The 115,343-nt window shown below is 61.6% G+C and carries 94 protein-coding genes and 2 tRNA genes (2 of these 96 cut by a window edge); 35 read left to right on the plus strand and 61 right to left on the minus strand.

What is annotated here, in order from left to right; genetic code table 11:
* Both rhlB and ppx read left to right on the plus strand, forming a co-directional pair.
* Positions 1 to 1,136, plus strand: partial view of an ATP-dependent RNA helicase RhlB gene (gene rhlB, locus ACMGGK_RS23290; RefSeq protein WP_015376249.1) — the 3' portion only. 151 nt of this gene lie to the left of the window's left edge; 1,136 of the gene's 1,287 nt are visible here — the last part of the coding sequence; the start codon falls outside the window, past its left edge; it ends in the stop codon at positions 1,134 to 1,136.
* A 5-nt stretch (positions 1,137 to 1,141) separates the two neighbouring features.
* A complete protein-coding gene (ppx, locus tag ACMGGK_RS23295) occupies positions 1,142 to 2,638 on the plus strand; it encodes an exopolyphosphatase (protein ID WP_016929512.1) in 1,497 nt (498 codons plus the stop codon).
* Positions 2,639 to 2,670: 32 nt separating this feature from the next.
* Here the strand turns inward: ppx and rep are convergent, their stop codons facing one another.
* The gene (gene rep / locus ACMGGK_RS23300) at positions 2,671 to 4,695 is read right to left on the minus strand and encodes a DNA helicase Rep (RefSeq protein ID WP_004934177.1); all 2,025 of its coding nucleotides are present in this window, start codon (positions 4,693 to 4,695) and stop codon (positions 2,671 to 2,673) included.
* Positions 4,696 to 4,804: 109 nt separating this feature from the next.
* Between rep and ppiC the strand changes: the two genes are divergently transcribed.
* Positions 4,805 to 5,086, plus strand: a complete 282-nt coding sequence (ppiC, locus tag ACMGGK_RS23305) for a peptidylprolyl isomerase PpiC (RefSeq protein WP_004934175.1) — start codon at positions 4,805 to 4,807, stop codon at positions 5,084 to 5,086.
* Between the two features lie 26 nt (positions 5,087 to 5,112).
* Here the strand turns inward: ppiC and ACMGGK_RS23310 are convergent, their stop codons facing one another.
* The 9 genes from ACMGGK_RS23310 to bcsR all read right to left on the minus strand — a co-directional run bounded on the left by ACMGGK_RS23310 (position 5,113) and on the right by bcsR (position 21,150).
* Positions 5,113 to 6,615 (minus strand): M16 family metallopeptidase, encoded by a 1,503-nt coding sequence (locus tag ACMGGK_RS23310; protein ID WP_116403981.1) that lies wholly within the window; start codon positions 6,613 to 6,615, stop codon positions 5,113 to 5,115.
* A gap of 260 nt (positions 6,616 to 6,875) precedes the next feature.
* Positions 6,876 to 8,162 (minus strand): dicarboxylate/amino acid:cation symporter, encoded by a 1,287-nt coding sequence (locus ACMGGK_RS23315; protein WP_016929514.1) that lies wholly within the window; start codon positions 8,160 to 8,162, stop codon positions 6,876 to 6,878.
* A gap of 273 nt (positions 8,163 to 8,435) precedes the next feature.
* Complete coding sequence (hmsP, locus tag ACMGGK_RS23320) at positions 8,436 to 10,442, minus strand: biofilm formation regulator HmsP (protein ID WP_028127370.1); 2,007 nt, start codon at positions 10,440 to 10,442, stop codon at positions 8,436 to 8,438.
* Between the two features lie 230 nt (positions 10,443 to 10,672).
* Positions 10,673 to 14,146: a cellulose synthase complex outer membrane protein BcsC gene (bcsC, locus tag ACMGGK_RS23325; RefSeq protein ID WP_420277325.1), complete on the minus strand. Its 3,474-nt coding sequence runs from the start codon at positions 14,144 to 14,146 to the stop codon at positions 10,673 to 10,675.
* The gene (bcsZ, locus tag ACMGGK_RS23330) at positions 14,128 to 15,240 is read right to left on the minus strand and encodes a cellulose synthase complex periplasmic endoglucanase BcsZ (RefSeq protein ID WP_028127821.1); all 1,113 of its coding nucleotides are present in this window, start codon (positions 15,238 to 15,240) and stop codon (positions 14,128 to 14,130) included. The genes bcsC and bcsZ overlap by 19 nt, the downstream gene beginning before the upstream one ends.
* A gap of 5 nt (positions 15,241 to 15,245) precedes the next feature.
* Positions 15,246 to 17,552, minus strand: coding sequence for a cellulose biosynthesis cyclic di-GMP-binding regulatory protein BcsB (gene bcsB / locus ACMGGK_RS23335; RefSeq protein ID WP_420277326.1), 2,307 nt, complete (start codon positions 17,550 to 17,552; stop codon positions 15,246 to 15,248).
* Between the two features lie 62 nt (positions 17,553 to 17,614).
* Complete coding sequence (gene bcsA, locus ACMGGK_RS23340; protein ID WP_016929519.1) at positions 17,615 to 20,218, minus strand: UDP-forming cellulose synthase catalytic subunit; 2,604 nt, start codon at positions 20,216 to 20,218, stop codon at positions 17,615 to 17,617.
* The gene (gene bcsQ / locus ACMGGK_RS23345; protein WP_049300321.1) at positions 20,215 to 20,955 is read right to left on the minus strand and encodes a cellulose biosynthesis protein BcsQ; all 741 of its coding nucleotides are present in this window, start codon (positions 20,953 to 20,955) and stop codon (positions 20,215 to 20,217) included. Before bcsQ ends, bcsA begins: the two co-directional genes overlap by 4 nt.
* A gap of 3 nt (positions 20,956 to 20,958) precedes the next feature.
* Positions 20,959 to 21,150 carry a cellulose biosynthesis protein BcsR gene (bcsR, locus tag ACMGGK_RS23350; RefSeq protein WP_016929521.1) on the minus strand — a complete coding sequence of 64 codons (192 nt, stop codon included), beginning with the start codon at positions 21,148 to 21,150 and terminating at the stop codon, positions 20,959 to 20,961.
* 189 nt (positions 21,151 to 21,339) lie between these two features.
* On the opposite strand from bcsR, the gene bcsE reads away from it, so the two are divergent.
* The 3 genes from bcsE to bcsG are packed head-to-tail and all read left to right on the plus strand — an operon-like array spanning position 21,340 to position 24,750.
* The gene (gene bcsE, locus ACMGGK_RS23355) at positions 21,340 to 22,908 is read left to right on the plus strand and encodes a cellulose biosynthesis protein BcsE (protein ID WP_143778376.1); all 1,569 of its coding nucleotides are present in this window, start codon (positions 21,340 to 21,342) and stop codon (positions 22,906 to 22,908) included.
* Positions 22,895 to 23,098 (plus strand): cellulose biosynthesis protein BcsF, encoded by a 204-nt coding sequence (gene bcsF / locus ACMGGK_RS23360; protein ID WP_004934139.1) that lies wholly within the window; start codon positions 22,895 to 22,897, stop codon positions 23,096 to 23,098. The genes bcsE and bcsF overlap by 14 nt, the downstream gene beginning before the upstream one ends.
* Positions 23,095 to 24,750 (plus strand): cellulose biosynthesis protein BcsG, encoded by a 1,656-nt coding sequence (gene bcsG / locus ACMGGK_RS23365; RefSeq protein ID WP_143778375.1) that lies wholly within the window; start codon positions 23,095 to 23,097, stop codon positions 24,748 to 24,750. The genes bcsF and bcsG overlap by 4 nt, the downstream gene beginning before the upstream one ends.
* A 298-nt stretch (positions 24,751 to 25,048) precedes the next feature.
* On the opposite strand, the gene dppF is transcribed toward bcsG, so the two are convergent.
* The 6 genes from dppF to ACMGGK_RS23395 form a co-directional block, all read right to left on the minus strand.
* Positions 25,049 to 26,038, minus strand: a complete 990-nt coding sequence (dppF, locus tag ACMGGK_RS23370) for a dipeptide ABC transporter ATP-binding subunit DppF (RefSeq protein WP_016929525.1) — start codon at positions 26,036 to 26,038, stop codon at positions 25,049 to 25,051.
* A complete protein-coding gene (gene dppD / locus ACMGGK_RS23375; RefSeq protein ID WP_004934132.1) occupies positions 26,035 to 27,015 on the minus strand; it encodes a dipeptide ABC transporter ATP-binding protein in 981 nt (326 codons plus the stop codon). Before dppD ends, dppF begins: the two co-directional genes overlap by 4 nt.
* A 15-nt stretch (positions 27,016 to 27,030) precedes the next feature.
* Positions 27,031 to 27,933, minus strand: coding sequence for a dipeptide ABC transporter permease DppC (gene dppC, locus ACMGGK_RS23380; RefSeq protein ID WP_025304838.1), 903 nt, complete (start codon positions 27,931 to 27,933; stop codon positions 27,031 to 27,033).
* 11 nt (positions 27,934 to 27,944) lie between these two features.
* On the minus strand, positions 27,945 to 28,964 hold the full coding sequence (dppB, locus tag ACMGGK_RS23385; protein WP_033634229.1) for a dipeptide ABC transporter permease DppB: 1,020 nt from the start codon (positions 28,962 to 28,964) through the stop codon (positions 27,945 to 27,947).
* 170 nt (positions 28,965 to 29,134) lie between these two features.
* The gene (dppA, locus tag ACMGGK_RS23390; RefSeq protein ID WP_004934126.1) at positions 29,135 to 30,742 is read right to left on the minus strand and encodes a dipeptide ABC transporter periplasmic-binding protein DppA; all 1,608 of its coding nucleotides are present in this window, start codon (positions 30,740 to 30,742) and stop codon (positions 29,135 to 29,137) included.
* A gap of 601 nt (positions 30,743 to 31,343) precedes the next feature.
* Complete coding sequence (locus ACMGGK_RS23395) at positions 31,344 to 33,035, minus strand: glycosyl hydrolase family 18 protein (protein WP_049300325.1); 1,692 nt, start codon at positions 33,033 to 33,035, stop codon at positions 31,344 to 31,346.
* A gap of 397 nt (positions 33,036 to 33,432) precedes the next feature.
* Here ACMGGK_RS23395 and ACMGGK_RS23400 point away from each other — a divergent pair, with 397 nt between their 5' ends.
* Both ACMGGK_RS23400 and ACMGGK_RS23405 read left to right on the plus strand, forming a co-directional pair.
* Entirely contained in the window at positions 33,433 to 33,720 is a 288-nt protein-coding gene (locus ACMGGK_RS23400; protein ID WP_048796360.1) for a toxin-antitoxin system TumE family protein, read from the plus strand.
* The gene (locus ACMGGK_RS23405) at positions 33,720 to 34,067 is read left to right on the plus strand and encodes a glycosyl transferase family 1 (protein ID WP_028127802.1); all 348 of its coding nucleotides are present in this window, start codon (positions 33,720 to 33,722) and stop codon (positions 34,065 to 34,067) included. The genes ACMGGK_RS23400 and ACMGGK_RS23405 overlap by 1 nt, the downstream gene beginning before the upstream one ends.
* Positions 34,068 to 34,115: 48 nt before the next feature.
* Here ACMGGK_RS23405 and ACMGGK_RS23410 read toward each other — a convergent pair.
* From ACMGGK_RS23410 to ACMGGK_RS23440, 7 genes are all read right to left on the minus strand, one after another.
* Positions 34,116 to 34,192: transfer RNA gene (locus ACMGGK_RS23410), tRNA-Pro, on the minus strand.
* A 120-nt stretch (positions 34,193 to 34,312) separates the two neighbouring features.
* Entirely contained in the window at positions 34,313 to 35,644 is a 1,332-nt protein-coding gene (locus ACMGGK_RS23415; RefSeq protein ID WP_004934121.1) for an MFS transporter, read from the minus strand.
* A gap of 96 nt (positions 35,645 to 35,740) precedes the next feature.
* Positions 35,741 to 37,285: a signal transduction histidine-protein kinase/phosphatase UhpB gene (gene uhpB / locus ACMGGK_RS23420; protein ID WP_049299603.1), complete on the minus strand. Its 1,545-nt coding sequence runs from the start codon at positions 37,283 to 37,285 to the stop codon at positions 35,741 to 35,743.
* A complete protein-coding gene (gene uhpA, locus ACMGGK_RS23425) occupies positions 37,282 to 37,872 on the minus strand; it encodes a transcriptional regulator UhpA (protein ID WP_004934117.1) in 591 nt (196 codons plus the stop codon). Before uhpA ends, uhpB begins: the two co-directional genes overlap by 4 nt.
* 123 nt (positions 37,873 to 37,995) lie before the next feature.
* Positions 37,996 to 39,690, minus strand: coding sequence for a kdo(2)-lipid A phosphoethanolamine 7''-transferase (gene eptB / locus ACMGGK_RS23430; RefSeq protein ID WP_016929532.1), 1,695 nt, complete (start codon positions 39,688 to 39,690; stop codon positions 37,996 to 37,998).
* A 225-nt stretch (positions 39,691 to 39,915) separates the two neighbouring features.
* Positions 39,916 to 40,341 carry an organic hydroperoxide resistance protein gene (locus ACMGGK_RS23435; RefSeq protein WP_004934114.1) on the minus strand — a complete coding sequence of 142 codons (426 nt, stop codon included), beginning with the start codon at positions 40,339 to 40,341 and terminating at the stop codon, positions 39,916 to 39,918.
* A gap of 160 nt (positions 40,342 to 40,501) precedes the next feature.
* The gene (locus ACMGGK_RS23440) at positions 40,502 to 40,966 is read right to left on the minus strand and encodes a MarR family winged helix-turn-helix transcriptional regulator (protein WP_016929534.1); all 465 of its coding nucleotides are present in this window, start codon (positions 40,964 to 40,966) and stop codon (positions 40,502 to 40,504) included.
* Positions 40,967 to 41,063: 97 nt separating this feature from the next.
* Between ACMGGK_RS23440 and ACMGGK_RS23445 the strand changes: the two genes are divergently transcribed.
* On the plus strand, positions 41,064 to 41,663 hold the full coding sequence (locus tag ACMGGK_RS23445) for an HD domain-containing protein (protein ID WP_016929535.1): 600 nt from the start codon (positions 41,064 to 41,066) through the stop codon (positions 41,661 to 41,663).
* Here ACMGGK_RS23445 and ACMGGK_RS23450 read toward each other — a convergent pair whose 3' ends face one another.
* The 3 genes from ACMGGK_RS23450 to bglF all read right to left on the minus strand — a co-directional run bounded on the left by ACMGGK_RS23450 (position 41,664) and on the right by bglF (position 46,468).
* Positions 41,664 to 43,034, minus strand: a complete 1,371-nt coding sequence (locus tag ACMGGK_RS23450; RefSeq protein ID WP_369803993.1) for a carbohydrate porin — start codon at positions 43,032 to 43,034, stop codon at positions 41,664 to 41,666.
* Positions 43,035 to 43,184: 150 nt separating this feature from the next.
* The gene (locus tag ACMGGK_RS23455) at positions 43,185 to 44,588 is read right to left on the minus strand and encodes a glycoside hydrolase family 1 protein (RefSeq protein WP_420277332.1); all 1,404 of its coding nucleotides are present in this window, start codon (positions 44,586 to 44,588) and stop codon (positions 43,185 to 43,187) included.
* A gap of 14 nt (positions 44,589 to 44,602) precedes the next feature.
* The gene (bglF, locus tag ACMGGK_RS23460) at positions 44,603 to 46,468 is read right to left on the minus strand and encodes a PTS beta-glucoside transporter subunit IIABC (protein ID WP_420277334.1); all 1,866 of its coding nucleotides are present in this window, start codon (positions 46,466 to 46,468) and stop codon (positions 44,603 to 44,605) included.
* A gap of 658 nt (positions 46,469 to 47,126) precedes the next feature.
* On the opposite strand from bglF, the gene ACMGGK_RS23465 reads away from it, so the two are divergent.
* Positions 47,127 to 47,876 carry an NAD-dependent epimerase/dehydratase family protein gene (locus tag ACMGGK_RS23465; RefSeq protein WP_151254309.1) on the plus strand — a complete coding sequence of 250 codons (750 nt, stop codon included), beginning with the start codon at positions 47,127 to 47,129 and terminating at the stop codon, positions 47,874 to 47,876.
* A gap of 32 nt (positions 47,877 to 47,908) precedes the next feature.
* On the opposite strand, the gene ACMGGK_RS23470 is transcribed toward ACMGGK_RS23465, so the two are convergent.
* Complete coding sequence (locus tag ACMGGK_RS23470; protein WP_004934092.1) at positions 47,909 to 49,075, minus strand: MFS transporter; 1,167 nt, start codon at positions 49,073 to 49,075, stop codon at positions 47,909 to 47,911.
* Between the two features lie 380 nt (positions 49,076 to 49,455).
* Here ACMGGK_RS23470 and ACMGGK_RS23475 point away from each other — a divergent pair, with 380 nt between their 5' ends.
* Positions 49,456 to 50,556, plus strand: a complete 1,101-nt coding sequence (locus tag ACMGGK_RS23475; protein WP_004934091.1) for an alkene reductase — start codon at positions 49,456 to 49,458, stop codon at positions 50,554 to 50,556.
* 20 nt (positions 50,557 to 50,576) lie between these two features.
* On the opposite strand, the gene ACMGGK_RS23480 is transcribed toward ACMGGK_RS23475, so the two are convergent.
* The 5 genes from ACMGGK_RS23480 to ACMGGK_RS23500 form a co-directional block, all read right to left on the minus strand.
* Positions 50,577 to 51,332 carry a nucleotidyltransferase domain-containing protein gene (locus ACMGGK_RS23480; protein WP_240430175.1) on the minus strand — a complete coding sequence of 252 codons (756 nt, stop codon included), beginning with the start codon at positions 51,330 to 51,332 and terminating at the stop codon, positions 50,577 to 50,579.
* 1 nt (position 51,333) lies between these two features.
* Complete coding sequence (locus tag ACMGGK_RS23485; RefSeq protein ID WP_143778371.1) at positions 51,334 to 51,846, minus strand: DUF962 domain-containing protein; 513 nt, start codon at positions 51,844 to 51,846, stop codon at positions 51,334 to 51,336.
* Positions 51,847 to 51,933: 87 nt separating this feature from the next.
* Positions 51,934 to 52,028 (minus strand) — tRNA-Sec (locus ACMGGK_RS23490).
* A gap of 97 nt (positions 52,029 to 52,125) precedes the next feature.
* Positions 52,126 to 53,469 carry an esterase-like activity of phytase family protein gene (locus ACMGGK_RS23495; protein ID WP_420277337.1) on the minus strand — a complete coding sequence of 448 codons (1,344 nt, stop codon included), beginning with the start codon at positions 53,467 to 53,469 and terminating at the stop codon, positions 52,126 to 52,128.
* Positions 53,470 to 53,544: 75 nt separating this feature from the next.
* Entirely contained in the window at positions 53,545 to 54,744 is a 1,200-nt protein-coding gene (locus ACMGGK_RS23500; RefSeq protein WP_049299607.1) for a cyanate transporter, read from the minus strand.
* Positions 54,745 to 54,870: 126 nt separating this feature from the next.
* Between ACMGGK_RS23500 and ACMGGK_RS23505 the strand changes: the two genes are divergently transcribed.
* Positions 54,871 to 55,725: a LysR family transcriptional regulator gene (locus ACMGGK_RS23505; protein ID WP_033639068.1), complete on the plus strand. Its 855-nt coding sequence runs from the start codon at positions 54,871 to 54,873 to the stop codon at positions 55,723 to 55,725.
* 6 nt (positions 55,726 to 55,731) lie between these two features.
* Here ACMGGK_RS23505 and ACMGGK_RS23510 read toward each other — a convergent pair whose 3' ends face one another.
* Together ACMGGK_RS23510 and ACMGGK_RS23515 are read right to left on the minus strand one after the other, a co-directional pair.
* On the minus strand, positions 55,732 to 56,172 hold the full coding sequence (locus ACMGGK_RS23510) for a hypothetical protein (RefSeq protein ID WP_033639069.1): 441 nt from the start codon (positions 56,170 to 56,172) through the stop codon (positions 55,732 to 55,734).
* The gene (locus ACMGGK_RS23515) at positions 56,123 to 56,743 is read right to left on the minus strand and encodes a nucleotidyltransferase domain-containing protein (RefSeq protein WP_016929554.1); all 621 of its coding nucleotides are present in this window, start codon (positions 56,741 to 56,743) and stop codon (positions 56,123 to 56,125) included. Before ACMGGK_RS23515 ends, ACMGGK_RS23510 begins: the two co-directional genes overlap by 50 nt.
* Positions 56,744 to 56,948: 205 nt before the next feature.
* Here ACMGGK_RS23515 and ACMGGK_RS23520 point away from each other — a divergent pair, with 205 nt between their 5' ends.
* The 3 genes from ACMGGK_RS23520 to ACMGGK_RS23530 all read left to right on the plus strand — a co-directional run bounded on the left by ACMGGK_RS23520 (position 56,949) and on the right by ACMGGK_RS23530 (position 59,915).
* Positions 56,949 to 58,337, plus strand: a complete 1,389-nt coding sequence (locus tag ACMGGK_RS23520) for an amidohydrolase family protein (protein ID WP_097103023.1) — start codon at positions 56,949 to 56,951, stop codon at positions 58,335 to 58,337.
* A gap of 100 nt (positions 58,338 to 58,437) precedes the next feature.
* Positions 58,438 to 58,989 carry a cysteine hydrolase family protein gene (locus tag ACMGGK_RS23525; RefSeq protein WP_420277339.1) on the plus strand — a complete coding sequence of 184 codons (552 nt, stop codon included), beginning with the start codon at positions 58,438 to 58,440 and terminating at the stop codon, positions 58,987 to 58,989.
* 2 nt (positions 58,990 to 58,991) lie between these two features.
* The gene (locus ACMGGK_RS23530) at positions 58,992 to 59,915 is read left to right on the plus strand and encodes a GlxA family transcriptional regulator (RefSeq protein WP_049299609.1); all 924 of its coding nucleotides are present in this window, start codon (positions 58,992 to 58,994) and stop codon (positions 59,913 to 59,915) included.
* Here the strand turns inward: ACMGGK_RS23530 and ACMGGK_RS23535 are convergent.
* On the minus strand, positions 59,910 to 60,902 hold the full coding sequence (locus ACMGGK_RS23535) for an acyltransferase (protein WP_197759014.1): 993 nt from the start codon (positions 60,900 to 60,902) through the stop codon (positions 59,910 to 59,912). The genes ACMGGK_RS23530 and ACMGGK_RS23535 overlap by 6 nt on opposite strands.
* A 217-nt stretch (positions 60,903 to 61,119) precedes the next feature.
* On the opposite strand from ACMGGK_RS23535, the gene ACMGGK_RS23540 reads away from it, so the two are divergent.
* The gene (locus tag ACMGGK_RS23540; protein ID WP_004934040.1) at positions 61,120 to 62,367 is read left to right on the plus strand and encodes an MFS transporter; all 1,248 of its coding nucleotides are present in this window, start codon (positions 61,120 to 61,122) and stop codon (positions 62,365 to 62,367) included.
* Positions 62,368 to 62,420: 53 nt separating this feature from the next.
* Here ACMGGK_RS23540 and ACMGGK_RS23545 read toward each other — a convergent pair whose 3' ends face one another.
* Positions 62,421 to 63,047, minus strand: a complete 627-nt coding sequence (locus ACMGGK_RS23545) for a LysE family translocator (protein WP_164052294.1) — start codon at positions 63,045 to 63,047, stop codon at positions 62,421 to 62,423.
* Positions 63,048 to 63,168: 121 nt separating this feature from the next.
* On the opposite strand from ACMGGK_RS23545, the gene ACMGGK_RS23550 reads away from it, so the two are divergent.
* A complete protein-coding gene (locus tag ACMGGK_RS23550; RefSeq protein WP_049299611.1) occupies positions 63,169 to 64,080 on the plus strand; it encodes a LysR family transcriptional regulator in 912 nt (303 codons plus the stop codon).
* Here the strand turns inward: ACMGGK_RS23550 and selB are convergent.
* The 8 genes from selB to fdnG all read right to left on the minus strand — a co-directional run bounded on the left by selB (position 64,070) and on the right by fdnG (position 74,315).
* Entirely contained in the window at positions 64,070 to 65,926 is a 1,857-nt protein-coding gene (gene selB / locus ACMGGK_RS23555; protein ID WP_420277342.1) for a selenocysteine-specific translation elongation factor, read from the minus strand. The two genes, ACMGGK_RS23550 and selB, sit on opposite strands and share 11 nt — an antisense overlap.
* Entirely contained in the window at positions 65,923 to 67,317 is a 1,395-nt protein-coding gene (selA, locus tag ACMGGK_RS23560; RefSeq protein ID WP_420277343.1) for an L-seryl-tRNA(Sec) selenium transferase, read from the minus strand. The genes selB and selA overlap by 4 nt, the downstream gene beginning before the upstream one ends.
* Positions 67,318 to 67,384: 67 nt before the next feature.
* Complete coding sequence (locus ACMGGK_RS23565; protein WP_004934025.1) at positions 67,385 to 67,990, minus strand: glutathione S-transferase; 606 nt, start codon at positions 67,988 to 67,990, stop codon at positions 67,385 to 67,387.
* Positions 67,991 to 68,026: 36 nt separating this feature from the next.
* Complete coding sequence (locus tag ACMGGK_RS23570; protein ID WP_117287571.1) at positions 68,027 to 68,677, minus strand: DcrB-related protein; 651 nt, start codon at positions 68,675 to 68,677, stop codon at positions 68,027 to 68,029.
* 114 nt (positions 68,678 to 68,791) lie between these two features.
* Positions 68,792 to 69,721, minus strand: a complete 930-nt coding sequence (gene fdhE / locus ACMGGK_RS23575) for a formate dehydrogenase accessory protein FdhE (RefSeq protein ID WP_033639080.1) — start codon at positions 69,719 to 69,721, stop codon at positions 68,792 to 68,794.
* Positions 69,721 to 70,356: a formate dehydrogenase cytochrome b556 subunit gene (fdoI, locus tag ACMGGK_RS23580; RefSeq protein ID WP_004934017.1), complete on the minus strand. Its 636-nt coding sequence runs from the start codon at positions 70,354 to 70,356 to the stop codon at positions 69,721 to 69,723. Before fdoI ends, fdhE begins: the two co-directional genes overlap by 1 nt.
* Positions 70,353 to 71,255, minus strand: coding sequence for a formate dehydrogenase subunit beta (gene fdxH / locus ACMGGK_RS23585; RefSeq protein ID WP_004934014.1), 903 nt, complete (start codon positions 71,253 to 71,255; stop codon positions 70,353 to 70,355). Before fdxH ends, fdoI begins: the two co-directional genes overlap by 4 nt.
* A 12-nt stretch (positions 71,256 to 71,267) precedes the next feature.
* Positions 71,268 to 74,315, minus strand: a complete 3,048-nt coding sequence (fdnG, locus tag ACMGGK_RS23590) for a formate dehydrogenase-N subunit alpha (RefSeq protein ID WP_154871863.1) — start codon at positions 74,313 to 74,315, stop codon at positions 71,268 to 71,270.
* A gap of 416 nt (positions 74,316 to 74,731) precedes the next feature.
* Here fdnG and sodA point away from each other — a divergent pair, with 416 nt between their 5' ends.
* Positions 74,732 to 75,352 carry a superoxide dismutase [Mn] gene (gene sodA / locus ACMGGK_RS23595; RefSeq protein ID WP_004934003.1) on the plus strand — a complete coding sequence of 207 codons (621 nt, stop codon included), beginning with the start codon at positions 74,732 to 74,734 and terminating at the stop codon, positions 75,350 to 75,352.
* Between the two features lie 125 nt (positions 75,353 to 75,477).
* The gene (locus tag ACMGGK_RS23600) at positions 75,478 to 77,406 is read left to right on the plus strand and encodes a methyl-accepting chemotaxis protein (protein ID WP_016929569.1); all 1,929 of its coding nucleotides are present in this window, start codon (positions 75,478 to 75,480) and stop codon (positions 77,404 to 77,406) included.
* A 32-nt stretch (positions 77,407 to 77,438) separates the two neighbouring features.
* On the opposite strand, the gene ACMGGK_RS23605 is transcribed toward ACMGGK_RS23600, so the two are convergent.
* Entirely contained in the window at positions 77,439 to 78,053 is a 615-nt protein-coding gene (locus tag ACMGGK_RS23605; RefSeq protein WP_028128060.1) for a histidine phosphatase family protein, read from the minus strand.
* Between the two features lie 131 nt (positions 78,054 to 78,184).
* Between ACMGGK_RS23605 and yiiM the strand changes: the two genes are divergently transcribed.
* Both yiiM and ACMGGK_RS23615 read left to right on the plus strand, forming a co-directional pair.
* The gene (gene yiiM / locus ACMGGK_RS23610; RefSeq protein WP_049299614.1) at positions 78,185 to 78,856 is read left to right on the plus strand and encodes a 6-hydroxyaminopurine reductase; all 672 of its coding nucleotides are present in this window, start codon (positions 78,185 to 78,187) and stop codon (positions 78,854 to 78,856) included.
* Between the two features lie 102 nt (positions 78,857 to 78,958).
* Complete coding sequence (locus ACMGGK_RS23615; RefSeq protein WP_049299615.1) at positions 78,959 to 79,738, plus strand: class I SAM-dependent methyltransferase; 780 nt, start codon at positions 78,959 to 78,961, stop codon at positions 79,736 to 79,738.
* Positions 79,739 to 79,749: 11 nt separating this feature from the next.
* Here ACMGGK_RS23615 and ACMGGK_RS23620 read toward each other — a convergent pair whose 3' ends face one another.
* Together ACMGGK_RS23620 and ACMGGK_RS23625 are read right to left on the minus strand one after the other, a co-directional pair.
* Entirely contained in the window at positions 79,750 to 80,112 is a 363-nt protein-coding gene (locus tag ACMGGK_RS23620; protein WP_004933989.1) for a YibL family ribosome-associated protein, read from the minus strand.
* Between the two features lie 73 nt (positions 80,113 to 80,185).
* Positions 80,186 to 81,652, minus strand: coding sequence for a PLP-dependent aminotransferase family protein (locus ACMGGK_RS23625; RefSeq protein WP_033639085.1), 1,467 nt, complete (start codon positions 81,650 to 81,652; stop codon positions 80,186 to 80,188).
* A gap of 141 nt (positions 81,653 to 81,793) precedes the next feature.
* Between ACMGGK_RS23625 and ACMGGK_RS23630 the strand changes: the two genes are divergently transcribed.
* The gene (locus ACMGGK_RS23630) at positions 81,794 to 82,402 is read left to right on the plus strand and encodes a LysE family translocator (RefSeq protein ID WP_016929574.1); all 609 of its coding nucleotides are present in this window, start codon (positions 81,794 to 81,796) and stop codon (positions 82,400 to 82,402) included.
* Here ACMGGK_RS23630 and ACMGGK_RS23635 read toward each other — a convergent pair.
* The 7 genes from ACMGGK_RS23635 to ACMGGK_RS23665 all read right to left on the minus strand — a co-directional run bounded on the left by ACMGGK_RS23635 (position 82,399) and on the right by ACMGGK_RS23665 (position 93,438).
* On the minus strand, positions 82,399 to 82,950 hold the full coding sequence (locus ACMGGK_RS23635; protein WP_420277491.1) for an MltR family transcriptional regulator: 552 nt from the start codon (positions 82,948 to 82,950) through the stop codon (positions 82,399 to 82,401). The genes ACMGGK_RS23630 and ACMGGK_RS23635 overlap by 4 nt on opposite strands.
* Before the next feature lie 94 nt (positions 82,951 to 83,044).
* Entirely contained in the window at positions 83,045 to 84,190 is a 1,146-nt protein-coding gene (locus tag ACMGGK_RS23640) for a mannitol-1-phosphate 5-dehydrogenase (RefSeq protein ID WP_060444905.1), read from the minus strand.
* A gap of 58 nt (positions 84,191 to 84,248) precedes the next feature.
* Positions 84,249 to 86,159, minus strand: coding sequence for a PTS mannitol transporter subunit IICBA (locus ACMGGK_RS23645; protein ID WP_016929577.1), 1,911 nt, complete (start codon positions 86,157 to 86,159; stop codon positions 84,249 to 84,251).
* 541 nt (positions 86,160 to 86,700) lie between these two features.
* On the minus strand, positions 86,701 to 87,420 hold the full coding sequence (locus ACMGGK_RS23650; RefSeq protein WP_016929578.1) for a DUF3053 domain-containing protein: 720 nt from the start codon (positions 87,418 to 87,420) through the stop codon (positions 86,701 to 86,703).
* A 309-nt stretch (positions 87,421 to 87,729) separates the two neighbouring features.
* A complete protein-coding gene (glyS, locus tag ACMGGK_RS23655) occupies positions 87,730 to 89,799 on the minus strand; it encodes a glycine--tRNA ligase subunit beta (protein WP_016929579.1) in 2,070 nt (689 codons plus the stop codon).
* 9 nt (positions 89,800 to 89,808) lie between these two features.
* A complete protein-coding gene (gene glyQ, locus ACMGGK_RS23660) occupies positions 89,809 to 90,726 on the minus strand; it encodes a glycine--tRNA ligase subunit alpha (protein WP_004933966.1) in 918 nt (305 codons plus the stop codon).
* A 723-nt stretch (positions 90,727 to 91,449) separates the two neighbouring features.
* Positions 91,450 to 93,438 (minus strand): autotransporter outer membrane beta-barrel domain-containing protein, encoded by a 1,989-nt coding sequence (locus ACMGGK_RS23665; RefSeq protein WP_143778361.1) that lies wholly within the window; start codon positions 93,436 to 93,438, stop codon positions 91,450 to 91,452.
* Positions 93,439 to 93,634: 196 nt separating this feature from the next.
* Between ACMGGK_RS23665 and ACMGGK_RS23670 the strand changes: the two genes are divergently transcribed.
* The 8 genes from ACMGGK_RS23670 (at position 93,635) to ghrB (ending at position 101,070) form a co-directional block, all read left to right on the plus strand.
* Positions 93,635 to 94,201, plus strand: a complete 567-nt coding sequence (locus tag ACMGGK_RS23670; RefSeq protein WP_016929581.1) for a DNA-3-methyladenine glycosylase I — start codon at positions 93,635 to 93,637, stop codon at positions 94,199 to 94,201.
* Positions 94,198 to 94,650, plus strand: coding sequence for an N-acetyltransferase (locus tag ACMGGK_RS23675; RefSeq protein ID WP_028128062.1), 453 nt, complete (start codon positions 94,198 to 94,200; stop codon positions 94,648 to 94,650). Before ACMGGK_RS23670 ends, ACMGGK_RS23675 begins: the two co-directional genes overlap by 4 nt.
* A gap of 246 nt (positions 94,651 to 94,896) precedes the next feature.
* Positions 94,897 to 95,559, plus strand: coding sequence for an OmpA family lipoprotein (locus ACMGGK_RS23680; RefSeq protein ID WP_016929583.1), 663 nt, complete (start codon positions 94,897 to 94,899; stop codon positions 95,557 to 95,559).
* A 124-nt stretch (positions 95,560 to 95,683) separates the two neighbouring features.
* The gene (locus tag ACMGGK_RS23685) at positions 95,684 to 96,718 is read left to right on the plus strand and encodes a LacI family DNA-binding transcriptional regulator (protein WP_016929584.1); all 1,035 of its coding nucleotides are present in this window, start codon (positions 95,684 to 95,686) and stop codon (positions 96,716 to 96,718) included.
* A 166-nt stretch (positions 96,719 to 96,884) separates the two neighbouring features.
* Positions 96,885 to 97,637 (plus strand): sugar phosphate isomerase/epimerase family protein, encoded by a 753-nt coding sequence (locus ACMGGK_RS23690; protein WP_016929585.1) that lies wholly within the window; start codon positions 96,885 to 96,887, stop codon positions 97,635 to 97,637.
* A 7-nt stretch (positions 97,638 to 97,644) separates the two neighbouring features.
* Positions 97,645 to 98,610 carry a sugar kinase gene (locus ACMGGK_RS23695; protein WP_049299634.1) on the plus strand — a complete coding sequence of 322 codons (966 nt, stop codon included), beginning with the start codon at positions 97,645 to 97,647 and terminating at the stop codon, positions 98,608 to 98,610.
* 140 nt (positions 98,611 to 98,750) lie between these two features.
* Positions 98,751 to 100,019 carry an MFS transporter gene (locus ACMGGK_RS23700; protein ID WP_049278444.1) on the plus strand — a complete coding sequence of 423 codons (1,269 nt, stop codon included), beginning with the start codon at positions 98,751 to 98,753 and terminating at the stop codon, positions 100,017 to 100,019.
* A 73-nt stretch (positions 100,020 to 100,092) separates the two neighbouring features.
* Positions 100,093 to 101,070: a glyoxylate/hydroxypyruvate reductase GhrB gene (gene ghrB / locus ACMGGK_RS23705; RefSeq protein WP_016929588.1), complete on the plus strand. Its 978-nt coding sequence runs from the start codon at positions 100,093 to 100,095 to the stop codon at positions 101,068 to 101,070.
* 1 nt (position 101,071) lies between these two features.
* Here the strand turns inward: ghrB and ACMGGK_RS23710 are convergent, their stop codons facing one another.
* On the minus strand, positions 101,072 to 101,224 hold the full coding sequence (locus tag ACMGGK_RS23710) for a hypothetical protein (RefSeq protein ID WP_019455508.1): 153 nt from the start codon (positions 101,222 to 101,224) through the stop codon (positions 101,072 to 101,074).
* 195 nt (positions 101,225 to 101,419) lie between these two features.
* On the opposite strand from ACMGGK_RS23710, the gene ACMGGK_RS23715 reads away from it, so the two are divergent.
* Together ACMGGK_RS23715 and ACMGGK_RS23720 are read left to right on the plus strand one after the other, a co-directional pair.
* On the plus strand, positions 101,420 to 103,483 hold the full coding sequence (locus ACMGGK_RS23715) for an alpha-amylase (RefSeq protein ID WP_049299619.1): 2,064 nt from the start codon (positions 101,420 to 101,422) through the stop codon (positions 103,481 to 103,483).
* Between the two features lie 135 nt (positions 103,484 to 103,618).
* Complete coding sequence (locus ACMGGK_RS23720; protein WP_016929591.1) at positions 103,619 to 104,872, plus strand: valine--pyruvate transaminase; 1,254 nt, start codon at positions 103,619 to 103,621, stop codon at positions 104,870 to 104,872.
* 41 nt (positions 104,873 to 104,913) lie between these two features.
* On the opposite strand, the gene ACMGGK_RS23725 is transcribed toward ACMGGK_RS23720, so the two are convergent.
* The 3 genes from ACMGGK_RS23725 to ibpA all read right to left on the minus strand — a co-directional run bounded on the left by ACMGGK_RS23725 (position 104,914) and on the right by ibpA (position 107,692).
* Complete coding sequence (locus ACMGGK_RS23725) at positions 104,914 to 106,572, minus strand: putative transporter (protein WP_016929592.1); 1,659 nt, start codon at positions 106,570 to 106,572, stop codon at positions 104,914 to 104,916.
* 170 nt (positions 106,573 to 106,742) lie between these two features.
* A complete protein-coding gene (ibpB, locus tag ACMGGK_RS23730) occupies positions 106,743 to 107,171 on the minus strand; it encodes a small heat shock chaperone IbpB (RefSeq protein WP_004933922.1) in 429 nt (142 codons plus the stop codon).
* Positions 107,172 to 107,278: 107 nt separating this feature from the next.
* Complete coding sequence (gene ibpA / locus ACMGGK_RS23735; protein ID WP_004933919.1) at positions 107,279 to 107,692, minus strand: small heat shock chaperone IbpA; 414 nt, start codon at positions 107,690 to 107,692, stop codon at positions 107,279 to 107,281.
* A 310-nt stretch (positions 107,693 to 108,002) separates the two neighbouring features.
* Here ibpA and ACMGGK_RS23740 point away from each other — a divergent pair, with 310 nt between their 5' ends.
* Positions 108,003 to 108,350 carry a YceK/YidQ family lipoprotein gene (locus ACMGGK_RS23740; RefSeq protein WP_049299620.1) on the plus strand — a complete coding sequence of 116 codons (348 nt, stop codon included), beginning with the start codon at positions 108,003 to 108,005 and terminating at the stop codon, positions 108,348 to 108,350.
* Between the two features lie 30 nt (positions 108,351 to 108,380).
* On the opposite strand, the gene ACMGGK_RS23745 is transcribed toward ACMGGK_RS23740, so the two are convergent.
* Complete coding sequence (locus tag ACMGGK_RS23745; RefSeq protein WP_420277351.1) at positions 108,381 to 109,661, minus strand: DUF3748 domain-containing protein; 1,281 nt, start codon at positions 109,659 to 109,661, stop codon at positions 108,381 to 108,383.
* A 489-nt stretch (positions 109,662 to 110,150) separates the two neighbouring features.
* On the opposite strand from ACMGGK_RS23745, the gene ACMGGK_RS23750 reads away from it, so the two are divergent.
* Entirely contained in the window at positions 110,151 to 111,119 is a 969-nt protein-coding gene (locus ACMGGK_RS23750) for a threonine/serine dehydratase (RefSeq protein WP_016929596.1), read from the plus strand.
* Complete coding sequence (locus tag ACMGGK_RS23755; protein ID WP_420277353.1) at positions 111,106 to 112,047, plus strand: ornithine cyclodeaminase family protein; 942 nt, start codon at positions 111,106 to 111,108, stop codon at positions 112,045 to 112,047. The genes ACMGGK_RS23750 and ACMGGK_RS23755 overlap by 14 nt, the downstream gene beginning before the upstream one ends.
* A gap of 25 nt (positions 112,048 to 112,072) precedes the next feature.
* Here ACMGGK_RS23755 and yidA read toward each other — a convergent pair whose 3' ends face one another.
* Entirely contained in the window at positions 112,073 to 112,888 is an 816-nt protein-coding gene (yidA, locus tag ACMGGK_RS23760; RefSeq protein WP_016929598.1) for a sugar-phosphatase, read from the minus strand.
* Between the two features lie 125 nt (positions 112,889 to 113,013).
* A protein-coding gene (gyrB, locus tag ACMGGK_RS23765; RefSeq protein WP_019455494.1) for a DNA topoisomerase (ATP-hydrolyzing) subunit B crosses the window boundary here: on the minus strand, positions 113,014 to 115,343 show its 3' portion. Its footprint extends 85 nt past the window's final position; the window shows 2,330 of its 2,415 coding nt (coding positions 86–2,415); the start codon falls outside the window, past its right edge; the stop codon is at positions 113,014 to 113,016.

The raw sequence follows: 115,343 nt of genomic DNA on the forward strand, positions 1-115,343 counted from the left end.
GTCAGGCGCAAACCGGTACCGGAAAGACGCTGGCGTTTTTGGCGTCTACTTTTCACTATTTGCTGACCCACCCGGCGAAACAGGATCGCCAGACCAATCAGCCGCGCGCCTTGATCATGGCGCCTACGCGTGAACTGGCGGTGCAAATCCACTCCGATGCGGAAGCCCTCTCCCAGAGCACCGGCCTGAAGCTGGGCCTGGCCTACGGCGGCGACGGCTACGACAAACAGCTGAAAGTGCTGGAAAGCGGCGTGGACATTCTGATTGGCACCACCGGCCGTTTAATCGATTACACCAAGCAGAACTATGTCGATCTCGGCGCGATGCAGGTCGTCGTGCTGGATGAAGCCGATCGCATGTACGATCTCGGCTTTATCAAAGACATCCGCTGGCTGTTCCGCCGCATGCCTGCGGCCGATCAACGCCTGAACATGCTGTTCTCCGCTACCCTGTCCTATCGCGTACGCGAACTGGCCTTCGAGCAGATGAACAACGCCGAATATGTTGAAGTGGAACCGGAACAGAAAACCGGCCACCGCATTAAAGAAGAGCTGTTCTACCCGTCCAACGAAGAAAAAATGCGTCTGCTGCAGACGCTGATCGAAGAAGAGTGGCCGGATCGCGCCATCATCTTCGCCAACACCAAGCACCGCTGCGAAGACATCTGGGGCCATCTGGCCGCCGACGGTCACCGCGTCGGCCTGCTGACCGGCGACGTGGCGCAGAAAAAACGCCTGCGCATCCTCGACGACTTCACCAAAGGCAACCTCGATATTCTGGTCGCCACCGACGTCGCCGCGCGCGGTCTGCACATCCCTTCCGTCACGCACGTCTTCAACTACGATCTGCCTGACGACTGCGAAGACTACGTGCACCGCATCGGCCGTACCGGCCGCGCAGGCGCCAGCGGCCACTCCATCAGCCTGGCGTGTGAAGAGTATGCGCTCAACCTGCCGGCGATCGAGACCTATATCGACCACAGCATTCCGGTGAGCAAGTACAACAGCGATGCGCTGCTGACCGATTTGCCGGCGCCGAAGCGCCTGTCGCGCCCGCGCGGCGGCAACGGCCCACGTCGCAACTCCGCGCCTCGTCGCGGCGGCGCGCCGCGCAACAACCGTAAACGTTCGAGCTGATCGCCATGCTCAGTTCCAGCACGCTTTATGCTGCCATCGATCTCGGCTCCAACAGCTTCCACATGTTGGTAGTGCGCGAGGTGGCCGGCAGCATTCAGACTCTGGCGCGGATCAAGCGCAAAGTGCGCCTGGCGGCCGGGCTGGATCAGAACAATCACCTGTCGCATGAAGCCATGCAACGCGGCTGGCAGTGTCTGCGGCTGTTCTCCGAACGCCTGCAGGACATACCGCGCGAGCAGATCCGCGTCGTCGCCACCGCCACGCTGCGTCTGGCGTCCAACGCCGATGAGTTCCTGCAGGCCGCCGAGCAAATCCTCGGCTGCCCGGTACAGGTGATCAGCGGCGAAGAAGAGGCACGGCTGATCTATCACGGCGTCGCGCACACCACCGGCGGGCCGGATCGCCGGCTGGTCGTCGACATCGGCGGCGGCAGCACCGAACTGGTCACCGGCACCGGCGCACAGGCAACGCAGCTGTATAGCCTGTCGATGGGCTGCGTCACCTGGCTGGAACGCTACTTCAGCGATCGCAACCTCGGGCAAGAAAACTTCGAGCGCGCCGAACAGGCCGCGCGCGACATGGTGCGGCCGATCGCACCGCAATTGCGCCAGCAAGGTTGGCAGATCTGCGTCGGCGCTTCCGGCACCGTGCAAGCGCTGCAGGAAATCATGGTGGCGCAGGGCATGGATGAGCGCATCACCCTGCCCAAACTGCGCCAGCTGAAACAGCGCGCCATTCAGTGCGGCAAGCTGGAAGAGCTGGAGATCGAAGGGTTGACGCTGGAGCGCGCGCTGGTGTTCCCGAGCGGCCTGTCCATTCTGTTGGCCATTTTCCAGGAGCTGGGCATCGAGAGCATGATGCTGGCCGGCGGGGCGCTGCGTGAAGGCCTGGTTTACGGCATGCTGCATCTGCCGGTGGAGCAGGATATTCGCATCCGCACCATCCGCAACCTGCAGCGCCGTTACCTGATCGATACCGAGCAGGCCGAACGCGTCAGCCAGCTCGCCGCCAACTTCTCGCAGCAAGTCGCCAACGAGTGGCAGTTGGATGCGCGATGTCGCGAGCTGTTGCACAGCGCCAGTCTGATTCACGAACTCGGCCTTAGCGTCGATTTCAAACAGGCGCCGCAACACGCCGCTTACCTGATCCGCCACCTGGACTTACCCGGCTTTACCCCGGCGCAGAAAAAACTGCTGGCCACCCTGCTGCAAAACCAGAGCAACACCCTCGACCTGTCGCTGTTGAACCAGCAAAACGCCCTGCCGCCGCGCACTGCGCAGCGTCTGTGCCGCATTTTGCGCCTGGCGATCATCTTCGCCAGCCGCCGTCGCGACGACACGCTGCCGGCGGTGCGATTACGCGCCAATCAGGACGATGAACTGACGGTGATCTTGCCGCCGGGTTGGCTGGAACAGCATCCGCTGCGCGCCGAGGCGCTGGAGCAGGAAAGCCACTGGCAGAGCTACGTCCACTGGACGCTGCGGTTGGAAGAACAACGTTGACATGACAAGGGCGCGATGAGCGCCCTTTCTTTTTAATTCCCGCCTTTGGCCTTGGCCAGCTGGGCGCGAATATTGGCCAGATGGCTCTGCCCCTTCTGCATCCGCTCTTGCGGGCTCACCACTTTGCGCTCGGTTTCCCACGCCAAATCGTCCTGCGGCAGCTCCAGCAGGAACCGGCTCGGCTCCGGCCGCACCAGCTCGCCGTACTGACGGCGCTCGCGGCACAGGGTGAAAATCAGCTCTTTTTGCGCGCGGGTGATCCCCACATAGGCCAGACGCCGCTCTTCATCGACATTGTCTTCGTCGATGCTGCTCTGGTGCGGCAGCAGACCCTCTTCCATGCCCACCAGGAACACGTAAGGGAACTCCAGCCCCTTTGAGGCGTGCAGCGTCATCAGCTGTACCTGATCCAGCTCCTCTTCACTTTCGCCGCGTTCCATCATGTCGCGCAGAGTGAAGCGCGTCACAACCTGGGTCAGCGTCATCGGCTCGTCCAGATCGTTGCCTTCCAGCATTTCCGTCATCCAACCGAACAGCGTGTTGACGTTTTTCATCCGCATTTCGGCGGCCTTCGGGCTGGTCGAGGTTTCAAACAGCCAGCTCTCATAATCCACGCCGCGGATCAGATCGCGCACCGCCGCCACCGGCTCACGCTCCGCCTGCTGGGCGATGCCGCCCAGCCAGTGGGTGAAACGCTGCAGCGATTCCAACCCGCGCCCGGTCAGATGCTGGCTCAGCCCCAGATCGAAGCTGGCATGGAACAAACTCTTGTTGCGCTGGTTGGCCCACTCGCCAAGCTTCTGCAGCGTCGCCGGGCCGATCTCGCGCTTGGGGGTATTGACGATGCGCAGGAAGGCGCTGTCGTCTTCCGGGTTGGTCAGCACGCGCAGGTAAGCCAGCAGATCCTTGATCTCGGGGCGAGAGAAGAACGACGTACCGCCGGAAATCTTGTACGGGATGCGGTTCTGCATCAGCATCTTTTCAAACACCCGCGACTGGTGGTTGCCGCGGTACAGGATCGCATAGTCGCCGTAATTGGTCTTTTTCACGAAGTGGTGGGCGATCAACTCCCCCACCACCCGCTCGGCTTCGTGATCCTCATTGTTGGCGGTCACCACCTTCAGCTCTTCGCCATACCCCAGTTCAGAAAACAGCCGCTTTTCAAACACGTGCGGGTTATTGGCGATCAGAATGTTGGCCGCCTTCAGAATGCGCTCGCTGGAACGGTAGTTTTGTTCCAGCTTGATCACCTGCAGCGCCGGGAAATCTTCCTTCAGCAGCACCAGGTTCTGCGGCCGCGCGCCGCGCCAGGAGTAGATCGACTGGTCGTCGTCGCCCACCACGGTAAAGCGCGCGCGGTTGCCCACCAGCAGCTTCACCAGCTCGTACTGACTGGTGTTGGTATCCTGGTACTCATCCACCAGCAGATAGCGGATGCGCTGCTGCCAGCGTTCGCGCACCTCTTCGTTGCGTTGCAACAGCAGCGTCGGCAGCAGGATCAAGTCATCGAAGTCCAGCACGTTGCACGCCCGCATATGGGCGTGGTAAAGGCCGTAGCAGTGGGCGAACAGCTTGTCGCGCTCCGAGCGCGCCAGCTCCGCCGCGCGCTGGGGATCGATCAGGTCGTTTTTCCAGTTGGAGATGGTCGAAATCAGCTGCGCCACCAGCGTTTTATCGCTTTCCAGCCACTTTTCGGTCAGCTCTTTCAACAGCGCCAGCTGATCCTGGTCGTCGAACAGCGAGAAGTTGGACTTCATGCCCAGCGCCACATATTCCCGCTTGATGATTTCCAGCCCCAGGGTGTGGAAGGTGGAAATCATCAGCCCGCGCGCCTCTTTGCGCCCCAGGGTTTGCGACACGCGCTCTTTCATCTCGCGCGCGGCTTTGTTGGTAAAGGTCACGGCGGCGATGTGCCGCGCCTGATAGCCGCAATGATGGATCAGGTGGGCTATCTTGTTGGTGATAACGCGCGTCTTGCCGGAACCGGCACCGGCCAACACCAGGCAGGGCCCGGTAACGAATTCGACGGCTTGTTGTTGGCTGGGGTTTAATCGCATGGTGCTGGCTTGCTCGACTGTAAAACGTGGAAGGGAATTGTAGCAGAAAGCGCCGATGAGATTTAGCGGGTATAATCAGCGCAATTTTCGCATCGACAAAGGCAATACCATGGCAAAAACGGCGTGCGCCCTGCACATTCTGGTAGACAATGAAAAGCTGGCCAACGAGCTGCTGGCCAAGCTGAAGCGCGGCGTCAGCTTCGACACGCTGGCGCGCAAATATTCGAGCTGCCCGTCAAAACGCAACGGCGGCTCGCTGGGCGAATTCAACAAGGGCGCGATGGTGCCTGCGTTCGATAAAGCGGTGTTCAGCATACCGCTGCTCAAACCTTACGGCCCGGTCAAAACCCAGTTCGGTTACCACATCATCAAGGTGCTGTATCGCAACTGAGGGGGCCTGAGCCCCCTGTCGCGATATTACTGCGCGCCGGCGTCCGTCGCCGGCGCAGCCACCGCAGCGTCGGCCGGCTTGGCTTCTTCCGTCACCACCGCCGGCGCCGGCATCATGATGCCGTCATAGGTTTCCTGCAGCTGCTTCATGCTCATTTCCGGCTCGCCCTTCGGCTGCATCAGCACCAGCGTCGCCTCCTGAGAAAGCTGCAGCTTCAGCGCCTGATTCAGCGTCTCCAGCGTCAGGCTGGACAGGAATTCCTGGCGCAGTTTCTGATACAGCTCCGGCGCAATATCCACCACCCCGCTCTGCTGCGAGCGTAGGCGCTGGCTCATCAGCACATCGGTGTCGGTGCGGGCGTAGGTCGCGAACAGCTTGCTCAGCTGATCGTTTTTCTGCGCCAGCAGCGCATCGAATTCCTCTTTCGACAGGCCGTTGTCACGCACGTTGGCCAGCTCGCGAGCGATAAAGCCCAGGCTGCCGTTCAGGTTGTTGTTCGGCGTATCCAGATGGATGGCGCACTGCCCGCGCTGGTACTGCACGCGGCAGTCAAAGCCCAGATGCAGGCTCTTCTGGTCGCTTTTTTCCAGCGTCTGCTGAAGATGCCAGAACAGCGCCTCGCGGGCGAGATCGCCACGCCAGTAACGAAGCAGGCTCTGCGAATCGCGAATCGGGTGCCACGGCGAATCCCACATGATCGACAGCGTATCCTGTTTCACCTGCTCGCTGATCAGGCTCACCGGCTGCTGCGGCAGCGGTGTCAGCGTCGGCATCGGGGCCGGGGTTTCACGTTTGCCTTGCAGCGGTGAGAACGCCTTGTTGATCTGCTCGCCCAGGCTGCGGCTGTCAACCTTGCCGACCACGAACAGCGTCATGGCGTCCGGGGTATACCACTGCTGATAAAATTTCTTCAACTGCTCGAGGTTGACCGGCCGTTTCGCCGGCTGAGCCGGATCGTGCGCCAGCAGCGTCGAACCTTTCAGGCGGTAACGCCACCAGACATCTTGGGTATTGGGCGGGAAAGTGCCGACCGGATTGATGGTGGAATTCATCACCGCATGCACCGTATGCTCGTCGATCGCCAGTTTGCCGGTGGTGTCCGCCAGCCAGGCCAGCGCTTCTTTCAGCAGGTCGGGCCGGTTGTTCGGCAGGCTGAGGTTATACATGGTGAAATCATACGAGATGATAGCCGGCGGCAGCGGCCGCTCGTTATCCACGCTCTGTTGCCACAGGGCGCGCAGCTGCGGCGCGGTAAAGCTTTCGCTGCGCGCCAACGCCAGCCGCGGCAGCAGGTGGGCGAAACCGGTCTGCTGCGAAGACTCCACCAAAGAGCCGGTATTGACGATCAGCCGCAGTTCCACGCGGTCGCTTGGCCGCTGCGGCGTATCGAGAATCTGCCATGAAAACCCGTTGGCCAGCGCCCCCTGCTGCCAGGCAGGATCGGGTTGTAGTGCTTCAGCCTGCACGCTGCTACTGGCTGCAGCCAATAGCAGCCCACCAACTATAAGATGAATTCTGGTGCCCTGCATGTGAACCCCTACTTAATGACTATCCAATTTCTTATGCAAATGCGTGTATTCCATTCAATGGAATCATAAAAATACGCCCTGAGTTTCACGGTGGGGCGGAAAGCAGAAAGTGTACCATCGTGTTAGACCGCGCGCCTTTGCGGATGTCACTCATTAGAGTGAAAAATAATGGATTGCGGGGTTTTTAATGCAAAAAATCGTTACGAGGCAGGGGAAGAAGCTCACCGGCCGCGGATGCGGCCGGTGATTTACCGCCGATATCAGGCGGAAGGCAGCGTTTTGTCCGCGCCGGTGTTTTTGTTGTTCAGCGTGTCTTTCAGCTGTTTTTCATCCAGCTGGTTACACCATTTGGCCACCACCACGGTCGCCACCCCGTTGCCCACCAGGTTGGTCAACGCGCGGGCTTCCGACATGAAGCGGTCGATGCCGAGGATCAGCGCCAGGCCGGCCAACGGCAGGTGGCCGACGGCGGAGATGGTGGCGGCCAACACGATAAAGCCGCTGCCGGTCACGCCCGCCGCCCCTTTGGAGGAGAGCAGCAACACCACCAGCAGGGTAATCTGATGCATGATATCCATGTGGGTGTTGGTCGCCTGAGCGATAAACACCGCGGCCATGGTCAGGTAGATAGAGGTGCCGTCCAGGTTGAAGGAGTACCCGGTCGGAATAACCAGACCCACCACCGATTTCTTGCAGCCCAGCTTCTCCATTTTATCCAGCATGCGCGGCAGCGCGGATTCGGACGACGAGGTCCCCAGCACGATCAGCAGCTCTTCTTTGATGTAGTTGACGAATTTGAAGATGCTGAAGCCGTTGGCGCGGGCGATGCTGCCCAACACCACCACCACGAACAGGATGCAGGTGATATAGAAGCACACGATCAGCTGGCCGAGTTGCACCAGGGTGCCGACGCCGTATTTACCGATGGTAAACGCCATGGCGCCGAAGGCCCCCAGCGGCGCCAGGCGCATGATCATGTTGATGATGCCGAAAATCACCCGCGAGAAGCTGTCGATCACGTTGTAGATCAGCTGCCCTTTGTCGCCCAGACGATGCAGGGCGAAGCCGAACAGCACCGCGAACAGCAGCACCTGAAGAATGTTGCCGCTGGCGAACGCGCCGATCACGCTGCCGGGGATGATGTCCAGCAGGAACGGGATGATGCCCTGCTGCTGCGCCTGCTCGGCGTAGACCGCTACCGCTTTGGCGTCCAGCGTGCCGGGATCGACGTTCATGCCGGCGCCCGGTTGCACCAGGTTGACGATCACCAGGCCGATAATCAGCGCGATGGTGCTGACGATTTCAAAATACAGCAGCGCGATGGCGCCGGTGCGCCCTACCGCCTTCATGCTTTCCATGCCGGCGATGCCGGTCACCACGGTGCAGAAGATCACCGGCGCGATGATCATCTTGATCAGTTTGACGAAGCCATCGCCCAGAGGTTTCATCTCGGCGCCGAGGTCAGGGTAGAAATGGCCAAGCAGGATACCCAGCGTGATCGCCGTCAGCACCTGAAAATAGAGGCTCTTAAAGATCGTTGTTTTCATATGAACATCCTATGGGGGGAAGACACGCATCAGGCAGCAGTCTAAAAATCCAGCCTGTTCATCGCTTGCGCGGAAAATAACACCCACTTAACAACATGGAAATAATTTGTTGCACCCACCGTGTGGGGTTGATGTGAATTTAAGAGCTGAAACGCGTCAGTCGGGGTGCAAAGCTGAAAATTGCGTAAGCCTTTGTTTGCACTAACGCAAAAGAGGTAGATAAAGAATGGCGATTTTCGGACGAGGAAAAGTACCGGAAAGGTATCGCGACGCTCACCGCGCCGCGCGGCAAAACTCGGCTTCGAATGCTTCGCGCGGCAGCGGCCGGGCGAACAGGAATCCCTGCCCACTGCGAATGCCGTGCTGCAACAGCCAGTCGCGCTGTTCGGCGTTTTCCACGCCTTCGGCCATTACCGGCAACGCCAGCACTTCGGAGATCGAACTGACGATGCGCACCATCGCATCGTCGGCCGGCAGCCCCTGAATGAAACTGCGGTCGATCTTAATCAAATCGATCGGCAGGGATTTCAAGCGGTTGAGGTACTCCAGGCTGGAGTAGCCCATGCCGAAGTCGTCCAGCGCGATCGACAGCCCCAGGTCGTGCAGCTCGCGCAGCAGCGCCAGGGCGCGATCGAGATCGTCGATGCGTACCGTCTCGGTGATCTCCAGCAGCAGCTTGCGCGGATCGATCCGATACTGCGCCAGCAGGTTTTTCAGATGCGGGACGAACGCTTCATCCTGCATCTGAATTCCGGAAACGTTAACCGCCAGCGGCAGCGCAATGCCGCGTTGTTGCCAGTCCGCCAGGATGCGGCAAGACTCTTCCAGCACCCAGTTGCCGAGAGGCACGATCACGCCCAGCTCTTCCGCGAGCGGGATAACGTCGGCCGGCAGGGTATAGCTGCCGTCATACTGCTGCCAACGCAGCAGCGCTTCGGCGCCGATCACCTCGTTGGACTGCATGTCGATCTGCGGCTGCAGGAACAGCGTGAAATGCCGCTGCTCGATGCCGTGCAGGATCTCGCTCTCCTGCGTCAGCCGCTTCTGCGTGCGTTCCGTCAGGCTGGGTTCGAAGAACAGGATCTGATTTTTTCCTTCGCGGTGCGCGGACATCATCGCCGAGGTGGCGCTGCGCAGCAGCTGTTCCGCACTCTCCCCCTGATTGAGGTAGTGCGCGATGCCGATGCTGGCGTTGGGCCGCAGCGCCAGACCTTCCAGCGTCAACGGCGCATTGATCTCCGCCATGATGCGCCGCGCCAGCTGCATGGCGTGGAACGGCCGCTCGATACCCTTGGCCAGAATGGCGAATTCGGTATTGCTCAGCTGCGCCAACACGCCGTTTTCGTCGATGCAGCCGCGCAGCTTCTTCGCCAGCGCCAGCAGCAGCGCTTCGCGCATCGCCGGGCTCATCACGCCAGACGCTTCATGCAGCGTCTCGATGCCGATCACCAGCAGGTTAAAACGCTCAGGGCGCAGACTGGAGGCGATATGCTGTTCCAGCAACGCGTTCAGCAATGCAGGATTCGGCAGTTCGGTCACCGGGTGGCGGGTGCTCAGGCGGCTCATGTCGGCATGCGCCTTGGCCAGCGTCTGTTGATTGCGGTTGTAATTGCGCACCAGCAGGCCGAGCTCATCGTCCTGGTGCAGCGCCGGCAGCATCAGCTGGTGATAGGGCGCTTCGTCCTGCGAGATGTTCTCCAGCTCTTTGGCCATCGCGCGCAGCGGATGCACCATCAACCGGTTCATGCACCAGGTGATGGCCACCGACAGGATCAGCGCCAGCAACAGATAGGTCGACAGCATGGTCGACAAAATGCTGAGGATAAACTGGTACATGCGGAACGAATCGGCTTGCAGCACCAGATAGGCCAGCGGCTGCTGGTTGGCCGGCACCCGTTCCAGCGAATAGAGCGGCACGGAAATTTGGATAGGCAGCTCAAACAACCGGGCGATCAGCGTCGGCACCGGCCGCTCCGGCGGGAAATTGGCGTGCAGCGCCTGAAACTCGTTCGGCAAGACGATATCCGCCCGGCTGAGAATGCCGACCGGCAACAGCGTGTTCAGCACCCTTTTGGCTTCCGGCACGTCCATGCGCAGCACCGCCTCCGCCAGCGGCTGGCGCACGGAGTGGGCGATATTCTCCAGTTGCTGGGCGTAGTCATCCCTGCGCTGCTGCACAAAGTGGAATAACTGGATCACGATAAAGATGCAGATCGTAACCAGCGCCACGCCGGACACTGTCGCCATCTGCTTAATCGTTAACGAACGCCTGACCCGCAAACCTGCTCTCCGTGAAATCGGGCTGAAACAAAAAAGGGGGCTGACTCTCACCCGCCCCCTCGAACCGGGCTGAGTATACTCGATCATCGGCTGTTTTTATCTGGCTATGCCGCAGGCAAAACCAAGAAAATCGCGGGTTTCAGTCTTTTCCTAAAGCGAACAAACGCGACCCGCACACAGGGTAACAAAACTCCCCGGCGTCCGACACTCTGAATCTTTCCCCCTTCCGGCTACTTGAAGTCGGCGTAAGGCGTCAGCGGCTGCGGCGGCAAATCGAGATCCCCTTGCCAGCCGGCCAGGGAATAACGCAGATAAATCAGCGCGTGGCTCGGCGTATAGTCCTTCGCCTGTTGAATGTCGATGCCGGCGCCGAGCGTCCAGTGCGAACTGAGACGGCGTTCGACGATCGCCCGCAGGGTATAACCGACGCCGCTCGAGGAGCTGCCGTCCTCGACGGCGAACTTATCGGGCAACGAATCCGGGATCAGTCCCTGCAGCGGATAACGGCGCTGGCTGTCGGTTTTGGAATGGGACAGTGAAACCGAACCGCCCAGCTCCCACGACCAGTTCTCGGTGCGCTGACGGTAGTTGACCGGCAGCGACAGCGACAGATATTGCTGCGGGCTGTAATAGCCGCCCTGCCCCAGCGAATAGCCGCTCAAATCCTTCTGGTAGTGCCACAGCATGGTATTGAGCCCGACGCTCAGGCGGCGATTGTCTTCGTTGATCAGCTTGTAGTAGTAACCGGCCATCAACCGTTGCCGCTGGTTGTCCGCCACGTTCTTGCCGGTAATCTGATGCGCGCTGAGATCGGCCCAGACGCCGTTCGCCTCGCCGCGATCGTAGCTGGCGCTCAGGCTGACGCCGGTGGCGCGCACGCCGCCCCAGGTGATGCCGGTATTCGGGTCTTTGGCGCCGCCGAACGCCAGCAGCGAACTGGAAATCGGCCGCCGCGAGGCCGCCAGCGTCCAGCCAATGTGGTTCCAGTCGCCGCTGTAGGCCAGGCCGCCGGTCCAGTCGACCACCTCAAAGCCCATCGGCGTCGTGCCGATGTCGGCGGCCCAGCGATCGTTTTTCCAGCCGGCCGCCACGCTGGTGCCGGTGGTTTTCTGGTGTTCATCGCCGCGGCACCCTTGCGTGTGGCAGGTGCCGAAGGTTTCGTAGTACTTGCCGCTGCCGTCGGTCGAGAAGCGGCCGGCATCCAGCTGCACGGTGTCGGTCCGCAAGAAGGTGCGCCCGTCATACAGCGGCATGTCCACCTGCAGCATGGTGTCGTGCGCGTTGAAGTCGGAAATGCCGCCGGTGCCGCTCGAACGCCAGTAATCGTGATCGAGCGTGACGTTCACGTCTTGCTGTCGATACAGATCCGCGGCGTCGGAGCGGATGCCGCGTTTCAGCCAGTCGTCGTTCGGATTATTGCGCGTCAAATAGGTGTAGCCGTCATTATCCTGCGGCAGCGTCGGCGTGATGCCGCCGGCCACCATCGCCTGGCGGTAATCCTGCTGCGCCCGCTCAGGCTGTTGCTGAGCCCGTTCCAGCCGGGCGGCGTCACGATAAACAAGCGCCTTGGTCTGCCCGGCGGGCTCCGAAGCCGCCGCCGTTTTCAGCCGGCTGAAGAGCGCGTCGGCCTGCTGCGGATCGCCGACCGCGCCCCAGGCGTTGGCGACCCGCCGTTGGCTGTTGAGCGAAGCGTCTTGCGGCTGCGGTTCGGTTTTCAGCCGCTGACGCGCCGCGTCCAGATCCCCCTGCGCCACATAGGCTTCGATCTCGCCCAGCTGCGCATCCGGGTTGTTCGGTTCACGCCGTTTCACCCGCTGATAGTCGTCCAGCGCCGCCGCATACTCCCCGCGCGCCAGCGCCCAGTCGGCGAGCAGCAAATCGATGCGGGTGTCCGCCGGCTGCCGACGCAGATAGGCTTCCGCCGCCGCTTCGTCACCGGCGGCCCGCAGCCGTTCGGCATGCTCGATTACCGCCTGCATTTTCAGCCGCTGCGCCAGTTCGCGCATGTTGTCGTTCCATTGCGCCGCAGGCAGCGTATTGAGCTGCGCCAGCGCCTGCCTGTCGCGATCGCTGCCGGAAAGATAGAGTGCATAGGCGTAGGTCAGCTGCGGATTGGCATGTTGGCGCAGCGCCAGCTGCCGGAACAGAGCGTCCGCCTGCTGCGGCTGCCCGGCCTGACGCAGCGCCTGCGCATAGCGATAGGTCAGCCAGACGTCGTCGGGCGCCATCGGCTGGGCGCGACGATAGATTTCCGCCGCCTGCTGCCACTGCTGCTGTGCCGCCAGCGTCTCCGCCTGCTGCTTCAACATATCGAGCCGCAGTCCGTCGAGGGTGCTGCGCAGCTTGGCCTGTTGGCTGCGCGGCAGGCCGTTGAGGTAGGCCAGCGCTTTTTCCGGCGACTGGCGTTGATAGATATTCACCAGGCCGCGCAGCGCGCTGCCGTTGCCGGGATCGCGCCGCAACGCCTGCTGATAAAACCCTTCCGCCGCGGCGTCATCCTTGCTCGCCACCGCCACATCGCCCAGGCCGATAAACGCATCGCCGTCGCCGTCGTCGAGCTGGCGCGCCTGTTGATATTTCTGCCGAGCCAGCGCGAGATTGCCGGCCTTGAGCGCTTTGTCGCCCTCGTCGATCGCCAGCCAGTAGCCGGTGCTCTTGATCAGACTCTGCCATTTGCCGCTGCCGTAGCCGCTCTTGTCGGCGGCCAGCGCCTGGCGAAACAGCTTCAGCGCCTGCGGGCGGTTGCCGGCGCGCGAGTAGGCCTGGCCGAGCGCGCCCAGCACCTCGGCGTCGTTCGGCGCCGCCGCCAGCGCCTTTTGCAACTCTGGAATGGCTGCCCGGCTGCCGCCTTTATCCACCTGCGCCAGACCGCGCACCCGCGCCTGATAAGCCGGATCGGCCAACAGCTTCTGCTGTCTGGCCAGTTCTTCGCGGGCGCTGGTCGCCTGATCGCCGGTGTCGAATACGCCGAGGAAACGGTTGAGCGCCGCTACGCTCTGCGCGCTGACCGGCATCGCTTTGACCTTGTCCAGCCACAGATCGGCGGCGTCACCGCGCCCGGCCGGATCGGCGGCGATCTTCTGCAGCAGTTCAAAGGCCTGCGCGTCCTGGTTCTGACTGAACAGCATACGCGCCAGCGACATGCGCAGCGCCACATTGCCTGAATATTGCTGATCCAGCGCCTGCAGCTGCTTTAACGCCTTCGCCTCCTGCCCCGGCAAACGCGCCACCAGCCGCCAGTATTCTACCGCCAGATCGAGCGTCGGCGGCTCGCCGTGAAACAGCGCATCGTACTGCGCTTTGGCTTCCGGCAACCGGCCGGCGGTCGCCATCAGGCGCGCCTGCTGCAGCTTTTGCCGGGTTTCCGGCTGGGTCAGCAGCATGTTCATTTGCGCCTGGCGATAGGCGCTGGACTGCGGCGCGAGGGTTTTCAGCTTGTCCAACTGCTGCTGCGCCAGCGCCATGTTGCCCTGCCGCAGCGCCAAACGCATGCGCGCGGCGATCACGTCCGGGTTGTTCGGATCCATCAGCTCGAGCCGGTACAGCGACTGGCGCACCAGATCGTCCTTGTTGCCGGCCTCGCCAATGCGCACCTGTTCCAGCAGCCACTGTTCCGGGGCCACGGCCTCCGCAGCGCGCGCCTGCGGCAGCATCGCCAGGCTCAGCGGAATCAAATTCAGCCAGTTTATTTTGAAGTTGTGCATTGGCCGTCCCACGAGGGTTGCAATTCACCCTGACGATTAAAGCGATAACGTTGTTGATCCCATCCCTGACCGAACAGGGTCAGCGAGGCGCTGAAATAGGCGTCATCACCCGGCGGATGCTCGCTGATGCGCTGCCGCTGCACCGCCAGCGCTTCAGCCTGCGTCGCCAGCATCGGCAGCATAGAAGCGGAGAAACCGACCGGGCCGTCGCCGGTAGTTTTGCCGCTGGCGGTATCGGTTTTCTCCGGCGGAACGCCCTGTTTGGCAGTGAGCTGCGCCATCGGCTGGAAGCGTTCAAGCAGCGCCGCCTTGTGTTCATCGTCGTCCGCCAGCATGCCGGCCCACAGATAAACCCGAATGGCGTCGTAGCTGCCGACGTTTGGCTTGACGGTGTCCGGCTGCCAACCGGCGCCGACCCGCCACACCACCCAATCCGGCGAGAAGCCGTGCGGCGCGGTGTCCAGCCACAGTCGCTGATTGATCTCGCGCATCGCACGCCATGGGCCGTTCAGCGCCGCAAAACGCGCCAACAGCTGCGGCGGCAGGTAGCTGGGATTCAGCCGCCAGCGATCTTCCGCCACGAACCCGACTTTGCCCGGCAGCAGCATCAGGCCCAGGCCGGGAATGTCGGCCACTTCCTCGCGGCCGATGCGTTGCAGCAGCAGCGTTCCCAGGGTTTGATAACGCCGGCTTTTCCACAGGCGGCCGGCTTCGAGCAGGTTGTAAGCAATCCACAGGTCGGCGTCCGACGCCGAGTTGGCGTCCAGCACCTTCCACTGCTTATCGTCGCTCTCTCCCCACAGCCAGGCGGGCAAGCGGGCGCTGAGATCGCCCGCCGCCAGATTGTTCTCCGTCCAGGTCAACAACAGGTCGAAGGTCGGCCGGTCGTTGGCCACCAGGGCGAAAAACAGGCCGTAACTCTGTCCCTCGGAGGTGGTGATTTTGTTCGGGCTGCTTGGGTCGATCACCCGCCCCTGCGGGCTGATGTAGAATTGCTTGTACTGTTGCCAACCCGGCCACTCGCAGGCCGCGGCGGCGCTGAAGGCACACAGCAGCAGCATGCCGAGCGACAGGCGTTGCAGCATCGCGTTCACCGCCGTCAATCCCGATCTTCAGGCGCCAGACGACGCCGGCTGAAGGCCTTCAGGCCGCGCCACAGCATCAGCCCCAGGATCACCACCAGCACCACCGCGATCACCGCCAGCAGTACCGGATGGGTGGAAAGGGCATACCACAGCCGCTCCCACCACGGCAGGTGGCCGACATAGTAAACATCGCCGACGCGCAAGCTGTTGACCCCCGATTCGCGGATCACCGCCACCGAGCCGAACACCGCGGCGCGCTTGCCGCTGTCCAGCAGGGCATTGTTCAGCAACTCATAGCCGCGCGGGCTGTCCGCCAGCAGCGCCACGATGCTGCGCTGATCGTTGAACGGCGATTGCACGCCGATGATCGCCGACATCGCGCCCTCGGAACTGACGGTGGTCTTGCTGTCCGGCTTGGCGTCCTCCGCCAGCAATTCCGCGCTCGGCAGCGGCGGCTGTCGCGTCGGCTGCTTCACCCAGCTTTGGGTGGCGTCCACCAGCAGGCTGATTTTCTTGTCGTCGCGCAGCGCCGGCGGAATGGTGCCGACCATCAGAATATCGTCGTCACGATCCTTGGCCTGCGACCAGTCGTCGCTCAGCGTAAAGGCCAGCGCCGGGTAGCCGGTTTGCGCGCCGATCACGCCAAGCGCGTTCAGCAGCGCGCTGACCTGCGCCGGCTGCGGTTTCTGGTTCACCAACACCAGCGTTTGCGACAGATCCGCCAGGCGGCTGAACGGGAAGCCGGCGTTGGCGAAGGCGCGCAAGTCCGGCATCGCCATAAAGTGGCGATAACCGGAGAAATCGATGGTAGACGCGCCGTCGATCACCGCGTGGTTTTGCGTGAAGGAGTAGGTTTCGCAGCGCCCTTCCGCGCCGCTGGCCAGCAGCGTGGTGTAGTCAAAGTCAAAGCGCAGCTGGTTGGTGGCGCCCAGCCGCAGCGCCGGGATACTGACGTTCTTGTCGGAGTCGAGCAGCCCCTGCGTCAACGGCAGGCGCAGCAGCTGCGCGCCCTGCTCGTGTTCCGGCATCAGCGAGTAAGCCTGCACGAACTGGTTGTTCAGGCTGACGCTCAGCCGCGAACCATCCTGAATGCGCGGCGCGGTATAGCGGTATTTCAGGTGCATATCGATACCGGTGCTGCGGATCAGGAACAGGTCCGGCGGCAGGTTCATGGTCAGCGAAATCGGGCCGGGCTCGATGCCGCTGGTTTGCAGCTGTTCGGCATATTGCTGCAGCTCGGCGAAGGTCATCGGCCGATCGGTGCGCACCCAGTTCGGCGCGTCGTAAGGCTGGCGCGGCGCGAGCTGTTCCACCTTGTCCACCGTCACGTTCTGGCCGCGGAACAGGATGTTACCCTGCGCGATGCCCTTCACCGCGGTGATCAAATCGTTGTCGTCACGCCCCTGAATCAACAGCAGTTTGACGTACGGATTGTCGGGGTGGCTGATCATCTCCACCGTCGGGCCGTTGACCGCCGGATAATCGCGCAGGAAATCCGGGCGCTGCGAGTTGGTGGCGAACACCACCGCGTGCTGCGTCGGCAGCGCATTGTACAGCGTCGGGAAGGATTGCCCGCGCCACTGCGCCTTGCTGCCGAACCACGAGGCCAGAATGCCCGCCGCGCGCTGCTGGGCGAGATCAGGCTGGCCGGCGAATACCATCGGCAGCGTCAGCGGCCGATTATCGCGGCTGTCGAAGAACGGCTCAGGGAAGTGCGACAGCTCGTTTTTCACCGGCAGCGTCTGGAAACGCAGCTTCAGCGCGCTGGACTTGCTGACGTCGAGCCACAGCGAAGTGCTGGCCGGGTTTTCGCAGATGTTCTGATAATGGCCGACAAACACCAGCCTGACGCGGTTAAAATCGGTGATATAGCGCGGATCGATCGCCATTTGGATGCGATTGGGCTTGCCCAGCTGCTCTTTGGCGAGGGTGGTCACGCCCATCAGTTCGTCGTTCAGATAGACCTTGACGTGCGACTCCACCGGGATCAGCGCCGGCGACGGCGTAAACTCCATATCGAGCATCGCCTGCGAGACCACCTCATCGCTGCGCACGCCGAATTCGATCTGTCCATCCGGCCGGGTGCCGCGCAGAACAAAGGTGCCCGGCGGCGGCGCTATCTGCGCAAACGGCAGCGATACGTCGCGCACCGGCGCATTCGGATCCTGCGGCGCGGCGGCCGGCGGCGGCGCGGTCGCCGTATCGGCCGCCGCGGCGATCGGCGGCTGAGCCGCCACGGTCGGCGCAGTGGCGGTTTCGGCCTGCGACAGGGTACTGATGCCTAAGGCCAGAGCAGTTAACCAGGTTATTTTTCGCGTCATCGTATCATCATCAATGTTGGAGCCTGTTCACCGGGCGAGTGAGCGGGCGGTTGAACTCGCAGCTAACCCACTGTTTCTTGTTGATCCAAGGTCGGATCCCTGCCGACGCCGCGCGGAATAAACGACACGACCCAGGCGGTCAGCGACGTGACCCCGACCAGCAGACCGCGCACCAGCGGCGGCGCGTAGTCCGCCATGCGCACATAGCCCCGGAAGCCCAACGCCAGCACGTCGCGCAGGCTTTCGATCGGCCGGTCTTCAGGGAACCCGTCCTGCCACAGCGCCCAGGTATCGGCGCGGGCGAAGGTGCACTGAATGAAATCGATGTGTTCACGGGTGGAGAGACTGACCAGACGCACCCCCACCTTGTTGCCGAAGGCGCGCGTCACCACACAGGGGAAGCTGTACTCCTGCTGGCCGCGCTTGAGCAGCAGCGAGGCCTTGTCGCCGTCTTTCAACGCGTTTTCCACTCGCATCTCAATGCCCACGCCGCCGTCGGAGTAATCGCGCAGCGTGCAGGGGTAGAGGTGGCCATCGGCACGCGCGATCGCCGCCGGCATGGCGATCTCCACGCGGTGCGCCTGACGCACCTGCTTGGCCTCCACCGCCACCGCCACCGCGCCGCCGAGAATGGTCATGTTGTACAGCACCCACACCAGGCTGATGATCACCGTCATCACCTCGTCCGTCGGGCCATAGGCCAGCCGCCAGGCGCCGAACGCCAGCCCGGCCAGGTTCAGGACCACCAGGAACATGTAAGGACGGGTGATCACCCAGTCGACGTGCTCCTCCTCCACCAGCCCGCCCTTGGCGGTCACGTTGAATTTGCCCTTGTGCGGATTGAACAGCGCCACCGTCGTCGGCCGCGCGATATACCAGGCCAGCACCGTTTCATAGATTTCGCTCCAGAACGAATGGCGGTATTTCCCCTGGATGCGCGAGTTGGTCAGGCTGGCGTGGATCATGTGCGGCAGCACATAAAGCGCGATCGCCAGCGCCGGCGCGAAGATGATGTAGGCATGCAGCAGTAAAAACGCCAGCGGCGCGGTGAGGAAGATCAGCCGCGGAATGCCCGACAGAAAGTGCAGCATGGCGTTGGCGTAGCACAGGCGCTGCGCCAGTTTCAGCCCCTTGCCCAGCAGCGGGTTGTCGAGCCGGAAGATCTGCACCATGCCGCGCGCCCAGCGAATGCGCTGGCCGATGTGCGCCGACAGGCTTTCGGTCGCCAGCCCGGCGGCCTGCGGAATGCGGATATAGGCCGAGGTGTGTCCGCGCCGGTGCAAGCGCAGCGAGGTGTGGGCGTCTTCGGTGACGGTTTCCACCGCGATGCCGCCGATCTCATCCAGCGCGCTGCGGCGCAGGATGGCGCAAGAGCCGCAGAAGAAGGTCGCGTCCCACATGTCGTTGCCGTCCTGCACCAGCCCGTAGAACAAGGTGCCCTCGTTGGGCGTCTGGCGGAAGCGGCCGAGGTTGCGCTCGAACGGATCCGGCGAGAAAAAGTGGTGCGGGGTCTGCAGCATCGCCAGCTTTTTGTCTTTGAAGAACCAGCCCATGGTCAGTTGCAGGAAGGAGCGCGTCGGCACGTGGTCGCAGTCGAAAATCGCCACGAACTCGCCGGTGGCCTGCTTCAGCGCATTGTTGATGTTGCCGGCCTTGGCGTGTTCGTGGGTCGGCCTGGCGATGTATTTCACCCCCACTTCGGCGGCGAACGCCCGGAATTCAGGGCGATTGCCGTCGTCGAGGATATAGATGTTCACTTTCTCTTTCGGCCAGTCGATGCCCAACGCCGCATAGATGGTGGGCTTCACCACCCCGAGATCTTCGTTGTAGGTCGGCACCATCAGATCGATGGTCGGCCAGGTGGCGCTGTCAGCGGGCAACGGCACCGGCTGGCGGTTAAGCGGCCAGACGGTCTGGAAATAGCCCAGCACCAGCACCACCCAGGCGTAGGTTTCCGCCACCAGCAGCAACAGGCCGCACACCAGGCTGAGCGGGTCGTCCCAGTTCAGCGTGGCGGTATAACGCCACCACAGGTAACGACAGGAAACGGTCAGCGACAGCACGATCAGCATCAGCGCAGGCAAACGCCCCGGCACCCGGCGCACCACCATCGCGATCCCCCACAGCAGCACGACGAACACGAACTGCGCCGACAGATCGAACGGTTGCGAGATGCACAGCATGGCGAGGATCGCCGCCAACACGCCGACCAGAATAAACAGCGCGCGTCGCATGCCGCGGTTCATGCGGCCGAGGCGCTCTACCGAACGCTGTTCCACGCCGGCGTTTTTCAGCCGTTGCGGCAGGCTCTGCAGCCAATCGGCGTAGCGCTGCTGCAGCCGCCGCCACCCGGCGAAATAGTCGCGCGGCACCGGCGCGCGGCCGCTGCGAAACAGCAGCAGCCACAGACCCTGCAGCAGATAGCGCAGCGCATCCGCCGGGCGCGGGCGTTCGGCGGACAGATGCGGGAACCAGTAAGCGCGGCCGACGCGCACGCGCTGCCAGGCCGGTGACTCGAAGCGCAGCAGCATCCACCCCAGCGCCACCAGCAGCGTGGCGAAAAAGGCGGTCAGCGCCGACGCGCCGTTGCGGCGATAGCCGCGGTAGCGCGCCTGTACCGCCTGACGCACCGGCGGCACCAGCAGCAGGCTCAGCACCCGGCTCATGGCGCAACGCCCCGTTTGAGGTTGATCAGGCACCAGTTGGCCAGCGTCAGCACTTCATCCGCCGCCAGGCTCTCGGGGCGATACTCGCCCAACGGCTGTTTGACCGCCAGCGCTTCCGCCAACGCTTCGTCGCGGTGGATCACCACCGGCAGCAGGCCGCTCAGGGTTTGCAGCCACAGCTGATGCAGATCCTGCTGCAGCTGGCTGGCGGAGGAGTAGTGATTGACCAGGAAACGGCAGTCGTTCGGCAGCGTCTGTTGATGGAGCCGCACCTGACAGTTGGCGTCGGGGTTCAACAGCACGAACACGCTGTCGGCAAGCTGCAGCGCCTGCTGCGCCAACACGCCGTCCCCGACCGGGACATCCAGCAGGATCCAGCGCTGCGGATCGCCGGCGATCAGTTGGCGCAGGTTCTCGCGCCAGCGTTCCGGCTGTTGACGACACTGGCGCTGCACTTCCAGCCTTTCCGCCCCATTCAGGCGGCCAAAAGGCAGAAAGTCGAGGTTTTCACAATAACGCAGCGCACCTTCCTGCCAAGCGCCGCCATCCTGCTCTGCGCGGGCCCAGCCGCGCGCCAGCTCGAACGGCGTGTTGAAATGCAAGCGCAGCAGATTATCCGGCGTGAAGTCGATCGCCAGCACCGACTCGCCCAGTTGCTGCAACGCCCAGGCGAGCGCCGCCGTGACCGAGGTCGTCCCCATTCCACCCCGCAACCCTTGCAGCGCGAGCACCGGCATAGATCAGTGGCTCCCCGTGGTCTGCGCCAATTCGGCCAACAGTGGCCAGCGCGTCATCATTTGCGTTAACCGCTCCTGCCGTGAAATATCGACATAGCGTAATTTCGGCAATGAAAAAGCCTGGCTGAGCGCCTGCAGGTCATCCTGGCTCTCCCCAGGCGCCGCTGCACGAAAATGGATGGATGCGTTATTCATTCTTCCGCCTTGGCGAAAATAGGCTATGTTAATTAACTATAGCAACGATACAAAAAGAGAGAGGCAATAAGATGATTCTCAACAAATATTGTTGAAGAGCGTCGGAGATTTATTATTGCCAGCGTAAAAATGGCTATCTTTAAATATAAACGCCTTTAGTCGGCTTTCAACGAAAGTAGAACACATCCTATGGCGCACTCTTTTTCTCTAGGCATTCGGCAGATTTGGGAAGAGCTGTCGGTGATGCAGGCCCCCGGGCTTTATTGGATCAATATCGACAGGCAAAGCGACGCCGCGCTGCTGTGTCGCCAGGCCATCGCCGCTCAACCGGCCACCCACAAAGTCGCCCTGATCTGCAGCGGAGACAAACCCGAGCGCCTGCTGGCCGAGCTGGCTGCGCCCGCGTTGCAGAAGCTGCCGCTGTATCAATTACCGGAGAAAAAAGCTGCGCTGACACAGTTGAACGACGATCTGATGCGCGCCCTGCGGCCGCAAAATCGCTTACTTATCCTGCTGGCCCACGCCAGCCTGTGGCAAACCTTCACCACCGAAGAGCTGCGCGAGTGGACGCGCACCCTCGCCGCCTGGCTGCGGCGGCAGGGCTGTACTCTGTTGATCCTCAGCCACGGCGGCGGCATCAATAAGCTCAAAGGGCAGCTCAGCGCACAGCACCGCATCCTGAACGGCCTGTCCAGCCTGCAATGGCAGCAGGACAGCGCGCAATACCTGGTGAACTGGTGGAGCACCGAAAACGGCATCAACGCCAATCAGCTGCTGACCTTGTATGCGGCGGAAGGTGGCTGGCAGGGCGAGGATGAAAATAGCCAACCCTCCCCCACCGCCTTGCGCAGCGACGAAAGCCAGTATCTGGCCGAGCGCAGCATCCTCGAAGGCGCGCCGCCGCTGTCCGCCAACTGGCAGTTGCTGGAGAGCAACGATGAACTGGCGCAGCACGGCATGCTGAGACTCTCGGCGACGTTGATTTTCGCGTTGTATCAAAGCGACCAAATCGATCATCTGGCGCACCAGATCCACACCCTGCGCCGCAGCCGCGGCAACGGCCTGAAAATCGCGGTGCGCGAGATGAGCGCCAGCCTGCGCTACAGCGACGAACGACTGCTGCTGGCCTGCGGCGCCAACCTGATCGTGCCACACGTTGCGCCGCTGTCGCGTTTTCTGACCATGCTCGAGGGCATCCAGGGGCAGCGCTTCTCACGGCATGTGCCCGCCGACATCGATGCGCTGCTGGCCGGGCTGCGTCCGCTGCAGCTCAAAGGCTACATGCGGCCGGAAGCGTTCAGCCAAGCGGTGCTTTCGCTGATGGGCAACACGCTGCTGCCCGAGGACGGCAAAGGCGTGATGGTGGCGCTGCGCCCGGCCACCGGTCTGCGCGCCGAACAGGCGATGACCCTGTGCCACCTGCGGCGGTTCGGCGACGTGATGACCGTGGTGCAGGGGCGGCTGGTGCTGTTCCTTTCCACCTGCCGCATCAACGATCTGGATACCGCGCTGAAGTTCATCTTCCGCCTGCCGGTGGATGAAGCCTTCAGCAACCGGGTGGTGTGGCACCAGGACGTCGATATCATTTCGGAAATCAAACGCATGGCCCAGGGGCGCTGGCAGATTTCGGCCACCGGCCCCGCCGGTGCCGCGCCGCGCCCCCGCGTGGCGGCGGCCGAGGTGCCCGCGGAACGGCGGCAGCCGGTCGCCTTCACGCTGCCGCTTGGCCCGCAGGAGGAACCGCATGCTGAACCTTAACGACATCGTGCAACTGATCCTGCTGTGCGCGCTGATCTTCATTCCGCTGGGCTACGCCTTTCACCGGCGTTTTCCGCATTTGCGTCAATACTGGCAAAACCTGTTGTTATCGCCGCGCTATTTGAAATCCGCCGGTTTATGGGTGCGCACAGGCTCCTCATCTCAGATTAAACGTAAGAAGCAGCCATGAATCCAAACTCGAAGACGCAATCCGATAACGCTCTGTGGCGCTACTGGCGCGGGCTGGGCGGCTGGAACCTCTACTTTCTGGCCAAATTCGCCCTGCTGTGGTTCGGCTACCTGAATTTCCACGCGCTGCCGAACCTGGTGTTCATGGCATTTCTGCTGATGCCGATCCCTTCGCAACGCCTGCATCGCTGGCGCCATTACCTCGCTATCCCGATCGGCATCGCGCTGTTCTACCACGACACCTGGCTGCCGGGCATCAACAGCATCCTCAGCCAGGGCTCGCAGCTGGCCGGTTTCAGCGCCCAGTATCTGTTGGAGCTGATCAACCGCTTTATCAACTGGCAGATGATCGGCGCGGCCTTCGTGCTGTTTATCGCCTACCTGTTCGTCGCACAGTGGGTGCGCGTCACGGTGTTCACCGTGGCGGCGCTGGCGTGGCTCAATATCGTCAACATCGCCGGGCCGGCGGTTTCACTGCTGCCCGCCACTTCCACGGCTGCCGCCGGCGGCGCCAATACCCCGGCCACATCAGCGCCGGCGGCGGGGGGCGCTGCGCCGGCAGACAGCCTGCCGCCGACCAGCGCCAACCTGACGGCCTACCTGAACCAGTTCTACGAGCGGGAAAAAGGCCGCGCCACCGCGTTCCCGGCCACTTTGCCCGCCGACGCCCAACCGTTCGATCTGCTGGTGATCAACATCTGTTCGCTGGCCTGGGCCGATATGGAGGCAGTCAACCTGCAGAATCATCCGCTGTGGTCGAAGATGGACATCATGTTCGACAGCTTCAACTCGGCCACCGCCTACAGCGGCCCGGCCTCGATACGGTTGCTGCGCGCCAGCTGCGGCCAGCTTTCGCATCATGATTTGTACCAGCCGGTGAACCAGCAGTGTTACCTGTTCGACAACCTGGCGAAGCTCGGCTTCAAGCAACAGCTGATGCTCGATCACTCCGGAGTGTTCGGCAACTACCTGAAAGAGCTGCGTGAACAGGGCGACATGCAGGCGCCGTTAATGTCGCAGGCCGGCATCGGCAACGAGCTGACGTCGTTCGACGGTGAGCCGATTTATAACGATCTGGAATTGCTGACCCGCTGGCTGGATCAGCAGCAAAAAGCCGGAGACGCCCGCACCGCCACCTTCCTCAACGTCATCCCGCTGCACGACGGCAACCGCTTCGTCGGCTCCAACAAGAGCGCCGACTATCAGCCGCGCGCGCAGAAGCTGTTCGATCAGCTGAACACCTTCCTCGATCAGCTGGAAAAATCCGGCCGCAAAGTGGTGGTGGTGATCGTGCCGGAGCACGGCGCGGCGTTGGTGGGTGACAAGATGCAGATGTCCGGTCTGCGCGATATTCCCAGCCCGAACATCACCCATACGCCGGTCGGCATCAAACTGGTGGGCATGAAGGCGCCGCATCAGGGTGGCCCGCTGCAAATCAAAACGCCGAGCAGCTATCTGGCGCTGTCTGAACTGGTGTCGCGCCTGGTGGACGGCAAGGTCTTCAGCGAATCCAGCGTCGATTGGCAGACACTGACACAGGGGCTGCCGCAGACCCCGGCCATCTCTGAAAACGACAACGCCATCGTGATGCAATATCAGGGGAAACCTTACATTCGCCTGAACGGCGGCGACTGGGTGCCTTATCCGCAATAAGCGCGGCCTCATCAACCTAAAGCGCGCCGCCGGCGCGCTTTTTTATTAGGGCTTTTATAATAGATATAGCGAAGCTTATCGGCCAACCTCACGTTATTAATAACAATTCGTTAAATTCAATTATTCGACAACCATTAACATACGAAGATTCTTAGAAAAATAACTCTTATAAGAATTTAATTAGTGAGGTAATTAAAATGGCGGACTGTGGTAGTTTTCTAATTATTAACCCTTTGATTGAGTAATAAAAAACGCCGGCGTGATGCCGGCGTGAATTTAAGCGATGACGTTCGACGCTTTACGCCCCCGGATGTTCGTCCTGATCGACCGCAAAGCAGGCCACCATCTGCTCACCGTACTGTTTGAGCTGCGGCTGCAGCTGCACGCAGGTGCCGAAAGCGCGGCGGCAGCGGGCATTGAACGCACAGCCCGGCGGCGGATTCATCGGGCTGGGCAGTTCGCCGGTCAGCTTGATACGCTCGCGGCGCATATCCGGGTTCAACCGCGGCGTCGCCGACAGCAGCGCCTGGGTGTACGGATGACGCGGGTTGTTGAAGATCGCCTCTTTGCTGCCCTTTTCCACGCAGCGGCCGAGGTACATCACCATCACCTCGTCGGCGATGTGTTCCACCACCGACAGATCGTGCGAGATGAACACATAGGACAGCCCCAGCTCCTGCTGCAGATCCATCATCAGGTTCAGCACCTGAGCGCGCACCGACACGTCCAATGCCGACACCGGTTCATCGGCGATCACCACGTCCGGATTCAACATCAGCCCGCGGGCGATGGCGATACGCTGGCGCTGGCCGCCGGAGAACATGTGCGGGTAGCGGTCGTAATGCTCGGTCTTCAGGCCGACCTTCGCCATCATCTCCAGCGCTTTTTCCCGCCGTTCGGCGGCGCTGAACGACGTGTTGATCAACAGCGGCTCCTCGAGGATCTGCCCGACCTTCTTGCGGGGGTTGAGCGATCCGTAAGGATTCTGGAACACGATTTGGATCTTCTGCCGCCGCAGCTTCTCGGCCGAGACGTCCGGCTTCAGCAGATCCTGCCCCTGGTAATACAACTCGCCGCCGGTCGGCACTTCAATCATCGTCAGCAGGCGGCCGAGCGTTGATTTGCCGCAGCCCGACTCACCGACCACCGCCAGCGTTTTGCCGCGCTCCAGGGTGAAGGACACGCCGTCGAGCGCCTTGACCAGCCGCTCCGGCGCGAACAGACCCTTTTTCACCGGGTAATGCTTCTTCAGGTCAATCGCCTGCAATAAAGGTTGATTCTGGCTCATACGGTCGGCCTCCCCGCATCATCCAGCGGTGTGTGACATTTAACCTGACGGCCGGGAATGCTGCGCAGTTCCGGCTCCTCGTTACGGCAGCGCTCGTTGGCGTACGGACAACGCGGGTTGAGCAGGCAACCGGTCGGGCGATCGTATTTGCCCGGCACCACGCCCGGCAGCGAAGCCAGCCGCGCCTTGTCGGCGGCGAACTCCGGCAGCGCGCGCAGCAGCGCCTGAGTGTACGGGTGGCGCGGCGCGCGGAAAATCTCCGCCGCCTTGCCGGATTCCACCACCTGGCCGGCGTACATCACGATGATGTGATGCGCCGCTTCCGCCACCAGCGCCAGATCGTGAGTGATCAGCAGCAGCGCCATGTTTTCGCGCTGTTGCAGGTCCAGCAGCAGTTCGATGATCTGCGCCTGGATAGTCACGTCGAGCGCGGTCGTCGGCTCGTCGGCGATCAGCAGCTTCGGCCGACAGGCGATGGCCATGGCGATCATCACGCGCTGGCTCATGCCGCCGGAAAGCTGGTGCGGGTATACGTCCAGCCGCGAAGCCGGATCGGGGATGCCCACCTGGGTCAGCAGGTCGATAGCGCGCTGGCGGCGAGTGCGGCGATTGCCGCCCTGATGCACCTTCAGCGCCTCCATGATTTGGTAACCGACGGTATAGCACGGGTTCAGGCTGGTCATCGGATCCTGGAAGATCATCGCCACTTCGGAGCCCACCAGCTGGCGGCGCTCTTTTTCGGAGATCTTGCGCAGATCCTGGCCGTTGAACTCCAGCTTGTCGGCCATCACCTTGCCGGGGAAATCGATCAGGCCCATGATCGCCAGCGAGCTGACGGATTTGCCGGAGCCGGATTCACCGACGATGCCGACCACCTGACCTTGCTCCACGCTGTAACTGATGCGGTCTACCGCGCGGAACGGGGTGCCTTCGTCACCGAAGTGCACCGAAAGCTTGTCTACATTCAATAACGCCATCTCTCTCGTCCTCTGTTACTGCTTGAGTTTGGGGTCGAGAGCGTCACGCAAACCGTCCCCCATCAGGTTGAATGCCAGCACCGTCAGCAGGATCGCCACGCCGGGGAAGGTCACCACCCACCAGGCGCTTTGCGCGAACTGCAGCACGTCGGAGAGCATGGTGCCCCACTCCGGCGTCGGCGGCTGCGCGCCCATGCCCAGAAAGCCGAGAGCGGCCATATCCAGAATGGCGTTCGAGAAACCGAGAGAAGCCTGCACGATCAAAGGCGCCAGGCAGTTAGGCAGAATATTGACGAACATCTGGCGCAGCGCGCCGGCGCCCGCCACCCGCGAAGCGGTGACGTAGTCGCGGTTGACCTCCACCAGCACCGCCGCGCGCGTCAGACGCACATAGTGCGGCAGGGCGACGAAGGTCAGCGCCAGCGAGGCGTTGACGATCGACGGCCCGAATACCGCCACCAGCACCAGCGCCAGCAACAGGCTCGGCAAAGCCAGCATGATGTCGACGACGCGCATGATAATCGCGTCCACCACGCCGCCGAAATAACCGGCCAGCAGGCCGAATATCACGCCCATGATCAGCGACAGCACCACCACCAGGCAGCCGACCAACAGCGACAGCCGTGCGCCGTACATCAGGCGCGACAGCACGTCGCGGCCCACGTCGTCGGTGCCGAGGATATATTGCCAGCTGCCGCCTTCTTGCCACACCGGCGGCTTGAGCAGCGCGTCGCGGAACTGGTCCGCCGGCGCATGCGGCGCCAGCACGCCGGCGCCGAGCGCTATCACCAGCATCAGAACGATATACACCAGGCCGACCACGGCCCCTTTATTGCGCTTGAAATAGTGCCAAAACTCCTGAAACGGGGTCATCGGCTTCGGCGCACCTTTAACTGCAGACTCAGTGATTTGAGACATGAGAGCGCCCCTTATTTCTTGTGGCGAATACGCGGGTTGACCACGCCGTAGAGCACGTCTACCAGCAGGTTAACCAGAATGATCATACAGGCGACCAGCAACACCCCGCCCTGCACCACCGGGTAATCGCGGCGCTGCAGCGCGTCGATCAGCCAGCGGCCCAGCCCCGGCCAGGAGAAGATGGTTTCGGTCAGAATGGCGCCGGCCAGCATGGTGCCAACCTGCAGCCCGATCACCGTCACCACCGGCAGCAGCGCGTTGCGCAGCGCGTGGACGACGATCACTCGCATGCGGCTCACGCCCTTGGCGCGCGCGGTGCGGATATAGTCTTCGCCCAACACTTCCAGCATCGAGGAACGGGTCATGCGCACGATCACCGCCAGCGGGATGGTGCCCAGTACGATGGCCGGCAGGATCATGTGCATCACCGCGTCGACGAAGTCGCCAGGCTCGCCCCAGATCAGGGTGTCTATCAGCATGAAGCCGGTCAGCGGCTGGCTGTCGTCGAGGAATACCGTGTCGCTGATGCGCCCCGACACCGGCGTCAGGTTAAGCTGCACCGACACCAGCATGATCAGCATCATGCCCCACCAGAAAATCGGCATCGAATAGCCGGTCAGCGAGATGCCCACCGCGGTGTGGTCGAAGATCGAGCCGCGTTTGACCGCCGCCAGCACCCCGACCGGGATGCCCACCAGCACCGCGAAGATCATCGCGCAAATGCCCAGCTCCAGCGTAGCCTGAAAGCGCGGAACGAACTCGCTCCAGACGGAGATGCGGCTTTTAAGCGAGGTGCCCAGATCGCCGTGCAGCACGTTGGACACGTAGGAGAAATATTGTTGATAGAGCGGCTTGTCCAGCCCCATTTCCGCCATCAGCTGCGCGTGGCGCTCGGCGGAGATACCGCGTTCCCCGGCCATGATGGTCACCGGGTCGCCGGGGATCATATGGACGAATGCAAAAGTCAGCAATGTAATGCCGATAAACGTTGGGATAACTAACCCCAAACGTCGGAGTATGAACTGCAACATATCCCGAACTCTCTGTATCAATGCCCGGCAGCTCATCGTCCGCCAGGCTTATTAACGCTCACATGCCTTTGAACGATTCGACGGCCATACGCCGGAGACTGGTCAGCAGGGGCGCAAACCTGTTGCGCCCCTGCAAGTCCATTCGTGCGTCTCCGGTAAAGCGGTCGAAATCAGTCTACAGAGACATTCTCGAAGTGATGCTTACCGAGCGGATCCACGACGTAGCCTTTCACTTCCTTACGCACAGGCTCGTACACGGTGGAGTGTGCGACAATCAGCGCCGGAGCCTGATCGTGCATCACCACCTGCGCCTGCTTGTACAGTTCGATGCGCTTGTCGTGGTTGGATTCGGCGCGCGCCGGTTGAATCAGATCTTCAAACGGCTTGTAGCACCAGCGGGAGTAGTTGGAGCCGTCTTTCGCCGCCGCGCAGCTGAACAGCGTGGCGAAGAAGTTGTCCGGATCCCCGTTGTCGCCGGTCCAGCCCATCATCACCGTCTGGTGCTCGCCCGCTTTGGCGCGCTTGAGGTATTCACCCCACTCATAAGTGACGATTTTGGCTTTCACGCCGATCTTGGCCCAGTCGGCCTGGATCATTTCCGCCATGCGGCGCGCGTTCGGGTTGTAAGGACGCTGTACCGGCATCGCCCACAGATCGATGCTGAAACCGTCGGCCATGCCCGCTTCTTTCAGCAGCTCTTTCGCCTTGGCCGGATCGTAAGCGTAATCCTGCACCGCGTCGTTATAGCCCCACATGGTCGGCGGGATCAGGTTCTTGGCCGCCTGGCCCGCGCCCTGATAAACCGCGTCAATGATCGCCTGCTTGTTGACCGCCATGGTCAACGCCTGACGCACCTTCAGGTTATCCAGCGGCTTTTTCTCGACGTTGAACGACAGATAGCCCACGTTCAGGCCCGGCTGTTCCATCAGGTTGATGGACTTGTCCTGCTTCATGCGGGCGATATCGGCCGGGTTCGGATACGGCATCACCTGGCATTCGTTTTTCTGCAGTTTGGCGTAGCGCACGGAGGCGTCAGGCGTGATGGAAAACACCAGGCGATCGATCTTCGGCTTGGTGCCCCAGAAACCGTCGAACGCCTTGTACAGGATCTTGGAGTCTTTCTGGTATTGCAGCAGCTGGAATGGGCCGGTGCCGATCGGGTTCAGATCGACTTTCTCCGGCGTGCCGGCTTTCATCATCACGTCAGCGTATTCGGCGGACAGAATGGACGCGAAGTCCATGCCCAGGTCAGCCAGGAACGGCGCCTCCGGGCGGTTCAGCACGAAGCGCACGGTGTTGTCGTCCACTTTTTCGATCTTGGCGATCAGCTTCGGCATGTCCATGCCTTCAAAGTATTCGTAACTGCCGCCGGACACTTTGTGATAGGCGTTGTTCGCATCCAACTGGCGTTCAAAGGAGAACACCACGTCGTCGGCGTTGAAATCGCGCGTCGGTTTGAAGTCCTTGCTGCTCTGCCACTTCACGCCTTTGCGCAGGTGGAAGGTGTAGGTTTTGCCGTCTTCGCTGACGTCCCACTTCTCAGCCAGGCCCGGCTGCAGCTCGGTGGTGCCGGTCTTGAATTCGACCAGCCGGTTGTAGATTGGTACCGAGCTGGCGTCATAGGTGGTGCCGGAGGTAAACAGCTGCGGGTTGAACCCTTCCGGGGAACCTTCAGAACAGTAAACCAACGTCTTGGCCTGTACGCTGGCCGCCACGGTCAGCGCGATCAGCCCAATACCGAATTTCAGAATCCCCGATTTACCCAAGGAACGTGTCATCGTTAGTGCTCCATTGTGTGATGTGATGTGTGTAATTGCCGCCAGGCCTGTATTTTTTATTGCGTGGCCTGTGCGATCGGCGCCCGAAGGCAGAAGGCGTACGAGGAGAGAATGCCGGATGGAACGCATCGCGGCGGGGACGTCTGAGCGCGTGGAATTCACTCAAACAACTCTCGCTCTTACCCCTGAGGCTATCAAGTTGCCAACTGTTTGGGGTGTCGTCAATATAACCAGTGGGGATTTACGCAGACTGTGAGAAACAGCAAACAAACATAAAAAAAACCTTTTGTTAACAGTTCCAGCATGAAAATTTATGCTAAGCGGACATTTTTAGCGCATTGGTCTGACCCTCACAAACTTACTGGTTTTTAACTCCGTTAAAAAACGCCAAAACTTTGTTGCTGAATGATGAATATCTGAACGGTTATTTTTGTGATCGCCGTTAAAGACAGGAGGAAATGCTGAAGGATTACCCAAAAGGGTGAGTCCGATGAGCGCGTTTTGCTCCGGGCAGGCCCACAATCTGTGCGGCGTAAAAAAACTTTCGGCGGCGAAAAAGCCGGGGGCGAAAGGATATCCCCCGGCAACGCACTGCAACCGATTATTGAACGCCGGCGCTGTTGCCCAGGCTGGCGTTCATGCTGTTGAGAATATCGCCGTTATCCGCGTCGATCTCCCAGGAGAACAGGCCGCCCAGCTGCTTATCCAACACGTACTTGCCTTTGGCCTGCACCGAGCGGGCATCGTCGAAGGTGATCAGATCGCCGGTGGAAGGTTTGAACACGTAAGGCGCTTCCGCCGTGGCGTCGTAGGTATACTGCCACTCGCCGCTCATGAACTGGCCGGCGATTTGGCGGTAGTCCACGATACCGTTCTCCCAGGTGCCTTTAACCGGCCCGGTGGCGGTGCCGGTGAACGGAATATTGTTCTGGTAGCCGTTCACCCCGGTCCAGCCGCGGCCATACATGGCGGTGCCGACCACGATTTTGCCCGGCTTGACGCCCTGCGCCAGCAGCGCATTGACGCCGTTCACCGTGGTGTAGGCGGTGTCCGGTTTCCAGGCCGGCGCATTCAGCGCGGTCTGATGCCCCAGGTTCTTCAGATCGAAGGCGCCATAGAAGTCGTAGCTCATCAGGAAGATGTGATCCATCGAGTTCTGCGCAACGTTGTAAGCCACCTTGTCGATCTTGTCCTTACCGGCGCTGATGGCGGAGGTCAGCTCATACTTGCGGCCGGTTTCCGCCGACAGCTGATCCAGCATCGCCCGCAGCTCCTTCATCAGCAGCACATAGGTTTCCCCGTCTTGCGGGCTGCCCAGGTTAGGGTTGGCGCCTTTGCCGCCCGGGAACTCCCAGTCGATATCCACGCCGTCGAAGAACTTCCAGGTCTGCAGGAACTCTTTCACCGAACCGACGAAGCGATCGCGCTTCACCTTGTCGCCCATGAAGAAGAACGGGTCGGACAGCGTCCAGCCGCCGATCGACGGCAGGATTTTCAGGTCAGGATGCGCCTGCTTCAGCGCCATCAGCTGGCCGAAGTTGCCCTTGTAGGGGTCATCCCAGGCGGTCACGCCCTTCTGCGCTTTTTGCAGCGCGGCGAACGGATCGTGGATCGAGACTTTGAAGTCCTCGCGGCCCTGGCAGGAGCGCTGTAACGCCTGGAAGCTGCCTTCAATCTCTTTCAGGCTGTCGTTGATGCCATTGCCGCCGCAGATCGGGATAAAGCCGTACAGCAGGTGGGTCAGGTTTTGCGCCGGGATCTTGTCGACGGTGAAATTGCGCCCGTAAACGCCCCACTCGACGAAATAAGAACCGACCACTTTGCCGGAGTTCTGTTTATACGGTTTATTCTTTTCCAGCAGCGGCTCTTTCAACGGCGCCAAATGGCTGCCGTCGGTGTCGGCCACCACAATTTCGGTGGCGTCACTGGCGGTGCAGCCGTCGGCATTGCACAATGCCACCTGCATTTGATAACGGCCGCCTTTATTCACTTTAAAATTCGCCGTACCGGAAGATCCGGTTGAAGGACCACTCCACGCCTCTTTGCCATTTAATAAAACTTTTGCCGTCGTGCCGGTGTCGCCATTCCATAAATTCCAGGAGACCGAAACATCGGCGGCATTTTTTACCTTCACCAAATTATTATAAGCGGTAGCCGCCTGGTCAACTTCAACAATGGCGAACTTGGTGTTGCCCCAGGCGATGGTCGGCTTGCCCGGCGCGGCGGCCTGCGCCGCGGAACACAGCGTGCTGCCGATCAACAACGCCAACAGCGGTTTATTAAATTTGCGCATAACTGATTCCTTTATTCCGAGAGGATAAACATAAAAGAGTTAATCGTCGCGATGCATTGCCGAAGCGAAAAAATTCCGCAATAATCCGCGAAGGTTAAAATCAATGAATAACAACAGCGTCTTTCCACGTGGCAAAATAATCATTCCCACCGCGTACATTCAGACTATAAATAAAAAAGGCGCAAAAACAAGAGCGCTATCAACTGGGTTTTATTCAGCAAGCGTGAATTTATTTTAATATAAATAAAAGAAAGCATGACAAATAAGGATAGTGAATTTTCTATTAAGGAAAGATAAATATTTATCAGTATTGCACCACACTCTTCAGTCAGGGCGTTGTCATTATTGACAACACCCTGACTGTGTTGGTAATGTGAACAACACTTAAGGAAAGGGCATGCCTTCGCAGCTAATCTACCAAGACAGGATACCTCTGGCACCTGCAGCATTTGCGCAGCTCGTCATTTGGCGGGTGGTGCCGCCCGTCAGGGCCAGCGGCCACTGTTATAAATACCGATTTGCTTATGTAAAAGACGGCATTTGTCGACTGCGCTATGACAATGAAGCGGGTAAAGGCGATCACAAACATATCGATGGAAAAGAAGAGCCGCTTAATTTCACGACCATTGATGCCTTGCTCGACAGTTTCTGGCGCGAGGTTATGCAGCTTACAGAGGAGTCATGATGAACACAGTCACTATTCGGGTCGCTTCAGTCGAAGAAATGAAACTTGCACTGAAGGAAGCCACAACAGGTCATCAAAGCGCTCAAGGGCAATACATCACATTCCTGGATTGGGAGAGTCTGTGGAAAACCTTATCACCCAAGAAAATGCATATCTTGCATACCATGACCGGCGCCGGCGAACTTTCCATTCGGGAAATCGCGCGCCGAGTGAAGCGCGATGTGAAAGCGGTGCATACCGATCTGCAGTCGCTGTTAGGCTGTGGCATCGTCGATAGAGGTGAACAAGGCGTGATTTTCCCCTATGACGAAATCCATTTTGACTTCGTCGTAGGCAAAGCCGCCTAAACGGCGGGCGAAAAAAAACCTGCTTTAAAAAGCAGGTTTTTCGAATGGTGGTCGGCGAGAGAGGATTCGAACCTCCGACCCACTGGTCCCAAACCAGTTGCGCTACCAAGCTGCGCTACTCGCCGATGCGGGGCGCATCTTACTGCTGGCGGTTATAGGCGTCAATCACTTTTTTGCCCCTGCACTTCAAGTGGTGATAAAAGCGCCATAATGCGCTGCGCCGGGGGCTGCGCAGCGTATTTTACTCAGGCGTTGGCCGGTTTCAGCGCCGGCGTCTGCGCGCGCAGGAATGGCAGCAGGAACAGCGCCGACAGGCAGGCGGCGATGGAAATCACCACGAAGAAGCCGTTCCAGTGCCAGATCTCCATCACCCGCGCGATCGGGTAGCCGGACAGCGCCGCGCCCAGGTAGGCGAACAGGCCGACGAAACCGGTCGCGGCGCCCGCCGCATCCTTGTGCGAGCACTCCGCCGCCGCCATGCCGATCAGCATCTGCGGGCCGAAGATAAAGAAGCCGATGGCGAAGAAACAGCAGGCCTGCAGCAGGTAGGTCACGCCCGGCATCAGCCACAGCGCCGCCACCGACAGGAAGATACCGATGGCGAAAATCAGGTTCATCGGGCCGCGGTTGCCGCGGAACAGCTTGTCGGAGCCCCAACCGGCCACCAGTGAACCGATGAAGCCGCCCACTTCAAACAGCGAAATGGCCGAGTTGGCGGTCATAAGCGAATAGCCCTTTTCCTGCGTCAGATAGAGGTTGCCCCAGTCGTTGATCGCGGTGCGCACGATGTACACCAGCACGTAAGAGACCGCCAACAGCCAGATGTACTTGTTGGTCAGCACGTAGCGTTTGATGATCTCGCGGTTGCTCAGCCCCTGGCCTTCCGATTCCTGCACCAGCTCCATGGCGTCGTTGCGCCATTTGCCGACGCTCGGCAGCCCCAGGGTAGATGGCTTGTCACGCAGGCGCCAGCACATCAGCAGGCCGAGCACCACGCCGATGATGCCGGGAATGATCATGCCGTAACGCCAGCTGAAGTGCAGCGAGATAAAGCCGACCAACAACGGGATCAGCGCGCCGCCGACGTTGTGCGAGGTGTTCCAGATCGCCCACCAGCTGCCGCGCTCGGAGCGCGAATACCAGCTGGTGAGGATTTTGGAGCACGGCGGCCAGCCCCAGCCCTGGAAGAAGGCGTTGAGGATCCACAGCGTGCCCAGCATCAGCAACGATGAGCTGAGACCGAAGAAGATATTCAGCACCCCGGTCATGATCAGGCCCAGCCCCATAAAGTAACGCGGGTTGGAGCGATCGCTGATCATGCCGGAAATGAATTTCGAGCAGCCGTAGGTGATGTAGAACAGCGTGCCGAGGATGCCGACGTCGGACATCGTCAGACCCAGATCGCTCAGCATCGCCGGCATGATGAAGTTGAAGCTTTTGCGCGTGAAGTAAAACGCGGCATAACCGATGTACATGGTGCACATCAGCTGAATGCGCCAGTATTTGTAGCTGGCGTCGATCTGCCGTTGATCGGTGACCTGCGGCGCATCCGGGCGGCTTTTAAGGAAAGACCACATGTGGAACCTCAGAGGATTGAATTAAAGTGCCGCTATGATGCTCCTCGCGCGCGCAGGGGGCTTACGCCGGATTCCCGACGCGGTTAGGAGTTTTTCCTAGTTTTGCGTTTGCGCCGGTGAAACTGTGGGCAAGATCACACTCAAACAGGCGCCCCGCTCAGCGGTGAACCGCAGGCTGCCGCCGAGGGCGCTGATGCGCTCCTGCATGCCGCGCAGGCCGTATCCCGGCTGATGGTTTTCCGCATCGAAGCCCACGCCGTTGTCGCGGATGGTCAGGGCGATCTGCGGCGCGGCGCCTTTGCGCGGCTGCAGGCGCGCATCCAGCTCCAGGCGGCTGGCGCCGGCGTGGCGGCACACATTGGTCACCCCTTCCTGACACACCCGGTACAGCGTAATTTTCAGCGTTTCATCCAGCAGCTCGTCCGGCACCTGCCACTGCAGGCTGCTCACCAGCGACGCGTCCTGCGGCAGCGACTCCCGCAGCATCGCCGCCACCGCCGCCGACAGCGGCAGGTTGTTCAGCGCCGCCGGCCACAGCTGGGTCAGCACATCGTGTACCCCGTCATAAACCCGCAGCGCCAACGCATCAATGGCGTCGGCGCAGCCGATCACCGCCGGTTCCGGCGCCAGACGTTTGACGATGCTGGCCTGGGTGCGGATCACGGTGATGGTCTGCCCCACTTCATCGTGCAGCTCGCGCGCCACCTCGCGCCGGGTTTGCTCCTCCGCCGTCACCAGCGCCCGCGCCAGCTGCCGATTCTCCGCCAGCCGCAGCCGCAGCTGTTGATTCAGTTCGCGCTGGCGCTGAATGCCGGCGCCCAGCAGCAGCCCGGTCAGGCTTTGGGCCAGCAGCGACAGCAGCAGATCGCGGTGCGACTCCGGCTGCGGCGGCTCGTTGACCATCAGCGCCACGCCGTTGAGCAGCGTCGCCAACAGCGCGCCCTGCCAGCCATAGCGATAAGACATGAACACGATGGGGATCGCCAGGCAGAACGGCGCGAAACGGCGCAGCTCGGCGGCGTTAACCTGCTGCTGCAGCCAGATGCTGAACGCAAACAGCAACAGATAGCTGGCCAGGTGGCCCAGACGCAGCTCCACCGGCTTGTGGATCAGCCCCGGCTCCAGCGGCACCCAGATTTGGCGCGCCAGATAGTGCCACAACAGCAGGCAGGTTGGCGCGATGGTGAAACCGCCGGTCAGGCCGAGCAACAGCGCGCGGGCGCCTTCGCCGCTCACCAGCTGCCATACCAGCGCCTGCAGCAAGGCGGCAATGGCGACCACCGCGCCCTGCAACAGCGGCCAGCGCCATTCGCTGTCGCTCTGCTGATGGCGCAACAGCCACGGCGAGGCCAGCAGGCTGAGCAACACCGTCAACACCAGCACCGCCACCGACGCCCACAGCGCCGGGCCGTAGCCGAACTGATCCGCCAGCAATGCCATCAGCAGCAGGTCGGCCAGCAGGATCCCCGGCCAGAAACGGTACGGGCTCTGCAGCAAAATGCCCATGCGCAGGCCGAACGGAAACAGCAGCAGCGCCTGCCAGGGGGGGGCGATCAGCGCGGTGCCGATGCCCCACAGGCAAAACGCGCTGGCGGCGTAGATGAAAAACAGCGCCAGCTGGGTGATCAGGCGCTGCGTCACAGGTTCAGCATCCGTCTGGCCAGCTCGACGTTGTTGTTGATGCCCAGCTTGGCGAACAGGTTGGCGCGGTGCACATGCACCGTTTTCGGCGACAGCCCCAAGGCGGCGGCGATCTCACGCACCTCCTGGCCCTGCGCCAGCAATAGCGCGATCTCGCGCTCGCGGCGGGTCAACGGATCGACCCTCACCCGCGCCAGCTGCTGCGCGATTTCCGGCATCAGGTAGACGCCGCCGCCGGCGACGGTGCGCACCGCGGTGATCAGATCTTCCGGCTTGCAGCGCTTGGAGAGAAAGCCGCTGGCGCCGCGTTCCAGCGCCATTTCCACCAGCGCCGGGTTATCGTGCATCGACAGCATCACCACGCGGATGCCGGAAGGAATGTCCGCCAGCAGATCCAGCCCGCTGCCGTCCGGCATCGAAATGTCGCAAATACAGATTTCCGCTTCCAGCCCCGGCAGGCCGGCGCGCGCCTGCGCCGCGCTGCTGAACTCACCCACCACCTGAATATCGGCCTCCAGCGACAGCAGTTGCACAAAGCCCGAACGCACAATGTCATGATCGTCGATAAACGCCACGCGCAGGGTCATGGAAATCTCCGGTTAGCAGGGGAAGTGCGCAAGTATACCGTATGCGCATACCGGAATAATTGATGAAGAGAATGTATTGGGTGAAATTACCGGGTGCGCAAGGCAGGCACCCGGCGGGAGAGGTTACAGGCGGGCAGGCGCCGTTTTATCCTGCGGCAGATGGCACCAGTTGTTTTTGTCCACGATGCCGCCATCGGGAGACGTGTATCCGAGGCAGCCAAGGAGGGTGTCAAACAGCTCGACGTGGCGATGCGTTTTGCCGATGCGCTGCTGCGCCTGCAACTGCTCAAAGGCACTGAGGTGTTGCGGGTTTTCGAGGAACTTGTCCGACGCCCACACGATCATCGGCACGCGGAATTGCTCCGGCGGCGCCATTTCGCGCGGCGTGCCGTGCAGGTGCGTATTCTCGCCGATCGATTCGCCGTGATCGGCGGCATAGAACACGATGGCCTTCTTGTCGCGCACCTGATCGATCACATTACTGATAAAGCTGTCGGTATACAGCACCGTATTGTCGAAGGCGTTGATCAACTGCGCCTTGGTGCACGAGTCATCCACCCCCATGCACTCCGGCTGATAGCGCGCATAGCTGCGCGGATAACGCTGCGAGTACAGGTAGTGTGAGCCTTTGGTATGCAGGATCACCAGGTGCTTACCCTTCGGATAACGCGCCAGCGACTCCTTCATTTCGTCCACCAGCAGCATATCGTCGACCGCCTTGCCGTCGTTGCGCTTCTCGGACGCGATCATCTCGCGGAACGAATAGTTGTTCACCTCGGTGTTGTTGTAGAACCACACCTCGCTCTGCATGGCGAACAGCTCGGATGAGAAGCCCAGATCCTTCAGCACCGCGAACACGTTCTGCTCTTTCAGCGTGCGCTGCGGATTGTCCTCGGTGCCGCCTTCGCGCACGAACATGCAGCGCAGCGACAGCTTGGTGGCGGTATCGCACGACTCGCCGCGGAACGCCACCAGATTCTTCTCTTTAGACAGCCGCGGCGTGGTATCGCGCTCGTAGCCCAGCATGCCCATGTGATCCCAGCGCGTGGTCTCACCGATGATAAACACCACGTAGGTGTCGTCGATGTCCGCCGGCGGTACATAAGTGAAGTGTTTGCCCGGATCGAACATCGTGCTCTGGTCCTGGCTTTCGTCATAGCGGGTATAGGCGAACAGCCCCAGCGCCGACAGCCAGTTGGACGGCAGATACGAGTGCGCCACCACGCCGCCGTAGCTCGGCAAATCGACGTTGGAAAGCTTCTCTTGCACGCTCTGCTCGTCGTCCAGCATGCGCAGCGGCAGCCAGACCAGCGCCACCACCGCCAGCAACACCAGCAGCGGCTTGATGCGATGACCAGGGGTTTTCAGCTGTTCTATCAGGGTATAGCGCAGGTTGTTTTTCCAGATCAGCAGCAGCGGCAAGGCGCTGAGCGCCACCATCCACAGCACGAAGTGCAGGCCGACCACCTCTTTCGACAGATCGATGTCGGTGGTCATCACCGACACCACGATGCCGTAGCCGATCACCACGTTGAAAAACGTCATGTAGTAGCTGGCGGCAACCGAAATCAACACCAGCAGCGAGGCGACGATGCGATAAAACAGCCGGCCGCCGAGCGATACCAGCCGCATGATGAAGAACGTAAACAGGACGATAGCGATGACTTCCGTCACCGCCGAAATAAGCTTAATTCCCTGAATGCCGTGCGCCAGCGAATCAAAACGGCGATAGAAAACGGACAAGTTTAGAAAGATGCCGATATAGATCGCTAACAATAACGATAAATTCTGCTGTGATAGCGATTTAACTTTGTTCATGTAACGCGGTGGCTCCGGGGACGGTGTAGCGGTTCTGACTCAGTCAGACACTGATTGCGGCTTCTGGTTCAGCCAACCGGCAATAAGCGTTATTTTGCGGGTAATAATCAAGAGAATTCTCACAAAACGGACAAAATTTACCGTTTTTTTGAGCGATTTTCAGGCAGGGCACGCAAGAAAATGGAGGGATAAACCCTCCATTTTTTCCAGATTTCGGCAAAAATCTTACTTAACGTTCAGAGTCACATCGATATTTCCACGGGTGGCATTGGAGTATGGGCACACCACGTGCGCCTTTTTCACCAAATCTTCCGCCACGCTGCGCTCGATGCCCGGCAGCGAGATATCCAGCTGCACTTCGATGCCGAAACCGTTGGGGATTTCACCGATGCCGACGGTGCCGTCGATCTTGGCTTCGGCCGGGATTTTGACCTTTTCTTTCGCCGCGACAAACTTCAACGCGCCGAGGAAGCAGGCCGAGTAACCGGCGGCGAACAGCTGCTCGGGGTTGGTGACTTCGCCGCCGGCGCCGCCCATCTCTTTCGGCACGCCCAGTTTCACGTCCAACACGCCGTCGGAGGAGGTCGCACGGCCGTCGCGGCCGCCGGTTGCGGTGGCGTGAGCGCGGTAAACCACTTTCTCAATAGACATCGTTCATTCCTTCTTGCTGGTTGGCGAGATGACTACGGCTTCCACGAAGTAAAGCCGGTCACATATTTATCTTTTGCGATTAAATCGTGCACTACTTATTTTTGACGCTTATTAACCAGTGTAGACCACCCCTGCCGTTCTTGCGTCCGGCGGCGGCGGGTCAAATCTGATCGATCAGGCTGCCGCGCAGCTTTTCCAACTGCTGTTTGAGCGAGACGATCTCGTCCAGGCTGCAGTCGGTGGCGCACATCACCGCCTCGGGCACCGATTGCGCCCGCTCACGCAGCGCGCGGCCGGCTTCGGTGAGAGCAATGATCACCTGCCGCTCGTCGGCGGTGGCGCGATAGCGCACCAGCAGACCGGCGGTTTCCAGCCGCTTCAGCAGCGGCGTCAGCGTGGCGGAATCGAGGAACAGCCGCTCGCCGATGTCCGATACCGTCACCCGATCGCGCTCCCACAGCACCATCATCACCAGGTATTGCGGGTAGGTGAGTTCGAGCTGATTCAACAGCTTGCGGTAGACTTTGTGCAGCGCCAGGTTGGCGGAGTACAGCGCGAAACAGAGCTGCTGATCGAGCTGCAGCAGGTTCTTCGCGTTGGGTTGTGCGGTATCGGTGCTTTTCATGTTTGTGAATATAGATAGTGCACGATGTAATCGCAAGCTATTTCTTGTGAGATATGCTACCTTTTTTTTATGCAGAGGATGCTCGGAGGGAAAGGAAATGACGAATACGCTTGCAGAACGCGCGCGCCGCTACGCCACCAAGGCGCATGCGGCCATCGATCAGCGCCGCAAATACACCGACGATCCATACATCGTCCACCCGCAGGCGGTCATGGAGCTGGTGCGCAGCGTGCCGCACACCGAAGAGATGCTGGCGGCCGCCTGGCTGCATGACACGGTGGAAGACACGCCCACCACCCTCGGCGATATCGACAGCCACTTTGGGCCAAAAGTGGCGGAACTGGTGCGGATGTTGACCAACGTCAGCCGCGCCGAGGACGGCAACCGCTTCGAGCGCAAAAACCGCGATCGGCGCCACAGCGCCGGCGCGTCGCCGCAGGCCAAAACCATCAAGCTGGCGGATCTTATCGATAACACCCGCTCGCTGCTGGACTACGACAGCCACTTCGCCCAGACCTACCTGATCGAGAAACAGCGCCTGCTGGAGGTGCTGACCGAAGGCGACCCGACGCTGTGGCGCCAGGCCAGCCATATCGTTGAACAAGGGCTGCTCAGGTTGCAGCAGCCGCCGCACAACGTGCCCGCCAGCTGGTTTGAGCACGCCCGCCGGCGCTACCGCGAGAGCGACGCGGCCTGATCAGAAGGTCACCACCGTTTTCAACGCCGTCACCCAGGCGTCCTGCGTCTCGCTGACGCCCGCCGGGTGATGCCAGTATTGCAGGCCCGGCTGCAGCTGCAGCCACGGCGTGACGTTAACGCGATAATAGAGCTCCGCCGTCACCGAGTGGCCCGGCACCGGCCGGTAATTCGGATCGTGATAATCGCTGATGCCGCTCATCTGGTTGAGATAACGCTGATTGTCTTTGTAGCGGTCGCTCAGTTTCACCACCGAGACGCCGAGCCCCAGCCAGTCGTCCGGCCGCGCATCGAACAGACCGCGATAGCGGATGCCGGTCGAGGTTGACCAGTGCAGGTAGTTGCTGCGCTGATCTCCCAGCCCCAGGCTGTAAAACACGCTCAGACCGCGGTTGACGTCGTCCGCATGGCGCGTCACCTGCTGGTTGAAACCGGTATACAGGAACCAGGTGCGATCGTGGCTGCGATAGCCCTGCGGATCGCTGGCGCCCGGCCCGCCGGACACCCCTTCATAAAGATCGCTCTGGCGCGCGTTGGTGAACAGCACGCCCAGGTTATACACCCCCGGCAGCTGGTTGACGGCGTGGGTTTTCAGCTCCAGCTCCATCGGCAACAGGAAGCCTTTGCTGCCCTTGGTGGACCAGCTCCAGGCGTGGCTGCGGCTGGGGGCGCTCGGGTTCTGTTCCATCACGCCGCCCTTGAGCGTCAGGCCGTCGGTCAGTTTGTATTGCAGCGTCGTGCCCCAGTAATGCACGTTCCAGTTGTACCAGGTCAACGAGTTGGCGGACTTGCCGCCGCACAGCGTCAGCGTCTGAAAATCGCAGGGGATGATCTGATCGAAATCCTGCACCTTGTTCATCATGCCGATGCGCCACTGCAGCCGGCGATCGAGGAAGGAGCGGCTGAAGGTCAACCAGCCCAGCCGGGTGATCGACTGCCCGCCAAAGCTCTCCTGCGACAGATCGGTCAGGCCGACGCGCGGATCCTGCAGCCGATCGCGGGTCAGGTTGTTGTCATGGTTGCGGTTGACGATATTGCCTTCGATTGCCGCGTCCGGAATGCCGGTCAGCGCCTGCAAATCCTGGCTGAAGGTCAGCGAAAACTGGTCGATATACGACGCCTGTTTATCGTGGTTGTAACCGCCGCCGGCGTTATACGACAGCTGGCTGAGGTAGCCGAGGTTATAGTGGAAGCCATGATCCTCCAGGATCGGCCTGATCCCCAGCATATCCCCCAACAGCCCGGGCTGCGGCGGTTCAAAGCCGAGCGCCACCCCTTCCCATTTGGCGGTGGGGGCTTCGACGTCCTTGCCGGTTTGCAGCGTTTCCGCCTGCGCCTGGCTACAGAGCAACGCCAGCGCCGCCAGGGTCATGGAACGAGGTAATAAGCTTTTCATCATTATTATATTTCTCCGCATAACGGCTGACTGCGGGCAACAGCATTCCCTGGGAGAGAATTTCCCATCATGAACAGCAGCGAATAACGTTAGTTAACGCCCGGCGCTTGCCGCCGGGCTGAAGGGTTAGCGTCGGTCTTTCAGGCTGGCGCCGTTGCTGTGGATCACATCGCGGTACCAGTAGAAACTCTTCTTGCGGCGGCGCTCGAGGCTGCCGTTGCCGGCATCGTCCCTGTCGACGTGAATGAAGCCGTAGCGCTTCGACATTTCGGCCTTCGAAGCGCTGACCAGATCGATCGGCCCCCAGCTGGTGTAACCCATCACCTCGACGCCGTCGTCGATCGCTTCCGCCACCTGCACCAGGTGGTCATTGAGGTAGTTGATGCGGTAGTCGTCGTTGATGCTGCCGTCGGCCTCGACGCGATCTTTGGCGCCCAGCCCGTTCTCGACGATGAACAGCGGCTTCTGATAGCGGTCGTACAGCACGTTGAGCAGGTAGCGCAGCCCGATCGGGTCGATTTGCCATCCCCATTCCGAGCTGGCCAGATGCGGGTTCGGCACCATATCGAGAATGTTGCCGCGCGCCGTCTCATGCTGCTCCGGGTCGGCGGTGACGCAGCCGCTCATGTAGTAGCTGAACGAGATGAAATCGATGGTTTCGCGCAGCGTTCGCCGATCTTCCTCGGTGATCGCCACCTGAATGCCGTTTTCACGGAAGAAGCGCTGCATATAGGCCGGGTAATAGCCGCGCGCCTGCACATCGCCGAAGAACAGCCAGTCGCGGTTTTGCCGCTGGGTTTCCAGCAGATCTTCCGGCTTGCAGCTCAGCGGATACAGAATGCCGCCCAGCAGCATGTTGCCGATTTTGCCCTCCGGCACGATCTCGTGGCAGGCCTTCACCGCTTTGGCGCTGGCCACCAACTGATGGTGGATCGCCTGATAGATGGCGCTCTTGTCGCTCTCCGGCGGCAGGCCGACGCCGGTGAAAGGCGCGTGCAGCGACATGTTGATCTCGTTGAAGGTCAGCCAGTGTTTGACCTTGTGCTTGTAGCGTTCAAACACGGTGCGCGCGTAGCGCTCGAAGAAATCGATGGTGCGCCGATCGCCCCAGCCGCCGTAGCGCTTCACCAGGCCGTAAGGCATTTCATAGTGCGACAGCGTGATCAGCGGCTGAATGCCGTATTTCGCCATCTCATCGAACAGCCGATCGTAAAACGCCAGCCCGGCTTCGTTCGGCGTCTCTTCGTCGCCCTGCGGGAAAATGCGCGTCCAGGCGATCGAGGTGCGCAGGCAGGTGAAGCCCATCTCGGTGAACAGCGCGATGTCCTCCGGGTAACGATGATAGAAATCGATCGCCACGTCCTTGATGCCGCTGTCGCCCGCCGCGCGCGGCGTGATGGCGCCGAAGATGCCCTGCGGCTGCAGATCGGAGGTCGACAGCCCCTTGCCGTCGGCCTGATACGCGCCTTCTACCTGGTTCGCCGCTACCGCGCCGCCCCACAGAAAATGTTGCGGAAACTTGCCGTTCATCGCTTGCTCCTCAATTAACGTAATAAAGTCAGCAGCGGCGCCTGTTCCTGCACCGGAGACAGGCCGCTGGTCAACACGTCCACGTAGTCATCGCTGTTGCTGATGATGATCGGCGTGGTGGTGTCATAGCCGGCAGCATGGATCGCCGCCTGGTCGAACTCGATCAGCAGATCGCCCGGGGCGACCCGCTCGCCTTCCCGAACGTGGGCGGTGAAATACGCCCCGTCGAGCTTCACGGTATCGATGCCGACGTGGATGAGAATCTCCGCGCCGTCGTCCGATTCGATGCCGATGGCGTGTTTGGTTTTGAACAGCGACGCCACGCTGCCGCTCACCGGCGCCACTACGCGCCCCTGCTGCGGCGCGATCGCCACCCCTTTCCCCAGCAGGCCGCTGGCGAAGGTCGCGTCGTTCACCTGATCCAGCGGCACGATGTCGCCGGCGATCGGGCTGAGGATGGTCTGTTTGCGGTTAAGCGGCGCGGCGGCTTCAGGCTGCGCCGTCTCTTCCGCCGGCGCGACGCCGAACAGGTAGCTGGCCAGCGCGGCGAACACGAACGACAGCAGGGTGCCGCCGATCGCGCCCCATACCGTGGCGTCGATGCCGCCGTTGGGAATGATTTGCGCGAAGGTGAATACGCTCACCAGGCCGAACGAGTAGACCGAGGTATGAAAGTAGCCGATCACCGCACCGCCCAGCGCGCCGCCGATGCAGCCGAAGATGAATGGGCGTTTGTTCGGCAGCGTGACGCCGTACACCGCCGGCTCGGTGATGCCGAAAATCCCGGCGCCGATGGCCGAAGCGGACAGCGCCCGCAGTTTGGCGTCGCGAGTGCGCAGCATCACGCCCAGCGTGGCGCCGACCTGCCCCATCACCGCCGGCAACAGCAGCGGCACCATGGTGTCGCGCCCCAGCACGCTCAGGTTGTTGATCATCAACGGCACCAATCCCCAATGCAGGCCGAAGATCACGCACACCTGCCACATCGCCCCCATAAAGGCGCCGGCGATGATCGGGTTAAAGGCGTAAATGCTCTGATAGCCGTTGGCCAGCAGGTGGCTGAGCCAGGTTGCCGCCGGGCCGATCAGCAGGAAGGTCAACGGCACGGTGATCGCCAGGCACAGCAGCGGCGTGATGAAATTGCGCAACGCACTGTGGATCACCCGGTTAAACAGCGGCTCCAGGCGGCAGGACACCCAGGCCGCAAAGATGATCGGGATCACCGACGAGCTGTAGTTGATGAAGGTCAGCGGAATGCCGAAGAAATACTCGCGCACCGCGCCCGGCTGCTGCGCCGCTTCGAAGGCCGCCATCATCAGCGGGTGCGTCAGCGCGCCGCCGATCGCCATGGTGACGAACGGGTTGCCGCCAAATTTTTTCCCGGCGGTATAGCCGAGCATGATCGGGAAGAAGTAGAACAGCGCGTCGCTGGCGGCGAACAGCATTTTGAAGGTGCCGCCGCTTTCCAGCAGCCAGCCGCAGGCCAGGCTCAGCGCCAGGAAGCCTTTCAGGATCCCCGAAGCGGCCATCACCCCGAGCAGCGGGGTAAAAATGCCGGACACCAGATCGATAAAGCGGCTGAGCAGGTTGTCTTTTTTATCGTCCGCATCGCTGCCGTTCGACGCACCGTCAGCCAATCCGCCGACCCGATTGACCGCGTCGAACACCTCCGCCACGTGGTTGCCCACCACCACCTGGAACTGGCCGCCGCTCTCCACCACCATGATGACGCCCGGATTTTTCTTCAGCGCTGCCGCGTTGGCGCGATTGTCGTCGCGCAGCTTGAAACGCAGGCGGGTAGCGCAATGCACCAGGCTTTTCACATTGTCGCGGCCACCGACGCCGGCCAAAATCTCACTGGCTAATGTGTCATATTTCATACGGTTATCCTTAGACTTCGCGTTCTGCCGCTCCCCGCCCCGCACTGGCCTGGCGCAGGAGCGAAATTCGGCGCAAAAAAAAACCTAAACCTCGCGGCCTCTGCCCCATCGGGGAACAGAAACGCGAGGTTTAGGTTTTGCCTGCCGTAGCAGTAACAACCCTAAATCGGTTGAGTTATGACGTTAACACCGCGGATTTTGCCGGGGCAAGGCCTTGCGTCGGCAAATTGCCGAACTGTGATCGGGCGGGCAAAACCGATCTGAGGTATCAAATAAGGGCTGTCGCCCTCTATCGGCTTCAGCGCAGCAGTGATATATCGCGCAGGCGGAATAGAGAGGGGCGGAATATCGCCCGCCTCAGGCAAAAACATAAGATTAACTAACCTAATAATTCACTGTCAGGCGAAAGCAAAGCGCTCGTCCATCCACTGTCAATCCCCACTTTTTAGTCACAACCGGCAATCCATAAGGCAAATAGATCGCCAAACTTGATTGCACATCGTTAACATTCCACGATATTCACCCGCGCAAAAATCACCATGCGCAATTGACGATGGTGAAAGAAACATCAGAATGACTAATTAAAACGACTGGACAAAAGTCACGCGGGCGATTATTACTGGTCAACGCGTAATCGATTGTAAGGATGACAGCGACCATGACGTTGCGGACTGAGTTGGGACGGATTCTGATCACCGGCGCCGGCGGCCGGGTAGCCACGGCGTTTCGCCAGGCGATGGGCGATCGCTACGCGCTGCGGTTGGCGGAAAGGGATGTCAGCCTGCTGCGCGATCTGCAGCCCGGCGACGAAGTCATCAGCTTCAACATCGCCGATCTCGACGCCTGCCGCGCGGCCTGCGCCAATATCGACACCGTGTTGCATCTGGCCGCCGATCCCTCCCCCGATGCCGACTTTTGCGGTTCGTTGATGGACAACAACATTCTCGGCACTTTCAATATTTTCCGCGCGGCGAAAGACGCCGGCTGCCGCCGGGTGGTGTTCGCCAGCAGCGCACAGGCAGTGGAAGGCTATCCGCTCGATTACCAAATCCGCCCGGATGACGCGCCGAAACCGAAAAACCTGTACGGCGCCAGCAAGGCGTTCGGCGAAGGCATCGCCGCCTACTTCGCCCATCAGGAAGGGCTTTCCGCCCTGTCGGTGCGCATCGCCAACTTCACCACTCTGAGCCGGGGCGAACAGCTTAGCGCCCGCGACATGAGCGCGTTTCTCAGCCATCGCGACGCCGCCGATCTGCTGGAGCGCTGCATTCGTGTCGACGGGGTGCAATATGCGGTGGTGCACGGGGTTTCCAATAACCGCTATACGCGTTTGTCGCTGGAAGAGACCCGTCGCCTGCTCGGCTACGCCCCGCAGGACGATGCGTTCAGCCTGCTCGGCTTTGAGTGAGCGCGGCGGGGAACCCCGCCGCACGTTATCGTTTAACCGTTGGCGTAGGCCACTTTTTCGGCCTGACGGTGGGTGAACAGCACCAGCAACAGCGCCAATCCGGCAATAATCGCCCCCATCACCGGCACGAAGCTGTATCCCAGCCCGGCGGAGACTACCGCGCCACCGGCGGCGGCGCCCAGCGCATTGCCCAGGTTAAAGGCGCCGATGTTGACCGAGGACGACAGGCCCGGCGCTTCGCTGGCGACACGCATCACGCGCATCTGCAGCGGCGGCACCACGGCAAAGGTCGCCGCGCCCCAAATCACCATGCTGACCGCGGCGCCGATTTCACTGCGCGCCAGGAACGGGATCACCAGCATAATGACCACCAGCAGCAACAGGAAACCTTTCAGCGTCGCGCTTTCGGAGCGGTCGGCGAACTTGCCGCCGAGGTAGTTGCCGATGGAGAAACCGACGCCGATCAACACCAGCATGGACGTCACGAACAGCGGTGTCGCATCGGTGATGTGCTGCAACACCGGCGAGATATAGGTATAGAGCGTGAACATCGCGCCCGCGCCCAGCACGGTCGTCAGCAAGGCGGACAGCACCTGCGGGCGCACCAATACCGACAGCTCGCGTTTCACATCAGGGCGCGCGCCGGCGCTGCCTTGCGGCAACGAGAACCACAGCCCCAGCATGGCGATCACGCCCAGCCCGGCCGTCGCCAGGAACGACATGCGCCAGCCGATGGTTTCACCCAGCCAGGTCGCGGCGGGCACCCCGCCGATATTGGCGATGGTCAGGCCCATAAACATGGTCGCCACGGCGCTGGCCTGTTTCTCCTTCGGCACCACGCTGGCGGCCACCACCGATCCGAGGCCAAAGAACGCGCCGTGGTTCAGGCTGGTGATGATGCGCGACAGCATCAGGGTGGTGTAGTCAGGCGCAACCGCCGACAGCACGTTACCCAGAGTAAAGATCGCCATCAGGAAGATCAGCGCGCTTCTGCGTGCCCGGTGAGAAAGCAGCAACGTCATCAGCGGTGCGCCGACCATCACGCCGACGGCGTAGGCGCTGATCAACATGCCGGCCATCGGGATGGAGACGTCCACCCCTTTGGCGATGGTCGGCAGCAACCCCATCGGGGAAAACTCGGTCGTGCCGATGCCGAACGCCCCCACCGCCAGGGCTAATAAGGGAAAGTTAATTTTCATTCAACAACTCCGGTTAACCGCTGCCGAAGCGCGGGAAAGTTAAGATGCCAAAAGTATGACATTGATCACACCAAAGATAAGCAGGCGGGAGGCTAAAAGACTTTTGCGATTTTGTTAAAAATCGTGGGGGAAAACAGCAGCCGACTCTATCTTAACCACGCACCGACAGGCAATAGCCGCCGTCGCCCGAGCGCACATCGGGTTCATTCTCGCCACCTGCGGCAAGCCGCCATATCGGCCCGCCGGCGGCTACCGCAACTATTGAACACAGAGCAAAAGTGTTTTGTTATTGTGCGCGTTTTTAGAATTAAACGACGAAATATAATGGCCTCAGTAAAACATCAAGGCCCTACGGCCCAATACACACAGAGGGAAGCGCCATGCTTTTTGACTCGTATTCTTTAAACGGTTTATCGCTGAACAATCGCATCGTCATGCCGCCCATGACCCGCTCTCGAGCCGGCGCCGGCGACGTCGCCACCGACATGATGGCTGAATATTATGCCCAGCGCGCCAGCGCCGGGCTGATCGTCAGCGAAGGCACGCAGATTAGCCAGCAAGGCCAGGGTTATGCCTGGACGCCCGGCATTTACACCCCGGAACACATCGCCGGTTGGAAAAAAGTCACCGACGCCGTACATCAGGCCGGCGGCAAGATCTTCGCGCAGCTTTGGCACGTCGGCCGCGTGTCGCATACCATTCTACAGCCTGGCCACGCCGCGCCGGTCTCCTCCTCCGCCATCCAGGCCGATGGGGTCAAGGTATTTGTGGATGTCGAAGGCCGCGGACCGGAACATGGCGTGGGTGAAATGGTGCAACACTCTGCACCGCGCGCCTTAACGCGGGAAGAAATTCCGGCGATCGTCAATGACTACGCTCAGGCGGCCCGCAACGCCATCGCCGCCGGTTTCGACGGCGTAGAGCTGCACGGCGCGAATGGCTATCTGATCAATCAGTTTATCGACTCGCGGGAGAATCAGCGCGACGACGAATACGGCGGTTCACTGCAAAACCGCCTGCGTTTCCTGCGTGAAGTGGCGCAGGCGGTAGCGGACGCCATCGGCAAAGAGAAACTGGGCGTGCGCCTGGCGCCGCTGACCACCCTGATGGGCTCGCAGGACGACACCCCGGAAGCCACCTATCTGGCGGCGGCCAGCGTGCTGAACGATATCGGCGCCGCTTACATTCACATCGCCGAAGCGGACTGGGATGACGCCCCGGTGATGCCGGCGGCGTTCAAAGAATCACTGCGCCTGATTTTCCGCGGCACGCTGATTTACTCGGGCAAATACACGCGTGAACGCGCTGAAGAAGCGCTGGCCAAAGGCTGGGCGGATCTGATCGGCTTCGGCCGTCCGTTCATCGCCAACCCGGATCTGCCTCACCGTTTGCAACACGGGCTGGCGCTGAATGCCCCCATCAAAGAGAAATTCTTCGGCGGCAGCCGGGAAGGCTACACCGATTACCCGGCGATCGGGTAACGATCGCCGACAACGCCGGCTCAAGCCGGCGTTATTTTTTTCTGTGTTTCGATCCAGTCAAGAAATTGCATCATTTTGTCGCTAAAATCCGCGTCATTCGCCTCCCCTGCCGCGTGCGCTAACCAATAGTCCATTTCATCGCGCTGCTCTGCATAAAGCGCCAACAGCTGATCGGCATAGTCGGTTAGCGTTATCGGCCAGAACGGGCTCCCCTCGGCGCGCAACATATTGGTGGCGCGGATCAGCTTCCTGGCCGCTTCGCGCTTTAAGCGCCTCTCATCCGATACCGTCCTTGCCTGCAGCAGTTGCTCCCGATAGCGCGCCAACGCGGGCCGTAAATCAGCATTGACCGCCAGCGCGATGCGCCGATCGGGACGAAACAGCGAAAAAGCGGCGGACACGTCTTCGCCCCACAGGCATCGGCAGTGATGCTTCAGCCAAAATCCCCAGGAATCGTGATGCTCCGGCGCCAACGCTTCATCAACGCTGCCGATGTCAAAGTCGACCTTGCTCACGATCCGCTGCTCCAGCTGAAAGGCTTGCCGCCACGCTTCAAGGCGCTGCAACGCCCCGCTATCGGCCGGCTTGATGAGCAGCAGCGTGATGTCCAGATCGGACACGCCGGGAAGGGCTTCGCCGCGCGCGACGCTGCCGTAGAGGTAAATGCTGTGGATGAGCGCCGGGAATTGGCGCGGCAGCCCCGCCGTCAGCGCCTCCAGCAGCGGGATAAAAGCCTGCTGCAGCGGAAATGCCGTCACCGTGGGAATCAACGCCACCTCATCCCCTCCCATTGCGCACTTTGCCCGCGCGCAGTTCGATGTTCCGCTGCAGTTCGCGCAGCCCGCCGGCCAGGAAGCAGGCTTCCGCCAGCACGAACAGCGGGCCGATGATAAGGCCCGTCACGTCGTCCATAAACGCCGGTTTTCGCCCCTCCCAAAAGTGCCCGACAAACTGAAACAGCCAGCCGATGACGAAGCCGCCGATGCCGACGCTCAGCCACGCCGCCGTCGACAGCGACGCCACCCAGGCGCCGAACACGAGGCACAGCAGCAGCAACGCCAGCATCAGAATGCCAAGGCGCAGATTCAACCGCAGGTAATAAAGGGCCGAAACGATAACCGCCGCGCAAGCCGGCGAAAACGGCAGCCACCCCGCGCCCCATACCGGCCGGGAGAGCAGCGCCAGCAGGCTGACGACGATCAGGGGGATGCCGATAAAATGCGTGGCGATATTGCGCGCATCGCGGTGATAGGCGGCATAAGCGGCAAGGTGATCTTCCAGACTTCGCATGTTGACCTCCGAATGACGCGCACGGCCGAGCTTGCTCATTGCATTAAAGATAGCCGTATCGTTCAGCATAGGAAAATGGTCAGGGATTGGCGGAAGATCACAGGAGTCGAACCTGCCCAGGACCGCTGGCGGCCCCAACCGGATTTGAAGTCCGGCCGCCCCACCGGGGACGAGGATCTTCCTTGGAGAAGAGGGAAGCAAGGCGCTGATTATAGCGCAGTTTGTTCGCTGCGCTAAGCGGGAAATGGGGGCCGCCGGCGATTCGGCGGCCGGGGAGCGCTACTTCAGAAAATCCTTCACGTCCAGCAGGATGAACTCGTTGTCATCCGCCATATTGGGCTGGCGGCTGGAGGAGAAAGGGAAGTTGTTGTCGTTGCCGACGATGATGTGGTTGGCGTCCACCACGTCCACGTTCTCGATGGTGAAGAACGGGAAGGTCAGCACGCCGTCGTTCAGCGGCTTGCGCGCCAGCTTGTTCGGATCCTGAATGTTCATCAGGTCGATATAACCCAGTTTCTCGACCGATTTGCCGACGTTGGCGTCCGAGAAGGCGATTTTATACACCCGCTTGAACTTGGCCACCTGGCTGAAGCAGTTGTCGGTTGGCGCGCCGGCGGCGCAGGCTTTATCCGGCGTGCCTTCGCCGTTGTCGCGCTCAATCACCAGCCCGTGGGTGGCGTCGATCATGTTGAAATCGCCGATGGCGTTCTGGTTGTCTTCCAGCACGTACTGCCAGCTGCGGCCGGTCCAGGCCTGCCGTTTGACGTCGAACTCCAGCACCCGCAGGTAGCGTTTGCCGCCGACGTTCTCGAACTGCTCGCCGTCCCACAACGCCCCTTCCAGCAGCGGGTACAGCTTGCTGCCGTCCGGCGAGGCGGCCATGCCTTCAAAGCCCTTGGAACGCGCCACCTGGAAGTTTTGCTTGCCGTCCGGCGCGCCCGGCAGGGTCAGCGTCGGGTTGTCCGGCGATTTCACTACTTTGCCATCCACCAGGGTGTCGAACACCGCCAGCACTTTGCCGTTCAGGTCGGCCTTGATCAGGTAAGGCCCAAACTCTTCACCGATCCACAAGGCATCGTCGGCAAACTGGAAGCTTTCCGGATCGAAATCGCTGCCGGTCAGATAGCGCTGCTCGGTGCTCTCGTTGATGATGTGGAACGGCACCTTTTTATCCGGATCGTGCAGGAACACCGTCTTCAGCGGCGCAACCGTGCCGTCTTTGAAATCGATCTTGTAGTGGTTGAGGTACAGCATAGCGTCCGGGGAGTTGGCCTTGCTGCCGAAACCGTTGTCGGTCAGCACCCAGTAGGTGCCGTCGGGCATGTGTTTGATGCCGGAGTGGCCCTGCAGCGGCTGGCCGTTGATCGGCAGGCCGATCCCGGTCAGGCGATCGGCGGATTTGCCCGCCACGCTGCCCAGCTCGGTGACGCGTTTGCCGCTGGTGTATTTGCCGCTCTGCTGCAGATCGCTCGGCGCGTCCTTCGGTGTGGCAACGGCGGATTTTACCGGCAGCAGCGCATGCCCGGCCAGCGTCGCCTGCACCGGCTGCGCCTCGGCCCACAGGTTGGCGCTCAGCGCCATGCAGCCGACCAGCAGCGCCAGCCGGGTTTTGGTGTTGTGCATGTCATTGTCCCTTTTCGTTGTTATCGCCCAGAAGTAAAAGCAACGTCACTATAGGGAGCGGCAATGACAGAAATATTATTCGGCGAACGCCCGCCGGTAGCTGTGCGGGTGGAAGCGCCAGGTAATAGCGATCAGCACCACCACCAGCAGCGCATGGATTTGCCAGTCCAGCACGAAGCCGCCGCTGTAGTCGCGCAGCAGGCCGGAGAGGTAGGGCGTGACGCCCGCCAGCAGAAAACCGACGCCCTGCATAAAGGCCACCAGCCGCCCTGCCGCCGCCGGCTGGTGCAGGTGATCGAGCGCCAGCACCAGGCACAGCGGGAACGCGCCGCCCAGCCCCAGCCCGGAAACCAACACCCACAGCCACGGCAGCGTTTGCGGCAGGTAAATCAGGCCGATAAAGCCGATCAGCTGCATCATCAGCGCCAGCAACAGCAGCGGCCGCCGGTCATGATTGCGCGCCAGCGCCGGCAGCAGCAACGCGCCCAATACCTGGCCGAAGGTCATCAGCGCCAGCAGCGAACCGCTGGCCTGCGGCTGCCAGCCAAGCTGCATGTAATACGGCGGCAGCCAGGCGATCAGGCTGGTATAGCCGCCGTTGATCAGGCCGAAATAGGCGCCGAGCAGCCAGGCGCGCCGGTTGCGCAGCAGGCTTGGGCCGCGGTGTTCTCCCGCCGCGCCCAGGCGAGACAGCCCCCGACTGACCGGCCACCAGGCCACTAGCGCCACCAGGGCCGGCAACGCCCACCAGGCCAGCGCGCTGTGCCAGTCGTGCCCCGCGCTCATCAGCCACGGGGTGATCGCCGCCCCCAGCCCGCCGCCGCCCATCAGCGCCGCCGACCACAGCCCGGCCACCAGCGCCATGCTTTTCAGGAAGTGATGCTTGATGATGCCGGGCATCACCGCCTGGATCACCCCGATACCAAGCCCGCCCAGCACCGCGCTCATCAGCAGTTGCACGCTGCCGGGGGCCAGTTCGCGCCAAAGCGCGCCCAGCCCGATCGCCAGCAGGCTCAACGTCACGGCGCTGCGTTCGCTGAACAGCCGATTGATGGCGCCGCCCGCCAGCGCCATCAGCCCCATCATCAGCACCGGCAGCGTGGTCAGCAGCGCCGCGCCGCCAAAGCTCAGCCCGGTGGCCTGACGCAGCGTCGGCAGCAACGGGCCGATCGAGGTCAACAGCGGCCGCATGTTCAGGCCGATCAACACCAGCGCCAGCAACAAAGGGTTGAGCCAGCGGCGCGGGGAAGGTGAATTAACAGAATGATTTAACACGGCATATTCCTGGTACTGCGAAATGAAGAGTGCGGCGTCACAGCGCGATCGCCGCAGCGTTGCGTTACTGTAGGCAACGCCGCTAGTATTGGGAAATTAAATAATAAAATAGCCAACAGTGGGAAAATGAATCGCTACCCGATGTTCAATCCGCAGCTGCTGCTCAGCTTCGTCGCCGTGTGCGACAGCAACAGCTTCACCCGCGCCGCAGAGCGGGTGTTTTTGTCGCAGTCCACCGTCAGCCAGCAGGTGCGCCGGCTGGAAGAGATGCTGGGCAAGCCGCTGTTTGAGCGTTCCTCGCACCAGGTGCTGCTGACCGAAGAAGGCGTCAAGCTGTTGAGCTACGCGCGCCGCATTATCGCGCTGAATGAAGAAGCCCATGACGCGCTGACCGGCATCTGGCGCGACGGCGTGCTGCGGATCGGCATGCCGGAGGATTTCGCCGTGCCCACCACCGAACTGCTGGCCGACTTCAGCCGCGAGCACCCGCACCTGCGGCTGGACGTCGCCAGCGGCCTGAGCGCCGATCTGCACAGCGCCTACGCGCGTGAAGAGCTGGATCTGATCCTGGTGAAACAGCGCCGCCGGCAACCGCCGCGCGCCGCGCGGCCGGAACCGCTGCTGTGGCTGGACAGCCTGGCCTTCCCGGCCATCGAGCAATCGCCGGTGCCGCTGGCGGTATTTCCACTGAACGGCCTGTACCGCGACGAGCTGTGCCAGGCGCTCGACAACCTCGGCAAACGCTGGCGCATCGGCTACAGCAGCGCCAGCCTGGCGGCGCTGACCGCCGCTTCGGCCGCCGGGCTGGGCGTCACCCTGCTGCCGGCCGGCTGCCGTTTGCCGACGCACCGGGTGCTGGGCGGAGCCGAAGGATTGCCGCCGATAGACAGCTTCGAACTGGCGCTCTACTACCGCGACGGCGCCCCTGCCGCCACGCTGGCGCTGGCCCAGCGGCTAACGGTGTTTTGCGGGCTGAAGTAAGGCAGCTTACGCCACTATCTGCGGATGTTCGTGCTGCAGCCAGTCGATAATCCGTACCCACAGCGCTTCTGTCTGCTCAAGGCAAGCCTGTACCGCCGCGTCCGTCACCAAGTCGCCGGAATAATCCGCCACGTTGCGCTGTTTTCGCAATGCATCCAGGCAGATCATTTCCTCTCGCGGCAGCCCTACGGTGAGCGGCAACGATTGGATCATGATCTGGTGATGGCCGGGTTTGCTGGTCAGCGTGCGGTATCCTTTGGCTTGCAAAGCGGCATTCGCCATTTGCATGACCGCTTTATATGCCGTGTCGAAACGGCTCTCATTGCTGAGCTGAGTGATACCCGCATCGCGTCGATTGCGAGCGGCGGCGGCCAGTAATTTTTTAATCGCCCCCGCGTCAGGCGTTATCACCTCCAGTCCCAGCCCGACCAGATTGTCCAGCGTCATCCTTGTCTCCCGCAATCCAAAGTTGGGGTTTCTGCATAATGTCCTGTATAAACGCGGAGTTCTCGGCCAAAGCCGCTCGCCACTCTTCTGGCGAGTACAGTTTGGGGTTAATTTCCCGACCCAGCGTTGCCTGCAGCGGGTAAACCGCCTGAATCACCTCCGCAAAAGACAGTTTGCCGACAATCAGAACATCGATATCACTGGCCGCCGTCGCTTTGCCACTGGCGACAGAACCAAAAATAAAAGCGCGTTCAATAGCTTCGCCAAACGCTGCCAATGTCTGCCTTAAGCACTCCGCCGGCCCGCAAACCTTGCGGAAAATCGCCGCCAGCTCAGGGAAAATCAGGCAATCGGCGTTGGCCTGATAGCAAATTTGGTTGCCCTGCCGCTGCCTGAGCAAGATGCCGCTCTCCGCCAACCTGCTCAACTCTTTATGTAAAGTGCCGGCCTGAGTTGCGGTGCGCCGCGCAATTTCTCGCACATGAAACGCACGCCCGGCTTCAATAAACAGCAGGCTTAGCACTTTTCTACGGTATTCGCTGAACAGCAACTCGAGCATCGGATCGTGCATAACGCTAACCTCATGTAGCTTTAATGGCTACAAATGTAGCCATTAAAGCTACGAAAGAGCAAGCCAGGAAAATCCTTGCCCCGGCGCACGCCGGTCATTACCAAATCGAATAGTCACCAGTGGCAAATGTCGCTGCCAACCGGCCGGTTCCTCTCCTAAATTGGAGGATGTTTTCACCCCTCACCTCTGGATTAAGGAACCGAACGTGGAAAACCCTCAGCAACCGGGCCGCAGAGCCTTCCTCAGCCAAACCGGCAAACTCACCACCGCCTGCGCGGTGATCGGCCTGACAGGCGGCATGGCGCAGGCCGCTTCGCCTGGCGGCGAGCCGTGTGCGCCAACGCCGATGACCCTGACCGATCGCCACTACTGCCTGAGTGAGGTGCGGCTGGAAGACGGCTTTGAATACGACGGCGAAACGGTGATCGGCACCCGCACCGCGCTGTACACGCTTGAGATCAAAGACGGCAAGATCGCCGCCATTCACGCCGCCAACGCCGCGTTGCCCGCCGGCGTGCCCCGCTATAAGGCGCAGGGCCAGCTGCTGCTGCCGGCGTTCCGCGATATGCACATCCACCTGGACAAAACCTTCTACAGCGGCCCGTGGCAGGCGCCGCGCCCGCGCCAGGGCAAAACCATCATGGACATGATCGCGCTGGAGCAGACGCTGATCCCGAAACTGCTGCCCACCTCGCAGCAGCGGGCGGAAAACCTGATTGCCCTGCTGCAGTCCAAAGGCAGCACCGTGGCGCGCAGCCACTGCAATATCGATCCGGTCAGCGGCCTGAAAAGCCTGGAGCACCTGCAGCGCGCGCTGGAAAACCACCGGGCGGACTTCAGCTGTGAAATCGTCGCCTTCCCGCAGCACGGCCTGTTGCACTCCAGGGTCGACGCGCTGATGCGCGAAGCGATGCAGATGGGCGTGCAGTACGTCGGCGGGCTGGATCCGACCAACGTCGACGGCGCGATGGAGAAATCGCTCGACGCCATGTTCCAGATCGCCCTCGATACCGGCAAAGGCGTGGATATCCACCTGCATGAAACCAGCCCGGCCGGGGTCGCCGCCATCAACTACATGATCGCCACCGTGGAGAAAAACCCGGCGCTGCGCGGCAAGGTCACCATCAGCCACGCTTTCGCCCTGACCACGCTGACGCCGGGCGAACTGGCGGAAACCGCCACCCGGCTGGCGGCGCAGCAGATCACCATCGCCTCCACGGTGCCGATCGGCGGCCTGATGATGCCGTTGCCGCAGCTCAGCGAGAAAGGGGTGTTCGTGATGACCGGCACCGACAGCGTAATCGATCACTGGTCGCCGTTCGGCACCGGCGACATCCTGGAGAAGGCCAACCTGTACGCCCAGCTGTACCGCGGCTCCGACGAGTATCACCTGTCGCGCGCCATGGCCATCTCCACCGGCGGCGTGCTGCCGCTGGACGATAAGGGGCAGCGCGCCTGGCCGAAAGCCGGCGACGCCGCCGAGTTCGTGCTGGTCAACGCCAGCTGTTCCGCCGAGGCGGTCGCCCGTCTGCCGGCGCGCAGCGCCACCTTCCATCGGGGGCGCCTGGTGGCCGGTCAGGTGAGCAAAGCCTAAGGTCGGTCCGCTGTTGTCATCATGATGGCCGTTTTTGGCCTTCTGTCCGAGTAAGGCGCGGCGCAAGATGGTCGCTACACACACTGGCAGAGGGCCGAAAATGTCACAGAGCGCGTTATTGATCATCGATGTCCAGCAATCATTCCAGCACCGTCCATTCTGGCAGGGGGACGATCTGCCGGCGTTTCAACAGGCTCTGACCCGCCTGATCGCGGGCTGCCGACAACGCGGCGCGGCGCTGGTCGACGTGCTGCACGTCTCGCCGCAGGGGCCGTTCTCACTGGCTTCAGGCCACGTGCAGCGTCTGCCGTTCCTCACCCACCAGGCGGATGTCACCGTGCATAAGCATGTGCACAATGCGCTGACCGAATCCGGCCTCGACGCCTGGCTGCGCGAGCGGGACATCACCCACCTGATCGTCTCCGGCATCCGCACCGAACAGTGCTGCGAAACCACCACCCGGGTGGCGTCCGATCTCGGTTATCGGGTGACTTTCGTCACCGAGGCGACGCTGACCTTCCCGATGCGCCATCCCGACGGCGAAGTCTTTACCCCCGCGCAGTTGAAGCGGCATACTGAAACCGTACTGGTCGATCGTTTCGCCCGCATCGCCAGCGTGGATGAGGCGCTGGCGCAACTCGCACAGGAGTAATCATGTCGCAGGCCGTCTATTTTCTGCTGTTGCCCAACGTGCTGTCGCTGGACGTCAGCGGCCCGGCGGAAACCCTGCGCCTCGCCGGGCAGTTCAGCCTGCGTTATCTCAGCCCGGCGCCGCAGATCGTCTGTTCCATCGGCATGACACTGAGCGGCCTGCAGCCGTTGCCCGAACGCCTGGACGACGGCGCTATCCTGGTGCTGCCGGGGGTCGGCGATTCGCAGCGCTATTTCGCCGGGGAAGAGGCCGAGCAGGCGCGTCGCTGGCTGGCGACGCTGCGGCCCGATCTGCAGCGGCAGCGCATCACCCTGGTGTGCATCTGTTCCGGCGCGCTGCTGGCGGCGCAGGCCGGGTTGCTCGACGGCTATCAGTGCACCACCCACCACGACGTTATCGAGCGTATCCGCCGGCAGGCGCCGGCGGCGCAGGTGAAAGAGAACCGCATCTTCGTTGAAGACCGCGGCGTCTACACCAGCGCGGGCATCACCACCGGCATCGATTTGGCGCTGCACCTGGTCCACCGCCACTGCGGCTCCGGCCGGGCGCGCGACGTCGCCCGCGACATGGTGGTCTATTTCCGCCGCGCCGGCGACGATCCGCAGCTGTCGCCCTGGCTGCGTTACCGCAACCACCTGCACCCGGCGGTGCACCGCGCGCAGGACGTGATGGCCGCCGAGCCGGAGGCCGACTGGTCGGTGCCGCAGATAGCGGAGAAGGCGCACGTCAGCAGCCGCCATCTGGCGCGGCTGTTTCGCAGCCACGTCGGCATCAGCGTACGGGAATATCATGAACAGCTGCGGTTGGCGGTGGCGCAACAGCGCCTGCAGCAAGGATATGGCTTGGAGAAGGCCGCACTGGCGGCCGGTTTTTCCTCCGGGCGGCAGCTGCGCCGCGCCCAGCAGCGCCAGCGCTCGCCGCTATGACACCAGCCGGCGGGTATCCAGCCGCTGCAGGCCGACAGACAGCAGCAGGCTGAGCCCCAGCGCCACGCCGAACACCCAGAAGATATCCAGCAGCGGGTGGCCGGTGAAATCCAGGTGCCGATTGCGCATCACGTTGACGATCAGGGCGTGAAAACCGTAAATCGCCAGCGAATGGCGGGAAAACGCGCTCAGCCAGCCGATCGGCTGCGGCAGACAGTGTTTCACCCACACCAGCAGCGCCACCGCCGCCATAAACACCAGCGGGCCGCTGTAGATGTAGTAGGTATCGGCGAAGTTGCCGTTGATGAACAGCTGATGTTTGGTGCCACGTGCGATCAGCGCCACGCACAGCGCAAATCCCAACGCCGCCAGCCAACCCACGGCGCGCCCGCGCGTCTCCATCATGCCAATCGCCCGCCCGGCCAACGCATACAGCAGGTAGTAGAAGGTATCGCCGTAGATATACAGGTTAACCGGCAGCAGATGCGCGTTGCCGAAGGTCAGCTTGTCGGTATTCGGGTTGGCGATCGCCGCCAACACCACCAGCGCGGCGGCCAGGTAGCGGCGCGACACCGGTTTGACGCTGATCAGCGGCGACAGCAGGTAAATCACTGCAATGGCGTAGAAAAACCACAGATGATAGAACACCGGCTTTTGCAAAATGCCGCGCAGCGACGGCCAGAAACCGATCTTGGTGAAGGCCGCGATGTAGATCAGCGCGATGGCGCTGTAGAACAGAATGCAGCAGGCGATGCGGGTGAAATGCCGCCGGCCGGCGTTCTTTTCGCCGAAGAACAGGTAGCCGGAAATCATAAAGAACAGCGGCACCGACACGCGCGACAGCGAGTTCAGCACGTTGGCTATATCCCAGTTGTGCAGCCCTATCGCCGCGCCGTTGGTGACGTAATAGGTGGTGGCGTGGATCATCACCACCATCATGCACGCCATCGCCCGCAGGTTGTCTATCCAGCCGATTTTCTCGCTCAAACGCTCGCCCGATCTTGTGTCATATTGATATGTTAAGAAGAGGTTATCGGGCACGGCGTTCGGCGACAACCCAAAAGCGAAATATCAGAATGCACTTAAACAACACCTTATGATTGCGAAGGTGAACAATTGGCGGCAAAATAGCCGCCACAACTCGCTCAGTTTGCGCTTCCCGCCCTGGCAGTTCCTTTTTCTCTTTTACTATCAGTACAATAATATGAAAACGACATTACCACCTGCGGCACGTTTGGGCCGACAGGCGCTTTTATTCCCTCTTTGTCTGGTGCTGTTCGAGTTCGCCACCTATATCGGCAACGATATGATTCAGCCGGGCATGCTGGCCGTCGTGGCGGATTTCAACGCCGGCGAAGAGTGGGTGCCTACCTCGATGACCGCCTATCTGGCCGGCGGCATCTTCCTGCAGTGGCTGCTCGGGCCGCTGTCGGATCGCCGCGGCCGTCGTCCGGTGATGCTGGCCGGGGTGGCGTTCTTTATCGTCTCCTGCCTGGCGATCCTGCTGGTCACCACCATCGAGCAGTTTATCGCCATGCGTTTCCTGCAGGGCATCGGCCTGTGCTTTATCGGCGCGGTCGGCTACGCCACGATCCAGGAGTCGTTCGAGGAGGCGGTGTGCATCAAGATCACCGCCCTGATGGCCAACGTGGCGCTGATCGCCCCGCTGCTGGGGCCGCTGGCCGGCGCGGCGCTGATCCACGTCGCGCCGTGGCAAAGCATGTTCGTGCTGTTTGCGGCGCTGGCGGCCATCGCCTTCTACGGCCTGTGGAAAGCGATGCCGGAAACCGCCACGCTGCAGGGCGAGGCGTTTTCCGCCGCCAACCTATGGCGCGACTACCGCCAGGTATTGGGCAACCGCCGCTTCCTGTGCGGCGCCCTGGCGATCGGTTTCGCCAGCCTGCCGCTGCTGGCCTGGATCGCCCAGTCGCCGGTGATCCTGATCAGCGGCGAGTCGCTGTCGACGCTGGACTACGGCCTGCTGCAGATCCCGGTGTTCGGCGCGCTGATCCTCGGCAACCTGACGCTGGCACGCCTGACCGGCAAAAACAGCGTGGAGCGCCTGATCAAGCTGGGCGCAGGCCCGATGCTGCTGGGGCTGCTGATCGCCGCGCTGGCGACCCAGTTCTCCAGCCACGCCTACCTGTGGATGACCGCCGGCCTGAGCCTGTACGCCTTCGGCATTGGCCTGGCCAACGCCGGGCTGTACCGCCTGACGCTGTTCTCCAGCAACGTCAGCAAAGGTACGGTGTCCGCCACCATGGGCATGCTGAGCATGATGGTGTTCACCGTCGGCATCGAGCTGGCCAAGGTCGCCTACGTCTGGGGCGGCAGCGGGCTGTTCAACCTGTTCAACCTCATCAGCGGCCTGTGCTGGCTGACGCTGGTGGCGCTGTTCCTCGGCAAACGCCGTAACGGCGACCCCACGCCGCAGCCGAACGGCGCGGCGTAAACGCGACGATAAAACGCCGGTCCGGTTTCCCGACCGGCGTTTTTTATGCGGCTTCAGCCGAGCAACCCCCACAGTGCATACCCCGCTCCCACCACCGCCACCGCCAACAACAGCAACGCAGACAGGACAGAGATCGCCCGCCGCGCGCGCTGCAGCGCCGTTCCCGACAGCAGGGTGATATAGGTCAGCAAAATGGCGAAGTCCGCCAGCACCCACAGCGCGGTCAGCAGCGTCAGGCTGGCGCCGATCGAGGGGGTGACGGCGATGAACTGCGGGAAAAAGGCGACGAAGAAGATAATGTCTTTGGGGTTGGCGATGCCCACCAGAAAACCGTTCAGGATCGCCGAGCGTTTTTGCGGCGGCGCAACGGGCTGCGCATCGGGGGCTCGCGCGGATAAATCCTCATACAGCGAGACGATCGCCATACGGCCAATAAACAGGCAACCCAGCAGGCCTATCCACTGCAGCAAGCGTATATCCACGGCGAACAGCCCGGTGATAATCAGCGCGGCGACGCCGATCAGCAACAAGGAGGCTCCGTTGCTGCCCAGCGCGGTCAACAGCGCACGCCGGGCGCCAAAGCGCGCCGCGGTGTTGGCCACCACCATCACCACCGGCCCCGGCGTGGCGATCAGCAACAAAATGGCGGCGAAATACGCCGCCAGCAACGACAGGTTCATCTTTATTTCACTCACATTCAGTCAGTTGGCGTCGCGCCATTATCATGCCGCCGCCCCCGCCTTGAAAAAGGAGTAATCCTGTCGTTTACTGTGAATCAGACTCATTATTAGAGACGCCGCGATGGCCAGTTCCCTTCCGCCGCTTTACGCCCTGCGCGCCTTCGAAAGCGCCGCCCGCACCGGCTCGTTCACGCTGGCCGCCGAGGAGCTGCATCTCACCCCGAGCGCCGTCAGCAAGCACATCAAAACGCTGGAGCAGCACTTCGGCTGCCGGCTGTTCCAGCGCAACGGCCCGCGTATCGAGGTCACGCCGCAGGGGAAAATCTTCGCCGCCGAGCTGCAGCAAGGGTTTGGCCGCATCGAGCAAGCCTGCGAGCTGTTCAGAAGCCACCGCGATCTGCTGCGGCTGAAGGCGCCCTCCACCCTGACCCTGCGCTGGCTGCTGGACTGCCTGAGCCGGTTCCGGCAAACGGCGCAGGCGTTCGAGGTGCAGGCAGCCAGCGTCTGGATGGACATCGACAGCGTGGATTTTTTCAGCGAACCCTACGACTGCGCCATCCTGCTCGGCAACGGCCATTTTGGCGCCAATACCGCCGCCGCCAAGCTGTTCGACGAATGGCTGATCCCGATTTGCGCCCCCGCGCTGCTCGCCGACGGGCAGCGGGATCTCGCCGCCTGCCCGCTGATCCACCCGTCGCCCGATCGGCGCGACTGGCGGCGCTGGCTGCAGAAAAGCGGCATCGCGGCCCCGATCGATCTCATGCGCGGCCAGGTATTTGATTCGCTGGAACAGGGCAACGCGGCGGCCATCGCCGGGCACGGCGTCTCGATCGGCGATCTGGCGCTGAGCCTGCGGACGATTGAGGAGGGATTATTGGCGCTGCCTTGTGACGTCGCCGTGCGCACCGGCGACGGTTACTATCTGGTTTGGCCGGAAGAATCGGCAAAACGGCCGCTGATCGAACGCTTACAGGCATTTCTCGCCGCCCAAACGCCCGACGTCAGCCGGGCCGCCGTCAGGTTTATCGGGTAGGGGACTCGCTACCGAACAGCCCGCCGTCGCGCAGCAGATGCTCGTTGCCCTTGCGGCGGGTAAAGCCGCTGCGATCGAAGAACTCCAGCACCTGGATCGCCAGCTTGCGCCCGACGCCGAGCCGATCGCGGAAATCGGCGGCGTTGGCGCCGCCGCGCTCCGCATCCAGCTCGCGGATCAGCGCCGCGAACTGATCGATGTGTCGGCTGAGGTAGTAGCGATCCACCACCACCGCCGTCACATGGCCCAACTGGGCCGCCTTGCGCAGCAGCGCGCGCACCCGGCTCTCTTCCTCGCCCAGTTCGCTCGCCAAATCGCGCACCCACCACGGCTCGTCGCCGAACAGCGGTTCGATGCGCGCCCACAGCGGCGCCTCTTCGGCACTGAACGCCAGGCCGTGTTCCGGCAGGTGCAGCCAGCCGCGCGTATTGCGCAGCGCGCCGGCCTTCAGCAACCGATCGATCATCATAAACACCAACGCCTCCGGCTGCTGAGGCAGAGCCATGCGCCGCAGGCGGGCGCGCCCTAAGCCCAGCTGATCGGCGTGCTGTTGGTGGTACTCCGCCAGCACCTGCAGCAGGCGGCTTTCCGCCTGTTGCACCTGATCCTGCGCCAGCGCCCGGTCACCGACGATCAGCAGATCGCGGTTCGCCAGCAGCTCGTCCAGGCCATCGTCCGTCAATTGACGCGCCCAGGCGAACGCTGCCAGTGACAGCGCGCCGTGCGGCAATTCAAGCGCCAGCGTCTGCGCATCGTCCTGCGCCAGCGCCAGGGCCTGCAGCCATGCCAGATAGTCCGGCTGACGCTTGCCGCGCTTGGGCGCATTCAGCCTGAGCACCCGGGCCGCGCCCAGCGTTTGCCGCGCGCCGATATCGCGCAGCACCAGCCGATCGTTCTGTGCCAACCACAGCGGGCGATCGAGGATCAGTTCCGCCAGCCCGTCGTTCAGCAACGAAATACGCCCGGTGATGTGGCTGGCGGCATGGTGCAGATGCAGCGGCTGCCAATGGCGGATCGGCCGATCCGTTTCCAGCGCCACCAGAATGCGTTCCGCCGCTTCGGGCGGGCGCTGCGCCAGCAGCCAATCGCCGCGCGCGATCCGCTCTTTATCGACATCGCCGCTGATGTTAAGCGCGATGCGCTGCCCGGCCTGCGCGTGTTCCACGGTCTGATTCTGGGCATGCAGGCCGCGCACCCGCACCGGTGCATCGGCGCCGGTCAGCCACAGCGTATCCCCCACCTTCACCCGGCCGCCGAGCGCGGTGCCGGTCACCACCAGCCCCGCCCCTTTGACGCTGAACGCGCGGTCTACCGCCAGGCGAAAACGGCGCGTCAGCGCATGCTCGCCGGGCGACAACGCCAGCAAATGCGCGCGCAGCGCCTCGATGCCCACTCCCGCCGCCGCTGCGGTCACGAACAGCGGCGCATCGGGCCAGCCCTGACGCGCCAGCTCGTCACGCACCTGAACTCGCACCTCATCGATACGCGCCGCCTCCACCCGGTCGGCCTTGGTCAGCGCCACCGTCAGCGCAGGGCGCCCGCTCAGGCGCAGGATCGCCAAATGCTCGCGGGTCTGCGCCATCACGCCGTCGTCGCAGGCCACCACCAGCAGCGCATGGTCGATGCCGCCGACGCCCGCCAGCATATTGGCGAGGAATTTCTCGTGGCCGGGCACGTCGATAAAGCCCAGCACCCGGCCGTCCGGCTGCGGCCAGTAGGCGTAGCCCAGATCGATGGTCATGCCGCGGCGCTTTTCTTCCGGCAGGCGATCCGCGTTGATCCCGGAGATCGCCTGCAGCAGGGTGGTTTTGCCATGATCGACATGGCCGGCGGTGGCGATGATCATGATGCGCTCAGCGCGTCGATCAGCGCCCCTTCCTGTTCCAGACAGCGCAGATCCAGCCACAGCCGGCCGTCGCCGAGGCGGCCGATCACCGGCTGCGGCAGACGGCGCCAACGTTCAGCCAGTGCTTCCAGCGTGGCGCCGCGGCCGTCGCGCGGCGTGAAGGTCAGCGCATAGCTGGGCAGGCGATCCACCGGCAGCGAACCGCTGCCAATCTGCGACCAGCAAGGTTCGGCGCGCAGCTCGAAATCGGCGGTGAACCGCGGCGTCAGCGCCGCCAGCAGCCGCTCGGCCGCCTGTTGCATCTCCTGCTGCGGGCGGGTCAGCAACCGCAGCGTCGGCAGTTGCTCTGCCAGTTTTTCCGGCTGCAGATAGAGCCGCAGCGTGGCCTCCAGAGCCGCCAGCGTCAGCTTGCCGACGCGCAGCGCGCGTTTGAGCGGGTGCTGCTGCAAACGGGCGATCAGCGCCTTTTTGCCGACGATGATGCCGGCCTGCGGGCCACCCAGCAGCTTATCGCCGGAGAATGTCACCAGATCGACGCCGGCGGCCAGCAGCCGCTGCGGCATCGGCTCGGCGGGCAGGCCGTACTGCGCCATATCGATCAGCGAACCGCTGCCCAGATCGCTGGCGGTCGGCACGCCCTGTTCGGCTCCGAGCTGCGCCAGTTCGGCCTCGTCGACCGCCGCGGTAAAGCCCTGAATGCTGTAGTTGCTGGTGTGCACTTTCATTAACAGGCCAGTCTGCTCATTGATGGCCTGGCGGTAATCCTTCAGATGGGTGCGGTTGGTGGTGCCGACCTCCACCAATTGACAGCCGGCCTGGCGCATCACGTCGGGAATGCGGAACGCGCCGCCGATTTCCACCAGCTCGCCGCGCGACACCACCACCTCTTTGCCGGGGGCGATCGCCGCCAGCATCAGCAGCACCGCCGCCGCGTTGTTATTGACAATGCAGGCGTCCTCCGCGCCGGTCAGCCGGCACAGCAGATCCGCCACCGCCCGATCGCGATGGCCGCGCCCGGCGCCGTCCAGATCGTACTCCAGCGTCACCGCCTCCCCCATCACCGCGCTCACCGCATCTTTCACCGGCTGCGCCAGCAGGGCGCGCCCGAGATTGGTGTGCAGCACGGTGCCGCTGAGGTTGAACACCGGCAATAACGCCGGGCGTTGCTGCCGGGCCAGCTCGGCCCGCAGCGCCTGCGGCCAGTCGCCGCACCAGGCCGGCAAGCGTTGCTGTTGCGTGATCGCGTCGCGCGCCTGGGCCTGCAGCCGGCGCAACAGTTCACCGATCAGCGTCTGGCCATGCTGCGCCACCAGCGGTTCAATCGCGGGTTCACGCAGCAGACGGTCAATGGCGGGCAGTTGACTGTAAAGAAGGTGGGATTCAGTGCTCATGGTCGCTCGGTTTTCAATTTAGACGTATCGGCATAGCAAAACCCCGCCGCGGCGGGGAGAAAAAAACTCAAGGTGGCGCAGTGCGGGCGAAACTTTCGCGGGCGAACAGGCGTTCGGCCAGCTTGACCAGCGTCGGGCGCTCGACGCACCAGTTGGGCAGGATGCGGCGGAAATTGAGGTAGCCCAGCGCGCAGCCGGTGGCGATATCCGCCAGCGTCAGCCGCTCGGCATTGAGCCACGTTTTTTCCCGCGCCAGCGCCTCCAGTGCGTCCAGGCCCTGCGTCAGCTTGTCACGCTGGCGCAGCATCCAGTTTTCGTCCTGTTTTTCCGGCGCGCGCCGGCTTTCGCGAAACAGGGTCGCCGCCGCTTCGGTCACGCCGTCCGCCAACGCCGCCACCTGCCGAACGCGCAACGCGGCGGCGCGTTCGGCCGGCAAAAACGCCGGCTCCACCGCCAGCAGCTCGAGGTATTCGGCCACCACCGGCGAGTCGTAAAACACCTCGCCGTCATCGGCGATCAGCACCGGCACCTTGGCGAGCGGGTTCAGCTCCTTCACCCGGCTGCCGGGCTCATACGGCGGATCGTTGACGAATTCGAACGCAATCCCCTTCTCCAGCAGCATCACGGAAATCTTGCGCACAAAGGGGCTGGTGTAACTGCCGATAAGCTTCATCCGGTCTCCTCCGCTTCGTCCTGGCCGCGGCGTCCTTTACTTCACCGCCAGGGTATCGATAATCCGCTGCACCAGCGCCTGATGCACTTCCGGCGTTTTGGCCGGCGACAGCATTTGCAACGTTACCACCCGCTTGTTGAACACCGTCAACACCAGGGTGGAGACCACCTTTTGCCCGTTGACGGTCTGTTCGGTATCCACCCGGCGAAACTTCTGTTTGCCGACGCTGAAGTTCTCTTCTTTGGTGGTCTGGATATTCTGATAGCGCTCGGCCAGCACCGTGATGGCGCTCTGCGTCAGCTCTTTCAGCATTTTGTCGCTGGTATTGATCTTCATGCCGTCAGGCGGGATCACTTCGGACGAAACCGCGCTCTGGCGCGACTTGCCGTCAAGAAAGCGCTGAATGGTGGAGGTGCTGTCGTTGATGATGCCGCTGTTCAGCGTTTGATCGCTAAAGCCCGGCGGCAGCTCGAAGGTGATCTTGCCCTTCTGCAGCGACACGTTCAGCCCCGGCGGCGCGGGCGGGGTTTCTACCGGCGCAGGCGGCGGCGGTGGCGCGGGCTGCGTCACGGTCGGTTTGGTGTCGGGTGGCGGCACCGCCGGTTTAGTGTCGTCCTTGTTGTCGCAGGCCGCCAGTCCGATCGCCAACACGGCGACCGCGGTCAGTTTTGCCAGGGTGTTTAACATCGTGGTTCCTTTCGCTTGGCGCGTTATGGCCTAAACGTAGCAACTCGCCCGGGCGATTGCCAGAAGCCCGTGCTGAAATTGCTGGTCCGGCCCCGCGCGAACGGGGCCGGGCGGTTACTCCGCCGGGAACAGGAACGGATTGATGCTGCTGCGGCCGAAGCCTTCTTCTTCCATGCGGGCGTCCAGCACCAGCGAAGCCAGATCGTCGGCCACCGCTTCGACCTGCGGGTCTTTTTCCTGATAGAGGATTTTCAGGTAAGTGCCGCAGTCGCCGCAGCTTTCCGCCTTCACCGCCGCCTGTTCGCTGTCCAGCGACCAGTAGTTGAGATCGCGGGTCTGCTCGCAGTTGCTGCACTTCACCCGCACCACGTGCCATTCGCTTTCGCACAGGTTGCAGTGCAGATAGCGCAGGCCGTTGACGGTGCCGATGTGCACCATGCTGGAGACCGGGATGCTGCCGCACACCGGGCAGAACTGACGCTGCTCGCCGTATTCGGCGCGCGCCTTGCCGGGGATCAGGCTGGCCATCTGCGCCCAATAGAGCGACAGCGCGGCCCAGAGGAACGGCGCCTTTTCGCTGCCCACCTTGCCAAACTCGCGGTTGAGCAAGGCGTCGGCCATCAGCTCCAGCTCGTGCGCCGAGGCCTTCTCCAGGTTGTCCAGCACCGCCAGAATGTGCTCCGGCGCCTGCGGGCGCAGCTCGGCGATCAGCGACGTCAGCAGCTTGCGCCAGTGCTCGCTGCGCGGGAACACGCTCAGATCGAGCGGCGGTTTGCCGCTGGCGGCGCCCTGCGCCAGCGCTTCGCTCAGATCGAGCTGCAGCGGGTTATCGTGCAGCGCATGCTGCTGCGCCTGCGCCAGCTCGGCGGCGAAGTTCAGGTAGTCGCCCAGCGGATTGTCGACCGCCAGCTGACGCAGACGATCGGCGCGGCGGCTGTACAGGCTTTTCAGGTTGGCGAAAAGTAACGGCGGGATGTTCTCCGCCGTTGTGGACTTCTCACGCTGTGCCCCTAACTGCTCTTTAGGAACGATGCGGATACTCATCAGGGTTTATCTTCCTGTCGTTTCTCGCGGACCTCACGGTACCAGCGCGGATGATGTTTCTTGGCCCAGGCCGCCGGCACCCAGCCTTCCACCATCGCGGTAATGGTGCCTTTTACCCACAATGCGGCGTAAATGTGCACCATAATCACGATGATAAGGCCGACCGCGGCCAGCGAATGCACCAGCAGCGCGATGCGGATCAGCGGGATGGAGAACGACGGCGCAAAATACGGCCGCCAGATCACCACGCCGCTGGCCAGCAGCAGCACCAGGCTGATAATCGCCGCCCAGAACACGCACTTCTGGCCGAAATTATAGCGCCCGGTATCACCCACTTCCTCGTTCATGGCGATTTTGTGGATGTTCTTGGCCCAGACGATATCTTCCCGGTTGATCAGGTTATGCTTCCAGTAGCGCAGGAACATCAGCAGGAACGCGGCAAACATGATCACCCCGACAAACGGGTGCAGAATGCGCGCCAGCTGCGGCGTCCCGAAGATGTTCATCAGCCAGTTGAAGGAGGGGAAGAAGAACCCCAGCCCGCTGATGGCGGCGAACACGAAACAGAACGCCACGATCCAGTGGTTGATGCGCTCCGGCGCGCTGTAACGCTGAATGGGCTTTTCCTTTCTCATTTGCGCGTCTCCTCGTCGTGCGACTCGTCGTGCTCGTCCTCATCCTCGACGCGGTTAGGCCCGACGCCGACATAGTGGAACACGCTGGCCGCGAAGGTGGCGGCAAAACCGATGGCCGCCAGGGGTTTCCACACGCCCTTCCAGAAGGTCACCGCCGGGCTGATGCTCGGGTTGTCCGGCAAACCGTGGTACAGCTGCGGTTTGTCGGCGTGGTGCAACACGTACATCACGTGCGTGCCGCCCACCCCCGCCGGATCGTACAGACCGGCGTTCTGGTAGCCGCGGGTGTTCAGCTCGCTGACGCGATCCGCCGCCACCTGCTTCATCGCTTCCTTGGTGCCGAAGTGAATCGCGCCGGTCGGGCAGGTTTTCACGCAGGCCGGTTCCTGGCCGACGTCCACGCGGTCGACGCACAGGGTGCACTTGTACACCCGGTTGTCGTCCTTGTTCATGCGCGGCACGTCGAACGGGCAGCCGGCGATGCAGTAGCCGCAGCCGATGCAGTGCTCGGACTGGAAGTCGACGATGCCGTTGGCGTACTGAATGATCGCGCCTTCCGACGGGCAGGCCTTCAGGCAGCCCGGATCGGCGCAGTGCATGCAGCCATCCTTGCGGATCAGCCATTCCAGCTTGCCGTTTTCCTCCACCTCGGAGAAGCGCATCACCGTCCACGACTTGGCGGTCAGATCGGCGGGGTTATCGTACACCCCGACGTTGTGCCCCACTTCGTCGCGGATGTCGTTCCATTCGGAACAGGCCACCTGACAGGCCTTGCAGCCGATACAGGTGGTGACATCGATCAGTTTGGCCACTTCTTCCTGGTGGTCACGGGCGCGCGGCGCCGGCGTGAAACCATTGGTGGCGGATTTACGAATGATGTCTTGAGATTGCATGGCCATAATTCGTCTCCGTTACACCTTTTCCACGTTGACCAGGAACGCCTTGAACTCCGGCGTTTGCGTATTGGCGTCGCCGACGAACGGCGTCAGCGTGTTGGCGATAAAGCCTTTCTTCGCCACCCCTTCGTAACCCCAGTGGATCGGGATGCCGATGGTGTCGACTTCCTGGCCGTGCACCTGCAGCGTGCGAATACGCTTGGTCACCACCGCCTTGGCCTTGATGTAGCCACGGTTGGAGCTGACTTTCACGGTATCGCCCTGCTTGATGCCTTTCTTCTCCGCCAGCTTCTCGCCGATTTCCACGAACTGTTCCGGCTGGGCGATGGCGTTCAGCCGCGCGTGCTTGGTCCAGTAGTGGAAGTGCTCGGTCAGACGATAGGTGGTGCCGACGTAAGGGAACTTGTCGGATTTGCCCATCGCCGCCAGATCGTCCTTGAACACGCGCGCCGCCGGGTTGGACACCACGTTCGGGTGCAGCGGGTTGGTGCCGAGCGGCGTTTCGAACGGCTCGTAGTGTTCAGGGAACGGCCCTTCCGCCATCTTGTCGGTGGCGAACAGGCGGCCCATGCCTTCCGGCTGCATGATGAACGGCCCGACGTCGCTGCCCGGCGCGGCGGTGCTGTAGTCCGGGATATCGGCCCCAACCCACTTGGCGCCGTCCCACTCCAGCAGTTGGCGTTTCGGATCCCACGGTTTGCCCTGCGGATCCGCCGAGGCGCGGTTGTACAGAATGCGGCGGTTGAGCGGCCATGCCCAGGCCCAGCCCAGCGTATTGCCGAGGCCGGACGGATCGGCGTTGTCGCGCCGCGCCATCTGGTTGCCGGCCGGCGTCCAGCTGCCGGCGAAGATCCAGCAACCGCTGGCGGTGGTGCCGTCGTCGCGCAACTGCGCGAACGAGCTGAGCAGCTCGCCTTTTTTCACCAGCACTTTGCCGTCGGCATCCAGCAGATCCGCCAGCGCCTTGCCGTTGTTCTCCTGCGCCACCTCTTCCGGCGCCGGGTTGTCCGGCGTCAGGTAGTCCCAGGTCATGTTCAGCACCTGCTCAGGCACCGCGCCGCCGTCGCGCGCATACATCTCGCGCAGGCGGCTGAAGATGCCCGCCAGGATCTCGCCGTCGTTCAGCGCTTCGCCCGGGGCGTCCGCGCCTTTCCAGTGCCACTGCAGCCAGCGGCCGGAGTTGACGATCGAGCCGTTCTCTTCGGCGAAGCAGGTGGACGGCAGGCGGAACACTTCGGTCTGGATCTGCGAAGGATCCACCTCGTTGAACTCGCCGTGGTTCTGCCAGAAGTTGGAAGTCTCGGTGTTCAACGGATCGATGGTCACCAGGAACTTCAGCTTGGACAGCGAAGCCACCACCTTGTTTTTGTTCGGGAACGACGCCACCGGGTTAAAGCCCTGGCAGAAGTAGCCGTTGACCTTGCCCTGCGCCATCATCTCGAAGTACTGCAGCACGTCGTAGCCTTTGTCCCACTTCGGCAGCCAGTCAAAGCCCCAGCTGTTGTCCTTCTGCGCCTTGTCGCCGTAGAAGGTCTTCATCATGCTGACGAAGAATTTCGGGTAGTTGCCCCAGTAGTTCACCTGGCCCGGCAGCAGCGCCTTCGGCGTGTTGGCCTTCAGGTAGGTGTCGAGATCGGTCTGTTTCTCCGACGGCAGCGTCAAGTAGCCCGGCAGGCTCTGCGACAGCAGGCCGAGATCGGTCAGACCCTGGATGTTGGAGTGGCCGCGCAGCGCGTTGACGCCGCCGCCCGCCATGCCCATGTTGCCGAGCAGCAGCTGGATCATCGCCATGGTGCGGATGTTCTGTGCGCCGACCGAGTGCTGAGTCCAGCCCAGGGCGTACAGGAACGAAGCGGTCTTATCCGCCACGCAGGTTTCGGCGATGTATTCGCACACCTTGAGGAAATCGTCCTTCGGCGTGCCGCAGATGTTGCTCACCACGTCAGGCGTGTAGCGGCTCACGTGCTGCTTCAGCAGGTTCCACACGCAGCGCGGATCCTGCAGCGTGACGTCGCGCTTGGCGAAGCCGTTCTCGTCGAACTGGTAGTTCCAGGTGGTTTTGTCGTACTTGCGGTTTTCCGCGTCGTAGCCGCTGAACAACCCGTCTTCGAAGGCAAAGTCTTCCCGCACCAGCAGGCTGGCGTTGGTGTAGGCCTCGACGTATTCGCGGTTGAACTTGTTGTTGGTCATCAGATACAGCAACACGCCCGACAGGAAAGCGATGTCGGTCCCGGAGCGGATCGGCGTGTAGAAGTCCGCCACCGACGCGGTTCGGGTAAAGCGCGGATCGATCACGATCAGCTTGGCATTGTTGTGTATTTTGGCTTCCATCGCCCAGCGGAACCCCACCGGATGCGCTTCCGCCGCATTACCGCCCATGACGATAATCAAATTCGCGTTCTTGATATCAACCCAGTGGTTGGTCATCGCACCGCGACCAAATGTTGGAGCAAGACTTGCTACCGTTGGTCCGTGTCAGACACGCGCCTGGTTGTCTACGGCAAGCATGCCGAGAGCGCGACTAAATTTTTGCGACAGAAAACCGGTTTCGTTGCTGGCGGCCGAAGCACACAGCATGCCGGTGGTCAGCCAACGGTTGACGGTAACGCCCTGATCGTTGGTTTTGATGAAGTTGGCGTCACGGTCTTCTTTCACCAGCTTGGCGATGCGGGTAAAGGCGTCGTCCCAGCTGATGCGCTGCCATTTGTCCGACCCCGGCGCCCGGTATTCCGGGTACTTGAGGCGGCTTTCGCTGTGGATGAAGTCAACCAGGCCGGCGCCTTTCGGGCAAAGCGCGCCGCGGTTTACCGGGTGATCCGGATCCCCTTCGATATGGAAAATGCTTTCTTTGGCGTTTTTGGCGCCATCACCAAGGCTGTACATCAACAGCCCACAGCCGACGGAACAATACGTACAGGTATTACGGGTCTCGCGGGCGCGCAGCAGTTTGTACTGCCGGGTTTCCGCCAACGCCACTTCGGGGGCAAAGCCCAGCGCGGCCACCGTCGTTCCTGCCATACCGCCAGCGCAGATCTTAAAGAACTGCCTTCTGCTGACCTGCATGGGGGTCTCCTTTACTCTCGATTGTCACATTGTTCAAATGCGCCTGCCCGCTAGCGCGGCAAACGCGAATGTCACTGTTGTTATGCTTGCTACGAACGCCGGCCATATTACCACAGCGTGCTTGTGGTTGTTACACACTCGTGCTCATTCAGTGAACGCATTGGCACATTTCGATACATTTCGACGTTGGCGCTCCCTACAGTATAGAGAGTAACCAACGCGCCGGGGCGACGGTTTGAACCGGCCACCCAGCGCCCTCTTCTATCAACATGTTAACGCAACGATTTGTTCATTAACCACACAATTCACAGGGCATTGATAATCATTTTCAATATCATTTAATTAACTATAATGATCCGACTGCTTACGCGGTGCTCGCCCTTTGCGCCGCCCATACACCACTGGAGATGATGATTATGAGTTATTCACTGCCATCCCTGCCGTACGCTTACGACGCACTGGAACCGCATTTTGACAAGCAGACGATGGAAATCCATCACACCAAACACCACCAGACCTACGTCAACAACGCCAACACCGTGCTGGAAGCCTACCCTGAGCTGGCCAAATACAGCGTTGAAGAACTGATCCAGGATCTGGACAAAGTGCCTGCCGACAAACGCACCTTCATGCGCAACAACGCCGGCGGTCACGCCAACCACAGCTTCTTCTGGAAAAACCTGAAAACCGGCACCACGCTGGGCGGCGATCTGAAAGCGGCCATCGAGCGCGATTTCGGCAGCGTTGAGAAATTCCAGGAAGAGTTCGAGAAAGCCGCAGCCACCCGCTTCGGTTCCGGTTGGGCCTGGCTGGTGCTGAAAGACGGCAAGCTGGCCGTAGTGTCTACCGCCAACCAGGACAGCCCGCTGATGGGCGAAGCCGTCGCCGGCGCTTCCGGTTTCCCAATCATCGGCCTGGACGTGTGGGAACACGCTTACTACCTGAAATATCAGAACAAACGCCCTGACTACATCAAGGCGTTCTGGAACGTGGTCAACTGGGATGAAGCCGCCGCACGCTTCGCCGCGAAGAAGTAACTCGCCCCCGTTGATAAAGATGCCCGCCACCGGCGGGTATTTTTTTGCCTGAAATCCGCTAAAGTTTGACCACTTCTTGCCGATGGTTTGTTCAATTGACGTTCGCCCGGAGAAGGAAAAACGCTATGGCGGCATTGCAAGCATTGGCAGGAAAGTTCACTCATCTCACCGTAGGTAAAAAGCTCGGTCTCGGCTTCGCGCTGTTGTTGCTGTTGGCGGTCGTCATCGCCGGCACCGGGGCGCAATATCTGCATATCATCGAATCCCGCGCCGATCGCATCGACTTCAGCAACCGGCTGAACGAGGAGATCAACCAGGCCAAATACAACCGCGCCATGTACGGCCAGACCTACCAGCCGGAGTATCTGCAGAACAACCGCGCCAATATTGAAAACGCCGTCAAGCTGATAGACCAGGGGCAGGCGCTGGACTGGGACGCCCAAAGCCGCAAGGATCTGCAGCGTCTGGTGACGCTGATCGGGGAATATCAACAGCAGCAAAAAGTCTTTGAGCAGGCGGTCACGGCAAAAGACGCGGTGCGCCAGAGCTGGAACATGTCGGAAGTGCAGGCCAGCCTGAGCCAGGTGGAGCGTCAGCTCACCAACGGCGATCTGCAGCTGGCCTTCATCCAGCTTAACCAGAAGCTGACCCAGGTGCGCTACGGCGCGCGCGGTCTGCTGCTGAGCCTGAACAAGGAAACCGAAGCGCCGCTGATGGCGGCCATCGACGACGCGCGCGACGCGGCCAACGCCCTGAGCCGCCGGGTCAGCGACGCGCAGCGCCCGCAGCTGCAACCGCTGCTGGCCGCGCTGGACGATTACAAAAACCGCATCGCAGCCTACCTGCCGGCCTATGAGCACGAACAGCAAATCAGCCGGCAGCTCGGCGAACGCGCGCAAGCGATCGGCACGCTGGTGAACGCCTTTATGCAGGACGAACTGGTGCAGACGCGCAACAACATCAATCTGGCGCAGCTGCAGATGGGCGTCACCACCCTGATCGCCATCATCGCCGGGGTGCTTATCGCCTGGCGCATCACCCTGCAGATCACCCGTCCGCTGCACAGCACGCTGGCCATGGCGGAACGCATCGCCGGCGGCGACCTGCGCCAGGCGCAGACCAGCACCCGCCGCGACGAGCTGGGGCAACTGCTGAACGCGGTGGCGGCGATGAGCCAAAACCTGCGCACCATGATTGAGAAGATCCAGATGGGGGTCAGCCAGGTCTCCACCGCCTCGGCGGAAATCGCCGCCGGCAACACCGATCTCTCCTCCCGCACCGAACAGCAGGCGGCGGCGGTCGAGGAAACCGCGGCCAGCATGGAACAGCTGACCGCCACGGTGAAACAAAACGCCGACAATGCTCATCACGCCAACCAGCTGGCCACCGACGCCTCGCAGACCGCACAACAGGGCGGTAAGCTGGTGGAAAACGTGGTCAGCACCATGCGCGATATCTCCAGCAGTTCGCAGCGTATCGCCGAAATTACCACCCTAATTAACGGCATTGCCTTCCAGACCAACATCCTGGCGCTCAACGCCGCGGTGGAAGCGGCGCGCGCCGGCGAACAGGGCCGCGGCTTCTCGGTGGTCGCCAGTGAAGTGCGCAGCCTGGCGAGCCGCAGCGCCCAGGCGGCCAAGGAAATAGAAGGGCTGATCGCCGAATCGGTCAGCCGGGTGAAAACCGGCACTGAGTTGGTGGAAAGCACCGGCAATACCATGGAACAGATCGTCCGTTCGGTCACCCACGTGCGCGACATCATGGCCGAGATCGCCGCCGCCTCCGATGAGCAGACGCGCGGCATCGCCCAGATTGGCCAGGCGATCGTCGAAATGGACCACACCACCCAGCAGAACGCCGCGCTGGTGGAAGAGTCCGCCGCCGCCGCCGATTCGCTGGAAGAACAGGCCGATATGCTGCTGCAGAGCGTCTCGGTGTTCCGTTTGGCGGAGCAGACCGAGCCCCTCGCCGCCAAAGCCGCCGCGCCGAAAGCGCCGGCCGTCAAACCCGCGGCCGCCAACGCCGCAGCGGAAGAGAACTGGACCACCTTCTGACGCCCTCAGGCGAGGAATATCCGTTCCTCGCCCTATCTTTTTGGCAACAGGTGGGTCGCGACTCCCCAATTCAACAAATTAAAACCAGAGGCGGTCACATCAAGCATTGCATAGCCGCAATTGCGATGACCGTATCTGCGAAGGTCCTCCTGCGGGTCGGCCCCTTTAAGCCACCAAATCAGTGCCTGCAGAGCATGGCCGTGCGTAACAACACCAAGCGTTTGATTTTGTCCATCGACAGCCAGATCGGACAGACAAGCCATCAGGCGCCAGGCAACCTCATAAGCATTCTCCCCTCCCGGCGCCGACGCCTCTGCCTTACCGGCAAAGAGGCACTGCGTCGCTTCAGGATAATCGCGCATGGCCTGCGCATAAGATAATCCTTCCAGTCGGCCAAAATCTTGCTCCTGCAAACGCTCATCCATTTGCACAGTGCAGCCACATCGCTCAGCCAACGTCTCCGCTGTCGTAAAAGCCCGACCAGTCGGTGAACTGATCAACGAAGTGACCGATAACATTTGCAAGCGAGCGCCAAGCCCAGCGATTTGACGTCGCCCCTCTTCTGTCAGCGGACTGTCACTTCGCCCCTGAATAATCCCCGAGCGGTTCCATTCTGACTCCGCATGCCTCAATACAATGAAACGCATGGTTTTTTCTCGACGATAAAAGCCTAAATATAGACAGGAAAAACACATCCTTCCGTACAGGTAAACGCCGGGTAGTGTACGAGAACAACTCAGGCTATGCTGAGCCCTCGACGCGAGACACGGAGGCGCACATGCATCACCCAGACGTTTACATCGGCAGCATTCAACCCTATGAGGGCGGGCGCCCCAGCGCCATCGCCAAACGCCAGGTGGATGGCGCTGTCCGGCTCACGCCGCTCGGGCTGGAAGGCGACGAACAGGCGGAGAAAAGCTATCACGGCGGGCCGGATCGCGCGCTGTGCCACTACCCGCGCGAGCATTACGCCCATTGGCGCGAGCAGTTTCCGGCGCAGGCGGAGCAGTTTTGCGCCCCGGCCTTCGGCGAGAATATCTCCACCGAAGGGCTGACCGAACACAACGTGTTTATGGGCGACATCTTCCGCTGGGGCGAGGCGCTGATCCAGGTCACCCAGCCGCGCTCGCCGTGCTTCAAGCTCAATTATCACTTCGCCATCGAGGACATTTCAGTGCTGATGCAGCAAAGCGGCCGCTGCGGCTGGCTGTATCGGGTGGTGTCGCCGGGCGCGGTCAGCGGCGATCGTCCGCTGGCGCTGGCGGCGCGCAACAGCGACGTGTCGGTCGCCGAAGCCATCGCCATCGCCTGGCACATGCCGTTCGACGCGGAACAGTATCGCCGTCTGTTGGCGGTGGCCGGCCTCTCCGCCAGCTGGAGCAAGACCATGCTCACGCGGCTTGCCGAAGGGCGCCTCGAAGATTTCAACCGCCGCCTGCTCGGCCGTTGAAAACGGCGGCGGAAAGATGAAAAACGTGCGCCGGGTGCCGCGTTAACCCTATTCTTCCGCCTATACTGTAGCCGCACGTTTTTTCAGCCAGGAGCCAGGTATATGACCACCCCGACCCATTCGATTCATCACGCCGCCGCCGAAGGCTATCAGGCCAATGCCGATCGCTATGTGAAAGGCCGGCCGGATTACCCGCCGGAAATCGCCGTCTGGCTGCGTGACGTCATCGGCCTGCACGCCGGCATGACGGTCATCGATCTCGGCGCCGGCACCGGCAAGTTCACCCCGCGCCTGCTGGAAACCGGCGCGCAGGTGATCGCCGTCGAACCGGTGCCGCAAATGCTGGAAAAACTGTCGGCGGCGCTGCCGCAGGTGAAAACGCTGGCGGGCACCGCCGACGCGATCCCGTTGCCGGACGAGTCGGTCGATGCCGTGGTCTGTGCCCAGTCCTTCCATTGGTTCGCCACGCCGCAGGCGCTGGCGGAAATCCAGCGCATTCTCAAGCCCGGCGGCAAACTCGGTCTGGTGTGGAACATGCGCGATGCGCGCGTCGGCTGGGTGCGCAAACTGAATCAGATCGTCGATAGCCACGAAGGCGATGCGCCGCGTTTCTATACCGGCGAATGGCGCAAGTTCTTCCCGTTCAAAGGCTTTGAACCGCTGCAGGAGCAGGTGTTTATGCTGGGCCACCGCGGCGCGGTGGAGGACGTGATCTACAACCGCGTGCGTTCAACCAGCTTTATCGCCGCGCTGCCGCAGCCGCAACAGGAGCAGGTTATCGATCGGTTGCGCCAACTGGTGGCGGAAGAAGAGGAGCTGCGGGGCCAGGACACGGTCACCGTGCCCTATCAGACCAAGGCGTATTACACCACCAAGGTCTGACGCCCAGGGGTTCAGAACGCTTTCTTGGCGTAGCCGGTGACCGCTTTCAGGCCCATCTCGCGGCCCAGCGCGGTCATCGGGTGCACCACGATCAACCCGCGCGCGCTTTTCTTCAGCGCGCCCATATCGGCCTGCTCTTTCTTGGTGATCTCGCGGCTGAACGGCAGCTTGCTCAGCTTCTGCGCTTCGGCGCTCAGCTTCTCGCCGCGCACGTTTTTCAGGCGCTCGATCTCCGTCGCCAGTTTCTCTTTCTCTTTGGTGTGTTGCGCGATCAACTCAGGGTTGCCCTGTTGGATCACGGTGGCGTCTTTGTGGTTCAAGGCGTCCAGCAGGTCGCTCAGGCGCTTGATCTCTGCCTTTTCTTTCTCTTTCATGGTCTCTGGCCCGTTGTGCCCAAAATGGCACGCTAATCAATGATACCGGCATTGTAGCAAAAGGCGCGCGCCGTTACCCGTCCTGCGCAATGCCGGGCGGCAAGCCGCTCATCTCGCAGGCCCTGGCGCCGAGCCGGGCCAACGCCTGGGTGTAGCGCGCGTTGAACGGGTAGCAGCAGGAGAGCCGCAGTGCGTTGCGGTAACGCCCGCTGGGCGAATACAGGGTGCCCGGCGTTAAACAGATCTGCTCCTCCAGCAGCTGATGGAACAGCGCCACACTGTCCACGCCAGGGGGGAATTCGACCCAGAACACGAAGCCGCCCGCCGGCTGCGTGGCCAGCGTGCCGCGCGGGAAATGCCGGGCGATCAGCGCCCGCGCCTCGTCGACCTGCGCCGCATAGCGCTTGCGCAGGTTGCGCAAATGGTGATCGTAACCGCCGCTCTCCAGGAAGGTCGCCAGCGTTTCCGACAGCAGCTGCGACTCTGACATCGACGACACCGCCTTCAGCTTGCGCAACGCCTCGTGGAAGCGGCCGCCGCAGACCCAGCCGACGCGAAAATCCGGCGCCAGCGTTTTGGTAAAGCTGGAGCAAAACAGCACCCAGCCGTCGCGATCGAACGCCTTCACCGCCGGCGACAGCGCGCCGCCGAACTGAATCTCGGCATACAGCCCATCTTCAATCAACGGCACCTGATGATCGTTCATCAGCCGCGCCAGCCGCTTTTTCGCCGCCAGCGGCATGGTGCAGCCCAGCGGGTTTTGCACCGTCGGCATGGCGATCACCGCATTCAGCCGCTTCTCGTTCAACAGCAGCTCCAGCGCGTCCAACGACAGTCCCAACTGCGGATCGGTAGGGATTTCCAACGCTTTCAGCCCCAGGCTGGCCAGCAGCGGCAGCAGGTAGAAATAGGTCGGCGACTCCAGCCCGACGCAGTCGCCCGGTTTGGTGGTGACGCGCAGCGCCAGCTGCAGCGCTTCCATGCAGCCGTGGGTCAGCACCACGTCGCCCGGCTCCAGCAGCATGCCCAGCGTCATCGAGCGGCGGGCGATCTGCTGACGCAGCCGCAGGCTGCCGGGCGGCAACGGATACTGCCCGATCAGATCCGGCTGGCGGCGCAGCTGAGAGGACAGCATGCGCCCCAACTTGCCGCCGGGATAAAAGTCGCTGGTCTGCGGGCAAGCCAACGCAATGTTGGTGAAGGCCGGGTTTTGCTGGGCGGCAAACACGGTGTCGATCAGCGCCAGCACGTCGTCCGCCGGCGGTTCGATGCGCCCGCAGGGCGCCGAGGCCATCTTCAGCGCCGGCAGCGTGCTGCGGACATAAAACCCCGACTGCGGTCGCGCCTCGATCAACCCGCGATCCTCCAGCGTGCGGTAAGCCGACACCACGGTATTGATACTGACACGATGGGTTTGCGCACAGCGCCGCACCGAAGGCAAGCGGTCGCCGGGCTGCAGCGTGCCGCGGCGAATGGCTTCGGCCAACGTGTCCGCCAGCTGCAGGTAACGGGTATCCGGGGTTTCATCGAGCAGGGTCACAGTTTCTCTCCAGGCAATGGGTACAGTTTACATTCTGTACAACTGTAACCATGACAATATCCGATTTGTGGTTCTGTCACCATCCCATTGCAGCGATTATGCTGATCTCTCGTCATCACCGTCATTTTCAAGGAACCTGCCATGCTGGACTCTGCCTTTGTCAGCTACGTCACCGTCATGTCGATCACCCCCGGCCCCAACAACCTGCTGCTAGCCTCGTCGGGCGTCAACTTCGGCCTGCGCCGCACCCTGCCGATGCTGTTTGGCATCTGCGTCGGTTGTGCGGTACAGCTGGCGATCATTATCCCGCTGCTGGCGCTGGCGCTGAGCTGGGCCGGCGTCATCCGCCTGCCGCTGGCGGTGATCGGCTGCGCTTATCTGCTGTGGCTGTCATGGAAACTGTTCCAGGCGGCCTCGCCGGACGCCAAAGAGCAGGCGCAGCCGATGAGCCTGCTCAACGGCGCGCTGTTTCAGGCGGTCAACCCCAAGGCCTGGCTGATGGTGATCAACGTGGCGATCCTGTTCACCCCGCGCGAAGGCGCCACCTTTGTCCATACGCTGTCGGTCATCGCCGGTTTCGCGCTGCTGAACTTGCCTTGCGTGCTGCTGTGGGCGGTGCTGGGCGACCGCTTGCGCAACGCGCTGCGGGTCACCTGGAAGCTGCGGGTGTTCAACGGCGCGATGTCCGGGCTGATGGCCGCCACCGCGCTGTGGTTGTTGTTCGACGAGTGGCGCGCGGCCTTTGCCTAGCCGCGGCCGAGAGGAGAGAGCCGGGAGGGTTGCTTGGCGCCGATGCCGGCGATCAGATCGGTAATGGACAGCACCATGGTGGAGCGCACCATCTGCTGATAGCGCTGGCGCTGCATGGCAATCAGCGCTTCATCCGCCTCGCCCGGCTGCAGGAAAGTCGGCACCGGCGGCAGCGCGGCCACACAGTGCAGCTCGCCGAACGGCCCGAGTATTTCGTCGTCGACGAAGCGGTATTCCGCCCCGTCGTGGTTCAGCTCTTCGCGCATCGCCATCAGCAGTTCGGCGTCTTCATATTCGTGGCGGGAAATCACCCCCAGGCCGTACATCAGCTTCAGGCGCACCGACAGCTCCCCCAGAGGGCCGCTGCCGGACAATAGCGGTTCGACGGCATATTTCACCGCGTAGTCATCCTTGCGGAATACCTGCACCACCAGCACGTTGAGCGCTTCCGCCAGCAGCTCTACCGCCGCGATCAGGAAGCTGCGCACCGTTTTGCCCGCGTTCAGCTTTTCCAGAACCTGGTTTTCAAATGCCTGTGCTTCTTCCATCGTCGCTTTTCGAAAGGCGTGGGGAGGGCCGTCGATGCCGAACTCGGGTTCCAGGAGCGCAGCAAGCTGCGCTCGGGTGTTCATCATCACGATTCTACTTGTGCATGGCGTTATACACAGCAACGGCCTCTTCTACAACCTCGCTTTCCGCCGGCAGGCCGGAAATTTGCGCCAGCGCGGCTTTCGGCCCGAGCGTATTCAGCAATTCCGCCAACTCCAACGCCTGCGGATCCTGTTCGCTGCGGTAACTCATGGCGGCGGCGATGCCCTGGATCAGGTTGGCATGCGGCAGGCCGTATTCCAGCGTGCCCAGCAGCGGTTTGATCAGGCGATCGCCGGCGCTCAGTTTGCGCAGCGGCTGGCGCCCCACGCGCTCGACGTCATCGTGCAGATACGGGTTTTCGAAGCGGCCGAGAATTTTGTTGATGTAGGCGGCGTGCTTGTCGGCGTCGAAGCCGTAGCGTTTGATCAGCACCGCGCCGCTCTCTTCCATCGCCCCTTTCACCACCCGGCGGATCGCCGGATCGAGAATGGCGTCGCGAATGGTTTGCAGCCCGGCCCGTTGGCCGAGGTAGGCGGTGATCGCGTGGCCGGTGTTGAGGGTGAACAGCTTGCGCTCGACGAAGGCCATCAGGTTGTCGGTCAGCTCCATGCCGGCGATCGCCGGAGGCTGGCCTTTAAACTGCGTCTGATCGACGATCCATTCGCTGAAGGTTTCCACCGTCACTTCCAGCGGATCGCTGCTGTCCGCCGGCGGCACGATGCGATCGACCGCCGAATCGACGAAGCCGACATGCTGCTCAACCCATGCCTGCTCGTCCTGCGGCAGCGCGGCGAACACGTGCTGCTTCAGCTGGCTGGTGCCGCGCACCATGTTCTCGCAGGCGATGATGTTCAGCGGCTGCACATTGCCCTGCTGATGACGCAGCACCAGTCCTTTGGCGATCGTGCCGGCGATTTTGGCGAGAATTTGCGGACCCACGGCGGTGGTCACCAGATCCGCCTCGGCGATCAGCGCCACCGCGGCTTCGCCGCCGCTGTTGACGGCGCTGACGTTGGTGACGTTCTCCACGCGCTCTTGCTCGCCCACCACGTGCACCGAGTAGCTTTTTCGGCTGTTCAGCAGATCCAGCACCGTTTGATTGACGTCGGCGAAGGTCAGCTCAACGCCCGCGTCCGCCAGCAGCTTGCCGATAAAACCGCGGCCGATGTTCCCTGCGCCAAAATGTAATGCTTTCATAACTCTACCTTCTTAATGTCGAAGGGTGCAGCAAGCTGCACCCTTTAAAATGATTCTGTTATCCGGCTTTTTTGCCGCCGAGCAGGTCCAGCACTTCCTGGACGCTGGTGGTATTCGCCAGCCGCTCGATCACGCTCTCGTCATCCAGCGCGTTGGTCAGGCTGGTGATCACCTGAATATGCTCGTTGTTGCGCGCGGCGATGCCGATCACCAGGCGCGCCACTTCGTCCTCTTCATCGCCGAAGCGCACGCCCTGCGGGTACTGGCAGAACACCACGCCGGTGCGCAGCACCCGGTCTTTAGCCTCGATGGTGCCGTGCGGCACGGCGATCGACTCGCCCAGGTAGGTGGACGTGAGCTTTTCGCGCTCCAGCATCGCCGGCACGTATTCCGGCTCAACGTAGCCGCCCTTCACCAGCTGCTCGCCGGCGAAGCGGATCGCCTGCTCTTTGTCACTGGCCTGCAGGTTGAGGAACACGTTGCTTTCGCTCAGCTTGAACAGGTTCGGCTCACCGGCTTCGACGCTGTCATCCAGCACCTTCTGCTGGTTGTCGCTGGTTTGGTTGGCCGCCAGCAAACGCTCGACCAGATCGCTGTACAGCTTGCTGTCGAGGAAGTTGGTCAGCGAGATGTGCTGGGCCTGCGGCGCGTGGCGCATCGCGCGCTCGGTCAGATCGCGGTGCGTGATGACCAGATCCACATCGTCCGGCAGGCTGTTGATGGCGCTGTTGGTCACCGAGATGTTCTTCAGCCCGGCGTCCGCCACTTTCTTGCGCAACACCCCGGCGCCCATGGCGCTGGAACCCATGCCCGCATCGCAGGCGACGATGATTTTGCGCACGGTGCTCAGATCGCCGTCGACCGACGCTGGCGCCGCTGCGCCGCCTTTGGACTGCGATTTCATCTCTTGCATGCGGCGGGTCGCGGCTTCCAGATCGTCATCCTCTTTCACTTTGGAGGTTTTCAGCAGGAAAGCAGACACCACGAAGGAGACGGCAAAGGCTGCGCACACCGCCGCAATGTTGGCGAAGTAGGCGCCTTTCGGAGTCATCGCCAGCACCGCCAGGATCGAACCCGGGGAAGCCGGAGAAACCAGGCCGCCGTTCAGCATCGTCAGGGTGAATACGCCGGTCATGCCGCCCAGGATCACCGCCAGCAGCAGACGTGGATTCATCAGCACGTAAGGGAAGTAGATTTCGTGAATGCCGCCCAGGAAGTGAATGATCGCCGCACCGCCGGCGGATTGCTTGGCGCTGCCGCGGCCGAAGAACATGTAGGCCATCAGCACGCCCATGCCCGGGCCTGGGTTGGCTTCAATCAGGAAGAATACCGACTTACCGACTTCCGTGGCCTGCTGGATACCCAGCGGCGAGAAGATGCCGTGGTTGATGGCGTTGTTCAGGAACAGGATTTTCGCCGGTTCAACGAAGATGGACGCCAGTGGCAACAGGTTGTTCTTCACCATCACGTGCACGCCCGCCGCCAGCAGCTTGGAGAGCACCTCCACCAGCGGCCCGATGCCCAGGAAAGCCAGGATTGCCAGCAGCATGCCGATGATGCCGGCGGAGAAGTTGTTCACCAGCATTTCAAAGCCGCTTTTGATCTTGCCGTCCACCCAGCGGTCGAAATGCTTGATAGCCCAGCCACCCAGCGGGCCGGCGATCATCGAGCCGAGGAACATCGGCATGTCGGCGCCGACGATGACGCCCATGGTGGTGATGGCGCCGACCACGCCGCCGCGCTCGCCGCCCACCAGCCGCCCGCCGGTGTAGCCGATCAGCAGCGGCAGCAGATAGGTGATCATCGGGCCGACCAGCTTGGCTAAGGTTTCATTCGGCAGCCAGCCGGTTGGAATGAATAGCGCGGTGATAATCCCCCAGGCGATAAAGGCGCCGATGTTGGGCATCACCATGTTGCTCAGGAAGCGGCCAAAGTTTTGCACTTTAACCTTGATGTCTGGTGAAAACATAAAACACACCCCTATTGTTACGCGCTGACAATAGAGCGCGTGATTATTGTTGTGACGATCCAGCCGTGTTGCCGCTGTATGCGAAACGGACTCTATCACGCTGTTTTTGTCACGCGAACTTCACGAAGTTTTTGTGATACAAGTCACACACAACACCCCAACAAACCCTCATTTATAGTGATAAAGATCACACTTATGACGTGTAAAAAAAGCACAGTGAGAAAAAAACCGCCCAAAAATCGACAATAAAGTGATAACGGTCACATTTTTAACTTGGTTATTTGTTTTTAAATTGTGATAAATATCACAATTTATTTTTGGCTGCAGCGCCCGATCGCGACGCTCTGTTTGATCTTCCCTGTGAGCACTCATCCCGCCGGGAACTAGCGAAGTGATGAATGAAAGAAAACTACATTGCCGAATGAATGGATTAATTGAAGTGTAGTACAGAAGCCTGCGCAATAAACCAGCAAGCTATTGGAAACGCTGAGGGGAAATAAAGCAGGCCGGCAATGCCGGCCTGTAGATCGTCGCAGGCGCGTTATTGCGTCACGCTTTGAATGGCTTTCTGCGCATTCACCAGGTTCTGCTGTTTGGCCACCAGATTCGACATCATGGTGTTGTACTGCGCCACCTGCTGCGCAGTGCGGAACTGCACGCCGTTGTTGTTGAAGCTGACCTGATTGCCCTGGCTCTGCAGGAAATCGCCAACCTGCACCAGATCCTGCACAAAGCTGGCGGTGGTCGGGATCGCCGGCATCAGGGCGTTGGCCGGCGCGGTGACGATTTTGTCATAGGCCTGGTTGTACACCGCCTTCAGATCGTCGGGTTGTTTCAACGCCGCGCGGGCGGTATCCGCCTGCGACTTGGCGGACTGGATCTGCTGGCCCAGCAGGTTCAACGCCCCGACCGATTGCTGCAGCGCATCGCGTTTGTTCAGATAGTCCTGTGCGGTGCGGATCTGGTTAATCTGATCCAGCGCCGGGGTCAGGCTGGCGCCGACCGACTTGGACAGCTGCTGTGAAAAGCCGACCAAAATCGCGTAATCGCCGGCATAGTTGCCGAACTTCTGCTTCTGGTCTTCGCTCAGCGTGGGGATATTCGCCCCGCTGCGCATCACGGTATTCTGTAAGTAATCGATAAATGCTTTGCGCTGTTCCGGCTCTTTATCGCCGCAGGCGGTCAATTGCATGACCACCAACAATGCCAATACCGGTGCCAACCAACGCGCGAAACCTCTGCTCTGGATCCCTACCGCCATGTGACATAACTCCTGTTATAAACCTGCTTTTTCATTGGACTCCGCCCCTTTTTCCGCACTCCGTGCGCCTATAAGAATAGATCAACTGGCGGCGTTCCGATACGCGATTCCGTTTGCGGTGAACATTGTCTCGGCCGGTGGCGGTTGAACATCGTGCGCAAAACGCACTGAGGTTCATTGCCGTCGGCGAGCGGAGGCTGCAATTCTCCCAAGTCAGTCACCCCAAGCCGCCGGGCGAGCTTACCTTCACAGCCCAGCTTCGGAAATAAAAAAGGCGCCCGCAGGCGCCTTTTCACAGCAAAGAACCGCTTACTGCAGCACGGAGATATCCGCCACCTGCAGGAACAGCTCACGCAATTTGCTCAGCAGCGTCAGACGGTTAACGCGCACTTCCGCATCGTCCGCCATCACCATCACGTTGTCGAAGAACGCATCCACCGGCTCACGCAGCGCGGCCAGTTCCACCAGCGCTTCCTGGTAGTTGCCCGCCGCGAAGTACGGCTGCAACTTGTCGCGCAGCACCACCAGGTGAGTCGCCAGCTGGATCTCCGCCGCATCCTTCAGCACCGAGGCGCGCACGCTGTCGTTCAGCGTTTCGGTAGACTTGGCCAGAATGTTGGAGACGCGTTTGTTGGCCGCAGCCAATGCCGCCGCCTCGTCCAGCGTGCGGAAGTGGGATACCGCCTTGACGCGCGCGTCGAAGTCGGCCGGTTTGGTCGGACGGCGCGCCAGCACCGCCTGAATGGTATCGACCGCGTGGCCTTCTTCCTGATACCAGGCGCGGAAGCGGCCCAGCATGAATTCCACCACCTCGTCGACCACCTTGGCGTTGGTCAGCTTGCTGCCGTACAGGCGCACGGCCTCTTCGGTCAGGGTCTGCAGATCCAGCGGCAGGTTTTTCTCGACGATGATGCGCAACACGCCCAGCGCGGCGCGGCGCAGCGCGAATGGGTCTTTATCGCCTTTCGGATGCTGCCCGATGCCGAAAATGCCGGCCAGGGTATCCATCTTGTCGGCGATCGCCAGCGAGCAGGCCACCAGCGACTGCGGCAGCGCATCACCGGCGTAGCGCGGCTGATACTGCTCGTTCAGCGCAACGGCGACGTCTTCCGCCTCACCGTCGTGGCGCGCGTAGTGCATGCCCATCACGCCCTGGGTGTCGGTGAATTCGAACACCATGTTGGTCATCAGGTCGCACTTCGACAGCAGGCCCGCGCGGGTGGCGTGGTTGACGTCGGCGCCGATCTGGCCGGCAACCCAGCCCGCCAGCGCCTGAATGCGATCGGTCTTGTCGCGCAGGGTGCCCAGCTGCTGTTGGAACAGCACGGTTTCCAGGCGCGGCAGATTGTCTTCCAGGCGTTTCTTGCGATCGGTGTTGAAGAAGAACTCGGCATCGGCCAGGCGCGGACGCACCACCTTCTCGTTGCCGGAAATGATCTGCTGCGGGTCTTTCGACTCGATGTTGGCCACAAAGATAAAGTTCGGCAGCAATTTGCCCGCGGCGTCGTACACCGGGAAATACTTCTGATCGCCCTTCATGGTGTACACCAGCGCTTCCGCCGGCACCGCCAGGAATTTCTCTTCGAATTTGGCGGTCAGCACCACCGGCCATTCCACCAGCGAGGCCACTTCTTCCAGCAGGCTGTCGCTCAGATCGGCTTTGCCGCCAATCTTCTGCGCCGCCAGTTCGGCGTCGCGTTTGATGAGGGCTTTACGCGCTTCGTAGTCGGCGACCACTTTGCCGCGCTCCAGCAGGATCTGCGGGTATTGGTCTGCGTTATCGAGGGTGAACTCGGCTTCGCCCATGAAGCGGTGGCCGCGCACGGTGCGCGCAGAGTCGATGCCCAGCACGGTGCCCGGGATCAGATCGGCGCCCAGCAGCATCGTAACGGTGTGCACCGGACGCACGAACTGCACGTCAGAGTCGCCCCAACGCATCAGTTTCGGGATCGGCAGTTTAGCCAGCGCGGTGCTGACCATGCCGGCCAGCAGTTGTTGCGCCGACTGGCCTTTGACGTGGGCGCGGTACATCAACCACTCGCCCTTGTCGGTCACCAGGCGTTCAGCCTGATCGACGGTGATGCCGCAGCCGCGCGCCCAGCCTTCGGCCGCTTTGCTCGGCTTGCCTTCGGCGTCGAACGCCTGGGCGATCGCCGGGCCGCGTTTTTCAATTTCGCGATCGGCCTGCGCCGCGCTCAGGTTGGCCACTTTCAGCGCCAGGCGGCGCGGTGCGGCGAACCAGTTCACTTCACCGTGTTCCAGGCCGGCGTTGTCCAGTTCGGCGGTGAAGTTGGCGGCGAAAGATTCCGCCAGGGAACGAAGAGCCTTCGGCGGCAGCTCTTCCGTGCCGATTTCCACCAGGAAAGTCTGTTGAGTCATGGCTGCCTCTTAGTTCTCGTTCTTCTTGTTGCACATCGGGAAGCCCAGCGCTTCGCGGGAAGCGTAGTAGGCTTCGGCAACGGCTTTGGTCAGCGTGCGGATGCGCAGAATGTAGCGTTGACGCTCGGTTACCGAAATCGCCTTGCGCGCGTCCAGCAGGTTGAAGGTATGGCCCGCCTTCAGGATGCGTTCGTAGGCCGGCAGCGGCAGCGGTTTTTCCAGCGCCAGCAGCGATTGGGCTTCTTTCTCGTACTGCTCGAAGCAGGAGAACAGGAAGTCGACGTCGGCGTATTCGAAGTTGTAGGTGGACTGCTCCACTTCATTCTGATGGAACACGTCGCCGTAGGTGGTGACGCCCAACGGGCCGTTGCTCCACACCAGATCGTACACGCTGTCCACGCCCTGGATGTACATCGCCAGACGCTCCAGACCGTAGGTGATCTCGCCGGTCACCGGCTTGCACTCCAGGCCGCCGACCTGCTGGAAGTAAGTGAACTGCGTCACTTCCATGCCGTTCAGCCACACTTCCCAACCCAGGCCCCAGGCGCCGAGCGTCGGGTTTTCCCAGTTGTCTTCCACGAAGCGAATGTCGTGGATGGTCGGATCCAGACCCAGCTCTTTCAACGAGCCCAGGTAGAGTTCCTGAATGTTGTCCGGCGATGGCTTAATCACCACCTGGAACTGGTAGTAGTGCTGCAGACGGTTCGGGTTTTCACCGTAGCGGCCGTCGGTCGGGCGGCGAGATGGCTGCACATAGGCGGCGGCCATCGGCTCCGGCCCCAGTGCGCGCAGGCACGTCATCGGGTGTGAGGTTCCCGCGCCGACTTCCATGTCCAATGGTTGAACGATGGTGCAGCCCTGGCGCGCCCAATAATCCTGCAGTGTCAGGATCAGGCCCTGGAAGGTCTTGGTATCAAACTTTTGCATGTTGAATTCGCACGCGATACAAGTGGATTTAGATGGAATGCGCCAGTATACCCTTTGACCGTAAGATATACAGCCAGAATCCGGCAACAAGTGCGAATCGGGGTGAGAAACGCTGGATTTTCACGCATCGGGCACAGCGGGAAAAACAACGCGTCTGCCGGTCCCCTCGCCGTCCAGAAAAACACACCCGGCACACACATTAGAAACATTTAACAAAAACATCACTCACCGCCGTTTAAATAATCAATTGGCTGAACGCTATTTCCCCCTTTACCGATTAAATTTATGCTGATTTACGTGCGCATATCCTTATATTTCCCACGAGATAAAGTTGCGCCGATGTTATTTTTGTTAATTTTATCAACTAAAAAACTCCCCTCATCGAGAGATAATGTGATCAAGTGCCGGATTATTTCTTATTATCGTGAAAAATAAGGTGATATCGCGCGGCGTGCCGACGCGCAGGGCATGGGAGGAACGGCCAGGGATGAAATACGGCACTAACGGGCCACAGAAACAAATTGACAGTTAATCTTTGGTTATACAATAATAAATAAAATTTTCCCTGGTGTTGGCCAAGTGGCTACCTGATCCTTTCATAGGATCAGTTTTTTTTTGTCTTTCCGCCAACCTCATTGCGGCCCGCATAATTTCCCCAGGCCGCCTTCCGCATAAATCCCTTATCAGACCTTATGGCTTATCTTGAGCGCGCCGATGGCCAATTCAAAAACGCGCACTGACGCCGACGTTATACATAAACTGCTCACCGCTGCTCAGCCCGCCGGTTTGCGAGACGGTGGCGAAGGCCGATACCCGGTCCGTCAACGGCATGTTGGCCCCCAACGTGACATCCACCCAATTTTTGTCCTGGCCCGCACTGTCGCGGGTGAACGAGGTTTGCGTCGATTTCAGGCCGCCGCCGGCGCGGTAGACGTCGTCACCGAACTGGTGCTGATAACTCACCTCCGCATAAGGGTTAAACACGCCGAATTGCGTATCCAGCCGCCAACCCAACGCACCGATCTGCGAGTGGTAGGTTTGATCGTTGAAGCGCATGGCGGTGCTGTCATCGCTGTCTTCGCTGTAGCCGGAAACGCGGCTGTAGTCCCAGGCGAACTGCGCCACCGGCCCGGTAGTCAGGTAAGAGGCGATCGGGAAGTCATAGCCGGCGGTCACGCGCGCGCCCCACTGCCTGCCGGTGGTCGAACCGGTTTCGGTGCGCGTCAGCGGCCCCAGCCGCATGCTGCGGCGGATGTCGTCATAATCCATCGTCGCATAGTGCAGATCGGCGTTGACCCAGCCGTGCTCGAAGATCGCCAGTGAACTGAAAGCCGACAGCAGCAGCCCGCGCGCCTTGTAATCAAAGCGGCTGGAAGGATGCTGATCGTCGTTGGAACCGGCGATCAACGCGCCGATCAACCAGCTGTCGGTCAGCTGATAGTCCACGCCGACGGTCAGGTTGTGGGTGGTGGCGTTGCCTTCCCCCGCGGCCCGGTTATCGGCATAGTCGTAGTGCTGGCCGGCGTAACCGCCGAACACCCCCAGCGAACCCTGCGGGTTGTCGCCGTTGCGCAGCTGCTGGAAGCGGCTGTCGAGCGTGGCGCGGCTGTCGCGCGCCATCGCCGCCGTCGCCTGATTCAGCGCCACCACCTGCGCCGGACCATCCAATACCGCCTGGATATAATCCGCAATCAGCAGGTGCGCCTGTGGGCTGGGGTGGAAATGGTCGGAGAACAGATAGGACTGGCCGGCGTCGAAGCCGGGCATGTCGGAACGGCAGACCGCCGAGGAAACGCCCGGCGGGCAAGCCATGCCGGCGGTGTTGGCGAAGCCGAACTGCGCCGGATTGGCGATCGCTTCGGCGAACAGCTTGTTGACGTCCACCCGCACGATATTGCCGCTCCCCTGCGCCAGCAAACGGTCTTCGCTTTGATTATAGAAATCGGTCAGTTGAGCGGCCTGCGCGCTCAGGCCGTCATACGCCGCGATAAGCTGCGCGGCGATCGCCTGCTGCACCTGAGGAATGGCGCTGCCCTGCTTCGCCGCAGCGGTCAACGCCGCGTGGATCGCCTGCGTGCGTGAAGCGTTGTCCGGCGTCGCCACCGAACTAAGCGTGGCATAGGCCGCCTGGATCGCCGCCCCCTGCACCGGTGACAGCGCCTGTTGAATGATCAATTCCATCAGCTGCGGCGTGGAGCCGATGTTCGGCACCGTCGGCACGATCACCGTGCCGGCGCCGGCGTTCAGCAGCGAATGCACTTGCGCCGCCGCCGCCGCGGCGCTGTTATAGGCCACGCCGGGCGCGGTAGCGGCATTCAGCGCTGCCGCCGCCAGGTCGTTGCCGCCGATCCAATGAATATACAAACCGTCGCCGTCGGCCTGGCCATTGACCCGGTTCAGGTAACGCTGCACCTGCTCCTGGGTGTTGTCGGCCGGGTTCAGGCCCGGCACCGCCACCGCGCCGCCGGCGGCGTAGTTCTCACCGCCGTTGTCCGAAGCCACCAGCGCCGCCCCGATGCGTTGCGCCAATGCTTCGTCGTACAGCAGGTGCTGGCTGCCATCATAGGTGAACCGGCCGTTGTTGCCGGTATCGCTCAGGCTGTCGCCAAAGACGTAGAGTTGATCGTACGCCTGAGCCGGAAGGGTCACACTGCAAAGTAACGCCACTGCAAGCGCCGCCGGGCGGGGCATGCACGTTATTTTTAGAGGCATGGATCGACTCCTGAGAGCCTGCAAATGAAGGCCATGTCGTTTTTATCGTTGGTCAGTTTTCCACCGACCATGTAGTAACTATTGTCGGCTTTTTCGTCACGTCAAGCGGGCCGATGACAAAACAATCAGAGGCTTGCCAAGTTCGGCGCTTCGAGCGATGATTACTGTTCATAAACACAGCATAAGGGCATTCAGGATGGCAGACGAACGTTGCGGTTGGGTGACGGCCGATCCGTTGTATCTCGAGTATCACGACAAGGAATGGGGCGCGCCCACCACCGACGCGCGCGAGCTGTTTGAAATGTTGTGCCTCGAGGGGCAGCAAGCCGGCCTTTCCTGGATCACCGTCCTGAAAAAGCGCGAGAACTACCGCCGCGCTTTCCACGATTTCGATCCGCGGCGTGTCGCCGCCATGACCGAACAAGACGTGGAAAACCTGCTGCAGGACAGCGGCATCATCCGCCACCGCGGCAAGATAGAAGCCATCATCACCAACGCCAAGGCCTATCTGGCGATGGAGGCGGCCGGGGAGAATTTCGTTACCTTCATTTGGGACTTCGTCGGCGGCCGGCCGCAGCTTAACCGCTGGCAAGCGCTGAATCAGGTGCCGGCCAAAACCGAGCAGTCCGACGCCATGTCCAAGGCGCTGAAAAAGCGCGGCTTCAAGTTTATCGGCTCCACCATCTGTTACGCCTTCATGCAGGCCAGCGGGCTGGTGAACGATCATCTCACGGGGTGCATGTGTTACCCAAAGCCACGGTGATCCGCCCCTGTGGCCCGGAGGATATCGAACGGCTGATGGCGCTGTGGCTGCCCAGCACCATCGCCGCCCATCCGTTCGTGGCGGAAAAATACTGGCGTGAGAGCGCCGCGTTGGTGCGGGAAAACTATCTGCCGCGCGCGCAAAGCTGGGCCTGCTGGCATGACGACGAAATCGTCGGCTTTATCAGCGTGCTGGACGAGCAGTTCATCGGCGCGCTGTTTGTCGATCGGGCGTTTCACGGCCGCGGCGTCGCCCAGGCGTTGATGACGCACGTACAGCAGCGCTACCGTCGGCTCAGCCTGGAGGTGTATCAGCAAAACCTGCGCGCCTGCGCGTTTTACCACAAGCACGGTTTTCAGGTAACGCAACGCCTGTTTAACGACGAAACCCAGGCCTATACGCTGATCATGAACTGGCCGGCAATCGAGAATTCAACCGGTTACGGTTAAAAAAGGCGCATTCGCGCCCTGGCGGCGCGCAATTAGGAATCCGCTGCATGGCGCCGCCCGGCGTTTTGTCGCATAACTCCCCCAGCACTTACCCGCGCTCATCATTTGTCACGTTTTTCTCCGGAACTGCCGGCGAGCCAACGCGTCATAGTAGCGCGGTGATGCGGGCCCCACCTGCGTCGCCTACTTTTTGCGCCCCCGTGTTGGGCCGGCGCGTACAGAATTGATGCCATTAAGGACAAGAACATGAAAAAACGCATTGCAATTATTGCCGGCGCAGTGAGCGTCGCGCTCACGCTGTCAGCCTGTACCACCAACCCTTACACCGGCGAATCCGAAGTCGGCAAATCCGGCATCGGCGCGGGCCTCGGCGCCGCACTGGGCGCCGGCGTCGGCGTGCTGTCCTCTTCCAAGAAAGATCGCGGCAAGGGCGCGCTGATCGGCGCAGCGGCCGGCGCAGCCCTCGGCGGCGGCGCAGGCTATTACATGGACGTGCAGGAAGCCAAGCTGCGCGACAAGATGAAAGGCACCGGCGTCAGCGTCACCCGTCAGGGCGACAACATCGTGCTGAACATGCCGAACAACGTGACCTTCGACAGCAGCAGCGCCACGTTGAAACCGGCGGGCGCCAACACCCTGACCGGCGTCGCCATGGTGCTGAAAGAGTATCCGAAAACCGCGGTCAACGTGGTCGGCTACACCGACAGCACCGGTTCCCGCTCGCTCAACATGAACCTGTCGCAGCAGCGCGCCGACGGCGTAGCCAGCGCGCTGATCACCCAGGGCGTGGCGGCGAACCGTATCCGCACCACCGGCGCCGGCCCGGACAACCCGATCGCCTCCAACAGCACCGCGGAAGGCAAGGCGCAAAACCGCCGCGTCGAGATCACCCTCAGCCCGCTGCAGTAATCCCGTGCGGGGCGCCACCTGCGCCCCGCCGCTTCCTCCCGACTTTCTCCTTATCCTTCAATATTCCCGCTCGCACATCGGGTATGGTAGTCTCCTTGGCAATTAACCGCAGGAGGGATCGGCTGTGAGCACAGGCAAGGCAACGCGCGCCTCAGGACGCGCCACCATCAGCGATGTGGCCAGCATCGCCAAAACCGGCAAGACCAGCGTGTCGCGCTATCTGAATGGTGAACAGCACCTGCTTTCCGACGATCTCAAACAGCGCATCGAACAGGCTATCCAGCAACTCGACTACCGGCCAAGCCAGATGGCGCGTAGCCTGAAGGGCGGCCAGACCCGCCTGATCGGCCTGATCCTCGCCGATATCACCAACCCCTATTCAGTGGACGTGATGCGCGGCATCGAGGCCGCCTGCCGTCAACACGGTTTTACCCTGCTGGTGTGTAACACCAACAACGAAGTCAATCAGGAACAGCACTACCTGCAGCTGCTCAGCAGTTACCGGGTGGAAGGCATTGTGGTCAACGCGGTCGGCATGCGCGAGGAAGCGTTATCCACGCTGCAACAGTCGATGCTGCCGATGGTGCTGATCGACCGCAAAATCCCCGACTTCGCCTGCGATGTGGTGGGCCTGAACAACCGCGAAGCCGCCACCGTCGCCACCGAACACCTGTTGCAACAAGGTTTCGAAGCGATCCTGTTCCTCAGCGAGCCGCTCGGTACGGTCAATACCCGCCTGGAACGCCTGCACGCCTTCAGGCATACCATGGCGCAGCACCCCGCGCTGTTGGCGGAGCAGGCCGAAACGCCGCTCAACGATCGGCAGAAACTGGAGCAGGTGCTGAGCGATTTCAGCGGCCGCCACCGCGGCATGCGCAAGGCGGTGATCTCCGCCAACGGCGCCCTGACGCTGCAGGTGGCGCGCGCCATGCGTCGGCTCGGCATCCAGTGGGGCAACGACATCGGCCTGCTGGGCTTCGACGAGCTGGAGTGGGCGGAACTGGCAGGCGTCGGCATCACCACGCTGAAACAGCCCACCTACCAAATGGGGCACGCGGCGCTGGAGCGGCTGGTGCAACGTATTCAGGGCCTGGCCGCCCCCAGCGGCGAGCAGATGTTCTCCGGCGAGCTGATCGTCCGAGGCTCCACCACCCGCTAACCCGCCTTTTCCGGGGCCGTTGACCGCCCCGCCCTCGCCGGCTGTTTTTTGCTCAGCTTCGTGATTGCGATCATATTTTTACACTCTGCCGCTTTTCGCTGGAACCGGTTCCATTTAACGTACCGGTAACAGCAGCGGCGGCGACAATGCCGCCTCAGGAGTCAAAATGAAAACAGAAATCATCGTGGTCACCGGCGCCTACGGCACCGATACCGTCAAACAACACGGCGGCCAGCGCGCGCTGTTGCCCCTCATCGCCGGCGCGGGTGCCGACGGAGTGGAGATCCGCCGCGAACTGTTCACCGCCGGCGAGCTGGACAGCCTGCCGGCGCTGGCGCAAGAGATCGATCGCCAGCAGCTGTTCGCCGTCTACTCCGCCCCTGAGGCGCTGTTCACCCCGCAACATACGCTGAACCCCAACCTGCCGGCGCTGCTGGCGGAAGCGCAGACGCTGAATGCGCGCCAGCTGAAGCTGTCCCTCGGCCATTTCCGCCCCGGCTTCGATTTTACCGAGCTGAAAGTGGCGCTGGAGCAACACCCGGTCAAGCTGGTGGTCGAGAACGACCAAACGCCGGACTGCGGCATTTTGTCGATGCTGAACGCCTTTTTCCACGCCGCGGAAGATAGCCACCTGCCGGTCAGCATGACCTTCGATATGGCCAACTGGCTGTGGGTGGGGCAAGACGCCTTCGCCGCCGCCGAACGCCTGGCCCGCCACGTCGGTTACGTGCACGTCAAAGCCGCCACCCAAGGCCCGCGCGGCTGGCGCGCCATCGCGCTGGACGATACCGACGGCAGCTGGCGCGACCTGCTGGCCCGCCTGCCGCACGATGTGCCGCGCGGTATCGAATTCCCGTTGCAGGGCGATGACCTGGAAGCCGTCACCCGCCATTACGTCAATATCTTGCGTGCGGAGTAACCCCATGATGACAACGTTAACGGCAACGACGGCGCAGCAGGCGCCCCTGGATGTGGTCACGCTGGGTGAAGCCATGGCGATGTTCGTGGCGGCGCAGACCGGCGACTTGGCGGAGGTGGAAACCTTCACCAAACGCATCGCCGGCGCCGAACTGAACGTGGCGATCGGCCTGGCGCGTCTGGGCATGAACGTCGGCTGGGTCAGCCGCGTCGGCAACGATTCGTTCGGCCGCTTCACCCTGCAGCAGTTGAAAAAGGAAGGCATCAATTACCGGCAGGTGACGGTCGACGGCCACTACCCCACCGGTTTTCAGGTGAAATCCAAAACCACCGATGGTACCGATCCCAGCGTGGAATACTTCCGCAAGGGCTCGGCGGCCAGCCACCTGTCGATTGCCGATTTTAATCGCGAGTATTTCGGTTCCGCGCGCCATCTGCACCTGAGCGGCGTGGCGGCGGCGCTGTCCGGCGAATCGCTGGCGCTGTGCCACCATGCGGCGCGCGAGATGCGCGCCATGGGCAAAACCATTTCGTTCGATCCCAATCTGCGCCCGGTGCTGTGGCCCAGCCGCGAGGTGATGATCGAGCAGCTGAACCAGCTGGCGTTCGCCGCCGACTGGGTGCTGCCGGGGCTGAAAGAAGGGCAGATCCTCACCGGCCAATCGACGCCGGAAGGCATCGCCGATTTCTATCTGGAACGCGGCGTGCAGGCGGTGATCATCAAAACCGGCCCGGACGGCGCCTGGTTTAAAACCGCCGCCGGCGATAAGGCGGCGGTGGCCGCGGTCAAGGTCGACAACGTGGTGGATACCGTAGGGGCGGGTGACGGCTTTGCCGTCGGCACCCTCAGCGCCCTGCTGGAAGGCAAAACGCTGATACAGGCGGTGCAGCGCGGCAACAAAATCGGCTCGCTGGCGATCCAGGCCATCGGCGACAGCGAAGGCCTGCCGACCCGTGCGGCGCTGGCCGAATAACAATAAAAAAAACGACTTCTCCGCATGACGTCAGCCTCTGGCCCTACAACCGGGACGCGTCGGGAGAGCATCTGCCCCTTCGTCTTTCACGCCCAGCGTGCCGTGCGAAGGGGATGCAACACCACTGAAGGATACTGAACATGAACAAAGCGACTGTCGCGGCCAAACGCTGGTGGTACATCATGCCCATCGTGTTTATCACCTACAGCCTGGCCTATCTCGATCGCGCCAACTTCAGCTTCGCCTCCGCCGCCGGCATCAATGAAGATCTCGGCATCACCAAGGGCATGGCCTCGCTGTTGGGCGCGCTGTTTTTCCTCGGTTATTTCTTCTTCCAAATTCCCGGCGCCATCTACGCCGAACGCCGCAGCGTCAAAAAATTGATCTTCTGGTGCCTGATCCTGTGGGGCGGTTGCGCCTCGCTGACCGGCGTGGTCAGCAATATCCCGATGCTGGCCGCCATCCGCTTTATTCTCGGCGTGGTGGAAGCGGCGGTGATGCCGGCGATGCTGATCTACATCAGCAACTGGTTCACCAAATCGGAACGGTCACGCGCCAATACCTTCCTGATCCTCGGCAACCCGGTGACGGTGCTGTGGATGTCGGTGGTGTCAGGCTACCTGATCCACGCCTTCGGCTGGCGCGAAATGTTTATCATCGAGGGCATTCCGGCGGTTATCTGGGCGTTCTGCTGGTGGGTGCTGGCGAAAGACAAACCGGCGCAGGCCGGTTGGTTGAGCGCCGATGAGAAACAGGCGCTGCAACAGCAGCTGGACGAAGAGCAGAAAGGCATCAAGGCCGTGCGCAACTACGGCGAAGCCTTCCGCTCACGCAACGTGATCCTGTTGTGCGTGCAGTACTTCGCCTGGAGCATCGGCGTGTATGGCTTCGTGCTGTGGCTGCCTTCCATCCTGCGCAGCGGCATGCAGATGGGCATGGTGGAAGCCGGCTGGCTGTCGGCGGTGCCTTACCTGGCGGCAACCATCGCCATGGTCGTCGTCTCCTGGGCGTCGGACAAAATGCAAAACCGCAAGCTGTTCGTCTGGCCGCTGCTGCTGATCGGCGCGCTGGCGTTCTTCGGATCTTACGCCGTCGGCGCCAACCACTTCTGGATCTCCTACGGCCTGCTGGTGGTCGCCGGCGCTGCGATGTATGCCCCTTATGGGCCGTTCTTCGCCATCATTCCGGAAATGCTGCCGAAAAACGTCGCCGGCGGCGCCATGGCGCTGATCAACAGCATGGGCGCGCTGGGTTCGTTCTTCGGTTCGTGGTTCGTCGGCTATCTGAATGGCGCCACCGGCAGCCCGGCGGCCTCTTACATGTTTATGGCCATCGCACTGGTGGTGGCGGTGGTGCTGACGCTGATCGTCAAGCCCGCCCGCAACGAGATCCAGCCGCAATTGGCTTGATCCGGTTATACTTTTTCTCTGTTAACCCAACCGGGGGGGCGCCATGCCCCCTTTGGCTCAGCTGGAGTTCGTGATGAAGCCTTCTATCGTATTGTACAAAAGCCTGCCCGCCGATCTGCGTGAACGTCTGGAACAGCACTTCACCGTGCACGCCTTCAACGGCCTGCAGCCGGAGAACCGCGACGAACTGCGCCAGGCGCTGCAGCAGGCCGAAGGGATCATCGGTTCCGGCGGTAAAATTGACGAAGCCTTCCTGCAGCAGGCGCCCAAACTGCGCGCGGCCTCGACCGTTTCCGTCGGCTACGACAACTTCGACGTCGAGGCGCTCAACGCCCATAACGTGCTGCTGATGCATACCCCGACGGTGCTGACCGAAACCGTCGCCGACACCATCATGAGCCTGGTGCTGGCGACCGCGCGCCGGGTGGTGGAAGTGGCGGAGCGGGTGAAGGCCGGCGAATGGCGCGGCAGCATCGGGCCGGACTGGTTCGGCGTCGACGTGCACCACAAAACCATCGGCATCCTCGGCATGGGGCGCATCGGCCTGGCGCTGGCGCAGCGCGCGCACTTCGGCTTCGGCATGCCGGTGCTCTACAACGCCCGCCGCACGCACGAAGAGGCGGAACAGCGCTTCAACGCGCGCCGCTGCGATCTGGATACCCTGCTGGCCGAATCGGATTTCGTTTGCATCACGCTGCCGCTGACCGAACAAACCTTCCACATGATCGGCCGCGATCAGCTGGCGAAGATGAAGAAAAGCGGCATTCTGATCAACGCCGGCCGCGGGCCGGTGGTGGATGAGCAGGCGCTGATCGAAGCGCTGCAAAACGGCGTGATCCACGCCGCCGGGTTGGACGTGTTCGAGAAAGAGCCGCTGCCGGCCAATTCGCCGCTGCTCAGCATGCCGAACGTGGTGGCGCTGCCGCACATCGGTTCCGCCACCCATGAAACGCGCTACGGCATGGCCGCCTGCGCGGTGGATAATTTGATCGCCGCGTTGACCGGCACGGTGAAAGAAAACTGCGTCAACCCGCAGCTATTGCGGAAATAACTCAGCGCGGCCGGTGGTCTGCGGATAACCGGCCGTGTTGCTCTTCCTGCTGCGGCGCGAACAGCGCCTGCAGCTGATGTTCTTCGGCGAAGTGCTGCAATTCGGCATCCTGAATTGCCTGAACGATCTCTTCTCGCCAGTTTTTGTCCGTCATCGCTAACCTCCTTTGATGTTCATCGTTTAATCTGCCGCAGCGCGCGCGCAAAGCCAAGCCGAATCAATCCGAAAACGCTCCGCCCTTCCTCTCCTCCCCGAAAAACCCTCTCAGGGAGGAGGCCATTTTTCCGCCGTTTGCCACACTGGCGCTACCCAGCGGAAAAAACGCTTCCTGCCGCGCGTAAGGAGAGCCATGAAACTGTTACCCCTGCCCTTGTTGATGCTGCTGTCGCCTTCGGCGCTGGCCGGCTGGACGTTGCCGGGATTCCCGGCCTTCGACGAAACGGCCGCCGGGCTGTTCGCCAGCCAGGCCGCGCTGCCCAAGGGCCAGTTGCCGCTGCGCCTGTATCAGGATAACCACTGCTGGCAGCCGGCCGAGGCGGTAAAACTTAACCAGGCGCTGTCACTGCAGCCCTGCGGCGCCCATCCGCAGGTCAGCTGGCGGCAGTTCCGCGCAGGCGACTATCAGGTGCGCATCGACACGCGCAGCGGCACGCCGACGCTGCAGCTCAGCCTGAGCCGCGCGCCGGAAAACGCCGCCGTTGCCGTGCGCAGTTGCCCGCGCTGGGACGGCAAGCCGGTCACGGTCGACGTCGCCTCCACCTTCGCCGAAGGCGAAACGCTGCGTGATTTCTATTCCGGTCAAACGGCGCAGGTGAGCCAGGGGAAAATCACGCTGCAGCCCGCCGCCGCCAGCGGCGGCCTGTTGCTGCTGGAATCCGCCGCCACGGCGAAACCGGCGGCGTTCAGTTGGCATAACGCCACGGTCTACTTCGTGCTGACCGATCGCTTTGAGAACGGCAATCCGGCCAATGACCACAGCTACGGGCGCCGCAGCGACGGCCTGCAGGAAATAGGCACCTTTCACGGCGGCGATCTGGCCGGCCTGACGCAGAAGCTGGATTATCTGCAGCAGCTCGGCGTCAACGCCTTGTGGATCAGCTCGCCGCTGGAGCAGATCCACGGCTGGGTCGGCGGCGGTACCCAAGGCGATTTCCCGCATTACGCCTATCACGGCTATTACGCGCTGGACTGGACGCGCCTCGACGCCAACATGGGCACCGAACAGGAGCTGCGCACGCTGGTCGAGCAGGCGCATCGCCGCGGTATTCGCATTCTGTTCGACGTTGTGGTGAACCACGTCGGCTACGCCACGCTGGCGGATATGCAGACGTTCCACTTCGGCTCGCTGTATCTGCAAGGCGCGGAGGTGGAGAAAACCCTGGGGAAAAACTGGAGCGACTGGCGCCCCGGGCCAGGGCAAAACTGGCACAGCTTCAACGACTACATCAACTTCAGCGACAAGGCGGGCTGGCGCCCATGGTGGGGGAAAAATTGGATCCGCACCGACATCGGCGACTATGACGCGCCGGGCTATGACGATTTGACTATGTCGCTGGCCTTCCTGCCGGACATCAAAACCGAAGCGCCCGGCGCCAGCGGCCTGCCGCTGTTCTATCGCCACAAACCCGACACCGCCGCGCGCGACATGCCCGGCGCCGCCACCCGCGATTACCTGACCGTCTGGCTCAGCCAGTGGGTGCGCGATTACGGCATCGACGGTTTCCGCGTCGACACCGCCAAGCACGTGGAAAAACCGACGCTGGCGCTGTTGAAACAGCGCGCCACGGCGGCATTGGCGGCGTGGAAAGCGGAGCATCCGCAGCAGGCGCTGGATGATGCGCCGTTTTGGATGACCGGCGAGGCCTGGGGCCACGGGGTGATGAAAAGCGATTATTACCAAAACGGTTTCGACGCGATGATCAACTTCGATTTCCAGGACCAGGCGTCGCAGGCGCTGGGCTGCTTCGCCGATATCGACGCCACCTACCGGCAGATGGCCGAACGGCTGCAGGACTTCAACGTGCTGAGCTACCTCTCTTCACACGACACCCGGCTGTTCTTCGCCAGCGACGCCAAAGGCTCGCAGGTGCGCCAACAGCGGGCGGCGAACCTGCTGTTGCTGGCGCCGGGCGCGGTGCAGATTTACTACGGCGATGAAAGCGGCCGCCCGCTCGGCCCAACCGGCTCCGATCCGCTGCAGGGCACCCGCTCCGACATGAACTGGCCTGATCTGCAGGGGGAAAAAGCCCCGCTGCTGGCCCACTGGCAACGGTTGGGGCAGTTCCGCGCTCGCCACCCGGCGATCGGCGGCGGCGTGCAAAACCCGCAGCCGCACGCCGCCTACTATGCTTTCAGCCGTCGGCTCGGCGACGATAAGGTGATGGTGGTATGGGCCGGCGAACGGTCACAATAATCCAGCGTAATATGCTAACAATAGGCCAATGAGCGAAGCTTTTGCCCATTGGTCGATTTGTCGGCCGCATTGCAGCGGGATTTGTCTGGCGGTATGGTGGGGGATTACCTGCTAAGAAACAGTACTGCTACACCTATGACTTTCTCACTTTTCGGCGAAAAATTTACCCGTTATGCGGGCATTACCCGTTTGATGGACGACCTGAACGAAGGCCTGCGCACCCCCGGTGCCATCATGCTCGGCGGCGGCAACCCGGCGCAGATCCCAGAGATGGAAGCCTACTTCAAACAGCTGTGCCAGGAGATGCTCGACCAGGGCAAACTGACCGAAGCGTTGTGCAACTACGACGGCCCGCAAGGCAAGGACGCGCTGCTGAAAGCGCTGGCCAATCTGCTGCGCGACGAGCTTGGCTGGGAGATTTCGCCACAGAATATTGCACTGACTAACGGCAGCCAAAGCGCGTTTTTCTACTTGTTCAACCTGTTCGCCGGCCGCTACGCCGACGGTTCGCGCCGCCGCGTGCTGTTCCCATTGGCGCCGGAATATATCGGCTATGCCGACGCCGGGCTGGACGAAGGGCTGTTCGTCTCCGCCAAACCGAACATTGAGCTGCTGCCGGACGGCCAGTTCAAATATCACGTTGATTTCGAACACCTCACCCTTGGCGACGACATCGGCATGATCTGCGTTTCACGGCCGACCAACCCGACCGGCAACGTGATCACCGACGAAGAGCTGATGAAGCTCGACCTGCTGGCGCAGCAACGCGATATTCCGCTGGTGATCGATAACGCCTACGGCGTGCCGTTCCCCGGTATTATCTTCAGCGACGCCACGCCGCTGTGGAACCCGAACACCATTCTGTGCATGAGCCTGTCCAAACTCGGCCTGCCGGGCTCGCGCTGCGGCATCGTGATCGCCGACGAGAAGGTGATCACCGCGTTGACCAACATGAACGGCATCATCAGCCTGTCGCCGGGCAGCATGGGGCCGGCGATGGCGACGGAAATGATCGCGCGCGGCGATCTGCTGCGACTGTCGAACGAGGTGATTCGCCCGTTCTACAAACAGCGCGTCGAGCACACCATCGAGATTATTCGCCGCTACCTGTCGCCGGAGCGCTGCCTGATCCACAAACCGGAAGGGGCTATCTTCCTCTGGCTGTGGTTCAAGGATCTGCCGATCACCACCGAAGTGCTGTATCAGCGCCTGAAAAAGCGCGGCGTGCTGATGGTGCCGGGCCACTACTTCTTCCCGGGGCTGGAGCACGACTGGCCGCACACTCACCAGTGCATGCGCATGAACTACGTGCCCGATCCGGAGAAAATCGAGCGCGGCGTGGCGATCCTGGCGGAAGAGATCGAACGCGCGCATCAGGAAGCGAACTGAGCTCAACCCATCGGGGCGCCACCACGGCGCCCTTTTTTGGATTACAGCGTCCAGAACAGCACCGCCAGCAGCTGCGGCGACATGATGCGCAGGAACATCGCCAACGGATATACGGTGGCGTAAGACAGCGCGGCGGCGCCGCTGGTGGGATGCAGACCGTTGGCGAAGGCCAGCGCCGGCGGATCGGTCATCGATCCCGCCAGCATGCCGGACAGCGTCAGATAGTTCATCTTGCCCACCGTGCGCGCCAGAATGCCGACGCTCAGCAGCGGAATGGCGGTGATCAAGGCGCCGTACCCGACCCACGTCAGCCCCTCGCCGTGCAGCAACGTATCGATGAAGTTGCCGCCCGACTTCAATCCGACCACCGCCAGAAACAGCACGATGCCCAGTTCGCGCAGCGCCAGGTTGGCGCTCGGCGGCATAAACCAGTACAGCTTGCCGATGCTGCCGATGCGCCCCAGGATCAGCGCCGCCACCAGCGGCCCGCCGGCCAGCCCCAGCCGCAATGCCGCCGGGAAGCCGGGCACGAACAGCGGAATGGAACCGAGCAATACCCCGAGACCAATACCGATAAAGACCGGCAGCATCTGCACCTGCTGCAGTTTTTGTTGGGCGTTGCCGACAATCGCCGTCACCGCGTCGATGGCCTCCGGCCGGCCGACCAGGTTGAGAATGTCGCCAAACTGCAGCGTCACGTTGCTGCCGGCCACCAGCTCCACGCCGGCGCGGTTGAGGCGTGAAATCACCACGTCATACTTTTGCTTCAGATTCAGATCGCGGATTTTCTTGCCCAGCACCTGCTCGTTGGTCACCACCGCCCTCACCACCTGCAGCGCAGTGCCGCGCGTCGACAGCGAGGCATCCACCTCTTCGCCGATCACCAACCGGGCGTTCTCCAGATCTTCGCGTTTGCCCACCAGGTGCAGGTAGTCGCCAAGCTCCAGCCGCTCGTGCGGCGCCGGCACCATCAGCAGCTCCCCGCGCTTAAGGCGCGAACAGACGATCGCTTCACCGTTGAGCAGCGGCACGCTTTTGATCGCCATGCCCTGCAGATTGGGGTTGCGCACCGCCACGTTGATGGCGTGCAGCAGCTCGCGCTGATTGCCCAGACGGCTTTCAAACGCCTGCGCCTCACGCTCGATGTTGATGCGGAAAAACAGCCGGATCAGCCACATCACCAGCAGGATGCCGCATATGCCGAACGGATAGGCCATGGCGTAGCCCATCCCCATGCCGTCCACCAGCGCCGGATCGGAACCGAGATCGGTCAGGATTTGTTGACCGGCGCCCAGCGCCGGGGTGTTGGTGACCGCGCCGGAGAACACGCCGAGGATGATCGGCAGCGGCACGTCGAACAGCTTGTGTACCGCCGCCGCCACTATGCCGCCGGTCACCACCAGCAGCACCGCGAAGGCGTTGAGCCGCAGACCGGAGACGCGCAGCGAAGAGAAGAAACCGGGGCCGACCTGGATGCCGATGGTGTAGACGAACAGGATCAGGCCAAACTCCTGGATAAAGTGCAGCATGTCCCCGTTCAGGCTGATTTGCCCGCTCTGGGCAAAGTGGCCAACCAGGATACCGCCGAACAGCACGCCGCCGATGCCCAGCCCGACGCCATACAGCTTCCAGTTCCCCATCCACAGCCCAATGACGGCCGCCAACGCCAACATGCTGACGGTCAGGGCGATATCGCTCATAGGTCACATCCTTGCCAAAAAAGTTGAACACGGGATTTGCGGCCAAAGACACACAATTAACAAGGATTATGGCATCGGGCAGAAGGGGGGACTGTGGCACGCGCCACATAACGCAGCGAGGGAGATCCGTTGGGATCTCCCTCGCATGATGATGACCGCTTTTCAGTCGGTTATTTCGCTTCCAGCTCCGGCGTCGCACCGATGGCGATACGCTGCGGCTGCAAGGCTTCCGGCACCTGACGCACCAGATCGATGTGCAACAGGCCGTTTTCAAATTTGGCTTCGGACACCTGCAGATGCTCCGCCAGGGTGAAAGTCAGCTGGAACTCTTTGCACACCAGACCTTGATGCAGGTATTCAACCTGTTTTTCCGGCGGCGTGGGTTTACCGCTGACGGTCAACCGCGGCCCTTCCACTTCGATATTCAGTTCGCTTTGCCGGAAACCGGCCAGCGCCAGAGAAATGCGGTAGTGATTGTCATCACTTTTCTCGATGTTATACGGCGGGAACCCCTGAGGTTCCTGGCCGCCCATTGAACTGGCCAATTTATCAAAACCAATCCACTGACGCAGAAGCGGGGATAAATCGTAATTACGCATAGGAACAACTCCTTTCATTAAGCGAGATGTGTTTATTCAGCCCCCTGACGGCAGGCTAATCATGACTTCATATTTACCGGCAGCGTACCTGCCGGCGAAACGGAAATTTATTTAATTTCGATGCGGCGCGGTTTTAATGTTTCCGGCACGATGCGTTGCATGTCGATATACAACAGGCCATTCTCCAGTTTGGCGCCTTTAATTTGAATATGTTCGGCCAGCTGGAATTTACGCTCGAAATTACGCTCGGCGATGCCCTGGTATAAATAGGTTTTTTCTGCCGGTTCATTGTTGTGCGCCCCGCGCACGATCAGCAGATTATCCTGCGTGGTGATCTCCAGCTCCTGCTCGGCAAACCCGGCTACCGCGATGGCGATCCGATAATGATTTTCATCCACCAGTTCGACATTATAAGGGGGATAACCGCCGTTGCCCTGACTCTGGCCAGCCTCCAGCGCGTTGAACAGGCGATCGAAACCAATGGCGGAACGGTATAGCGGGGAAAGATCAAAATTACGCATAAAACAGCCTCCTAAGGCACTTCAGCGAGGTTGAAATAAATACGCCTTCCACTCTGGACAGGCTAATTAAGCCAGAATTCCCTTACGGCGAATTCTCAATTCGGCTCTGATGATAAAATGGGGGTTGCTTTCATCAATTCAACAGGCGAGGATCAAAAAAAATTTGCATCAATAAGGTAAAAGTTTTTTTTACCACTTACACTAAAGTGAGAGAGCCGCCACAGAGCGGGATTTTGCTTCTTTTAAAGCAGCAACAGGATGTTATAAATCAGCTTAATTTAGGGGAACAGCAACCCTGCAGGATGGATTAATGACGACGATGAAAGCGATAGCGACGGGCTGCATGTTGTTGGCGACCAGCGGTTGCTCCAGCGTAATGAGCCATACCGGCCCGAATCAGGGTTACTATCCCGGCACCCGCGCCAGCGTGGACATGCTGAAGGACGACAACACCAGCTGGGCGATGATGCCGCTGGTGGCGCTGGATCTGCCGTTCTCCGCGGTGATGGATACCGTGCTGCTGCCTTACGACTATCTGCGCTCCGGCAACGACGCCACCACAGACTCGCCAAAAGCGCGTATCCTGCGCAGCGAGCAGCAGAATCTGGCGGCGACCGGCAATCCCGGTCAGGGCGACGACAGCACCGCCACGCACTAATCGCACACGCAGCGGGTCATCAGGCCCGCCTTACGCCTCAACCACAAAGATCTGGTTGAACCCCGCTATCTCGCGCATAAACGCCACTTTCTTGCCATCCGGCGAAAACACCACGGCATCCCCCGACGGCGGCTGCACGCTGCGCGGCGTCAATCGCTGCAGGCGGCCGCTGGCCACCTCGCACAGCATCACGCTGTTGTCGCACACCAAGGCTATCGTCCCGCCCTGCGGGTGCCAGCTGAACGCCGACTGGACGTCATGCTCGCAGCGGCTGACCTGGCGCGGCTCACCGCCGTTCGGCGACACCGTCCACAGCTGCACCACGCCGCCGTCGTGCTTCATCAGAAAAGCTATCTGGCTGCCGTCCGGCGAACTGCGCAGCCAGTGGCGCGGCGCACCAGCCACGCCAGGAAAACGGCGATCCCCGGTAAAGGTTACCCGCCGCTGCCTGACGCCAAGCGGCGGCGCCGGCAGCTCGCTTTCCGTCCCCTGCAGCGGCAGAGCGCCCGCCCGGGCGTAGTCGACGTCGTTCTCCGGCAGATCGACGATAAACACCTCAGACAGCTTCTCTCCGGCGGCGGACAACGTATCGCCGATAAATGCCAGCGCCCAGCGCTGCCGGCTGCCGTCGGCCTTACGGTAGCCTTCGCGGCCGATCCAGCCTTCTTCGTAAGCGCGATTAATCTGATCGCTGCCCGGCCGCGGCTGCGGCACCGTCTCGCTGACCAACACGCAATAGTGGCTGCCGTCGTACTCGCGCGGGTGCTGTTTTGGCGGGTTAACCCCGTGCAGCGGCACGGCCACGCCGACGTTGCGCAGATCGCGCGCCGGATCGCGTTCATGCATCACGTGATCGTTGTAGGTAAAGCTGAGGCGGCTGCCGTCCGGACTGAAAACGTGCACATGGCTGCCGCCGCGCAGCGCGCCGGGCGTATAGGGCGCGGTGATATCCAGCGCGTCGAGGGTGATGGCCAACTCGCGATCCGGTTCGCTGACGATCACCCCGCGGCGGTGGTGAAAATCATACTGCCAGGCGCTGTCCGGGTGCTCAGGTCCGTGAATAAAGGCATAGCGCGCCGGCGCATCGGGGCTGACCGTGACCACGCCGACGTGGGCGCCGTGCTGGGCGCGATAAATCACCTCCACCGCGCCGCTGGCGACGTTGACACGCTCGATGCTGAGGCCGGTGAAAGAGGCGCCGCGCGGACGCACGTCATAAGCCAGCCATTGGCTGTCCGGCGTCCAGACGTTGATATTGGTTAACTGATGCCCGCGTGGGTCGAAAGTCAGTTGTTTTTCCCGATGGCTCATGGCGGCTCTCCTGCACATGCTGGCGCTGAGCCGTCATCTTACCGGATCGCCCGCAGCGTTTCATATGGCCTGTGAGGGTGAGGCGGGAGGAATTTTTCGGTTCGAAATCACGCAATTATTTTTCAGCGTCTTATCATTTAAGCCGATCGACAGCGTCGGCAGGAAATAAGCGGCCGACTAGGCAATTGTATTCCTGCCGGCGAAACTCAACGGCGCCAATGTAATAGGGTGGGTGATGAAAACGCTATTTTTTCATTCTCATCTTCCTTATAAGAATAAGGCAGCGGCGGCGCCTTACTTAACGCAAATAAATAAAAAATCGTGCCACTAGACGACCGGTTTATGATTATTTTCACCGAAAACGCAATGTTCCTTCCGACCGTTGACGTTTTCTGATCGGTGTGCCCGAGGGTCAGGCTGCGGGGTTTACAATTAATACAAAAAAGTACAAACTGGATTTTTAGTCCAAACAAACCTTCTGGAGCCGGTATGAACACCCTCTTCGATGCCATTGTTTCCGCTCATCAGCAACTGCGCCCTCAGGTGCGGGTCACGCCGCTGGAGCGCAGCGTGCTGCTTTCTCAGCAATTGGGCTGCGAGCTGTATCTGAAATGCGACCACCTGCAGCACACCGGTTCCTTTAAATTTCGCGGCGCCAGCAACAAGCTGCGGCTGTTGGATAACGAGCAACGCCGGCGCGGCGTGATCGCCGCCTCAACCGGCAACCACGGCCAGGCGGTCGCTCTGGCGGGGCAGCGTATGGGCGTTGGCGTCACGGTTTATGCGCCGGAGACGGCGGCGAGCATCAAGCTCGACACCATCCGGGCGCTGGGCGGCATCGTGGAATTGGTGCCGGGTGATGCGCTGAACGCCGAACTGGCGGGGGAACTGGCAGCACGCGAACAGGGGAAAACCTATATCTCGCCGTATAACGACGAACAGGTGATCGCCGGCCAGGGCACCTGCGGCATGGAGCTGGTTGAACAACTCGCCGATCTGGACGCGGTATTCGTGGCGGTGGGCGGCGGTGGCTATATCGCCGGCATCGGCACCGTTCTGCGGCAACTGTCGCCAAACACGCAGCTTATCGCCTGCTGGCCGGAAAACGCCACCAGCCTGTACAGCGCGTTGGAAGCCGGCCATATCTTCCCGGTGGAAGAACAAGAAACCTTGTCCGACGGCACCGCCGGCGGCGTCGAGCCGGGCGCCGTGACCTTCCCGCTGTGCCAGCAGCTGATTGACCGCAAAGTGCTGGTCAGCGAGGCGGAGATCAAACTCGCGATGCGCCGGATCGCCGCCAGCGATCGCTGGATTATCGAAGGCGCAGCAGGCGTGGCGTTGGCGGCAGCGATCAAACTGGCGCCGGAATACCGAGGTAAAAAGGTGGCGGTGGTGCTGTGCGGTAAAAACATCGTGCTGGAGAAATACCTCAAGGCTATCGCCGATGCGCATCCTTAATCGGCAGCAAATTCTCGCCGCGTTCGACGCCGAGACCATAACGCCGCTGCTGAAGCAGGGTTTTATCGCCTACTCGCAACAACGGGTACAACAGCCCCCGGCGCAGCATTTCCTGTTCGAACAGGCCGCCGGCGACTGCTGCATCAAATCCGCCTGGTTGGAAGGCGACGAACTGTTCGTGGTCAAGATCTCCACCGGTTTCTATCGCAATGCCGAACAAGGCCTGCCGAGCAATCAAGGGCTGATGATGGCGTTCTCCGCCCAAACCGGCGAGCCCCGCGCACTGTTGCAGGATGAGGGTTGGCTGACCGCGCTGCGCACCGCACTGGCCGGCCGCATCGCCGCCGATCTGTGCGCGCCGCCGCATATTCAGGCGATAGGCATGGTCGGCACCGGCCTGCAGGCGCGGCTGCAGCTGCAATGTCTGAAACCGGTGACCGATTGCCGCGAGGTATGGGTGTGGGGCCGCAACGAACAGGCGCTGGCGGCGTATCGACGCGATGTCGAGGCCGAGGGTTTTCGGGTGCGGGTCACGCAGGATGCGGCGGAGCTGGCGGCGCACTGTCAGCTGATCGTCACCACCACGCCCAGCCGCGAACCGATTTTGCAGGCGGCGGATATTCGGCCCGGCACGCACATTACCGCGGTGGGCGCCGACGCGCCCGGTAAGCAGGAGCTGGCGACCGAGCTGGTGGCCCGCGCGGACGCGCTGCTGGTCGATGCGCTGGCTCAATGTACAGACTATGGCGAGATCGCAACGGCTTATCGGCAGCACAAGCTGATTTCAACGCCGATCGTCGAAATGGGCGCCGCATTGGCGCAGGGCGGACGGGTGCGACGCGAGCCGCATCACATCACCATCGCCGATCTCACCGGGCTGGCGATTCAGGATCTGCAGATCACCAAAGGGGTGTTGGCGAAAGTATAAAGAGGCGCCGCAGCGCCCCGCGTTATCAGGCGTTGAGCACGAACTTCTCGATAGCGCGCGCCACGCCGTCTTCGGTATTGGCGCTGGTGACAAACTGCGCCACCGCTTTCAGTTCGGGAATGGCGTTGCCCATCGCAACGCCGACGCCGGCATATTCGATCATCGCCGTATCGTTGGCCTGATCCCCCAGCGTCATGATGTTTTCCCGCGCCACGCCCAAATGCTCGGCCAGCATTCTCACCCCGGCGCCCTTATCGACGTTCTTGTGCAGGATCTCGAGGAAATAAGGCGCACTTTTCAGGATGGTATAACGCTCGCGCGTTTCCGCCGGGATGCGCGCGATAGCGCGGTCCAACAGCTCCGGCTCGTCGATCATCATCACTTTAGGGAAACGCATCTGGCGATCCATCTCTTCCACGCTGCGGTATTTCAGCGGAATGCCGGTCATTTCCGCTTCGTGTATGGTGTACTTGCCGATATCCTTGTTCGGGGTATACAGGGTATCGAAATCAAACGCCTGGTAGTGAACGCCGAACTCGCGCGCCATCTGCTCAAAGTGCAGATAATCCTCAAAGCCCAGCGTTTCTTGCAGAATGCAGGCGCCGTCAGCCGCACGCAGCACCAGCGCGCCGTTATAGGTGATACAGAAATCGCCAGGGCCCTGAATGTCCAACTGGCGCAGATAGTCCTGCACGCCGACATATGGCCGCCCGGTGGCCAGCACCACGTGCACCCCTTTGCGCCGCGCCGCCGCGATAGCCTGCTTTACCGCCGGCGTGATTTGGTGCTGCGGATCCAGCAACGTGCCGTCCATGTCGATCGCAATCAGTTCAATAGCCATTCAACGCTTCTCCCAGTGGTTTTTTCCCATGCTAACGCGTTTCAGCCACGGCTGTCAGCGCCAAAAAAGGCGCAAAAAAAATCCGCGCGGGTCGCCCGGCGCGGATTTTTACAACCATTAACGCATCAGATATCGATGTTCGCCGCTTTCAGGGCGTTTTCTTCGATAAAGGCGCGACGCGGTTCAACCGCATCGCCCATCAGCGTGGTGAACAGCTGATCGGCAGCGATGGCGTCCTTGACGGTCACGCGCAGCATGCGGCGACTTTCCGGATCCATGGTGGTTTCCCACAGTTGCTCAGGGTTCATCTCGCCCAGACCTTTATAACGCTGCACCGACAGGCCGCGGCGCGACTCTTTCACCAGCCACTCCAGCGCCTGCTCGAAGCTGTCTACCGGCTGACGGCGTTCGCCGCGCTCGATGAACGCTCCCTCTTCGATCAGCCCGCGCAGCTGCTCGCCCAGCAGGCAGATCTTGCGGTATTCGCCGCCGTGGATGAAGTCGAAGTCCAGCTTGTAGTCGGTATCCACGCCGTGGGTGCGGATGCGCAGCGCCGGCTCGAACATCTGGCGCTCACGGTTCTCGAAGATCACGAAATCATAGCTGCTGCCGTGCTGCTCTTTGTCGTTCAGCGCCTGCACCAGCGACGCGATCCAGGTCTTCACCTTGGCTTCATCGCTGAGATCGCCTTCGTTCAGCGTCGGCTGATAGATCAGGCTGTTCAACAGCGCGCGCGGGTAGCGGCGCTCCATGCGGCCGATTAGCTTCTGCACGCCATAGTGCTCGGCCACCAGTTTTTCCAACTGCTCGCCGCCGAGCGCCGGTGCGCTGGCGTTGGTATGCAGCGTGGCGCCGTCCATCGCGATGGCGATCTGGTACTGATCCATCGCCTCGTCATCTTTGATGTACTGCTCCTGCTTGCCTTTCTTCACCTTGTACAGCGGCGGCTGTGCGATGAACACGTGGCCACGCTCGATGATTTCCGGCATTTGGCGGTAGAAGAAGGTCAACAGCAGCGTACGGATGTGCGAACCGTCGACGTCGGCATCGGTCATGATGATGATGCTGTGGTAACGCAGCTTGTCCGGGCTGTACTCGTCACGGCCGATGCCGCAGCCCAGCGCGGTGATCAGCGTCGCCACTTCCTGTGAAGAGAGCATTTTGTCGAAACGCGCCTTCTCGACGTTGAGGATTTTCCCCTTCAGCGGCAAGATAGCCTGGTTCTTGCGGTTGCGCCCCTGCTTGGCAGAGCCGCCCGCGGAGTCCCCTTCCACCAGGTACAGTTCGGACAGCGCCGGATCGCGTTCCTGGCAGTCCGCCAGCTTGCCCGGCAGGCCGGCCAGATCCAGCGCGCCTTTGCGGCGGGTCATCTCACGCGCTTTACGCGCCGCTTCGCGCGCGCGCGCCGCGTCGATGATTTTGCCGACCACGATTTTCGCGTCGCCCGGATTTTCCATCAGGTAATCCACCAGCTTCTCGTTCATCAGCGTTTCAACCGCGGTTTTCACCTCGGAAGAGACCAGCTTGTCCTTGGTCTGAGAGGAGAACTTGGGATCCGGCACCTTCACCGACACCACGGCGATCAGGCCTTCACGCGCGTCATCGCCGGTGGCGCTGACCTTGGCCTTCTTGCTGTAGCCTTCCTTCTCCATGTAGCTGTTCAGCGTACGGGTCATCGCGGTACGGAAACCGACCAGGTGCGTGCCGCCGTCGCGCTGCGGAATGTTGTTGGTGAAGCAGTAGATGTTTTCCTGGAAACCGTCGTTCCACTGCAGCGCCACTTCCACGCCGATGTCGTCTTTCACGGTGGAGAAGTAGAACACGTTCGGGTGGATCGGCGTTTTGTTCTTGTTCAGGTACTCGACAAACGCCTTGATGCCGCCTTCGTAATGGAAGTGGTCTTCACGGTCAGTGCGCTTGTCCTTCAGGCGGATAGACACGCCGGAGTTGAGGAAGGACAGCTCGCGCAGGCGCTTGGCCAGAATGTCGTACTCGAAATCGGTCACATTGGTAAAGGTCTGGTGGCTTGGCCAGAAGCGCACCATAGTGCCGGTCTGCTCGGTTTCGCCCACCACGGTCAGCGGCGCCTGCGGCTCGCCGTGGCTGTAAGTTTGTTCGTGCACTTTGCCTTCGCGGCGGATCACCAGCTCCAGTTTCTCCGACAGGGCGTTAACCACCGAGACGCCCACGCCGTGCAGGCCGCCGGAAACTTTATAGGAGTTGTCGTCGAATTTACCGCCGGCGTGCAGCACGGTCATGATGACCTCTGCGGCTGAAACCCCTTCTTCCGGGTGAATGCCGGTCGGAATGCCGCGGCCGTCATCCTGCACCGATACCGAGTTGTCGGCATGGATGGTGACCTGAATGTCGCTACAGTGGCCCGCGAGCGCTTCGTCGATAGCGTTGTCCACAACCTCGAATACCATGTGGTGCAGACCGGTGCCGTCATCGGTAT

This window comes from Serratia sp. BNK-33-b (genome assembly GCF_048684565.1).
In the GTDB taxonomy this organism is placed as follows: Bacteria; Pseudomonadota; Gammaproteobacteria; order Enterobacterales; family Enterobacteriaceae; genus Serratia; species Serratia marcescens.

Coding starts and splice junctions, on each gene's coding strand:
- ppx (WP_016929512.1), top strand. CDS start 1,142: ATGCTCAGTTCCAGCACGCTTTATGCTGCCATCGATCTCGGCTCCAAC.
- rep (WP_004934177.1), bottom strand. CDS start 4,695: ATGCGATTAAACCCCAGCCAACAACAAGCCGTCGAATTCGTTACCGGG.
- ppiC (WP_004934175.1), top strand. CDS start 4,805: ATGGCAAAAACGGCGTGCGCCCTGCACATTCTGGTAGACAATGAAAAG.
- ACMGGK_RS23310 (WP_116403981.1), bottom strand. CDS start 6,615: ATGCAGGGCACCAGAATTCATCTTATAGTTGGTGGGCTGCTATTGGCT.
- ACMGGK_RS23315 (WP_016929514.1), bottom strand. CDS start 8,162: ATGAAAACAACGATCTTTAAGAGCCTCTATTTTCAGGTGCTGACGGCG.
- bcsC (WP_420277325.1), bottom strand. CDS start 14,146: ATGCACAACTTCAAAATAAACTGGCTGAATTTGATTCCGCTGAGCCTG.
- bcsB (WP_420277326.1), bottom strand. CDS start 17,552: ATGACGCGAAAAATAACCTGGTTAACTGCTCTGGCCTTAGGCATCAGT.
- bcsA (WP_016929519.1), bottom strand. CDS start 20,218: ATGAGCCGGGTGCTGAGCCTGCTGCTGGTGCCGCCGGTGCGTCAGGCG.
- bcsQ (WP_049300321.1), bottom strand. CDS start 20,955: ATGCCGGTGCTCGCGCTGCAAGGGTTGCGGGGTGGAATGGGGACGACC.
- bcsR (WP_016929521.1), bottom strand. CDS start 21,150: ATGAATAACGCATCCATCCATTTTCGTGCAGCGGCGCCTGGGGAGAGC.
- bcsE (WP_143778376.1), top strand. CDS start 21,340: ATGGCGCACTCTTTTTCTCTAGGCATTCGGCAGATTTGGGAAGAGCTG.
- bcsF (WP_004934139.1), top strand. CDS start 22,895: ATGCTGAACCTTAACGACATCGTGCAACTGATCCTGCTGTGCGCGCTG.
- bcsG (WP_143778375.1), top strand. CDS start 23,095: ATGAATCCAAACTCGAAGACGCAATCCGATAACGCTCTGTGGCGCTAC.
- dppF (WP_016929525.1), bottom strand. CDS start 26,038: ATGAGCCAGAATCAACCTTTATTGCAGGCGATTGACCTGAAGAAGCAT.
- dppD (WP_004934132.1), bottom strand. CDS start 27,015: ATGGCGTTATTGAATGTAGACAAGCTTTCGGTGCACTTCGGTGACGAA.
- dppC (WP_025304838.1), bottom strand. CDS start 27,933: ATGTCTCAAATCACTGAGTCTGCAGTTAAAGGTGCGCCGAAGCCGATG.
- dppB (WP_033634229.1), bottom strand. CDS start 28,964: ATGTTGCAGTTCATACTCCGACGTTTGGGGTTAGTTATCCCAACGTTT.
- dppA (WP_004934126.1), bottom strand. CDS start 30,742: ATGACACGTTCCTTGGGTAAATCGGGGATTCTGAAATTCGGTATTGGG.
- ACMGGK_RS23395 (WP_049300325.1), bottom strand. CDS start 33,035: ATGCGCAAATTTAATAAACCGCTGTTGGCGTTGTTGATCGGCAGCACG.
- ACMGGK_RS23400 (WP_048796360.1), top strand. CDS start 33,433: ATGCCTTCGCAGCTAATCTACCAAGACAGGATACCTCTGGCACCTGCA.
- ACMGGK_RS23405 (WP_028127802.1), top strand. CDS start 33,720: ATGAACACAGTCACTATTCGGGTCGCTTCAGTCGAAGAAATGAAACTT.
- ACMGGK_RS23415 (WP_004934121.1), bottom strand. CDS start 35,644: ATGTGGTCTTTCCTTAAAAGCCGCCCGGATGCGCCGCAGGTCACCGAT.
- uhpA (WP_004934117.1), bottom strand. CDS start 37,872: ATGACCCTGCGCGTGGCGTTTATCGACGATCATGACATTGTGCGTTCG.
- eptB (WP_016929532.1), bottom strand. CDS start 39,690: ATGAACAAAGTTAAATCGCTATCACAGCAGAATTTATCGTTATTGTTA.
- ACMGGK_RS23435 (WP_004934114.1), bottom strand. CDS start 40,341: ATGTCTATTGAGAAAGTGGTTTACCGCGCTCACGCCACCGCAACCGGC.
- ACMGGK_RS23440 (WP_016929534.1), bottom strand. CDS start 40,966: ATGAAAAGCACCGATACCGCACAACCCAACGCGAAGAACCTGCTGCAG.
- ACMGGK_RS23445 (WP_016929535.1), top strand. CDS start 41,064: ATGACGAATACGCTTGCAGAACGCGCGCGCCGCTACGCCACCAAGGCG.
- ACMGGK_RS23450 (WP_369803993.1), bottom strand. CDS start 43,034: ATGACCCTGGCGGCGCTGGCGTTGCTCTGTAGCCAGGCGCAGGCGGAA.
- ACMGGK_RS23455 (WP_420277332.1), bottom strand. CDS start 44,588: ATGAACGGCAAGTTTCCGCAACATTTTCTGTGGGGCGGCGCGGTAGCG.
- bglF (WP_420277334.1), bottom strand. CDS start 46,468: ATGAAATATGACACATTAGCCAGTGAGATTTTGGCCGGCGTCGGTGGC.
- ACMGGK_RS23465 (WP_151254309.1), top strand. CDS start 47,127: ATGACGTTGCGGACTGAGTTGGGACGGATTCTGATCACCGGCGCCGGC.
- ACMGGK_RS23470 (WP_004934092.1), bottom strand. CDS start 49,075: ATGAAAATTAACTTTCCCTTATTAGCCCTGGCGGTGGGGGCGTTCGGC.
- ACMGGK_RS23475 (WP_004934091.1), top strand. CDS start 49,456: ATGCTTTTTGACTCGTATTCTTTAAACGGTTTATCGCTGAACAATCGC.
- ACMGGK_RS23485 (WP_143778371.1), bottom strand. CDS start 51,846: ATGCGAAGTCTGGAAGATCACCTTGCCGCTTATGCCGCCTATCACCGC.
- ACMGGK_RS23495 (WP_420277337.1), bottom strand. CDS start 53,469: ATGCACAACACCAAAACCCGGCTGGCGCTGCTGGTCGGCTGCATGGCG.
- ACMGGK_RS23505 (WP_033639068.1), top strand. CDS start 54,871: ATGAATCGCTACCCGATGTTCAATCCGCAGCTGCTGCTCAGCTTCGTC.
- ACMGGK_RS23510 (WP_033639069.1), bottom strand. CDS start 56,172: ATGACGCTGGACAATCTGGTCGGGCTGGGACTGGAGGTGATAACGCCT.
- ACMGGK_RS23515 (WP_016929554.1), bottom strand. CDS start 56,743: ATGCACGATCCGATGCTCGAGTTGCTGTTCAGCGAATACCGTAGAAAA.
- ACMGGK_RS23525 (WP_420277339.1), top strand. CDS start 58,438: ATGTCACAGAGCGCGTTATTGATCATCGATGTCCAGCAATCATTCCAG.
- ACMGGK_RS23530 (WP_049299609.1), top strand. CDS start 58,992: ATGTCGCAGGCCGTCTATTTTCTGCTGTTGCCCAACGTGCTGTCGCTG.
- ACMGGK_RS23540 (WP_004934040.1), top strand. CDS start 61,120: ATGAAAACGACATTACCACCTGCGGCACGTTTGGGCCGACAGGCGCTT.
- ACMGGK_RS23545 (WP_164052294.1), bottom strand. CDS start 63,047: ATGAACCTGTCGTTGCTGGCGGCGTATTTCGCCGCCATTTTGTTGCTG.
- ACMGGK_RS23550 (WP_049299611.1), top strand. CDS start 63,169: ATGGCCAGTTCCCTTCCGCCGCTTTACGCCCTGCGCGCCTTCGAAAGC.
- selB (WP_420277342.1), bottom strand. CDS start 65,926: ATGATCATCGCCACCGCCGGCCATGTCGATCATGGCAAAACCACCCTG.
- selA (WP_420277343.1), bottom strand. CDS start 67,317: ATGAGCACTGAATCCCACCTTCTTTACAGTCAACTGCCCGCCATTGAC.
- ACMGGK_RS23565 (WP_004934025.1), bottom strand. CDS start 67,990: ATGAAGCTTATCGGCAGTTACACCAGCCCCTTTGTGCGCAAGATTTCC.
- ACMGGK_RS23570 (WP_117287571.1), bottom strand. CDS start 68,677: ATGTTAAACACCCTGGCAAAACTGACCGCGGTCGCCGTGTTGGCGATC.
- fdhE (WP_033639080.1), bottom strand. CDS start 69,721: ATGAGTATCCGCATCGTTCCTAAAGAGCAGTTAGGGGCACAGCGTGAG.
- fdoI (WP_004934017.1), bottom strand. CDS start 70,356: ATGAGAAAGGAAAAGCCCATTCAGCGTTACAGCGCGCCGGAGCGCATC.
- fdxH (WP_004934014.1), bottom strand. CDS start 71,255: ATGGCCATGCAATCTCAAGACATCATTCGTAAATCCGCCACCAATGGT.
- sodA (WP_004934003.1), top strand. CDS start 74,732: ATGAGTTATTCACTGCCATCCCTGCCGTACGCTTACGACGCACTGGAA.
- ACMGGK_RS23600 (WP_016929569.1), top strand. CDS start 75,478: ATGGCGGCATTGCAAGCATTGGCAGGAAAGTTCACTCATCTCACCGTA.
- ACMGGK_RS23605 (WP_028128060.1), bottom strand. CDS start 78,053: ATGCGTTTCATTGTATTGAGGCATGCGGAGTCAGAATGGAACCGCTCG.
- yiiM (WP_049299614.1), top strand. CDS start 78,185: ATGCATCACCCAGACGTTTACATCGGCAGCATTCAACCCTATGAGGGC.
- ACMGGK_RS23615 (WP_049299615.1), top strand. CDS start 78,959: ATGACCACCCCGACCCATTCGATTCATCACGCCGCCGCCGAAGGCTAT.
- ACMGGK_RS23620 (WP_004933989.1), bottom strand. CDS start 80,112: ATGAAAGAGAAAGAAAAGGCAGAGATCAAGCGCCTGAGCGACCTGCTG.
- ACMGGK_RS23630 (WP_016929574.1), top strand. CDS start 81,794: ATGCTGGACTCTGCCTTTGTCAGCTACGTCACCGTCATGTCGATCACC.
- ACMGGK_RS23635 (WP_420277491.1), bottom strand. CDS start 82,950: ATGGAAGAAGCACAGGCATTTGAAAACCAGGTTCTGGAAAAGCTGAAC.
- ACMGGK_RS23640 (WP_060444905.1), bottom strand. CDS start 84,190: ATGAAAGCATTACATTTTGGCGCAGGGAACATCGGCCGCGGTTTTATC.
- ACMGGK_RS23645 (WP_016929577.1), bottom strand. CDS start 86,159: ATGTTTTCACCAGACATCAAGGTTAAAGTGCAAAACTTTGGCCGCTTC.
- ACMGGK_RS23650 (WP_016929578.1), bottom strand. CDS start 87,420: ATGGCGGTAGGGATCCAGAGCAGAGGTTTCGCGCGTTGGTTGGCACCG.
- glyS (WP_016929579.1), bottom strand. CDS start 89,799: ATGACTCAACAGACTTTCCTGGTGGAAATCGGCACGGAAGAGCTGCCG.
- glyQ (WP_004933966.1), bottom strand. CDS start 90,726: ATGCAAAAGTTTGATACCAAGACCTTCCAGGGCCTGATCCTGACACTG.
- ACMGGK_RS23665 (WP_143778361.1), bottom strand. CDS start 93,438: ATGCCTCTAAAAATAACGTGCATGCCCCGCCCGGCGGCGCTTGCAGTG.
- ACMGGK_RS23670 (WP_016929581.1), top strand. CDS start 93,635: ATGGCAGACGAACGTTGCGGTTGGGTGACGGCCGATCCGTTGTATCTC.
- ACMGGK_RS23680 (WP_016929583.1), top strand. CDS start 94,897: ATGAAAAAACGCATTGCAATTATTGCCGGCGCAGTGAGCGTCGCGCTC.
- ACMGGK_RS23690 (WP_016929585.1), top strand. CDS start 96,885: ATGAAAACAGAAATCATCGTGGTCACCGGCGCCTACGGCACCGATACC.
- ACMGGK_RS23695 (WP_049299634.1), top strand. CDS start 97,645: ATGACAACGTTAACGGCAACGACGGCGCAGCAGGCGCCCCTGGATGTG.
- ACMGGK_RS23700 (WP_049278444.1), top strand. CDS start 98,751: ATGAACAAAGCGACTGTCGCGGCCAAACGCTGGTGGTACATCATGCCC.
- ghrB (WP_016929588.1), top strand. CDS start 100,093: ATGAAGCCTTCTATCGTATTGTACAAAAGCCTGCCCGCCGATCTGCGT.
- ACMGGK_RS23710 (WP_019455508.1), bottom strand. CDS start 101,224: ATGACGGACAAAAACTGGCGAGAAGAGATCGTTCAGGCAATTCAGGAT.
- ACMGGK_RS23715 (WP_049299619.1), top strand. CDS start 101,420: ATGAAACTGTTACCCCTGCCCTTGTTGATGCTGCTGTCGCCTTCGGCG.
- ACMGGK_RS23720 (WP_016929591.1), top strand. CDS start 103,619: ATGACTTTCTCACTTTTCGGCGAAAAATTTACCCGTTATGCGGGCATT.
- ACMGGK_RS23725 (WP_016929592.1), bottom strand. CDS start 106,572: ATGAGCGATATCGCCCTGACCGTCAGCATGTTGGCGTTGGCGGCCGTC.
- ibpB (WP_004933922.1), bottom strand. CDS start 107,171: ATGCGTAATTACGATTTATCCCCGCTTCTGCGTCAGTGGATTGGTTTT.
- ibpA (WP_004933919.1), bottom strand. CDS start 107,692: ATGCGTAATTTTGATCTTTCCCCGCTATACCGTTCCGCCATTGGTTTC.
- ACMGGK_RS23740 (WP_049299620.1), top strand. CDS start 108,003: ATGACGACGATGAAAGCGATAGCGACGGGCTGCATGTTGTTGGCGACC.
- ACMGGK_RS23745 (WP_420277351.1), bottom strand. CDS start 109,661: ATGAGCCATCGGGAAAAACAACTGACTTTCGACCCACGCGGGCATCAG.
- ACMGGK_RS23750 (WP_016929596.1), top strand. CDS start 110,151: ATGAACACCCTCTTCGATGCCATTGTTTCCGCTCATCAGCAACTGCGC.
- ACMGGK_RS23755 (WP_420277353.1), top strand. CDS start 111,106: ATGCGCATCCTTAATCGGCAGCAAATTCTCGCCGCGTTCGACGCCGAG.
- yidA (WP_016929598.1), bottom strand. CDS start 112,888: ATGGCTATTGAACTGATTGCGATCGACATGGACGGCACGTTGCTGGAT.